The 115,343-nt window shown below is 54.9% G+C and carries 106 protein-coding genes, 1 tRNA gene and 1 pseudogene (2 of these 108 cut by a window edge); 49 read left to right on the top strand and 59 right to left on the bottom strand.

What is annotated here, in order from left to right:
- From lpdA to uvrA, 3 genes are all read left to right on the top strand, one after another.
- Window positions 1–504: the final stretch of a dihydrolipoyl dehydrogenase gene (gene lpdA, locus OCA8868_RS02215; protein WP_093994910.1), read on the top strand. The gene continues 870 nt to the left of window position 1, outside the view; the window shows 504 of its 1,374 coding nt (coding positions 871–1,374); its start codon lies beyond the left edge, outside the window; the stop codon is at window positions 502–504.
- A gap of 92 nt (window positions 505–596) precedes the next feature.
- Window positions 597–1,727: an MFS transporter gene (locus tag OCA8868_RS02210; protein ID WP_093994909.1), complete on the top strand. Its 1,131-nt coding sequence runs from the start codon at window positions 597–599 to the stop codon at window positions 1,725–1,727.
- Between the two features lie 96 nt (window positions 1,728–1,823).
- Entirely contained in the window at window positions 1,824–4,685 is a 2,862-nt protein-coding gene (uvrA, locus tag OCA8868_RS02205; protein ID WP_093994908.1) for an excinuclease ABC subunit UvrA, read from the top strand.
- Between the two features lie 13 nt (window positions 4,686–4,698).
- Here uvrA and OCA8868_RS02200 read toward each other — a convergent pair whose 3' ends face one another.
- From OCA8868_RS02200 to OCA8868_RS02185, 4 genes are all read right to left on the bottom strand, one after another.
- On the bottom strand, window positions 4,699–5,265 hold the full coding sequence (locus OCA8868_RS02200) for a L,D-transpeptidase (protein ID WP_093994907.1): 567 nt from the start codon (window positions 5,263–5,265) through the stop codon (window positions 4,699–4,701).
- Between the two features lie 90 nt (window positions 5,266–5,355).
- Window positions 5,356–5,691: a cupredoxin domain-containing protein gene (locus OCA8868_RS02195; RefSeq protein ID WP_245847992.1), complete on the bottom strand. Its 336-nt coding sequence runs from the start codon at window positions 5,689–5,691 to the stop codon at window positions 5,356–5,358.
- 123 nt (window positions 5,692–5,814) lie between these two features.
- Complete coding sequence (locus OCA8868_RS02190; protein WP_093994906.1) at window positions 5,815–6,249, bottom strand: hypothetical protein; 435 nt, start codon at window positions 6,247–6,249, stop codon at window positions 5,815–5,817.
- A gap of 55 nt (window positions 6,250–6,304) precedes the next feature.
- A complete protein-coding gene (locus tag OCA8868_RS02185; RefSeq protein WP_093994905.1) occupies window positions 6,305–7,807 on the bottom strand; it encodes a CoA-acylating methylmalonate-semialdehyde dehydrogenase in 1,503 nt (500 codons plus the stop codon).
- A 104-nt stretch (window positions 7,808–7,911) separates the two neighbouring features.
- Here OCA8868_RS02185 and OCA8868_RS02180 point away from each other — a divergent pair, with 104 nt between their 5' ends.
- The 3 genes from OCA8868_RS02180 to coaD are packed head-to-tail and all read left to right on the top strand — an operon-like array spanning window position 7,912 to window position 9,835.
- Window positions 7,912–8,793 (top strand): LysR family transcriptional regulator, encoded by an 882-nt coding sequence (locus OCA8868_RS02180; protein ID WP_093994904.1) that lies wholly within the window; start codon window positions 7,912–7,914, stop codon window positions 8,791–8,793.
- A 52-nt stretch (window positions 8,794–8,845) separates the two neighbouring features.
- Window positions 8,846–9,283, top strand: coding sequence for a CBS domain-containing protein (locus OCA8868_RS02175; protein WP_093994903.1), 438 nt, complete (start codon window positions 8,846–8,848; stop codon window positions 9,281–9,283).
- 60 nt (window positions 9,284–9,343) lie between these two features.
- The gene (gene coaD / locus OCA8868_RS02170; protein ID WP_093994902.1) at window positions 9,344–9,835 is read left to right on the top strand and encodes a pantetheine-phosphate adenylyltransferase; all 492 of its coding nucleotides are present in this window, start codon (window positions 9,344–9,346) and stop codon (window positions 9,833–9,835) included.
- Between the two features lie 64 nt (window positions 9,836–9,899).
- Here the strand turns inward: coaD and gap (OCA8868_RS02165) are convergent, their stop codons facing one another.
- Window positions 9,900–10,904: a type I glyceraldehyde-3-phosphate dehydrogenase gene (gene gap / locus OCA8868_RS02165; RefSeq protein ID WP_093995485.1), complete on the bottom strand. Its 1,005-nt coding sequence runs from the start codon at window positions 10,902–10,904 to the stop codon at window positions 9,900–9,902.
- Between the two features lie 395 nt (window positions 10,905–11,299).
- Window positions 11,300–12,301: a type I glyceraldehyde-3-phosphate dehydrogenase gene (gene gap, locus OCA8868_RS02160; RefSeq protein WP_093994901.1), complete on the bottom strand. Its 1,002-nt coding sequence runs from the start codon at window positions 12,299–12,301 to the stop codon at window positions 11,300–11,302.
- 306 nt (window positions 12,302–12,607) lie between these two features.
- On the opposite strand from gap (OCA8868_RS02160), the gene OCA8868_RS02155 reads away from it, so the two are divergent.
- Window positions 12,608–13,585 (top strand): DUF808 domain-containing protein, encoded by a 978-nt coding sequence (locus OCA8868_RS02155; protein ID WP_093994900.1) that lies wholly within the window; start codon window positions 12,608–12,610, stop codon window positions 13,583–13,585.
- 1 nt (window position 13,586) lies between these two features.
- Here the strand turns inward: OCA8868_RS02155 and OCA8868_RS02150 are convergent, their stop codons facing one another.
- The gene (locus OCA8868_RS02150) at window positions 13,587–14,201 is read right to left on the bottom strand and encodes a DUF4329 domain-containing protein (RefSeq protein WP_245847990.1); all 615 of its coding nucleotides are present in this window, start codon (window positions 14,199–14,201) and stop codon (window positions 13,587–13,589) included.
- Between the two features lie 107 nt (window positions 14,202–14,308).
- Window positions 14,309–16,330, bottom strand: coding sequence for a transketolase (tkt, locus tag OCA8868_RS02145; RefSeq protein ID WP_093994899.1), 2,022 nt, complete (start codon window positions 16,328–16,330; stop codon window positions 14,309–14,311).
- A 255-nt stretch (window positions 16,331–16,585) separates the two neighbouring features.
- Here tkt and OCA8868_RS02140 point away from each other — a divergent pair, with 255 nt between their 5' ends.
- Both OCA8868_RS02140 and OCA8868_RS02135 read left to right on the top strand, forming a co-directional pair.
- Window positions 16,586–17,101: a hypothetical protein gene (locus OCA8868_RS02140; protein WP_093994898.1), complete on the top strand. Its 516-nt coding sequence runs from the start codon at window positions 16,586–16,588 to the stop codon at window positions 17,099–17,101.
- On the top strand, window positions 17,088–17,477 hold the full coding sequence (locus OCA8868_RS02135) for a cell division protein ZapA (protein ID WP_093994897.1): 390 nt from the start codon (window positions 17,088–17,090) through the stop codon (window positions 17,475–17,477). Before OCA8868_RS02140 ends, OCA8868_RS02135 begins: the two co-directional genes overlap by 14 nt.
- Window positions 17,478–17,537: 60 nt before the next feature.
- On the opposite strand, the gene grxD is transcribed toward OCA8868_RS02135, so the two are convergent.
- The 6 genes from grxD to OCA8868_RS02105 all read right to left on the bottom strand — a co-directional run bounded on the left by grxD (window position 17,538) and on the right by OCA8868_RS02105 (window position 22,160).
- Entirely contained in the window at window positions 17,538–17,897 is a 360-nt protein-coding gene (gene grxD, locus OCA8868_RS02130) for a Grx4 family monothiol glutaredoxin (protein WP_093994896.1), read from the bottom strand.
- Window positions 17,894–18,220, bottom strand: coding sequence for a hypothetical protein (locus OCA8868_RS02125; RefSeq protein WP_093994895.1), 327 nt, complete (start codon window positions 18,218–18,220; stop codon window positions 17,894–17,896). The genes grxD and OCA8868_RS02125 overlap by 4 nt, the downstream gene beginning before the upstream one ends.
- Window positions 18,210–18,413: a hypothetical protein gene (locus OCA8868_RS02120; RefSeq protein WP_093994894.1), complete on the bottom strand. Its 204-nt coding sequence runs from the start codon at window positions 18,411–18,413 to the stop codon at window positions 18,210–18,212. Before OCA8868_RS02120 ends, OCA8868_RS02125 begins: the two co-directional genes overlap by 11 nt.
- Window positions 18,413–18,649 carry a BolA/IbaG family iron-sulfur metabolism protein gene (locus OCA8868_RS02115; protein WP_093994893.1) on the bottom strand — a complete coding sequence of 79 codons (237 nt, stop codon included), beginning with the start codon at window positions 18,647–18,649 and terminating at the stop codon, window positions 18,413–18,415. The genes OCA8868_RS02120 and OCA8868_RS02115 overlap by 1 nt, the downstream gene beginning before the upstream one ends.
- A gap of 100 nt (window positions 18,650–18,749) precedes the next feature.
- Complete coding sequence (purL, locus tag OCA8868_RS02110; RefSeq protein WP_093994892.1) at window positions 18,750–20,909, bottom strand: phosphoribosylformylglycinamidine synthase subunit PurL; 2,160 nt, start codon at window positions 20,907–20,909, stop codon at window positions 18,750–18,752.
- Between the two features lie 339 nt (window positions 20,910–21,248).
- Window positions 21,249–22,160 (bottom strand): LysR family transcriptional regulator, encoded by a 912-nt coding sequence (locus tag OCA8868_RS02105; RefSeq protein ID WP_093994891.1) that lies wholly within the window; start codon window positions 22,158–22,160, stop codon window positions 21,249–21,251.
- 162 nt (window positions 22,161–22,322) lie between these two features.
- On the opposite strand from OCA8868_RS02105, the gene OCA8868_RS02100 reads away from it, so the two are divergent.
- The 10 genes from OCA8868_RS02100 to OCA8868_RS02055 all read left to right on the top strand — a co-directional run bounded on the left by OCA8868_RS02100 (window position 22,323) and on the right by OCA8868_RS02055 (window position 33,712).
- On the top strand, window positions 22,323–25,736 hold the full coding sequence (locus tag OCA8868_RS02100) for an indolepyruvate ferredoxin oxidoreductase family protein (RefSeq protein ID WP_093994890.1): 3,414 nt from the start codon (window positions 22,323–22,325) through the stop codon (window positions 25,734–25,736).
- A 63-nt stretch (window positions 25,737–25,799) separates the two neighbouring features.
- Entirely contained in the window at window positions 25,800–26,684 is an 885-nt protein-coding gene (locus OCA8868_RS02095) for a lysophospholipid acyltransferase family protein (RefSeq protein ID WP_093994889.1), read from the top strand.
- 4 nt (window positions 26,685–26,688) lie between these two features.
- The gene (gene murI / locus OCA8868_RS02090) at window positions 26,689–27,498 is read left to right on the top strand and encodes a glutamate racemase (RefSeq protein WP_093994888.1); all 810 of its coding nucleotides are present in this window, start codon (window positions 26,689–26,691) and stop codon (window positions 27,496–27,498) included.
- Window positions 27,499–27,550: 52 nt separating this feature from the next.
- Complete coding sequence (argC, locus tag OCA8868_RS02085) at window positions 27,551–28,579, top strand: N-acetyl-gamma-glutamyl-phosphate reductase (RefSeq protein ID WP_093994887.1); 1,029 nt, start codon at window positions 27,551–27,553, stop codon at window positions 28,577–28,579.
- Window positions 28,580–28,588: 9 nt separating this feature from the next.
- Complete coding sequence (ccmE, locus tag OCA8868_RS02080) at window positions 28,589–29,071, top strand: cytochrome c maturation protein CcmE (RefSeq protein ID WP_093994886.1); 483 nt, start codon at window positions 28,589–28,591, stop codon at window positions 29,069–29,071.
- A 45-nt stretch (window positions 29,072–29,116) separates the two neighbouring features.
- Window positions 29,117–29,728 (top strand): holin-associated N-acetylmuramidase, encoded by a 612-nt coding sequence (locus OCA8868_RS02075; protein WP_093994885.1) that lies wholly within the window; start codon window positions 29,117–29,119, stop codon window positions 29,726–29,728.
- Complete coding sequence (locus OCA8868_RS02070) at window positions 29,719–30,294, top strand: holin family protein (RefSeq protein ID WP_093994884.1); 576 nt, start codon at window positions 29,719–29,721, stop codon at window positions 30,292–30,294. The genes OCA8868_RS02075 and OCA8868_RS02070 overlap by 10 nt, the downstream gene beginning before the upstream one ends.
- A 72-nt stretch (window positions 30,295–30,366) precedes the next feature.
- Window positions 30,367–32,403, top strand: a complete 2,037-nt coding sequence (locus tag OCA8868_RS02065) for a heme lyase CcmF/NrfE family subunit (protein ID WP_093994883.1) — start codon at window positions 30,367–30,369, stop codon at window positions 32,401–32,403.
- A complete protein-coding gene (locus OCA8868_RS02060; RefSeq protein ID WP_093994882.1) occupies window positions 32,400–32,846 on the top strand; it encodes a cytochrome c-type biogenesis protein in 447 nt (148 codons plus the stop codon). Before OCA8868_RS02065 ends, OCA8868_RS02060 begins: the two co-directional genes overlap by 4 nt.
- A gap of 89 nt (window positions 32,847–32,935) precedes the next feature.
- On the top strand, window positions 32,936–33,712 hold the full coding sequence (locus OCA8868_RS02055; protein ID WP_093994881.1) for an enoyl-CoA hydratase-related protein: 777 nt from the start codon (window positions 32,936–32,938) through the stop codon (window positions 33,710–33,712).
- Here the strand turns inward: OCA8868_RS02055 and OCA8868_RS02050 are convergent.
- The 3 genes from OCA8868_RS02050 to gltX form a co-directional block, all read right to left on the bottom strand.
- Window positions 33,709–34,869 (bottom strand): calcium-binding protein, encoded by a 1,161-nt coding sequence (locus OCA8868_RS02050; RefSeq protein WP_093994880.1) that lies wholly within the window; start codon window positions 34,867–34,869, stop codon window positions 33,709–33,711. The two genes, OCA8868_RS02055 and OCA8868_RS02050, sit on opposite strands and share 4 nt — an antisense overlap.
- Window positions 34,870–35,065: 196 nt before the next feature.
- The gene (locus OCA8868_RS02045) at window positions 35,066–36,352 is read right to left on the bottom strand and encodes a citrate synthase (protein WP_093994879.1); all 1,287 of its coding nucleotides are present in this window, start codon (window positions 36,350–36,352) and stop codon (window positions 35,066–35,068) included.
- 97 nt (window positions 36,353–36,449) lie between these two features.
- The gene (gltX, locus tag OCA8868_RS02040; RefSeq protein WP_093994878.1) at window positions 36,450–37,853 is read right to left on the bottom strand and encodes a glutamate--tRNA ligase; all 1,404 of its coding nucleotides are present in this window, start codon (window positions 37,851–37,853) and stop codon (window positions 36,450–36,452) included.
- A gap of 90 nt (window positions 37,854–37,943) precedes the next feature.
- On the opposite strand from gltX, the gene OCA8868_RS02035 reads away from it, so the two are divergent.
- The gene (locus tag OCA8868_RS02035) at window positions 37,944–40,001 is read left to right on the top strand and encodes a ComEC/Rec2 family competence protein (protein ID WP_179214747.1); all 2,058 of its coding nucleotides are present in this window, start codon (window positions 37,944–37,946) and stop codon (window positions 39,999–40,001) included.
- On the opposite strand, the gene lexA is transcribed toward OCA8868_RS02035, so the two are convergent.
- The 7 genes from lexA to OCA8868_RS02000 all read right to left on the bottom strand — a co-directional run bounded on the left by lexA (window position 39,998) and on the right by OCA8868_RS02000 (window position 45,487).
- Window positions 39,998–40,705: a transcriptional repressor LexA gene (gene lexA, locus OCA8868_RS02030; RefSeq protein ID WP_093994876.1), complete on the bottom strand. Its 708-nt coding sequence runs from the start codon at window positions 40,703–40,705 to the stop codon at window positions 39,998–40,000. The genes OCA8868_RS02035 and lexA overlap by 4 nt on opposite strands.
- A 70-nt stretch (window positions 40,706–40,775) precedes the next feature.
- Entirely contained in the window at window positions 40,776–41,969 is a 1,194-nt protein-coding gene (locus OCA8868_RS02025; protein ID WP_093994875.1) for a molybdopterin molybdotransferase MoeA, read from the bottom strand.
- Entirely contained in the window at window positions 41,966–42,442 is a 477-nt protein-coding gene (moaC, locus tag OCA8868_RS02020; protein ID WP_093994874.1) for a cyclic pyranopterin monophosphate synthase MoaC, read from the bottom strand. The genes OCA8868_RS02025 and moaC overlap by 4 nt, the downstream gene beginning before the upstream one ends.
- Complete coding sequence (gene trpC, locus OCA8868_RS02015; protein WP_093994873.1) at window positions 42,443–43,249, bottom strand: indole-3-glycerol phosphate synthase TrpC; 807 nt, start codon at window positions 43,247–43,249, stop codon at window positions 42,443–42,445.
- A 170-nt stretch (window positions 43,250–43,419) separates the two neighbouring features.
- A complete protein-coding gene (locus OCA8868_RS02010; protein WP_093994872.1) occupies window positions 43,420–43,893 on the bottom strand; it encodes a DUF3592 domain-containing protein in 474 nt (157 codons plus the stop codon).
- Window positions 43,893–44,909: an anthranilate phosphoribosyltransferase gene (gene trpD / locus OCA8868_RS02005; RefSeq protein ID WP_093994871.1), complete on the bottom strand. Its 1,017-nt coding sequence runs from the start codon at window positions 44,907–44,909 to the stop codon at window positions 43,893–43,895. Before trpD ends, OCA8868_RS02010 begins: the two co-directional genes overlap by 1 nt.
- Window positions 44,906–45,487, bottom strand: coding sequence for an anthranilate synthase component II (locus OCA8868_RS02000; protein ID WP_093994870.1), 582 nt, complete (start codon window positions 45,485–45,487; stop codon window positions 44,906–44,908). The genes trpD and OCA8868_RS02000 overlap by 4 nt, the downstream gene beginning before the upstream one ends.
- Window positions 45,488–45,656: 169 nt before the next feature.
- On the opposite strand from OCA8868_RS02000, the gene OCA8868_RS01995 reads away from it, so the two are divergent.
- On the top strand, window positions 45,657–47,210 hold the full coding sequence (locus tag OCA8868_RS01995; RefSeq protein WP_093994869.1) for a divergent polysaccharide deacetylase family protein: 1,554 nt from the start codon (window positions 45,657–45,659) through the stop codon (window positions 47,208–47,210).
- A 9-nt stretch (window positions 47,211–47,219) separates the two neighbouring features.
- Here the strand turns inward: OCA8868_RS01995 and OCA8868_RS01990 are convergent, their stop codons facing one another.
- From OCA8868_RS01990 to fabI, 9 genes are all read right to left on the bottom strand, one after another.
- The gene (locus OCA8868_RS01990) at window positions 47,220–47,570 is read right to left on the bottom strand and encodes a nuclear transport factor 2 family protein (protein ID WP_281253590.1); all 351 of its coding nucleotides are present in this window, start codon (window positions 47,568–47,570) and stop codon (window positions 47,220–47,222) included.
- A 38-nt stretch (window positions 47,571–47,608) separates the two neighbouring features.
- Window positions 47,609–48,646 (bottom strand): trans-3-hydroxy-L-proline dehydratase, encoded by a 1,038-nt coding sequence (locus OCA8868_RS01985; RefSeq protein WP_093994868.1) that lies wholly within the window; start codon window positions 48,644–48,646, stop codon window positions 47,609–47,611.
- A 1-nt stretch (window position 48,647) separates the two neighbouring features.
- Window positions 48,648–50,693: an NADH:flavin oxidoreductase gene (locus OCA8868_RS01980; protein ID WP_093995483.1), complete on the bottom strand. Its 2,046-nt coding sequence runs from the start codon at window positions 50,691–50,693 to the stop codon at window positions 48,648–48,650.
- A 122-nt stretch (window positions 50,694–50,815) separates the two neighbouring features.
- Entirely contained in the window at window positions 50,816–52,318 is a 1,503-nt protein-coding gene (trpE, locus tag OCA8868_RS01975) for an anthranilate synthase component I (protein ID WP_093994867.1), read from the bottom strand.
- Window positions 52,319–52,321: 3 nt separating this feature from the next.
- Complete coding sequence (locus tag OCA8868_RS01970) at window positions 52,322–54,166, bottom strand: peptidylprolyl isomerase (protein WP_093994866.1); 1,845 nt, start codon at window positions 54,164–54,166, stop codon at window positions 52,322–52,324.
- 77 nt (window positions 54,167–54,243) lie between these two features.
- Complete coding sequence (locus tag OCA8868_RS01965; protein ID WP_093994865.1) at window positions 54,244–55,416, bottom strand: aminotransferase; 1,173 nt, start codon at window positions 55,414–55,416, stop codon at window positions 54,244–54,246.
- Window positions 55,417–55,935 (bottom strand): xanthine phosphoribosyltransferase, encoded by a 519-nt coding sequence (gene gpt, locus OCA8868_RS01960; RefSeq protein ID WP_093994864.1) that lies wholly within the window; start codon window positions 55,933–55,935, stop codon window positions 55,417–55,419.
- Window positions 55,936–55,953: 18 nt separating this feature from the next.
- Window positions 55,954–56,562, bottom strand: a complete 609-nt coding sequence (locus OCA8868_RS01955) for a LysE family translocator (protein ID WP_093994863.1) — start codon at window positions 56,560–56,562, stop codon at window positions 55,954–55,956.
- Between the two features lie 6 nt (window positions 56,563–56,568).
- Window positions 56,569–57,381, bottom strand: coding sequence for an enoyl-ACP reductase FabI (gene fabI, locus OCA8868_RS01950; protein WP_093994862.1), 813 nt, complete (start codon window positions 57,379–57,381; stop codon window positions 56,569–56,571).
- 184 nt (window positions 57,382–57,565) lie between these two features.
- Between fabI and pdxH the strand changes: the two genes are divergently transcribed.
- The 4 genes from pdxH to OCA8868_RS01930 all read left to right on the top strand — a co-directional run bounded on the left by pdxH (window position 57,566) and on the right by OCA8868_RS01930 (window position 59,421).
- Window positions 57,566–58,171, top strand: a complete 606-nt coding sequence (gene pdxH / locus OCA8868_RS01945) for a pyridoxamine 5'-phosphate oxidase (RefSeq protein WP_093995482.1) — start codon at window positions 57,566–57,568, stop codon at window positions 58,169–58,171.
- A 133-nt stretch (window positions 58,172–58,304) separates the two neighbouring features.
- Entirely contained in the window at window positions 58,305–58,826 is a 522-nt protein-coding gene (locus tag OCA8868_RS01940) for a cold-shock protein (protein WP_093994861.1), read from the top strand.
- Window positions 58,799–59,284: a DUF192 domain-containing protein gene (locus OCA8868_RS01935; RefSeq protein WP_093994860.1), complete on the top strand. Its 486-nt coding sequence runs from the start codon at window positions 58,799–58,801 to the stop codon at window positions 59,282–59,284. Before OCA8868_RS01940 ends, OCA8868_RS01935 begins: the two co-directional genes overlap by 28 nt.
- A gap of 60 nt (window positions 59,285–59,344) precedes the next feature.
- Window positions 59,345–59,421, top strand: a tRNA-Pro gene (locus OCA8868_RS01930).
- 53 nt (window positions 59,422–59,474) lie between these two features.
- Here OCA8868_RS01930 and OCA8868_RS01925 read toward each other — a convergent pair.
- On the bottom strand, window positions 59,475–59,936 hold the full coding sequence (locus tag OCA8868_RS01925) for a hypothetical protein (protein ID WP_093994859.1): 462 nt from the start codon (window positions 59,934–59,936) through the stop codon (window positions 59,475–59,477).
- A gap of 562 nt (window positions 59,937–60,498) precedes the next feature.
- Between OCA8868_RS01925 and OCA8868_RS01920 the strand changes: the two genes are divergently transcribed.
- Window positions 60,499–64,173 (top strand): vitamin B12-dependent ribonucleotide reductase, encoded by a 3,675-nt coding sequence (locus tag OCA8868_RS01920; RefSeq protein ID WP_093994858.1) that lies wholly within the window; start codon window positions 60,499–60,501, stop codon window positions 64,171–64,173.
- 687 nt (window positions 64,174–64,860) lie between these two features.
- Here OCA8868_RS01920 and OCA8868_RS01915 read toward each other — a convergent pair.
- The 5 genes from OCA8868_RS01915 to OCA8868_RS01895 form a co-directional block, all read right to left on the bottom strand.
- On the bottom strand, window positions 64,861–66,369 hold the full coding sequence (locus OCA8868_RS01915; protein ID WP_093994857.1) for a UxaA family hydrolase: 1,509 nt from the start codon (window positions 66,367–66,369) through the stop codon (window positions 64,861–64,863).
- Window positions 66,362–67,375, bottom strand: a complete 1,014-nt coding sequence (locus OCA8868_RS01910) for a zinc-binding alcohol dehydrogenase family protein (RefSeq protein WP_218822665.1) — start codon at window positions 67,373–67,375, stop codon at window positions 66,362–66,364. The genes OCA8868_RS01915 and OCA8868_RS01910 overlap by 8 nt, the downstream gene beginning before the upstream one ends.
- On the bottom strand, window positions 67,372–68,157 hold the full coding sequence (locus OCA8868_RS01905) for an ATP-binding cassette domain-containing protein (protein ID WP_093994856.1): 786 nt from the start codon (window positions 68,155–68,157) through the stop codon (window positions 67,372–67,374). Before OCA8868_RS01905 ends, OCA8868_RS01910 begins: the two co-directional genes overlap by 4 nt.
- A 70-nt stretch (window positions 68,158–68,227) precedes the next feature.
- Window positions 68,228–69,169, bottom strand: a complete 942-nt coding sequence (locus OCA8868_RS01900; protein ID WP_093994855.1) for an ABC transporter substrate-binding protein — start codon at window positions 69,167–69,169, stop codon at window positions 68,228–68,230.
- 34 nt (window positions 69,170–69,203) lie between these two features.
- Entirely contained in the window at window positions 69,204–70,217 is a 1,014-nt protein-coding gene (locus OCA8868_RS01895) for an ABC transporter permease (RefSeq protein WP_093994854.1), read from the bottom strand.
- A gap of 166 nt (window positions 70,218–70,383) precedes the next feature.
- On the opposite strand from OCA8868_RS01895, the gene OCA8868_RS01890 reads away from it, so the two are divergent.
- A complete protein-coding gene (locus tag OCA8868_RS01890) occupies window positions 70,384–71,289 on the top strand; it encodes a GntR family transcriptional regulator (RefSeq protein ID WP_093994853.1) in 906 nt (301 codons plus the stop codon).
- Here the strand turns inward: OCA8868_RS01890 and OCA8868_RS01885 are convergent.
- Complete coding sequence (locus OCA8868_RS01885) at window positions 71,286–72,260, bottom strand: aldo/keto reductase (protein WP_093994852.1); 975 nt, start codon at window positions 72,258–72,260, stop codon at window positions 71,286–71,288. The two genes, OCA8868_RS01890 and OCA8868_RS01885, sit on opposite strands and share 4 nt — an antisense overlap.
- On the bottom strand, window positions 72,260–73,372 hold the full coding sequence (locus OCA8868_RS01880; RefSeq protein WP_093994851.1) for a mannitol dehydrogenase family protein: 1,113 nt from the start codon (window positions 73,370–73,372) through the stop codon (window positions 72,260–72,262). The genes OCA8868_RS01885 and OCA8868_RS01880 overlap by 1 nt, the downstream gene beginning before the upstream one ends.
- A gap of 104 nt (window positions 73,373–73,476) precedes the next feature.
- Here OCA8868_RS01880 and OCA8868_RS01875 point away from each other — a divergent pair, with 104 nt between their 5' ends.
- From OCA8868_RS01875 to OCA8868_RS01865, 3 genes are all read left to right on the top strand, one after another.
- On the top strand, window positions 73,477–74,331 hold the full coding sequence (locus tag OCA8868_RS01875) for an amidohydrolase family protein (protein WP_093994850.1): 855 nt from the start codon (window positions 73,477–73,479) through the stop codon (window positions 74,329–74,331).
- Window positions 74,328–75,569 (top strand): PfkB family carbohydrate kinase, encoded by a 1,242-nt coding sequence (locus OCA8868_RS01870; protein ID WP_093994849.1) that lies wholly within the window; start codon window positions 74,328–74,330, stop codon window positions 75,567–75,569. Before OCA8868_RS01875 ends, OCA8868_RS01870 begins: the two co-directional genes overlap by 4 nt.
- A gap of 757 nt (window positions 75,570–76,326) precedes the next feature.
- Window positions 76,327–76,635 (top strand): hypothetical protein, encoded by a 309-nt coding sequence (locus OCA8868_RS01865; protein WP_143849475.1) that lies wholly within the window; start codon window positions 76,327–76,329, stop codon window positions 76,633–76,635.
- A gap of 349 nt (window positions 76,636–76,984) precedes the next feature.
- Here the strand turns inward: OCA8868_RS01865 and OCA8868_RS01860 are convergent, their stop codons facing one another.
- Window positions 76,985–78,016: a substrate-binding domain-containing protein gene (locus tag OCA8868_RS01860; RefSeq protein ID WP_093994847.1), complete on the bottom strand. Its 1,032-nt coding sequence runs from the start codon at window positions 78,014–78,016 to the stop codon at window positions 76,985–76,987.
- 87 nt (window positions 78,017–78,103) lie between these two features.
- Between OCA8868_RS01860 and OCA8868_RS01855 the strand changes: the two genes are divergently transcribed.
- The 6 genes and pseudogenes from OCA8868_RS01855 to OCA8868_RS01830 form a co-directional block, all read left to right on the top strand.
- Window positions 78,104–79,615, top strand: coding sequence for a tripartite tricarboxylate transporter permease (locus OCA8868_RS01855; RefSeq protein WP_093995480.1), 1,512 nt, complete (start codon window positions 78,104–78,106; stop codon window positions 79,613–79,615).
- Entirely contained in the window at window positions 79,612–80,076 is a 465-nt protein-coding gene (locus OCA8868_RS01850) for a tripartite tricarboxylate transporter TctB family protein (protein ID WP_093994846.1), read from the top strand. Before OCA8868_RS01855 ends, OCA8868_RS01850 begins: the two co-directional genes overlap by 4 nt.
- Window positions 80,077–80,120: 44 nt before the next feature.
- Complete coding sequence (locus OCA8868_RS01845) at window positions 80,121–81,086, top strand: tripartite tricarboxylate transporter substrate binding protein (RefSeq protein ID WP_093994845.1); 966 nt, start codon at window positions 80,121–80,123, stop codon at window positions 81,084–81,086.
- A gap of 62 nt (window positions 81,087–81,148) precedes the next feature.
- Complete coding sequence (sauS, locus tag OCA8868_RS01840; RefSeq protein ID WP_093994844.1) at window positions 81,149–82,564, top strand: acylating sulfoacetaldehyde dehydrogenase; 1,416 nt, start codon at window positions 81,149–81,151, stop codon at window positions 82,562–82,564.
- On the top strand, window positions 82,561–84,042 hold the full coding sequence (locus OCA8868_RS01835) for an AMP-binding protein (protein ID WP_093994843.1): 1,482 nt from the start codon (window positions 82,561–82,563) through the stop codon (window positions 84,040–84,042). The genes sauS and OCA8868_RS01835 overlap by 4 nt, the downstream gene beginning before the upstream one ends.
- Before the next feature lie 60 nt (window positions 84,043–84,102).
- Window positions 84,103–84,390 (top strand): annotated as a pseudogene (locus OCA8868_RS01830) (transposase); the annotation flags it as partial.
- 527 nt (window positions 84,391–84,917) lie between these two features.
- Here the strand turns inward: OCA8868_RS01830 and OCA8868_RS01825 are convergent.
- On the bottom strand, window positions 84,918–85,337 hold the full coding sequence (locus OCA8868_RS01825) for a cupin domain-containing protein (protein ID WP_093994842.1): 420 nt from the start codon (window positions 85,335–85,337) through the stop codon (window positions 84,918–84,920).
- A 46-nt stretch (window positions 85,338–85,383) separates the two neighbouring features.
- Here OCA8868_RS01825 and OCA8868_RS01820 point away from each other — a divergent pair, with 46 nt between their 5' ends.
- Window positions 85,384–86,445, top strand: a complete 1,062-nt coding sequence (locus OCA8868_RS01820) for an NAD(P)/FAD-dependent oxidoreductase (protein WP_093994841.1) — start codon at window positions 85,384–85,386, stop codon at window positions 86,443–86,445.
- A gap of 49 nt (window positions 86,446–86,494) precedes the next feature.
- Here OCA8868_RS01820 and eno read toward each other — a convergent pair whose 3' ends face one another.
- From eno to tyrS, 5 genes are all read right to left on the bottom strand, one after another.
- Entirely contained in the window at window positions 86,495–87,769 is a 1,275-nt protein-coding gene (eno, locus tag OCA8868_RS01815; protein ID WP_093994840.1) for a phosphopyruvate hydratase, read from the bottom strand.
- A 50-nt stretch (window positions 87,770–87,819) separates the two neighbouring features.
- A complete protein-coding gene (locus OCA8868_RS01810) occupies window positions 87,820–88,710 on the bottom strand; it encodes a DMT family transporter (RefSeq protein ID WP_093994839.1) in 891 nt (296 codons plus the stop codon).
- Complete coding sequence (locus OCA8868_RS01805) at window positions 88,710–89,126, bottom strand: Fur family transcriptional regulator (protein WP_093994838.1); 417 nt, start codon at window positions 89,124–89,126, stop codon at window positions 88,710–88,712. Before OCA8868_RS01805 ends, OCA8868_RS01810 begins: the two co-directional genes overlap by 1 nt.
- 67 nt (window positions 89,127–89,193) lie before the next feature.
- Window positions 89,194–89,919, bottom strand: coding sequence for a GNAT family N-acetyltransferase (locus OCA8868_RS01800; RefSeq protein WP_245847987.1), 726 nt, complete (start codon window positions 89,917–89,919; stop codon window positions 89,194–89,196).
- A gap of 222 nt (window positions 89,920–90,141) precedes the next feature.
- A complete protein-coding gene (tyrS, locus tag OCA8868_RS01795; protein ID WP_093994836.1) occupies window positions 90,142–91,392 on the bottom strand; it encodes a tyrosine--tRNA ligase in 1,251 nt (416 codons plus the stop codon).
- Window positions 91,393–91,455: 63 nt separating this feature from the next.
- On the opposite strand from tyrS, the gene OCA8868_RS01790 reads away from it, so the two are divergent.
- Window positions 91,456–92,550: an anhydro-N-acetylmuramic acid kinase gene (locus OCA8868_RS01790; protein ID WP_093994835.1), complete on the top strand. Its 1,095-nt coding sequence runs from the start codon at window positions 91,456–91,458 to the stop codon at window positions 92,548–92,550.
- Between the two features lie 230 nt (window positions 92,551–92,780).
- On the opposite strand, the gene OCA8868_RS01785 is transcribed toward OCA8868_RS01790, so the two are convergent.
- The 3 genes from OCA8868_RS01785 to OCA8868_RS01775 form a co-directional block, all read right to left on the bottom strand.
- Window positions 92,781–94,352, bottom strand: a complete 1,572-nt coding sequence (locus OCA8868_RS01785; RefSeq protein ID WP_093994834.1) for a trimethylamine methyltransferase family protein — start codon at window positions 94,350–94,352, stop codon at window positions 92,781–92,783.
- A 339-nt stretch (window positions 94,353–94,691) separates the two neighbouring features.
- Complete coding sequence (locus OCA8868_RS01780) at window positions 94,692–95,492, bottom strand: isocitrate lyase/PEP mutase family protein (protein WP_093994833.1); 801 nt, start codon at window positions 95,490–95,492, stop codon at window positions 94,692–94,694.
- 100 nt (window positions 95,493–95,592) lie between these two features.
- Entirely contained in the window at window positions 95,593–96,765 is a 1,173-nt protein-coding gene (locus tag OCA8868_RS01775) for a pyridoxal phosphate-dependent aminotransferase (RefSeq protein ID WP_093994832.1), read from the bottom strand.
- Between the two features lie 239 nt (window positions 96,766–97,004).
- Here OCA8868_RS01775 and cysS point away from each other — a divergent pair, with 239 nt between their 5' ends.
- From cysS to OCA8868_RS01760, 3 genes are all read left to right on the top strand, one after another.
- Entirely contained in the window at window positions 97,005–98,450 is a 1,446-nt protein-coding gene (gene cysS, locus OCA8868_RS01770) for a cysteine--tRNA ligase (protein WP_093994831.1), read from the top strand.
- Window positions 98,451–98,540: 90 nt separating this feature from the next.
- Window positions 98,541–100,157 carry a citramalate synthase gene (cimA, locus tag OCA8868_RS01765; RefSeq protein WP_093994830.1) on the top strand — a complete coding sequence of 539 codons (1,617 nt, stop codon included), beginning with the start codon at window positions 98,541–98,543 and terminating at the stop codon, window positions 100,155–100,157.
- Window positions 100,154–100,909 carry a squalene/phytoene synthase family protein gene (locus OCA8868_RS01760; RefSeq protein ID WP_093994829.1) on the top strand — a complete coding sequence of 252 codons (756 nt, stop codon included), beginning with the start codon at window positions 100,154–100,156 and terminating at the stop codon, window positions 100,907–100,909. Before cimA ends, OCA8868_RS01760 begins: the two co-directional genes overlap by 4 nt.
- Here OCA8868_RS01760 and OCA8868_RS01755 read toward each other — a convergent pair.
- Genes OCA8868_RS01755 through cobA form a run of 3 tightly spaced genes read right to left on the bottom strand, consistent with a single transcriptional unit; the run spans window position 100,906 to window position 104,346 of the window.
- A complete protein-coding gene (locus OCA8868_RS01755) occupies window positions 100,906–102,159 on the bottom strand; it encodes an MFS transporter (protein WP_093994828.1) in 1,254 nt (417 codons plus the stop codon). The two genes, OCA8868_RS01760 and OCA8868_RS01755, sit on opposite strands and share 4 nt — an antisense overlap.
- Before the next feature lie 53 nt (window positions 102,160–102,212).
- Window positions 102,213–103,496, bottom strand: coding sequence for a cobyrinic acid a,c-diamide synthase CobB (locus tag OCA8868_RS01750; RefSeq protein WP_093995479.1), 1,284 nt, complete (start codon window positions 103,494–103,496; stop codon window positions 102,213–102,215).
- A gap of 4 nt (window positions 103,497–103,500) precedes the next feature.
- Window positions 103,501–104,346 carry a uroporphyrinogen-III C-methyltransferase gene (gene cobA, locus OCA8868_RS01745; RefSeq protein WP_093994827.1) on the bottom strand — a complete coding sequence of 282 codons (846 nt, stop codon included), beginning with the start codon at window positions 104,344–104,346 and terminating at the stop codon, window positions 103,501–103,503.
- A 96-nt stretch (window positions 104,347–104,442) separates the two neighbouring features.
- Here cobA and OCA8868_RS01740 point away from each other — a divergent pair, with 96 nt between their 5' ends.
- From OCA8868_RS01740 to pgi, 8 genes are all read left to right on the top strand, one after another.
- Entirely contained in the window at window positions 104,443–105,489 is a 1,047-nt protein-coding gene (locus OCA8868_RS01740) for a cobalt-precorrin-5B (C(1))-methyltransferase (RefSeq protein ID WP_093994826.1), read from the top strand.
- Window positions 105,486–106,226, top strand: coding sequence for a cobalt-precorrin-6A reductase (locus OCA8868_RS01735; protein ID WP_093994825.1), 741 nt, complete (start codon window positions 105,486–105,488; stop codon window positions 106,224–106,226). Before OCA8868_RS01740 ends, OCA8868_RS01735 begins: the two co-directional genes overlap by 4 nt.
- Complete coding sequence (locus OCA8868_RS01730) at window positions 106,223–106,852, top strand: DNA-3-methyladenine glycosylase family protein (protein WP_093994824.1); 630 nt, start codon at window positions 106,223–106,225, stop codon at window positions 106,850–106,852. Before OCA8868_RS01735 ends, OCA8868_RS01730 begins: the two co-directional genes overlap by 4 nt.
- On the top strand, window positions 106,849–107,517 hold the full coding sequence (locus tag OCA8868_RS01725; protein WP_093994823.1) for an alpha/beta hydrolase: 669 nt from the start codon (window positions 106,849–106,851) through the stop codon (window positions 107,515–107,517). The genes OCA8868_RS01730 and OCA8868_RS01725 overlap by 4 nt, the downstream gene beginning before the upstream one ends.
- Before the next feature lie 129 nt (window positions 107,518–107,646).
- Window positions 107,647–108,261 (top strand): HNH endonuclease, encoded by a 615-nt coding sequence (locus OCA8868_RS01720; protein WP_179214745.1) that lies wholly within the window; start codon window positions 107,647–107,649, stop codon window positions 108,259–108,261.
- A gap of 145 nt (window positions 108,262–108,406) precedes the next feature.
- A complete protein-coding gene (gene zwf, locus OCA8868_RS01715; protein ID WP_093994822.1) occupies window positions 108,407–109,861 on the top strand; it encodes a glucose-6-phosphate dehydrogenase in 1,455 nt (484 codons plus the stop codon).
- A 4-nt stretch (window positions 109,862–109,865) separates the two neighbouring features.
- The gene (gene pgl, locus OCA8868_RS01710) at window positions 109,866–110,534 is read left to right on the top strand and encodes a 6-phosphogluconolactonase (RefSeq protein WP_093994821.1); all 669 of its coding nucleotides are present in this window, start codon (window positions 109,866–109,868) and stop codon (window positions 110,532–110,534) included.
- Window positions 110,535–110,537: 3 nt separating this feature from the next.
- On the top strand, window positions 110,538–112,133 hold the full coding sequence (gene pgi / locus OCA8868_RS01705; RefSeq protein WP_093994820.1) for a glucose-6-phosphate isomerase: 1,596 nt from the start codon (window positions 110,538–110,540) through the stop codon (window positions 112,131–112,133).
- Here the strand turns inward: pgi and OCA8868_RS01700 are convergent.
- From OCA8868_RS01700 to OCA8868_RS01685, 5 genes are all read right to left on the bottom strand, one after another.
- Window positions 112,130–112,597, bottom strand: a complete 468-nt coding sequence (locus OCA8868_RS01700) for an acyl-CoA thioesterase (protein WP_093994819.1) — start codon at window positions 112,595–112,597, stop codon at window positions 112,130–112,132. The genes pgi and OCA8868_RS01700 overlap by 4 nt on opposite strands.
- Window positions 112,594–112,944 (bottom strand): RidA family protein, encoded by a 351-nt coding sequence (locus tag OCA8868_RS01695; RefSeq protein WP_093994818.1) that lies wholly within the window; start codon window positions 112,942–112,944, stop codon window positions 112,594–112,596. Before OCA8868_RS01695 ends, OCA8868_RS01700 begins: the two co-directional genes overlap by 4 nt.
- 318 nt (window positions 112,945–113,262) lie before the next feature.
- A complete protein-coding gene (locus OCA8868_RS01690) occupies window positions 113,263–114,684 on the bottom strand; it encodes a calcium-binding protein (protein WP_093994817.1) in 1,422 nt (473 codons plus the stop codon).
- Between the two features lie 132 nt (window positions 114,685–114,816).
- Complete coding sequence (locus OCA8868_RS17070) at window positions 114,817–114,993, bottom strand: hypothetical protein (protein ID WP_245847985.1); 177 nt, start codon at window positions 114,991–114,993, stop codon at window positions 114,817–114,819.
- Window positions 114,990–115,343: the end of an ASKHA domain-containing protein gene (locus OCA8868_RS01685; RefSeq protein ID WP_093994816.1), read on the bottom strand. The gene runs 1,686 nt beyond the window's last position; the window shows 354 of its 2,040 coding nt (coding positions 1,687–2,040); the start codon falls outside the window, past its right edge; the stop codon is at window positions 114,990–114,992. Before OCA8868_RS01685 ends, OCA8868_RS17070 begins: the two co-directional genes overlap by 4 nt.

Here is a 115,343-nt window from a genome sequence, read left to right as displayed (position 1 = left end):
TGCCGCACAGGTGTGGATGGCATTTACGCTATTGGCGACATCGCGGGCGCTCCTTGGCTGGCGCATAAAGCATCCCATGAAGGCGTCATGGTCGCCGACCTGATCGCTGGTAAGCCCGCGCATCCCGTTAAACCCGAAAGCATCGCGGGCTGCACATATTGCCATCCTCAGGTTGCCTCGGTTGGGTACACCGAAGCCAAAGCCAAAGAGCTGGGTTACGATATCAAAGTTGGTCGTTTCCCGTTCATCGGCAACGGCAAAGCGATTGCTTTGGGTGAAGCTGAAGGCATGGTCAAAACCATCTTTGACGCGAAAACTGGCGAGTTGTTGGGCGCACATATGGTTGGCGCGGAAGTCACCGAGATGATCCAAGGCTATGTAATCGGGCGCAAATTGGAGACCACGGAAGAAGATCTGATGGAAACCGTCTTCCCGCATCCGACCCTGTCTGAGATGATGCATGAAAGCGTTTTGGACGCTTACGACCGCGTCATTCACATGTAATCGGTAAGCTTAACGAAAAACGAAGAGGGCGCCTGATCTAGGCGCCCTTTTTCGTGGTTGCCCCTGATGGGTGAGGGGCGTAGCCATCTGGGATGGATACTCAACGCACCAACTGGACGCTTATCGCTCTGCTATGGACCACGGGCCTTTTGGCGGCAGCGCAATTTGCGAAGCTGACCTTTACGCTCGATGGGTTTCAGGCGGCTTACCAAAACCAGCCTGCGCCATTGGCTGTGTCGGCGGTTTCGATCGTGGGTATTTTAGGCGGTGCTGTTGCAGGCTTCTTCGTTGGCAAAATCGGTGCGCGTCGAGCAGTGCTTTGGGCCGTTGCAATGTCGGCTGTGGTATCATTGATCCAAGGGCAAAAGATGCCGTTTGAGTGGTTCATGCTCACCCGCGTTGTTGAAGGGCTCGGGCATCTGCTGCTTGTCGTAGCGCTGCCTACGATGATGGTTGCGCTGGCCAAACCAAGCGACAAAGCTGTCGTTATGGGGATTTGGGGGACGTTTTTCGGTGTGGGCTATGCGCTGCTCGCACTTGTGGTTCCCGAGATCGAAGCTTGGGGAGGGATCAGCGCCGTTTACCAAGCACATGGGGTTTTGCTCGCGCTCATTTTTCCTTTGGTTTGGTTTGCAGTGCCCAAGGTTATGACTGCTGGGGCCAAGATGCCCAATTTTATTGCGTTGCACCGCTCAATTTACGCCAATCCACGCTACTTCGCTCCAGCGTTAGGGCATGGCATCTACACATCGATTTTTGTCGCACTGGTTGCGTTCTTGCCGAACGCTCTTGATGCAGTCTGGCTGATGCCGGTTCTTCCGCTGGCCAACTTGTCAGGTACGTTTGCGTCTGGGTTCATCGCCAAAAGGGTGCCGGCATCTAAGCTGTCGATCTATGGGTTCGCAGCCGGGATCGTGCTGTTCGCACTATTGGGCCTTACGGGTTCGGTCACGGTGGCGCTATTGGCGTTGATTTCCACAGGGCTGACCGCGGGCGCAAATTTTGCGGCCGTACCTGAGTTAAACAGCGAACCGCAGGATCAAGCGCGGGCAAATGGTGCGATGGCGCAGCTCGGCAATATCGGGACATTCTCTGGCACACCTATCTTTGCGCTGGTCGCCGGGAGTGTGTGGGGCATTGCTGGAGTGAGTGTCGTGATTTGCGTGGCGGGCGCCGTAATTGCAGGGCTTGCCTACCGTGCAGCGCGAATGTCAGCAGTGTAAGGTTAATTCTTTCCTATGTTCGCTGAATGTTCTAGATAAGGTCTGGTCACCACGCGTAACGTCATTATGTGGTGATTTGAAATAGGGGGTCACGTCATGGCTGAGCTGAAAAATATCGAAGTGCGCGGTGCGCGTGAACATAACCTCAAGAACATCGACGTTGATATTCCGCGTGACAAACTTGTTGTTATTACGGGGCTTTCTGGCTCGGGGAAGTCTTCGCTGGCGTTTGATACGATCTATGCCGAGGGCCAGCGAAGATACGTGGAATCGCTGTCAGCCTATGCGCGTCAATTTCTCGATATGATGGGCAAGCCGGACGTTGACCATATCTCGGGTCTTAGCCCTGCGATTTCGATTGAACAGAAAACCACCAGCAAGAACCCGCGTTCAACGGTTGGTACGGTGACGGAAATTTACGACTATTTGCGCCTGCTTTTTGCGCGCGTCGGCACGCCATTTTCTCCGACGACGGGCCTGCCGATCGAGGCGCAGCAAGTGCAGGATATGGTAGATCGCGTGATGGCGATGGAAGACGGGACACGCGGGTTTCTTTTGGCCCCCATTGTGCGAGACCGTAAAGGCGAATATCGCAAGGAATTCCTAGAATTACGCAAGCAGGGCTTTCAGCGCGTTAAAGTCGACGGTGAATTCTATGAGCTGGATGAGCCACCGACGCTGGACAAAAAATTCCGCCACGACATCGACGTTGTCGTCGACCGTATCGTCGTGCGCGAAGGGTTGGAAACGCGGCTGGCGGATAGTTTCCGCACGGCTCTGGATTTGGCCGATGGCATCACCGTTCTGGAAACCGCCCCGAAGGAGGGCGAGCCAGAGCGTGTTACGTTTTCCGAGAACTTTTCCTGCCCAGTGTCTGGTTTCACAATCCCCGAGATTGAACCGCGCCTGTTTTCGTTTAACGCGCCATTTGGGGCCTGCCCTGAATGTGATGGCTTGGGGGTTGAGCTGTTTTTTGATGAATCTCTCGTCGTGCCCGACAAAACGCTAAAGGTTTATGACGGGGCGCTGGCGCCGTGGCGCAAGGGCAAAAGCCCGTATTTCCTGCAGACGATCGAAGCCATCGCAAAGCATTACGATTTTGACAAGAACGAACGTTGGAAAGACCTTCCCGCCTTTGTGCAGCAGGTGTTTTTGCACGGATCTGGCGATGAAGAGATCAAGTTCCGCTATGATGAAGGTGGTCGTGTCTATGAGGTCAGCCGCGCGTTTGAGGGCGTGATCCCGAACATGGAACGCCGCTACCGCGAGACGGATTCCAACTGGATCCGCGAAGAATTCGAACGCTATCAGAATAACCGTTCTTGCGGGACATGTGGCGGTTATCGTCTGCGCGAAGAGGCGCTGGCGGTTAAGATTGGCGGTCTGCATGTTGGTCAGGTTGTTCAGATGTCGATCAAAGAGGCGTTTGAATGGTGTTTGACGGTGCCTGATGCGTTGACGAAGCAGAAAAACGAAATCGCTGTGGCGATCCTGAAAGAAATCCGCGAACGCCTTGGGTTCTTGAACAATGTTGGCCTTGAATACCTGACGTTATCGCGTAATTCGGGCACTTTGTCTGGTGGGGAAAGCCAGCGTATTCGATTGGCCAGCCAGATTGGGTCAGGCTTGCAAGGCGTGCTTTATGTGCTGGATGAACCGTCTATTGGGTTGCACCAGCGCGATAATGACCGCCTGCTGACCACGCTGAAAAACCTGCGAGATCAAGGGAATACCGTGATCGTGGTGGAGCACGACGAAGAAGCCGTACGCGAAGCCGATTATGTGTTCGACATCGGACCGGGGGCTGGTGTTCATGGTGGGCAGGTGGTGGCCAAAGGGTCCCCTGAGGAAATCATAGCGAACCCAGACAGCATCACCGGTGATTATCTGGCCGGACGTCGCGAGATCGCTGTTCCAAAAGTGCGTCGTAAGGGGAATAAGAAAAAGGTTAGCGTAAAGAAGGCCAGTGGCAATAATCTCCAAGATATCGACGTTGATTACCCGCTGGGTAAATTCGTCTGCGTCACGGGCGTGTCTGGTGGTGGGAAATCAACGCTGACGATCGAAACCTTGTTTAAGACTGCCTCGATGAACCTGAATGGCGCGCGTCAAACGCCAGCACCGTGTGAAACGATCAAGGGGCTGGAGCATCTTGATAAGGTTATCGACATTGACCAGCGCCCCATCGGGCGCACGCCGCGATCCAACCCTGCGACCTATACCGGCGCGTTCACCCCAATCCGTGATTGGTTCGCTGGCCTGCCCGAAGCCAAGGCGCGGGGCTACAAACCCGGGCGGTTTAGTTTCAACGTGAAGGGCGGGCGCTGCGAGGCGTGCCAAGGGGATGGCGTCATCAAAATTGAGATGCACTTCCTGCCTGACGTTTATGTGGAATGTGAAACTTGTAAGGGCAAGCGCTACAACCGCGAAACGCTGGAAATTCGGTTCAAGGGCAAGTCGATTGCCGATGTCTTGGACATGAACGTCGAAGAGGCGCAGGAGTTCTTTAAGGCGGTTCCAAGCATCCGTGACAAGATGGATGCGCTGATGCGTGTGGGCCTCGGCTACATCAAAGTCGGGCAACAGGCGACCACTTTGTCGGGGGGTGAAGCGCAGCGCGTGAAGCTTTCTAAAGAGCTCGCCAAACGGTCCACAGGTCGCACATTGTATATTTTGGACGAGCCAACCACCGGTTTGCACTTCGAAGATGTTCGAAAATTACTAGAGGTGCTGCACGAGCTGGTTGAGCTTGGCAACTCTGTCATCGTGATTGAACATAATCTGGACGTCGTCAAAACAGCCGATCACGTAATCGATATCGGCCCTGAAGGGGGCGACAAAGGTGGTAAAGTCGTGGCCACGGGTACACCTGAACAGATTGCAGACGTCGCGGAATCCTACACGGGTCAGTACCTCAAAGAGATGCTGAAGCCGAAGAAGTCAGTCGCAGCAGAATAGCGCGACTGAACTTTTAGAGAAGACGTACTTGGGTGCCGACCTGCACAACTGAGAACAACTCAGCGATGTGATCGTTGTACAATCCAATACAACCGGATGAGCTTTGGCGACCGATCTTGCGCGTGTCGTGCGTGCCGTGGATCAAATAGGCGGGCCAATCAAGGTACATCGCATGGGTGCCAAGTGGGTTACCTGGGCCTGCGTCCATCATTTGGGGCAGGGACGGATCACGCTGACGCATGGCGGCTGTTGGTGTCCACGTCGGACCAACACGCTTGCGTACGATTTGGCTATAGCCACGACGCGTTAAGGCTTCGGTCATTGGAACAGAAGATGGGTACAAACGGTAGCTACCATCGGGGCCCCAGTAGTGCAGCGCACGAGATGTGATATCGGCAAGAATTGCACCATTCCCAAGCGACTGGAAATGATCCTGCCATTTTTGCGTGACAAAGGACGATGCGTTGCGATCAGGTGCTTCACCCGACGAAGCGCGATCAGGCGCTCCTTGCGCGCGCACAATCATAGGTGTTGCCAGTGTCGCCGCAGCGCCGAGAATGAATGTACGTTTGGTTTGCATGGTGTGCCCATCCGTTGTTTGGACTTTAAATCACACGGATAGGCACTGGGATCAAGCCACACGGACTCACACCTGCGTGAAATCGCGCACTTAGGAAACTGTGATCGAACCGCGCATATTGCCGTGCGGGCGACACCGGTAGCTGAATGAGCCGGCGGAATTAAACGTCACGCTTGCAGAGTCGCCTTGCGCCAAAAGACCGGTATCAAACGCATCACCACTGTCTTCCCAAGCGCTATGGCGTGGGCGATCCTCGTTCACCCAAGTCACTGTATCGCCGGCGGAAATTGTCAGGTTCTCTGGTGTGAAAGCCATGCTTTTGATCGTAACCGTATGCGTTGTCTGGGCACGTGCGGCGGTTGCTAGAACAGGTAGGGTTGCAAGTGCTGCAGCGCTACGGCGGAGAAAATCGCGACGGGTTGTCATAATAGATCCTTTCAAAGTTGGTACCTGCCAAAATTGGGCAGCCTTTAAGACACGCAAAGCGCATATGAATAGTTTCACGTGCGCTAGAAAACTTTCAACAAACCTCGGGCCGCTGTCGTGCGGTTACGCGTGTGCTTCCATATGTGCGACAACGTCTGGCCTTGGCCAACCGAGTATTTCAAAAGCTTGTTCTTGCGTTTGGGCTGTCCGTATCAAGATTTTGTCGGAGCCTTCCCAAGGGTTCCGCGCCATTTCGGCCATTTCGGCAGGCGGGCCAGGAGGGGCAAAGAACACGTTAAGTTGCTGGCCAACTTCCGCGGGGTAGATGTCAGTCAACTTCGCCATGAACTTGAAAAACAGAGGGTAATCAACTTCGTAGCTTGTGATCTTACTGAAATCAAAGAAGTGTGTTTGCCCAGCAAGATGCGCGTAGGAGGATGCGAAACGGGTCAAAGCATCCATAATTTCTGCTGTTTTCACATGCCCATAGTACCGGATGTAAACCAGTGTCGGGTCCGCAAAAATTTCATAATCAACTGGCAAAATAGCGTGCCCCATCCAAGAGTACGCTTGAATGGGGCACATTTTTTATCAAAAGGTCAAGGTTTTAGGGCTAGTCCATCGCCTTAAAGTTGAACTCACCACCTTCTTTTATGCCTGATGGCCAACGGGATGTGACCGTTTTGGTGCGTGTGTAGAACTTAAACGCGTCTGGGCCGTGCTGGTTCAAATCACCGAAGGCGGATTTCTTCCAGCCGCCAAACGTGTGGTAGGCGAGGGGCACTGGGATCGGCACGTTTACACCGATCATGCCGACGTTAACACGGCTGGCAAAGTTACGTGCGGCGTCACCGTCGCGCGTAAAGATCGCGGTGCCGTTGCCCATCTCATGATCCATCGCGAGGCCGAGGGCTTCTTCGTAGGATCCGGCCCGAACGCAAGACAGAACCGGTCCGAAGATCTCTTTCTGGTAGATTTCCATGTCTGGCGTCACGCGGTCAAACAGGTGTGGTCCAACGAAAAAGCCGTCTTCATAACCCTGCAAGTTGAAGTTACGACCATCAACCACAAGCTCGGCACCTGCTTCAACGCCGCCCTCTACCATTCTGAGAATGTTTTCTTTTGCTGCAGCAGTAACGACTGGGCCGTAGTCCACATCGCCTTCAGCTGTGTAGGGGCCAACGCGCAATTTATCGATGCGTGGGATTAGTTCTTCGATCAAACGATCAGCAGTTTCTTCGCCAACTGGAACCGCAACCGAAATCGCCATGCAACGCTCGCCAGCAGCGCCGTAACCCGCACCAACGAGCGCATCGGCAGCCAAGCCCATGTCCGCATCGGGCATGATGATCATGTGGTTCTTTGCACCGCCGAAACATTGAACGCGCTTGCCGTTGGAACAACCACGACCGTAGATGTATTCCGCAATCGGAGTGGAGCCAACGAAGCCGACAGATTGGATCACTTCGTTATCAAGGATCGCATCGACACTTTCCTTGTCGCCGTTCACGACCTGAATAATACCAGCCGGAAGGCCCGCTTCCTCAAGAAGCTCTGCAAGCATTAGTGGAACGGATGGGTCACGTTCGGATGGCTTAAGGATAAACGCGTTGCCACATGCGATGGCAGGGGCGAACATCCACATCGGGATCATGGCGGGGAAGTTAAACGGGGTAATTCCTGCTGTAACACCAAGGGCTTGGCGCATGGAGTAGATATCAATGCCCGGGCCAGCACCGTCAGTGTATTCGCCTTTCAGAAGCTCAGGCGCGCCGATGCAGTACTCAACAACTTCGAGGCCACGCTGAACGTCGCCTTTCGCGTCCGGCAGTGTTTTGCCGTGCTCGCGTGACAGGGCCTCGGCCAGTTTGTCCATGTCGCGGTTCAGCAAGCCGACAAAGGCCATCATCACGCGCGCACGGCGCTGTGGATTGGTTGCGGCCCATGCTGGCTGTGCTTTTGCAGCGATTTCAACGGCTTGATCCAGTTCCGCAGTTGAGGCGAGCGGCACCTTGGCCTGCACTTCGCCTGTAGCTGGGTTGTAGACATCCGCAAAACGGCCTGATGTGCCTTTAACGTGCGCGCCGTTGATGTAGTGGGTAAGTTCTGTGGTCATGATCGCCTCCCAGCGTTGTATGAGTTGCCCGTATCATAGGCTTGCGTTTTCGCCCGTTAAAGCGCCAGTATGGCAAATTCATTTTGCAAAAATGCAGGACAGCAATGGCGAGTTGGGACGATATGCGGGTGTTTTTGGCGGTGGCGCGGGCGGAAAGCCTAAGTCGTGCTGCGCCAACGCTACGGATGGATGCGGCCACTGTCGGGCGGCGGATCGCGCGGCTTGAGGCGGGCCTTGGGGCCGCTTTGTTCGTGAAATCCCCTCAAGGATACGCGCTCACGGATCTTGGGGTGCGCATGCGGGATCATGCTGCCGATGCTGAGGCGTCGCTGACCCAAGCTGTCGAAGAAGCACGCGGGGATCAGGCCGGTTTAACGGGACAAATCCGTATCGGGGCGCCCGACGGGGCCGCGAATTACCTATTGCCGCAAGTGTGCGCAGCCATTGCCGCCGAAAACCCAGGCCTGGAAATTCAAGTACTTGCTTTACCTCGGGTGGTGAACCTGTCCAAACGCGAGGCCGACATGGCGATCACGGTGTCGCCTCCGCAAGCGGGGCGACTGACGGTGCAGAAGGTCAGCGATTATCGCCTTCATCTGGCTGCTTCTAAAAGTGAAACGATTGAAAACATGGATGACCTTAAAGGGCACCGTATTGTCGGCTATATCCCCGACATGATTTTTGACAAAGAACTGGACTACCTCGGCGATTTTGGCGCAGACGGTGTTCAGGTCGCGTCTAATTCGGTTGCCGTGCAGGTCATGGCGCTGCGTAGCGGGGCAGGGGTCGGCATTATGCATGATTTCGCGCTGCCGTTCGCGCCAGAATTGAAACGTGTTTTGGTAAATGAGCTATCTTTGACGCGGTCATTTTACCTTGTGCGGCACGTTAGTGACCGGTCTTCTGACCGCCTTAACCGCTTTGCTGCGGCATTAAATCACGGATTGAAGGCCGAGATTTCGCGTCTGGAGCGTCTGGTCGCTTGACTCCAACGCAGGCGGGACGCGACACTTGAATGATTAACAATAGGAGATTGCCATGATCGTATCCCAAATCCTCAAGTCCAAAGACACTGGCGGCGTTATCACGCTGACATCTGATGCATCTGTTTCTGATGCTGTCGGCATTATGTCGGACAAACGGATTGGTACGATCGTTGTCAGCGATGACGGTGGCGCAACGCCCGCAGGTATTCTTTCTGAACGCGACATTGTGCGTGAGTTGGGTCGACAAGGGCCGAGCTGCCTGACACGGCTTGTCAAAGACCTCATGACCAGCAAGCTTATTACCTGTAGCCCATCTGACACCTCAGACTCCGTGCTGAGCAAGATGACAGAAGGACGGTTTCGCCACATGCCAGTGATGGACGGCGACACAATGGTTGGCCTGATTTCCATTGGCGATGCGGTTAAAGCGCGCCTTGCAGAACTGGCAGCGGAGCGTGATGCGCTGACGGGTATGGTTATGGGTCACTAGCACGCTTGCATTCTTACGCGTGTTAGGGTGTTTTGCCCCAAATTCTAGATGAGGACTGCCATGCGCATTGGGCTCTATCCGGGGACGTTTGATCCCGTCACATTGGGGCATGTCGATATTATTCGGCGTGCTTGTACATTGGTCGACAAGCTCGTCATCGGCGTTGCGATCAACCGCGACAAGGGGCCATTGTTTGACCTTGAAGAACGCGTCGCGATGGTCGAGGCCGAGTGTGCCGTGCTTTCCGCGGAAACCGGATGCGAGATCATTGCGCATCCGTTTGATAACTTGCTGATTGATTGCGCGAAAGATGTCGGGGCAGGGATCATTATCCGAGGCCTTCGGGCCGTTGCCGATTTTGAGTATGAATATCAGATGGTTGGTATGAATCGCCAGTTGGACAATTCCATTGAGACGGTGTTCTTGATGGCCGAAGCCCAACATCAGGCAATTGCGTCAAAACTTGTGAAAGAGATCGCGCGTTTGGGTGGTGACGTGAGTAAGTTCGTCACGCCAGCCGTGGAAAGTTCTTTGAAAGAACGCTTGAAGTAACCGGCTTCAACGAAAAAGGCCGCTCTAAGTTAGAGCGGCCTTTCTTAAATCTATTCGATCAAACTTAGATGAGTTTACCCATCGCAACGGCTGTGTCGCCCATGCGGTTGGAGAAGCCCCATTCGTTGTCGTACCACGTTAGGATGCGGCACAGGTTGCCGTCCATAACTTTGGTCTGATCTGTCGCGAAGATAGATGAATGCGGGTCATGGTTGAAGTCCATGGACACCAGTTTGCTGTCTGTCACACCCAAAATACCTTTGAGTGGGCCGGCAGATGTTGCGGCGTGGATCAGCTCGTTTATTTCCTCAATGGTTGTGTCGCGCTTGGTTTCGAATGTCAGGTCAACGCAAGACACATTCGGCGTCGGAACGCGGATCGCAACACCGTCAAGAATACCGTCAAGCTCTGGCAGAACGAGGCCAACAGCCTTCGCCGCGCCAGTGGACGTCGGGATCATGGACATTGCCGCAGCACGTGCGCGGTAAAGGTCTTTGTGCATGGTGTCGAGCGTCGGCTGATCGCCAGTGTAGCTGTGAACCGTCGTCATGAAGCCACGCTTGATGCCGATGTTGTCGTTCAGAACCTTGGCCACAGGGGCCAAGCAGTTGGTTGTGCAAGACGCGTTGGACACAACCATGTCGCCCGATGTCAGCGTGCCGTCGTTCACACCGAATACGATTGTTTTGTCGGCGTTCTTACCAGGTGCGGAAATCAAAACGCGCGAAGATCCGTTTTCAAGGTGCGCTTGGCACGCTTCTTTGGATGTGAAGATGCCGGTACATTCCAACACGATATCAACGTCCGCCCAAGGTAGATCAGCTGGGTTGCGCAGTGCAGTCACCTTAATGGGGCCGCGGCCAACGTCGATGGTATCAGCGGTTGTTGTCACCGGATGTGGGAAGCGTCCGTGAACTGAGTCGTACTGCAAAAGGTGCGCGTTTGTCTCAACCGGGCCGAGATCGTTGATCGCGATGACTTCAATGTCTGTGCGACCGGATTCGATAATTGCACGCAAAATATTGCGCCCGATACGGCCAAAGCCATTGATTGCTACTTTTACGGTCATGGGAGCCTCCAGTCTTGGATCAGCGGGTGTGGCAGCATTTGCGGTCACTGTTGGCGCTAACATCCCCAAAAAAACCGAAAGGTCAACCCGTTTGCTACGGATCTAGCGCCAGATTGCCATCCAGTTCATTACAATGATGATTTTTTTACTGAGGAACACGCCCGCGTTCAGGTGCAGGACGTAATGGTCCAACACGAAAAAAGCGATGATACAGAGGAACAGGATAAAGGCGAGGCGTGTTGTCATGAGGCAGGGATAACAGGTCAGGCCGCACGGGGGAATTCAAAGATTAGACCGCGGTTGATTTGGTTGGTACATAAGTTCCGCTAGCACTAAGATGGTAGTAAAAGGGGACTTCGAAACGTTGAGCGAAAGCAATCTTGCGTGCGCCGGCTTTAGTTCAATCGTCCCATATGTGCGGCAACATCTGCCATCCGGACCGAGAAACCCCATTCGTTGTCGTACCATGCCAAAACGCGCACGGTGCGGCCGCCGATGACTTTGGTTTGGTCCGGTGCGAAGATTGAGCTTTCCGGCGTGTGGTTGAAGTCGATCGAAACCTTTGGTTCCGGATCGTACGCCATCACCATGCCCATGTGCCCAGCGCAGGCTTCTGCGACAACGGCGTTCACGTCTGCAACTGTCACGTCCTTGGCGGCTTCAAACGTCAGATCAACGGCGGAAACATTCGGTGTTGGAACGCGCAGGGCGGTTCCGTCCAGTTTGCCTTCCATTTCCGGCAGCACCAGCGACAAAGCTTTGGCCGCGCCTGTGGAGGTCGGGATCATCGCCATGGCCGCAGCGCGGGCGCGGTAAAGGTCGGCGTGGCGGCGGTCCAGTGTTGGCTGGTCGCCTGTGTAGCTGTGGATTGTCGTCATGATGCCGCGCTCGATGCCGATGGCGTCATTCAGAACTTTTGCAAGCGGAGCGAGGCAGTTCGTAGTGCAAGAGCCGTTGGACACCATGCGGTGATCTGCTTCGAGTTCGCGGTGGTTCACACCGTAGACGATTGTCTTATCAACGTTGCTGGCTGGGGCAGAGATCAAGACTTTGCCTGCGCCGCGTTCTAGGTGAATCGATGATTTGTTGCCGTCGTTAAATTTGCCAGTGCATTCGAGGACAACATCACAACCGTCCCAATCCAGTTCGGTCGGGTCATAGGTCGACATTACGTCGATTGGCCCGCGCCCAAGATCGAGTTTGCCGTCGTTGATTGTAATCTCGCCCGGGAAGCGACCATGAACAGAGTCATAGCGTAGCAAGTGCGCATTAGTTTCAACCGGCCCAGTGGCATTGATCTTAACGACCTGAATGTCGTTGCGTGCGCTTTCTGCGATATGGGAGAGGGTGCAGCGGCCAATGCGGCCAAATCCATTGATACCTACTGTGACGGTCATAGCGCAGTTCCTTTCGGCAAATTGGTTGCCCCTCTCTTAGGGGGGTGGCCTGTGTGGACCAAGTCTAAACTGGTTTTTTATCAATATGTTAGCGGTAACTGTGTATGGCCGCCGCAGGTTTGCGCTAACACTAAAGCCTTCCGAAGGGTTAACGGTCGTGACGTTTGCGCTAACCTTCCTGAATGGCGGAACTGGTCGCTCGAATCGTAGAATCAGTTCACGGGAGGGCGCATAGATATGTCTTGGGGACTTGCAGCCACGTGATTGAACGCTAGTTTCTGCACCAACGCAGACTTGGAGACGACGATGAGTGGATTGATTGCCCTGTTGGATGACGTAGCTGCCCTAACGCGGATTGCGGCGACCAGTATTGACGATGTGGCCGGGATGGCGGCCAAGGCTGGAACCAAGGCCGCAGGCGTTATCATTGATGATGCGGCTGTGACGCCGAAGTATGTCACAGGTCTGAACCCCAAGCGCGAGCTGCCGATCATCTGGAAAATCGCACGGGCGTCGTTCTTTAGTAAGCTGGTAATCCTGCTGCCGGTGGCGATGCTGCTTAACTATTTTGCGCCTTGGCTGTTGATCCCGCTGTTGATGCTGGGGGGGCTGTACTTGTGTTTTGAGGGTGCCGAGAAAATCTATCACGTCTTGCGCCCCCAACACGATGCTTACGTCGATGCTGACATGGATGCAGGCGATCCGGCGCATCTGGAAGAAAGCCGCGTTAAGGGCGCGATCAAGACGGATTTCATCCTGTCAGCTGAAATCATGACGATTTCACTAAACAGCATCGTTGCTGAATTTCCGGATGCCTCCATATGGATGCAAGGAATGACGCTGGCGGCGATTGCCGTGGCGATTACCATCGCGGTCTATGGAACGGTCGCGCTGATCGTGAAAATGGATGATGTCGGGGCTTGGATGGCGCTGAATGCGAAAACGGGTATCGGCCGGGGCATGGGCAAAGGTCTTGTGCGTGGGATGCCGCATCTGCTGACGGTTCTGTCTGTTGTCGGCACGGCTGCAATGCTTTGGGTCGGTGGGTCTATCCTTGTTCACGGGTTGCACGACCCGAACTTCCTTGGTTGGGCGCAACCCTATGGCTTTATCAAAGACCTCGCGCATAGCATCGCGGGGGAGAACGGTTTTGGGAACTGGGCTGTGACAGCGTTCAGTGACGGCGTTCTTGGATTGGCCGTTGGCTTACTGTTGATCCCAGTTGTGACCCGCGTTCTTGCGCCGATGATTGGGGCTGTAACCGGTTCAAAGGCACATCACTGATCTAGTTACGTGCAAATCGTCTTTGCAAAGTCGGGATCGTGTAAGACTGGCGAACGCCGGCTTCGTCCTGTGGGGCAAAGCCCGGATCAGATGTCACGCAACGTAAGCCGCAAAGCTGGCTAGCTGATTGTGTCTGGAAATCAACCAACCAGACGCGCCCGCCGGGCGTCGAGACATAGCCATCAATACCAAACTGAAAGTCAGACGCGAGGTCAATGACAGACGGGACCTCATTGTCATAGACGCGCCCATAGGCACCGTGGGTGTGATAGCTGGCCACGATCCCGAGACCAGGCGCGGGGGCAGGCATTTCACAACCCGCAAACGTGCCGGGACGCGGCGGCGTGCCTCTTAGATTGCCATTCGGATCGATGTAAAAATAGCCACAGTATTCTCGGCGTTCCGCGATGGATCGTGCTTGGATGCTATCCAGAAAGCTGCGCGCGAAATTGTCGACGACTGGACCACTGGGTGCATTCGGCGGAGCAATGGAATACCCTGTGTTGTATTGTTGCGGAAGAGAGGATTCACCTTTCGGCGACACCTGAACTTGCGGCACACCACAAGCGCTAAGCGCGACGGTGGCGATGGTCAAAAGGGCGGTTAGTCTCATCATGTGTCGGCTCCACGCGGTTGATCTGAGAGCCTAGCAGAAACAATTAGGGCCACAATCCCGTGTAAAACACGAAACTGTGGCCCTAATTTTTCGCCGATGTGTTGGCATTATGCCAGCAGATCACGCACTTTTTGTGCTGTTGCTTCCGCAGTGATGCCGAACTTTTCAAACAGTTCCGGCGCTGGTGCGGATGCACCAAAGCTGTTCATGCCAATGAAGCCAGCTTTCGCTTCTTTGCCACGCTCGCCCAGCAGCCATTTGTCCCAACCAAGACGCACGCCAGCTTCGATAGCGACGCGAACAGGACCACCCGGAAGCACGCGCTTGCGGATTTTCTCTTCCTGCGCTTCGAACAGCTCCCAACATGGCATGGAGACAACGCGTGTACCGATGCCGTCGGCCTCAAGAATGTCGCGGGCAGCCATGGCGACGGAGACTTCAGAACCTGTCGCCATCAGGATCGCCTGACGTTTGCCAGCTTCGGCGTCGGCCAGAACGTAAGCACCCTGTGCGGACATGTTCTTGTTCTTGTGGTCTTTGCGAACCAGCGGAAGCCCCTGACGGGACAGGGCCAAAACGGACGGTGTTTTCTTTGCTGTCAGCGCAAGTTCCCACGCCTCGGCAACCTCAACACTATCCGCAGGGCGGAATACATGGGTGTTTGGCGTGGCACGCAGCATAGCGAGGTGTTCAACAGGCTGGTGTGTCGGGCCATCTTCGCCAAGGCCGATGGAGTCGTGCGTCATGACGTAAACGGCAGGCACTTCCATCAAGGCGGACAGGCGCATCGCGCCACGTGCGTAATCGGTGAAGCACATGAACGTGCCGGAGTAGGGACGGATGCCGCCGTGCAGGGCCATGCCGTTCATCGCAGCGGCCATGCCGTGCTCACGGATACCGTAGTGGATAAAGCGGCCAGCGCGGTTGTCAGGGTTGAAAACACCCAGGTCAGCGGTCTTGGTGTTGTTTGATCCTGTCAGGTCAGCAGAGCCACCAACGGTTTCAGCCATGATCGGGTTGATCACTTCGAGGACTTTTTCCGAGGAAGAGCGTGTCGCCATCTTGGCGCCAGCTTCCGTTGCCTGCTTTTTGAAGGCTTTGATGGTCGCCGACAGTTTCTTTGGCGCATCAAGGTTCAGGGCACGGTTGAATTCGTCCTGTTTGCCTTTTGACAGCTTGTCAAAACGTGTCTGCCACTCAGCATGTGCAGTTGCACCGCGTGCGCCAAAGGCTTCCCATTGGGATTTCACATCTGCAGGGATCTCGAACGGGGCGTAGTCCCAGCCGTAGGCAGCCTTGGCGGCCGCCATTTGGTCCGCATCTGTCAGCGCACCGTGGCCTTTGGATGTGTCTTGCGCTGCGTGGCCCAGTGCGATGTGGGTTTTGCAAGAAATCATGGATGGGCGCGGGTCGGCCTTGGCTTGGACAATCGCTTTGTCGATTGCGACAGGGTCGTGGCCATCAATTTCAATCACGTGCCAACCGGAAGCTTCGAAACGTGCGGTTTGGTCGGTGATGTCGGCCAGATCAACGGTGCCATCGATGGTGATGTTGTTGTTGTCAAAGAACACGATCAACGAGCCGAGCTTTTGCATACCTGCAAGGCCGATTGCTTCTTGTGAAATACCTTCCATCAGGCAACCATCACCCGCGATGACGTAAGTGTGGTGGTTCACAACACCCTTACCATAACGCGCGCGCAGGATTTCTTCGGCGATGGCGAAACCCACAGAATTGGCGATGCCCTGACCAAGTGGGCCGGTTGTTGTCTCAATGCCTTCCATGTGGCCGTATTCAGGGTGGCCCGCAGTGCGTGCGCCCCATTGGCGGAAGTCCTTGAGCTGTTGAAGGCTCGCTTGCTCATACCCCGTGAGGTGCAGCAGCGCGTAAAGCAGCATGGAACCGTGGCCCGCGGACAGAATGAAACGGTCGCGGTCCGGCCAGTTTGGGGCCTTCGGGTCAAAACGCAGGTGCTTCTCGTAAAGAACCGTCGCGACGTCGGCCATGCCCATTGGCATGCCAGAGTGGCCGGAATTGGCGGCGGCAACACCGTCAAGCGCGAGGGTGCGGATCGCGGCGGCGCGCATCCAGTGCTCGGGGTGGGCTTTACGTAGGGCTTGGATGTCCATGAGCGCGGTCCTTTAGGCTGCAATGTTTGGCGTTAGGCAGGTCATAACAGGGCGGCCCCCAAGATCAAGGCGACACTGCATCTGCATGAAAGCTGCAACGTAGCGTTCTGAATTTGCGCATTTTTCGGCGTTTGCTGCCTAGGGCCGCATGGCTTAGGCTTTGATGAACTGGGCGCGATTCGAAATGCAAAGCCCATAGGTGGCGGCTGTTGAGAGTGATCTGGTGTCGCTTTCAAGGCTGGAAAGGACAGGCAGATGAGCGAACTTCCCGAACTTGAAACCCGGATAATGGCCGCGTTGGCGCGGATCAAAGCGGGGGTTGCCGCGCAAACTTCGCCTGCACCAGCACCGGCGAGCGACGTAGATGCGGACGCACTTGCAGTGCAAGTCAGTGCCCTGACAGCCAAGCTCGACGAAGAGCAAACAGCCAATGCCCAGCTTGAAGAACGCGTGAAGCTGCTGAAAGAACGTCAAGACGGCAAACTTGCCGAACTTGAAAGCAACGTTGATGCAGGCCGCGCAAGATCTTCGCGCATGGACCGCGAGTTACAGCGACTGCGCCAAGTGAACGCTGAACTGCGCGACATTAATGGCCAACTGCGCGGGGCCCTGTCCGAAGGGGTGAGCGAGCCGCATTTGGTGAACAAAGCCATGCTTGCCGAACTCGAGGCGCTGCGTGCCACACGTGCTGCTGACGCCGCAGAGATGGACGCGATTTTGGAAGAACTGACGCCGATCATTGAACGGGAGGCCGCAGATGCCACAGGTTGAGATCACAATCGGAGGCCGCAATTTTGAGGTCGCATGTCAAGACGGTGAAGAGCAGTTCCTGATGACAGCGGCCGCGATGCTGGATGTTGAAGCATCATCCTTGTCGACCCAAGTCGGACGCATGCCGGAAAGCCGCATGTTGTTGATGGCGGGTCTGTTGTTGGCGGATCGTACGGCAGGGCTGGAGGACAAAGTACGCGAGGCCGAAGGTAAACTGGCGCAAGTTCAAGCACAGCTAGAAACCGCAAGCTCGCAAAGCAGTGTGGAACGCGTCGAGGTTCCGGTGATTCCCGAGGGTTTCGTGGATACAATGTCAGAAATTGCGAAACGTGCTGAAGCAATCGCGGATGATGTGGAAAGCCGCGCTGCGGGCTAGGGCCAAATCTTTTGAAAGATTTGTGGGCAAATCCTAAGATAGGATTTGCCCGCTTTTCGTTTAGGCGTTGGCTTCGCGAATTTTGTCTGCGGCTTCTTTGTCGTAGGTCACGCCGTTTTCTGTGAACAATGTGTCGAGTTCACCAGACAGGGTCATTTCTGTGATAATGTCACACCCGCCCACGAATTCACCTTTGACGTAAAGCTGAGGGATTGTTGGCCAGTCGGAATAATCCTTGATGCCTTGGCGGATGTCTTCGTCAGCTAGAACGTTCACGTCTTCAAATTCAACGCCCATGAAGTTCAAAACACCAGCCACGCGGGACGAAAACCCACACTGCGGCATGGATTTCGTGCCTTTCATGAACAGCACAACATCGTTGGCGGTGACGGTGTCTTTGATTTGTGTTTCAGCGGTCATTTGGTTTCGTCCTTATTGCGGGCTTTTGCGGGCATCATAGCCTGCGCATGTTTTTGCGGGTCTTTGGTGTGGCGTACAGTAATGATTTTACCAAAGCCACGTGAACTATCACTGGGAATAAAAACTGATTTCACTGTATCGCCGTGACCGTGGGCGGTTCCACGGCGTTTCTGGTGGCCATTAATCTTACGAACCTCGCTTCGGATCAACCGCCAAACTAGAAAAGCACCCAATGCTACGAAAATAAAGGGCAGGGCGAACTGTATTTCATCCGTCGTGATACAACTGAATAGTTCTGGGTCACATCGTTCTTCAGGGTCCATTTTTACTTCCCTTACGCACAATCTTTTGATTGGCGTGGGTGATGTCGAGTTCTTCCATTCCCGTATAGCCCTTAATCGTTTTTGGGTCGGGCTTCATATGGCTAAGTGGTCGCACGTGGCGGTTGGCGTACCAATCGTCAGCTAAAATCCCGAGCACGAGGACGAGGCCGCCGATTGTTAACCAGCCGAGCATTACTCAGGCGCCTTGGTTGTCAACGCGAGGGCGTGCAGGTCTCCGTTTGATCCGTCCATTTTGCCTTTCAACGCAGAATAAACTGAGCGTTGCTGTTGCACGCGGTTCTTACCTGCGAAACTGGCGTCGATTACCTCTGCGGCGAAATGTGCGCCGTCGTCGCCTTGCACGGTGATTTGCGCGTCAGGAAAGGCGTCGCGTAGGAGTATTTCAATTTCAGGGGCGGAGATGGGCATATGGAATTCCTTTGGTTTGTATAGAACCTAGGGCGCAGGTGCGCTGCGTTCAAGGGCGGTGCCCGTTAAGACGCGCCCCTTCTGGCCAAGATGAAACGGTTTACGCGAACGTATCCGCGAAGGTAGACCGGAATGTCGCTGCGAGGTCCGCAAGCGGCGCACCGGAATCGCCCATCGTAACCTGATCACCGCCAAATTTACCGACGGTTTGGATCGTTACACCAGCGTTGCCTGCCGCGATCATCAGGTGTTCGGCTTTGTCAAAGCTGCACGCGATGAGGTAACGGGCTTGGTCTTCGCCAAACAGTTCCGCTGTGTCTTCGCTGGCGAGTTGGACGCCAGTTTCGGCGGCTTCCGCCATCTCAAAGGCCGCCAAAGCGAGACCACCATCGGCGAGGTCCGTACAAGCGTCGATCCATTCGGCGTTGGCGCGGATGAAGTCGCCGTTCAGCTTTTCCGCTGCGAGGTCGACGTTTGGTGCGTCACCGTCTTCGCGGTTGAAGACTTCAGCGAGGAGGGCGGATTGGCCGAGGTGCGTGCCTGTTTCGCCAACCATCAGCAGAACGTGGCCCTCACGGGCCGTTCCAGCGATTAGGTCGTCGGTTGATTTCAGCAGGCCAACAGCGCCAATCGTCGGGGTCGGCAAGATGCCAGTGCCGTCTGTTTCATTGTAAAGGGACACGTTGCCGGACACGATTGGCATGTCCAAAGCTTCAACAGCTTTGCCGATACCTTTGATCGCGCCAACGAATTGTCCCATGATTTCAGGCTTTTCGGGGTTGCCGAAGTTCATGTTGTCGGTTGTCGCCAGTGGGGTCGCGCCAACAGATGTGAGGTTGCGGTAGGCTTCAGCCACGGCCTGTGCACCGCCCATTTCTGGGTTCGCTTTGACATAACGAGGGGTCACGTCGGAGGTGAAGGCGATGGATTTGTCGGTGCCGTGCACGCGTACGATGCCAGCACCAAGTCCCGGTGCGCGGACCGTGTCGGCCATGACTTGGCTGTCGTATTGCTCATAAACCCACTGTTTGCCGGCGTAGTTTGGCGCGGCGAGGAGGGCTTTAAGGCCGTCGATCGGGTCGATGTTTGGGGCGTCGGCAAGTGGTTCAGCCGCAGGCGTTTCCACCCATGGGCGGTCATATTCTGGGGCAGAGCCGGACAGGGTTGCCAGTGGCAGGTCGGCCTTAACTTCGCCGTTGTGCAGCACCAAGAAGCGGTCTTCGGCGATGGTTTCGCCAACGATTGCAAAGTCGAGGTCCCATTTGGTGAACACGGCGCGGGCTTCGGCCTCAAGTTCCGGCTTCAAAACCATCAACATGCGTTCTTGGGATTCTGACAGCATCATTTCATAGGCTGTCATGTTGGTTTCGCGCTGTGGCACATCTTCGAGGTTCAGTTTTACACCGAGGCCACCTTTGTCGCCCATTTCAACGGCAGAACAGGTGAGGCCAGCCGCGCCCATGTCTTGGATGGAAATCACAGCGCCCGTGGCCATGAGTTCAAGTGTCGCTTCCATCAGGCGTTTTTCGGTGAAAGGGTCGCCAACCTGAACGGTTGGGCGTTTGTCCTCAATCGTGTCGTCGAATTCGGCGGAGGCCATTGTTGCACCGCCAACGCCGTCGCGGCCTGTTTTCGCACCAAGGTAAACGACGGGCATGCCGATGCCGGAAGCCGCAGAGTAGAAAATCTTGTCCGTATCTGCGAGTCCCGCAGCGAAGGCGTTGACCAAGCAGTTGCCGTTATAGGCAGGGTGGAATCGCACTTCGCCGCCAACAGTTGGAACGCCAAAACAGTTGCCGTAGCCGCCGACACCTTCAACCACTCCATGCACCAGCTGGCGGGTCTTGTGGTGCGCTGGCTCACCGAAGCTGAGGCTGTTCATGGCTGCAATCGGACGCGCGCCCATTGTGAACACGTCACGCAGAATGCCGCCTACACCTGTGGCCGCGCCTTGGTATGGTTCGATGTAGGACGGATGGTTGTGGCTTTCCATTTTGAAGACGACGCATTGGCCGTCGCCGATGTCGACGATACCTGCGTTTTCACCTGGGCCGCAGATGACCTGTGGGCCTTCCGTTGGCAGGGTGCGCAGCCATTTCTTGGAGGACTTATAAGAGCAGTGCTCGTTCCACATGGCGCTGAAAATGCCGAGTTCAGTGAATGTCGGCTCACGCCCAATGATTTCTAATATCCGGTCGTATTCGGAAGGGGACAACCCGTGGGCTGAAATCAGATCGGTTGTGATGGCTGGCTCTTGCATGTGGATCCCCTCAGAAGCTTGAGGCTCCTTTAAGCCAAGGTAGGGCTGGGTTCAACGGGGAAGGCGAGCGTGTACTGATGCGTCCGAAATTTTGGAAAAGAACGTTAGCTCAGTCATTCAATAGAACTTCGCAATGTCTTTGAGGGGCCTTAGAAAAAGAAACGCCGGGCACAAGGCCCGGCAAAGTCCAACAGGGAGGTATAAAGCAGCATTGCTGCCCTATACCGAACAATTAGTAGGCAGGTTTGAGTCGATCAAGATCAAATGGCCGCCATCCGTGCAATCCCGCTATGCGTGTGGCGCATGGGTCACGACGCATTCGCTACGGAAAATGGCAGATTATTTTAAAATCGATGCGCCGTCGCGGATGCTTCTGCGGTGGGAGATAATTTCATCTTGAACGAAGTCGCGGAAGGCCATGATGCGCTTGGATTGGCGCAGTTCTTCAGGATAGGCAAGGAAAACAGGGACTTCGCCGCTTTCAACCTCGGGAAGAACGCGAACAAGATTGGGGAAATCTTCGGTAACATAGTCGGGCAAAACGCCAATACCGAGGTCCGAGAGGACCGCCTGAAGTACGCCAAAGTAGTTATTCACGTTCAAAAGGTTGGGTTTGTCGTGGGACAAAAGCTGTTCAACCAGTGTCGCCCCTGCAGCTACCTGAAATGCATTCGGGCTTTGGCAAATAAGGCGATGCTTGCCGATATCCTTCATACTCTCCAAGTTTCCAACGCGATCGAGGTATGTTTGGGATGCATAAAGGCGCATGCGCACGGTCATCAGTTTCTTGCGGATCAGGTCGGCCTGTGACGGTTCTTTCATACGAATGGCGACATCTGCTTCGCGCATTGGCAAGTCCAGCACGCGTTCCTCCAGCATCAAATCGATATTCAAGTCAGGATACTTTTCATAAAGCGCGGGCAAGCGGGGGGCGAGCCAAAGTGTGCCAAATCCGGTCGTTGTTGTGACCTTAAGTTCACCGAACACTTCTTCAGCGCTGTCTTTGATGCGCGCGCTGGCGGCATCCAAGCGCCGTGACATGGATTTGGTGGCGTCAAACAACAGCTCACCCTGTTCTGTCAGAATCAAACCGCGGGCGTGACGGTGAAACAGAATCGTTGAAAGTGATTCCTCAAGCGCGCGAATTTGGCGCGACACGGCAGATTGGGACAAATGCAGTGTATCACCAGCGTGAGTCAGCGAACCCGCGTCAGCGACTGCGTGAAATATTCTTAGCTTGTCCCAGTCCATCCGGTATCCTTGCTGCATCTGTTAACGCTCACACCATTCCACTTGTTACCCGAGCTTTATGACTGTTTCAGTTCGTGATGTCAGGCACAAATACTGTTGGTAGGTCAGCAATTATGACCTAAGATGATTGCAGAGACGCGAAATCTAGCAGGGAGGTGCTGTATGACCCGTCAAGATATTACACTGAATGACCGTTACGACCTGAGCAAACGACAGGTCTTGCTGAATGGCACACAGGCGCTGGTGCGTCTGATGCTTATGCAAAAGGCACGAGATGAGGCAGCGGGGCTGAATACGGCTGGGTATGTAACCGGGTATCGAGGTTCACCGCTTGGCGCAGTTGATATGCAGATGGAGCGTGCGGAAAAGCAGCTCACCGAGGTAGATGTAACGTTCCAACGCGGGTTGAACGAAGATTTGGCTGCGACTGCCCTTTGGGGAAGCCAGCAGGCGGAACTGCGCGGCGAGGGATCATATGATGGGGTCTTTGGCTTGTGGTACGGCAAGGGACCGGGGGTGGATCGATCGGGCGATGTAATGCGCCATGCGAACATGGCTGGAACCTCGCCCGCAGGCGGTGTCATCATGGCGATGGGCGATGACCACACAGGCGAAAGTTCAACGACTTTGCACCAATCTGATTGGGCGATGGTGGATGCCTATATGCCCATCGTTTCGCCAGCTGGGGTGCAAGAAATCCTTGATATGGGGCAATATGCCTGGGCGTTAAGCCGCTTTGCAGGTGTTTGGGTCGGCCTCAAGACGATGAAAGACACGATTGAGGTCACCAGTGTTGTGGATGGTGACCCGTTTGCTCAAGAGTTTGTTACTCCTGAATTTCCCATGCCCGAAGGTGGTTTGAATATCCGGCTTGTCGATACGCCTGTCGATCAAGAAGCCCGTATGATTGACCACAAACGTTTTGCGGCAGAAGCGTTTGCGCGTGCCAATAAGATCGACAAGGTCGTGTGGCCCAACAAAGGCGCGAAAATTGGCTTAGTTGCAGCGGGCAAGAACTGGTTGGACTTGCAGCATGCCATGTCATTGCTTGGCATTGATGAGGCAGAGGCCGAGCGTCTTGGTATCACTACCTATAAGGTAGGGCAGGTGTGGCCGCTTGATATGGACAGCTTCCATGAATGGGCCGAGGGGCTGGAGTTGATCATTTCAGTTGAGGAAAAACGCAAGCTAATCGAAGTGCAGATCAAAGAAGCGATTTTTGATGATCGTGACGGACGTCGTGTTTACGGCTGGCATAAGGGCGAAAACCGTGAGAACGGCCGCCGCGAGGAGTTTTTCCCAACCCGATTTGCGCTTGATCCGATCTTTATCGCCGAGAAGCTCGGCGGAGTGTTGATTGAGGAAGGCTGTGCCTCTGAAAAGGTGGAGGGCGGCTTAGCAAAGCTGGCCGAAGCAAAACGTGCTGATAATGCTGAAGAAATCGCAGCGCGTTTGCCGTATTTCTGTTCCGGTTGTCCGCATAACTCGTCCACCAAAGTTCCTGAAGGCGCGCGCGCCTATGCGGGGATCGGGTGTCACTATATGGTTCAATGGATGGACCGCGACACGGTTGGGTTTACGCAGATGGGGGGCGAAGGCGCGAACTGGGTGGGTGAAGCGCCGTTTTCAAACCGTGGTCACGTATTTCAGAACCTCGGTGATGGGACGTACAACCATTCAGGCGTTCAGGCGATCCGCTTTGCGTTGATGGCTGGCACAACGATGACCTACAAGATCCTGTATAATGACGCCGTCGCGATGACAGGCGGGCAGGGAAATGATGGTGGCCTAACCCACGACCAGATTTGCCGTGAAGTATTGGCGATGGGTGTTGAGACTGTGCACATGGTCCATGATCCTGCGGAGGGTGCTGATCTTTCGAATGTGCCATCAGCGGTTAAGATTTCGACGCGTGACCGCCTAGAGGAAGTTCAAAAAGAGTTGAGCGAAGTCAAAGGTGTATCGGTTCTTGTTTATGTACAAACCTGCGCCGCCGAGAAGCGCCGTCGCCGCAAGCGTGGGCTGTTTCCTGACCCAGACAAACGCGTGTTCATTAACACGGACGTCTGCGAAGGTTGCGGTGACTGTGGGGTTCAATCCAATTGCGTGTCCATCGTTCCCGTCGAGACTGAACTTGGGCGCAAACGCGCGATTGATCAATCGAGCTGCAATAAGGATTTCTCCTGCGTAAATGGTTTCTGCCCATCATTCGTAACGGTCGAAGGGGCACAGTTGAAGAAGGCCGCGACAGCGACGGTGACGTTGCCCGACATGCCTGACCCTGCATTGCCAGCGATTGATGGCACGCACAATGTAGTCATCACAGGCGTCGGTGGCACGGGCGTGGTCACCATTGGCGCGGTGCTGGCAATGGCGGCGCATGTGGATGGCAAGGCCGCTGGTATGATGGAAATGGCGGGGCTGGCCCAAAAGGGCGGTGCCGTACATATTCACTGCCGGATTGCCGAAACGGCCAGTGACATCAATGCAATCCGTGTTTCGACTGGTGAGTGCGACGCATTGATTGGTGGGGATTTGGTTGTTTCGGCTGGATCGAAAACCATCGGTCTCATGGCAACGGGCCGTACACGCGGCGTCGTTAATGCGCATGAAATTATCACGGGGGATTTTACTCGTGACATTAGTTTCAAACTCCCTGCAGATCGTCTGACCCTCGCGCTTGAGGCGCGACTTCAGGACGGCCTGTCGATGTTTGACGCTTCTGAATTGGCCAAAGCGCTAATGGGGGATGCGATTTACTCCAACATGATGGTGTTTGGCGCTGCGTGGCAGGTGGGTGCAATTCCGGTTTCCGGTGCGTCCATTCGTGCCGCGATTGAGCTGAATGGGACCGCCGTTCAGCGCAATTTGCAGGCCTTTGAATATGGTCGTTGGGCGGTTTTGCATGCTGAGGACGCCGCTAAGGTCTTATCACCAGACGTCGTGGAACTTCCGAAATCTCTTGGTGAAAAGATTGCGTTCCGTGAAGCGCATCTAACGGCTTACCAGAATGCGGCATACGCAAAACGATACACGGATCTGGTGGAAAGCTGTGATAGCGACCTGCGCGAAGCGGTGGCCTTGGGGTACCATAAGCTACTGTCTTATAAGGACGAATATGAGGTCGCGCGGTTACTTATCGACACGAAAAAGAAGGTGCAGGCGACGTTTGATGGGGATTTGAAACTAACCCATCACCTTGCCCCGCCGATCTTTAGTAAAGCGGGTTCGAACGGGCGGCCAACCAAACGCGCGATGCCAAAACTGACTGCGAAACTGTTCCCGCTTCTTGTGCGAATGAAAGGTTTGCGGGGGACCGTGTGGGATGTATTTGGCCGAACTGCAGAACGCAAAATGGAACGTGAATTGATCACGCAATACGAGGCCGACATGGAGGAGATGCGCAGCCTTGTTCGCCCTGACACCAAGGAGGCGGCTATAGCGTTGGCGAAGCTGCCGCTCGACATTCGTGGGTTTGGTCCTGTGAAGCATGAGAACGTGCTGAAAACAGCGAAGAGGCGTGAGGAATTGCTTGCAACTTTGCGGGCGACAGAGACGCGTTCGGCTGCTGAGTAGTTTCGCTGGAAGTTCAAACGAGTACGGGTTACTTAGTGGCAGAATGAGTTGACGACGGATGTTATGCCGAAGAACCAAGTCGCGCGCGATATTTCTTATGCCAGCTCTGCTGCCTCAAAAGGCGGACGTGCGGTTATTCGAGTGATGGAAAACGCCACAGGGCGAATTCGCCTGATCCGCAAGGCCCGTGGATATGACACTGAGGTCGCGCAGGGTGCCGACTTTTGGCGCGTCATAACAGAGCGATATAAACTGAACCTCAACGTGATTGGTGGGTCATTGGAGAATATTCCGAAGACCGGACCGCTGATCGTCGTGTCAAATCATCCGTACGGCATTCTGGATGGTTTAATGATGGGGCGCATTCTATCTGAGCGCCGTGGAGGGGATTTCAAAATCCTTGCAAATTCGGTATTTCGTAAATCCCCCGATCTGGAAAGGGTCATCTTGCCGGTGTCGTTTGATGAAACGAAGGAGGCCGCAAAGCTGAACCTTGAGACCCGCAAAGAAGCGCTGCGCTATCTTGGGGAAGGTGGCGCGATGGGGATTTTCCCGGGCGGCACAGTGAGCACGTCAGCACGGCCTTTTTCCAAACCGATGGACCCGCAATGGCGCAATTTCACGGCCAAGATGGTGTCAAAAAGCGATGCGGTTGTCGTCCCGATTTTCTTTGAAGGCGCTAATAGTCGCGCGTTCCAATTGGCGAGCCATTTGCACACCACATTGCGGATGGGGTTATTGGTCCGTGAGTTCAGGGCGCGGGTCGGGTCAGACGTGCGAGTTGTTATCGGAAAGCCTATTCCCGCCGATACGCTTGATGCCTATAAAAGTGATGCGACAAGCTGCATGGATTTCTTGCGAAAAGTCACGTATGAGCTAAGCCCGAAGCCTTTGAATGTTCACACATTCGGGCATGAATTTGACGAACGCTATAAACGCAAAGGTTAAGCAGATGGCAGTAGGTATATTTGACAGTGGTTTAGGCGGGTTGACGGTACTGGATGCGGTACAAAAGCGCCTGCCGGATGTGCCGTTCGTCTACTATGCCGATAGTGCCCATGCGCCTTACGGCGTGCGTACGGCTGATGACATCTACGACAAAACCACAGCTGCGACCCAAGCGCTGTTTGATGCCGGATGTGATCTGGTGATCTTGGCCTGCAACACGGCGTCGGCTGCTGCACTGCGAAAGATGCAAGAAGGCTGGGTGCCTGAGGGAAAACGCGTGCTTGGTGTGTTCGTTCCCTTGATCGAAGCCCTGACCGAACGTGCATGGGGGGATAATTCTCCGCCGCGCGAAGTTGACGTGAAGCATGTGGCGCTGTTTGCGACGCCTGCGACCGTGTCCAGCCGCGCATTCCAGCGTGAGCTGTCTTTCCGCGCGATTGGCGTTGATGTCGAAGCGCAGGCCTGCGGTGGTGTCGTTGACGCGATTGAAGATAATGATCTGATCTTGGCAGAAGCATTGGTGAACAGCCATGTAGATGCGCTGAAACGTAAAATGCCACAACCAGACGCAGCGATTTTGGGATGTACGCATTATCCGTTGATGCAGGACACGTTCCAGAAGGCGCTTGGCGATGACGTTAAGGTTTTTTCGCAGGCCAATCTGGTTGCCGAAAGCTTAGCGGATTATCTGGACCGCCACCCACAGATGGTAGGCAGTGGCGAGGCCTGTTTCCTGACGTCTGGTGACCCAAAACGCGTGAGCAATAGCGCCACGCAATTCCTGCGACGAGAGATTCAGTTTCAAGCCGCTTAACTGATACTTTACGCACGCCAGAACACATGGTTTTGGCCACGGAGACATTGAAATGACTTATAAAATCGCAATCCTTGGGGCCTCTGGCTATACGGGCGCTGAACTGGTGCGCTTGATTGCTGGCCACCCGCATATCGAAATCGCAGCACTTTCGGGCAATTCCAAAGCCGGGCAAAGCATGGCCCAGGTGTTTCCACACCTACGTCATCTAGACTTGCCGGTTTTGACAACCATTGATGACGTTGATTTTGAAGGCATTGATCTGGCGTTTTGTGCGTTGCCGCATAAGACCAGCCAAGAGGTGATCTCGAAGCTGCCAAAGACGCTAAAGATTGTTGATCTCAGCGCCGACTTCCGTTTGCGCGATCCTGAGGTCTATCAAAAGTGGTACGGGAACGCGCATTCAGCCGTTGAGCTGCAAAAAGAGGCTGTTTACGGCCTGGCCGAGTTTTACCGTGATGAGATTGCCAGAGCGCGGTTAGTGGCCGGAACGGGTTGCAATGCGGCGACGGGCCAATTTGCGCTGCGGCCTTTGATCGCAGCGGGGGTGATCGACCTTGATGAAATCATCATGGATTTGGCCTGCGCGGTGTCTGGCGCGGGGCGGTCTTTGAAGGAAAACCTGCTGCACGCAGAACTGTCGGAAGGCGCGCATGCCTATGCCGTCGGTGGTACGCACCGTCATCTGGGCGAGTTCGATCAAGAGTTTTCAGCGATTGCTGGGCGGTCGGTTGAGGTTCAGTTCACACCGCACTTAATTCCTGCAAACCGTGGAATTCTTGCGACAAATTACGTTAAGGGTGATGCGCAGACCATTCATGATGTGTTGGTTAAGGCCTACACGGACGAGCCATTCATCGTCGTGCTGCCCTTTGGCGAACACCCGAGCATTCGCCATATCCGTGGGTCCAACTTCTGTCACGTCGGGGTGGTTGCGGATCGTCGCGATGGGCGGGCCATTGTCATAGCAGCACTCGATAACCTGACCAAAGGGTCCAGCGGGCAAGCCTTGCAGAACGCAAATCTGATGTTAGGTCTTCCTGAGACTGAGGGGCTTATGATGGCTCCGTTATTCCCGTAAGGTAGTCCGATGAAATCGCTTAAGAAAACACGCCGTATCCAGATTATTGTCGTGGCTTTCGTTGCCCTTGGCTTGTCCACGGCTGTAATTGGTTATGCGCTTCGCGATGGTATCAACTATTTCCGATCCCCCAGTGAAGTGCTGGCCGAACCGCCACAAGAATCTGAGCTGTTCCGTATCGGTGGTATGGTGCAGGCAGGTTCAATCGTGCGCGGTGAGGGCACCCATGTGTCCTTCGTTGTGACCGATTGCTTTACGGCTGTTCCAGTGACGTTTGAGGGCATTTTGCCAAGCCTGTTTGAAGAAGGCCAAGGCATGGTCGGGCAAGGAAACTACATTAACGGCACGTTTGAAGCTGTTGAAATTCTTGCAAAACATGACGAAACATACATGCCGGCAGAAGTTGAAAACATGCACGAGCAGCAGAACTATTGTGAACCCGTTGAAGAGCAAGCAAGCGACGCAACGGACGGTGCCGTTACCAGCGGTTAACCCCATACGGGCACCCTTTATGCGCAATTGCATGGGGGTGCCGCGATGCACAATGTTCAAGAAATCGCCGAAGGTATTGTCGCCCGAGAAGGCGGATACGTTAACGACCCTGATGATCCCGGTGGTGCGACAAATCATGGTGTGACCATTCACACGATGCGCCGGCTTGGGCTTGATCTTGATGGCGACGGGCAGGTGACGGAACAGGACGTACGCGTGCTCACGCGCGAACAGGCTGTCACCATTTTCATTGACCACTACTTTTTTCGCCCGAATATCAGCAGGCTGCCAGCCGCGCTGCAAGCGTCCGTGTTTGATATGTATGTGAACGCCGGTGCCAATGCGGTTCGGATTTTGCAGCGTTTGCTGCAAGATATGCGCATAGCGGTGATCGTTGATGGGGTGATCGGGCCGCAGACGATCGCCGCAGCGGAACAGGGCATGGCAGCGGCCGTTGATCACTTCGTTGATGCCTACGGCATTGCACGACGAAACTATTACTACGCGCTCGCGGATGCGCGTCCCGCCAGTCGTAAATACGCACAGCGGCGCGATGGTGGGAAAGGCGGTTGGATTACACGGGCGGAAGAGTTCATTTCGCCACGGTTTCACCTGAGCGACGCCCAGCATCGCGATAGGACAGCAAGATGGGTTTGATTGAACGGATATTCACGGGCGTGTTTGGCGATGGCCGCAATGTCGTCGCCGAAACCGCACATGTTTTTCGCGAGAACGCCGAAGGCGCGGCTGTGCGTCAGGCGGGGATAAAACGCCAATCCATGCAGCAATTCGCGTCCGAGTTCGCTGTACCTCGGTCGGGCTTCTTTGACCGGTTGATGGACGGATTAAACCGTCTGCCGCGCCCCTTGTTGGCGTTCGGCACCATTGGGTTATTTGTGGTCGCGATGGTTGATCCGGTATGGTTTGCGACACGAATGCAGGGCATTGCACTGGTGCCGGATCCGTTGTGGTGGCTTATGGGAGCGATTGTCAGCTTCTATTTTGGCGCACGTCATCAAGCCCATAGTCAGGATTTTCAACAATCAATCGCGCAAACAATGGCGCGGGTTCCGACAGTGATCGAAAATACGCGTTCGCTTCAGGCAATGCAGTATGACACGCCGCAAGTCGCACAAAGTTCGCCTTCAGCCGATCTGACGTTGGGAGCAGTAACGCCTGCGTCAAACCCAGCGCTCGTCGAATGGCAGCACCACCAATCGTAGCCGTGACGTTTCGCCCAGTTTTGTGATCGCAGTTTCGCTGGCGGCGCAGCGCATCTGACCTATAATCGCGCCATGATTATTGAACTCGGACACTTCGCATTGATTCTGGCCGCCCTCGTTGGGGTCGTGCAGATGGTTGTACCAATTTTTGGCGCTCACAAGGGATGGCGTGGCTGGATGGCACTGGCCGATCCTGCGGCGACGGTGCAGTTCCTTCTCGTTGGATTTAGTTTCGCTGCACTAATGTATGCCTTTGTCGTATCTGATTTCTCGCTGCGCCTAGTGGCGGCCAACAGCCATTCCGACAAGCCGATGCTCTATAAAGTTAGCGGCGTTTGGGGGAACCATGAAGGCTCGATTCTGCTTTGGTTGCTGATCCTTGTGCTGTTCGGCGCTTGTGCCAGCTGGTTCGGGAGCAACTTGCCCGCCAGCTTGCGCGCACGAGTTCTAGGCGTTCAGGCTGCAGTTAGTATCGCGTTTTATGGCTTCATTCTGTTCACATCCAACCCGTTTGAGCGGTTGGAGTATCCTCCGTTTAACGGCCAAGACTTGAACCCGCTGTTGCAAGATCCGGGCCTCGCGTTTCATCCGCCGTTTTTGTACCTCGGCTATGTTGGTCTCAGCATGTCATTCTCCTTTGCGATCGCCGCCTTGCTCGAAGGGCGCGTTGATGCCGCTTGGGGGCGTTGGGTGCGCCCTTGGACCTTGGCGGCGTGGATATTCTTGACCATCGGCATCGCGCTCGGCTCATGGTGGGCCTATTACGAACTCGGGTGGGGCGGTTTCTGGTTCTGGGATCCGGTCGAAAATGCATCCTTTATGCCGTGGCTATTGGCCGCTGCTTTGTTGCACTCCGCTATCGTGGTTGAGAAGCGCGAGAGCCTGAAAGCATGGACCATTCTCTTAGCAATCCTTGCATTCGGGTTCTCATTGCTTGGGACATTCATCGTGCGATCCGGCGTGCTGACGTCGGTGCATGCCTTCGCCAACGATCCTGAACGCGGCGTGTTTATTCTTATGATCCTTGGGGTTTTCGTTGGCGGGGGGCTGCTGTTGTTTGCCTTGCGCGCCAAAGCCATGGAAGCCAAAGGCGTGTTCGGGCTGGTCAGCCGTGAAACGGCGTTGGTGTCCAACAACGTGCTGCTTGCTGTGTCGAGCTTCGTGGTTTTCTGGGGCACGATCTGGCCATTGGTGGTTGAGATCGCATCCGCAAGCCCCGTCTGGAGCGGCGGCATGGCGAACCCGTTTTATACGTTCGGGTTATTCGACAAACCTGAACAGGTCTCTGTCGGCCCGCCGTTCTTTAACTTCGCGTTCACGCTGATCTTTGTTCCGTTGGCAATCATTTTGCCTGTCGGTGCGGTGCTTGCGTGGAAACGCGGCAGCCTAAGTAAGGCTATGAAGTCTATGGCACCAATTGCGGTGCTTGCGATTGCCCTCGGGGCATTGGCATTCGCAATGCAAACGGGTCGCTCTGCTATGGGGCCCATTGGCGTGGTCTTAGGCGTTTGGGTTGTGGGTGGCGCATCTATGGACATTTGGCTGCGCACAGGGCGCGGTGCGCTTTCGGATCGGCTGAAACGCCTTACCAGACTGCCACGCGCGGACTGGGGGAAGTTCACAGCACATGCAGGCCTTGGGATCACGGTGTTTGCGGTTGCTGTGTTAATGGCGTGGGAAGCGGAGGACATCCGTGTGGCCCAAGTTGGCGATCGCTGGGGAGTTGGTATCCACGAAATCGAATTGGCCGCAGTCGTTGAGATTGATGGGCCGAATTACTACGGCGAAGGCGGCGAGATGAATGTCTATCGCAACGGTCGTTTTGTCGGGCAGGTGTTTGCCGAAAAACGCGTCTATCCAGTGGCACAGATGCCGACAACAGAAGCCGGCATTCGTAATGGCGTTCTACGGGATGTTTATGTTGTGCTTGGGGATCCACAAACCGGCGGGGGGTGGGCTGTGCGCACCTACATTAAGCCCTTCGCGAACTGGATTTGGGGCGGTGCGATCTTGATGGCATTGGGTGGTTTTATTTCCCTTTCAGATAGACGCTTGCGCGTTGCGGCTGGTGCGGCAAAGACCACCTCAAACACGGTGCCAGCAGAATGAGGTGGCTGGCGTTCATTCTGTGCATGCTCGCAGCGCCCTTAGCGGCTGTTCAACCGGATGAGGTGTTGGAGGACGCAGCGCTGGAACTTCGCGCTCGTGCTCTGTCTGAGGGGCTACGTTGTCCAGTTTGTCGCAACGAAAGCATTGATGAGAGCAACGCAGGAATTTCGCGTGACCTGCGTATTCTGCTGCGTGAGCGGCTTGTTGCGGGCGATACTGACGATGAAGCCGTGCAGTACCTGGTTGACCGCTACGGCGAATACATCCTGCTCAGTCCAAAGGTTGAGGGTGCAAATTTCGCGCTGTGGCTCGCCGCGCCGATTATGCTGTTTTTGGCAGGTGGTATCGCGGCTGTCACGATACGTGGTCGGTCCCGCGCCGTCGGCCCTGAAGCGCTGAGCGACGAAGAACAGGCCCGTATTGATAAGATCATGAAATCCTAAACCACGCTGGTTTCTATGACGTTGCGTTTAGGCTTTTCTGAACCGGAGAGTTTAGTAGTGTAGGTGCAACGCCACACAAAGGACGCCCAATGGAATATTCCGCCATCCGCCTCGAGACAGCAAATAATGTAGCCACGCTGACACTGAACCGTCCGGACATGAAAAACGCGCTGAATGTTCAGATGCGGGCTGAAATTACTCACGCCGTTAAAGCGGCGGAACGTGAGGCACGTGTGTTGGTGATCGGTGGCGCGGGGGATGCGTTTTGTTCCGGACAAGACTTGGGAGACCGCGGTAACGCCACGAACCTAGATTTGGAACGCACCCTGCGGGATGAATATGTGCCGATGCTTAAGGCGATCTTTGACTGCAAAATCCCGACAATCTGCGCGGTGCATGGTGCGGCGGCAGGGGCGGGGGCGAACCTTGCGCTGGCGGCTGACGTGGTGATCGCGGCTGAGGAAGCCTATTTTATTCAAGCGTTTACCCGTATTGGCCTGATCCCTGATGCAGGTGGCACCTATTGGTTGCCGCGTCAGATGGGGGCTGCAAAGGCGATGGGCGCTGCGTTGTTTGGGGACAATATTACAGGCCGTCAGGCCGCCGACATGGGCATGATCTATGAAGCAGTTCCGCTGAAAGAATTCGACACCCACGTCGCAAACCGCGCTTTGCACCTCGCCGCTGGCCCAACGGCAGCATATCAGCGCGTCAAAACCGCGCTGCGAGGGTCATTTGAAAGCACACTAGATGAACAGCTTGCGACCGAAGCGCGTTTGCAAGGTGAATGCGGCAAAACCCGCGACTTCCAAGAGGGCGTATTGGCGTTCCTAGAGAAGCGCCCTGCGAAATACGAGGGACGTTAAATTACCTGAAGCACCGACGCAGCTTGAACGTCAACAGCAGATACAGATTCATCCGTGCTGACTGTCGCGATTTGTATACCGTCAGCGAAAACATTGACGACATAGGAAGATTCGTAGCTGCGGTTCAAACGTGCTGCTCCTTCTTCGAAGGAAAGAACAGGGGTGGCGGTAGCCCCATCATGGAGGATGACCAGCACGTCTTCGGATGGATTGAACCCGTGAATCATAACTCCAGGTGGATCGTCTATTGTTACTTCCTCAGTGTCATGGATGAAGGTGACATCACCTTCTCCGTCAAGGGCTTCGCCGAGTTCGGAAAATACGATGAAGGTATCCTTACCACTGTGTGAACCGCGTGCTTCATCAGCTTCGTCTGTAAGGTAATAGAAGTCATCACCATTCCCGCCTACAAGAGAGTCGAAATAGCCGTCACCACCTTTGACGGCTAAAAATGCGTCGCGGCCAAATTCATCAAGATCACTGCCATCGCGGATTGCCCGAAATGTAGCGGGATCAATTGAAGGGAAAGAACTTCCTAGGAGTAGATCATCACCATCACCGCCGAATATGGTGTCTGCACCGTCTCCTCCAATTCCTATATCGTCGCCATCGCCGCCACTGAGAATATCTATACCGTCACCGCCATTCAGGATGTCGTCGCCGACGTCGCCCACAAGGGTATCATCGCCGTCACCGCCGAATAGGCCATCGATCCATTCGCCGCCGTGAAGCACATCATTGCCACCGTCGCCTTCCAACAGATCTTTACCCAGCCCGCCAAAGAGGATGTCATTGCCATCACCGCCATCGAGGTCATCAAAACCGGAACCGCCATCCAGGGTGTCGTTCCATGCGCCTCCGGAGAGGGTGTCATATCCTGAGCCACCGGAAACCGAGTCCTTACCACGCCCACCTTCGATGGTGTCATTGCCTTCGCCACCTGAGAGTGTGTCAAAACCTTCACCGCCATCAATGTTGTCATCTCCGTCCGTTCCCAAAAACAAGTCTGGACCACCGGTAAGCACAACCGCATCGTCACCATCTGTCGGGAGAGGTGGGGTATCTGGCGTTGAGTCTTCTGGATCGCTATCCGAGGAGGAGGCAGAGAATAACGAGAGCAGGCCAAACCCAAGCAACAACGGTAACAAAATTTCCACGACTCAACTCCAGGGTGATGAATTTACAGAGTATTAAACTTGTTTGTGATGATAGTCTCGGCGGATCAAGAAACAATCTGTTTCTGGCCTGTCTATTTAGCCACCACGCTTTTAGCCTAAAAGGATTAGCGGGCTACACAAACGAAAAGGGCCCCCGAGATATGTCACGGAGGCCCTAGCATGAATGTGAGTTTGCCTAGCGCTTTTCGATGTCCACGTAATCGCGTGATGTTTCGCCCATGTACAGCTGACGTGGACGGCCGATTTTCAGCTGTGGATCTGCGAGCTGTTCTTTCCACTGGGAAATCCAGCCAACTGTCCGCGCCATCGCGAAGATTGGTGTGAACATAGATGTCGGGAAGCCCATCGCTTCGAGGATGATGCCGGAGTAGAAATCAACGTTCGGGAACAGCTTCTTTTCTGCGAAGTACGGATCCGCAAGCGCTTGCTTTTCAAGCTCCATTGCGACCTGCAACAGCGGGTTGTCTTCCACGCCGAGCAGTTCAAGCACTTCGTCAGCGGACTCTTTCATAACAGTCGCGCGTGGGTCGAAGTTTTTGTAAACGCGGTGGCCAAAGCCCATCAAACGGTAGCTGTCGTTCTTGTCTTTCGCGCGGGCGATGAACTCAGGAATGCGGTCAATAGAACCGATCTCTTTGAGCATTTCCAAGCAGGCTTGGTTGGCACCACCGTGGGACGGGCCCCAGAGACAAGCGATACCAGCAGCGATACATGCAAACGGGTTTGCACCCGAAGATGATGCAAGACGTACAGTAGATGTTGATGCGTTCTGCTCGTGATCCGCGTGGAGTGTGAAGATGCGGTCCATCGCACGGGCGAGGATCGGATTCACTTGGTACTCTTCTGCTGGAACAGAGAAACACATGTTCAGGAAGTTGGACGCATAGTCCAAGTCGTTGCGCGGGTACACGAACGGCTGGCCGATGGAGTATTTATAGGCCATGGCAGCAATCGTTGGCATCTTCGCCACAAGGCGGATGGACGCAACTTCGCGCTGGTGTTCGTCGTTGATGTCAGTGGAGTCGTGATAAAACGCGGACATCGCACCTACAACACCAACCATTGTCGCCATTGGCGGCGCATCGCGACGGAAGCCACGGAAGAAATTGTGCATCTGTTCGTGGATCATCGTGTGGTTTGTTACCAGACGCTCAAACTTCTCAAGTTCGTCGGCTTCTGGAAGGTAGCCGTAAAGCAGCAAGAAGCATACTTCGAGGTAGTGGGACTGGCTGGCCAGCTGATCAATCGGGTAACCGCGGTGCAAAAGCTCACCTTTGTCGCCGTCAATGAACGTGATTGTACTGTCACAGGCAGCGGTGGACGTGAAGCCCGGATCATATGTGAACACACCAGCCTGACCGTAAAGCTTGCGGATATCGATAACATCAGGGCCCGCAGAAGGAGTGTGGATCGGCAGCTCAAAAGAATTGCCATCAATCGTCAACGTCGCGTTCTTGGTCATGTTTATCCCTTTCTAGGTACGCCCTTGGTGGACCCAAGTGGCGTCTGCGGTTTTCCGGTCAAGACACCCCGTACCTGCAAAAGGTAACGAAAGTGTTTCAGCCAGTTGCGTCCTCGATGCGGGCGATTGTTTCGTCGCGCCCAAGGACCAGCATCATATCAAAGACCGAAGGGGAAACATGTCGTCCAGCGAGGACCGCCCGAAGAGGCCCTGCAAGCTTGCCAAGTTTTGTATCATGGGCCTCAGCGAGGGCGGCCACGATCCCTTCGAGTTCGTCTCTCGCCCAGCTAACAGTTTGCAACTGCGGCGTCAATTCTTTCAGTATACCTTTGTGTACATCATCGAGTGATTTTGCTGCCTTTTCAGTGATCTCGATAGGGCGAGATGTAAGAACAAATTGTGCTTTATCAATAAGTTCCGGAAAGGTCTTCGCGCGTTCTTTCAGGCTTTCCATCGCTTTCAACAATCCGTCATGCTGTTGTGACGTCAGGGCGTTTTGCTGGGTCGCAGCAAGAAAGGCCTCCAATTCATGCAGCAGTGCAGCATTATCTGACACGGCGATGTGCTGGCCACAGATGTTTTCCAGCTTCTTTGTGTCAAAGCGCGCAGGGCTTTTGCCGATACCGCCAAGGTCAAACCACTCACGAGCTTGGGCATCGCTGAAAAACTCGTCATCGCCGTGGGACCAGCCCAGTCGGGTCAAATAGTTGCGCATGCCGGCCGCTGGGTATCCCATAGCCTGGTATTCAGCCGCACCTGTCGCACCGTGGCGTTTGGATAGCTTTTTACCGTCTGGACCAAAGATCAACGGGATATGGGCGAGGGTGGGTTTGTCCCAACCCATCGCGTCGTAGATCAGGTTTTGACGGAATGCATTGGCGAGATGGTCATCCCCGCGAATAACGTGGGTCACACCCATATCGTGGTCATCAACAACAACTGCCAACATATAAACGGGCGAACCGTCGCTGCGCAGCAGGATCATGTCATCAAGCTGTTCGTTCTGCCATGTTACGTCGCCCTGAACCTCGTCATGAAGCGTCGTCGCGCCTTCCCGTGGGGCTTTGACGCGGACAACGAAAGGCAGATCAGGGTGATCTGCATCCGCCACATCGCGCCAAGGAGAACGATAGAGGGTCGAGGTTTTGTTTGCACGCGCTTCCTCGCGGAAGGCTTCGATTTCGTCCTGTGTGGCAAAGCATTTATAGGCGTGCCCATTGGCGAGCATTTCCTGCGCAACCTCAACGTGACGTGCAGCTTGTGCGGCTTGCGACGTTGGCTCACCATCCCAATCAAGGCCAAGCCATGTCAGGCCGTCCAAGATGGCCTGCGTGTTTTCGTCCGTTGAGCGGGCTTTGTCTGTGTCTTCAATACGCAGCAAGAACTTACCGCCGCGTCCACGTGCATAAAGCCAATTGAACAATGCTGTACGAGCGCCGCCAATGTGCAATGCCCCAGTTGGGGACGGGGCGAAACGGGTGACAACTTGAGCTTGCGACATGGGAAATTAACCTTTTGCTAACCACCATTTCGTTAGGATTGGCGGGCTTGAAGCGGGAATACTAACAGCGCGGGGTAAGGACAAGTGCGCATGCTGAATGACGCATGGGCGCAGGTTACTGCGCAGCGTGGTGATCTGTTTGGCTGGGCGCCTGTTCTGTTTGGCATCGGTATCGCGGGGTACTTTGCTGCGCCTGTCGAACCAGCTGTTCTAACCACATATTCAGCGTTCGCACTGTCGGTCGCGTTGTTTGGTGCGCTTGTCGTTTGTTCTGAACGTTTTAGTCTTTGGATTACAGTCCTTGCTTTGCTTTCAGGAGGGTTCGCAATCGCGGGGCTTCGCACCAATATGGTCGCCGAACCTGTGTTGGAGTTTCGGTACTACGGTCCGATCCAAGGCCGTATTATCGAGATTGACCGCTCGAACTCAGACGCTGTGCGGCTAACGCTAGACCACGTCGTCCTGTCGCGCATGGAAATGCAACGCACACCAGCGACGGTTCGGGTGTCACTACATGGCGAACAAGGGTTTTTCGCACCTGAGCCAGGGCAGGTGGTTTTGATGACGGGGCATTTGTCCCCACCAAGCGGTCCTGTTGAACCGGGGGGATTTGATTTTCAACGTATGGCGTGGTTCGAAGGCTTGGGGGCCGTTGGATATACGCGCACTCCCGTTCTATTGGGCGCTGAGGCCGAAGAAGGAGCCGCGGGCCTTTGGGTTTACCGCCAACGGGTGGCGATCAGTGCGGCGGTTCAGGATCGTCTGAACGGCGAATCTGGTGCCTTTGCGGCGGCCATCATGACGGGGGACCGTTCCGGCATGGGGCAGGACAGTGTAAACGCGCTGCGGGCCTCAAACCTCGCGCACTTGCTGGCGATTTCCGGGATGCACATGGGGATTCTCGCGGCGTTTATTTTTTCTACACTGCGTTACGCCATGGCGCTTTGGCCCTATGCCGCGTTGCACTGGCCGGTAAAAAAGATCGCCGCCGTGGGCGCGTTGGTCTCGGCAGCTGGATACTTGGCCTTGTCAGGTGGAAACGTATCCACAGAGCGGGCCTTCGTCATGGTGGCTGTTATGTTAATCGCCGTTCTTTTCGACCGACGCGCCCTAACGCTGCGGGCGGTCGCGATTGCTGCGATGATCGTGCTGACATTGCGCCCTGAAGCACTGTTCGGCCCCGGCTTCCAGATGTCTTTTGCTGCGACCACGGCACTGGTCGCAGTATTCGGGCTGATGAGACAGTTAGAGCTGCCTGACGTTCCAAGGTGGGTGAAATCTGTTTGTGCTGTTTTCCTGTCATCCTTGGTCGCAGGGTTGGCAACCGCACCGTTTGCGGCATTCCATTTCAACCAAATCGCGCAATTCGGCCTGATCGCGAACCTGCTGTCGGTGCCGCTTATGGGAACACTGGTGATGCCCGCAGCCGTGGTTGCAACGGTATTCGCGCCACTCGGGCTTGAGATGATTGGCCTTTGGGTCATGGATCTTGGGTTGCGTTGGATATTGGCCGTCGCGCACTTCGTGGCCAATCAGGACGCCGCCTTGCGCCATGTACCGACGCCCGGATCAGAGGTTCTAGCGATGATTTCGCTGGGCGGTCTGTTTGTAGTTCTTTGGCGTGGTCGGTTGCGTTGGCTTGGTGTCGCCCCCGTCCTATCGGCATTTGTGTTGTGGCATATTGTGGAACGTCCCGCGCTATTGATCGCAGATACAGGGTCCCTGATCGGGGTTATGACACCTACAGGGCGAGCCGTTTCCAAAGAAAGAGGAGAATCCTTTGCCGTTGGCAATTGGTTGGAAAACGATGGCGCACCGGTTGCCCAGGTCGTGGCGTTTAGCCGTGACGGGTTGATTGAGGAGGGGCGAACCGTGTTCGCAAGGGTTGGTGACAGTCGTGTGTTGAACCTGCGCGGATCAATGGCAGTCGCAGCGCTCGATGGGTGTGGCGGCGCAGACCTTGTTATTACCAATCAGGAATTGGACAACATTGAAGGCTGTACTGTCTTTGACATCAGACGCTTACGCCAATCGGGTGCTTTAGCGGGCTATATCGAAAACGGGAAGTTGACGCTAATCAGCGCGCAGGACCAAACAGGGGAGCGGTACTGGAACACCGCATCCCTACGTCGTCGTCTTTTTGATTAGTAAGTGCGGATCAAACCGACCAAACGGCCCTGCACCTTGACCTGATCACCGCGGAACAGACGCGTTTCATAGGCGGGGTTGGCTGCCTCAAGCGCGATGGCGTCACCGTTGCGACGATAGCGCTTTAGCGTGGCTTCAGAATCTTCCACCAAGGCGACAACAATATCGCCATTGTCCGCCGTAGAGCTTTCACGGATTACCACGACATCACCGTCGTTAATTCCGGCGTCAATCATGGAATCGCCCTTAACTTCAAGGGCATAGTGTTCGCCTTTACCAACCATAGAAGACGGAACGGACACATTATGACTGATCTCTGAAATGGCAGCGATCGGAACACCAGCAGCGATCCGTCCCATTACCGGAAGATCAATCGCACCGCCGTTCTCAAGCGGCTGTGCACCGGCGGGGCGGCTGTCAGGACGGTCGCCATCAATGACGCGCGGCTGGAAGCCACCCGCTACGGGTGCGTCAAACTTTGCCTGAAGGGCGTCTGGCAGTTTCACGATTTCCAATGCACGGGCACGGTGGGCGAGGCGGCGGATAAATCCGCGCTCCTCAAGCGCTGTAATCAGGCGATGGATGCCCGACTTGGACCGCAGATCAAGCGCCTCTTTCATTTCATCAAAGCTTGGGGGGACACCGTCACGTTGCACCCGTTTCTGGATGAACTCCAACAGATCAAGTTGTTTCTTCGTGAGCATATGCCCTCTCCCTCAATGGTCTTTGTTAAGGGATGTTCTAGACTTGTTCTCGTTTTGTGTCAATCTGTTCTTATACGATGGGGTGGATTGTGACCGGATCACCCGCATTTTTGGCGGCGTCATCTATCGGGCGCAACAACAGGCAGTTCGCGTTGGCAAGGACCGTCAGCATTGAGCTGTCCTGCTTGTCAAACGCCGTCACGGTGCGGTTTTCAGCGCCTTCTTCAAACACCGCGCGCATGTAGTGGGCGCGTGGGCCGCCCTTTGGCATCGGCGCGGTCAAGCGGGCTGTGACCGCGCGGGGCAGAACATCGGTTTGGCCCATGGCGCGGCGCACCATGGGGAGCAAAAACAAATGGCCACAGACAATTGCCGACACGGGATTGCCTGGGAGACCAAGGAAAGCCGTGGTGCCTTTTGCGCCCGCCATCAATGGCTTACCTGGGCGCATAGCGATCTTGTGAAAACTGCGGGTCACGCCAAAACGGTCCAAAGCAGGGGCGACCAGATCATGATCCCCCACAGACGCCCCGCCAATGGTGACGATGATATCCGCGCCCCAATCGCTGGCTTGTTTCAGAACCGCGTCCAAGGCATCAGCTGTGTCGGGCGCGATGGGCAGAATGTTTGGCTCGGCGCCGGCGTCCTGCAGCATGGCGTGCAGCGCAAAGACATTTGACGCGATGATCTGGTTAGGCGACGGATCACCGCCGGGCATAAGTAGCTCATCACCAGTTGAGATCAGCGCCACTTTGGGTTTGCTGATTACAGGGACGTCCGGCTGGTTCATCGCGGCGATCAAGGCGAGATCCGGCGATGACAGAACACGTGGTGCGCAAAGTTTGAAATCACGCGTAAAATCAGCACCTTGTGGTCTGATATTTATGTTGCTACTTGCCGGTTCATCAACGGTGATTTGATCGCCGTTTGCCGTTACGTTCTCCTGAATAACCACGCAATCGGCGCCTTCCGGCACGGGTGCGCCGGTGAAAATACGAACGGCTTGGCCCGCTTGGACAACGCCCTGCCAGCCATGACCCGCCGCAGATTCCCCGATGACGTTTAGCGTTGCACCTTGAACGGCATCGCCCTGCTGAACGGCGTATCCATCCATCGCTGACGCAGAAAAGGGCGGTTGGTCGCGCTTGGCTTGAAGCGGCGCTGCAAGGGTTCTGCCCTGCGCGTCTGCCAGGGGAACGGTTTCGGACGGGCCCGTTTGGACAAGCTCAAGGCAAAGCGCCTGTGCTTGCTCAACGGTGATCATGCTTCAAAGCGGCCGGATTTTCCGCCGTCTTTTAGGGTGACGCGGATGCCGCCGATTTCCATGTCTTTTTGCACTGCTTTGAGCATGTCATAGACCGTGAGAGCGGCAACGCTGGCCGCACTTAGGGCTTCCATTTCGACCCCAGTTTGGCCTGTGGTTTTCACGGTCGTTTCAATGTGCACACCGGGGAGTGTTTCGTCTGGACTGAGGTCCACTGCGACCTTGGTGATCGGGAGCGGATGGCACAGCGGGATTAGGTCGGATGTTTTCTTGGCTGCCTGAATGCCCGCGATACGTGCGATGCCTAGAACGTCGCCCTTTTTGGCGGTGCCGGCGGTGACATGGGCCAGCGTTTCAGGGGACATTTTGATCCAAGAAGTGGCGGTGGCGATGCGGCTGGTCACGGCTTTGCCCGAGACATCCACCATATGGGCCTGACCTTGGTCGTCAAAATGGCTAAGCTTGTCAGACACTTATATGCCACCCATGTTTGCGCCACCAGCCAGCAACGAGCGCGTCGCGGCCGTGACATCGTCCTGACGCATCAGGCTTTCGCCTATAAGGAAGGTACGTGCGCCGTAGCGGGCCATGTCGGACAGGTCGTCTGGTGTGGACAGGCCGCTTTCGCAGACGATTAGGCGATCAGCAGGCACCATGCGCGATAGGGTGCGGGTGGTGTCCAGCTTGGTTTCGAACGTTTTGAGGTTGCGGTTGTTGATGCCCATGAGGGGCGATTTCAATGCACAGGCACGTGTTAATTCTTCTTCGTTATGGACCTCTAACAGTACATCCATGTCCCATTCCATTGCGGCGGCTTCGAGCTCGGCGGCTTGGGCGTCGCTGACGGAGGCGAGGATGATCAGGATGGCGTCGCCCCCCAAGGCACGGGCTTCAGCGACCTGGTAGGTGTCATACATGAAATCTTTGCGCAGGACGGGCAGGTCGACAGCCTCGCGGGCTGCGACAAGGAATTCATCCGCGCCTTGAAAGGACGGAACGTCGGTAAGGACGCTAAGACAGGTTGCGCCACCTGCGGCGTAGGCTTTGGCAAGTTCTGGCGGGTTAAAATCATCCCGGATCAAGCCTTTGGACGGGCTGGCTTTTTTGATTTCAGCGATCAGCCCATAGCCTTCGCGGCTGGCCTCAACCAAGCGGTTCGCGAAGCCGCGCGTCGGTGAGGCAGCACGGGCGCTTGCTTCGACGTCGGCCAAGGGACGCGCTGCTTTGCAGGCGGCGATATGGTCGAGTTTATAGGCTTTGATTTTGTCTAGAATATCCATGGGCGCAACGTACTGTGCTGTGAAAGGGAAGACAATTGCGCGTGCCGCGGGCGTGGCCAAAATTTGAGAAATTTTGGGGGAGAAACCGTGGGGGGTGGTTGCTGTGTTCTTGGTGGAGGGGCGCTGCCCCCGCTACGCGTCCCCGGGATATTTGAGAAACAGAGGCAGGGTTAAGAGGTGAGGCGGTGCCGTAGCGCGTTTAAGTTTGGGCCAGACAAGGCAAGGAGTGTACCAAAGAGAGTCATGAGGGCAGAAAAGATGAGGGCACCAATGGCGGTTTCGCGTTTTTCTCCATCATAGAGTTGGTGGCGCGTGGTGTCATCGGGGAGAGCGGTAATTGTCCAGATGGTGCCACTGGGATGTGTTTGGAAAAAGTGTTCCGGCACCACACGTTCGTTGGTCTGTGTTTGGCCGTTATTGTTGAATGTGTAAGTGAGAACGTGTTTGGGCGAGCCTTCGGTGTTTGAGGTAACGGTGCGCGCATCGGTTACGGTTGCTTCAATTTGAATGCCTTCGCGGGAGAGTTTGTAGGTCTCACGTGAGTGAAGGATCGAGACGACAAGGAAGCTGAACGACAACAATGCGATTACGCAACCGGCCCAGAAGCGCCGGTTGAAATCGAATCTAGGCGTCCAGTCTGTCATTAGCCGGCTTGGGTAATCGTGGCGAGGGTTTCCACGGCGCGTTTGGCAGCACCGGAATCGATGCTTTCGGCGGCCAGTTTGGCGCCCGCTTTCAACCCTTCGACCTTACCTGCGACAAGCAGGGCGGCGGCGGAATTTAGCAGCACAGCATCACGGTAGGCGGAGTGTTCGCCGTCCAGCAAGGCGCGGAATGCTATGGCGTTGTCTTCGGGGGTACCGCCAAGGATTGCTTCGAAGGGATGGACGGGAAGGCCCGCGTCCTCAGGGTGGACTTCACGCATGGTGATCATGTCGCCGGACATTGCGGCGACCCAAGACACGCCTGTAATGGTTAATTCATCGGTGCCATCGCTGCCGTGGACCAACCATGCGGCTTCTGATCCCAGTGCTTGCAAAGTTTGGGCCATCGGGTGAATCAAATCGCGTGAAAACGCACCCGTGAGCTGGCGTTTGACGCCTGCGGGGTTGGTCAGCGGGCCGAGGATATTGAAGATCGTGCGGGTGCCCAATTCGGCACGTGTCGGCATGACGTGGCGGATGGCAGGGTGGTGCATTGGCGCCATCATGAAGCCGATGCCAGCCTCTGCGATGCCGCGTTCAACCACTTCGGGGCCGACCATTACATCAATCCCCATTTGGCTCAGCGCGTCTGCCGCGCCGGATTTGGACGACAGATTGCGGTTGCCGTGTTTGGCGACGGCAACGCCTGCGCCAGCAACAACAAAAGCCGTCGCCGTGGAAATATTCAGCGTGCCTTTGCCATCACCACCGGTGCCAACGATGTCGATCGCGCCGACAGGGGCGGTGACGGGCAGGCAATGAGCGCGCATGACGGCGGCAGCGGCGGCGTATTCATCCACTGTTTCGCCGCGCGTGCGCATCGCCATCAGTAGACCACCCATTTGGGACGGCGTTGCCTCGCCTTTGAACAGGATCTGAAAGGCTTGTTCAGCCTCAGCGCGGGACAATGGGCCCTCGGCGGCGGCGTGAATCAGGGGTTTTAGAGCGTCGCTCATGCCGGTACTTTCATCGTATCTAGGAAGTTTTGTAGCATCGCGTGACCGTGTTCGGATTTGATGCTTTCGGGGTGAAATTGCACGCCGTGGATTGGCAATTCGCGGTGTTGTAGGCCCATGATTGTGCCATCGTCTAGTTCTGCTGTGATTTCAAGGCAATCTGGCAGGCTGTCGCGTTCAACTGTCAGGGAGTGGTAGCGCGTGGCTTCAAACGGGGTAGGCAGGCCTTTGAAGACGGATTTGCCGGTGTGGTGCATGGTGCCCATTTTGCCGTGAACGATATCGTGGCAGCGTACAACTTTGCCGCCGAACGCTTCGCCGATGGTTTGGTGCCCAAGGCACACGCCGAACAGCGGGGTCTTTGTTTCAGCGGCCGCTTTGGTCAGCGCGAGACAAATGCCCGCTTGCGCCGGATCACATGGACCAGGGGAGAGCACAATACCGGAGGCGCCCATTCTCATTGCTTCTTGTACATCAATGGCGTCATTGCGTTTCACAATGACATCCGCGCCGAGTTCACCGAAATAGTGCACCAGATTGTAGGTGAAGCTGTCATAATTATCGATCAAGAGAAGCATTTATCTGCCACCTTTGGGATGGGTTAATTTGGGGCTACCGTCCGGCGGGCTGCCCCTTGTATAGTGTTGCCATACATGGGCCGCACGGCAAGGTGCGTCAAGGCCCGCATTGAACCCGAATTGACCCAACAGAGGTTGATCGGACCTGAATTGAGAAGGCGACGAGCGCATGCGTGGAATGATCGGTGGAGTTTTGGCTGGGGGCTTGGTCTCCGCTTTGGGGCTGGGTACCGCGTCGTTGGTAACCGAATTGCCTGCCGGTGTGACACCACCAGAACCACCATTGGTTGAAGCCCCAGAGGTGGAACCCGTTGCCGCACAGCCGGAAGAAGCGAACAGCCCATCGACACCTGTCGGCAGCGTTTCAATTGAAGAACCACAAGCACCTGCTTTGCCGGAAAACGACGCAACCTTCGGTGAGCCGAGCGCAGCAGAACCAGACGCGCCAGCAGCGGTTGAGGCGGACGTAGTAGCCCCTCGTGCGGATACTGACCCGTTAGATGAACCAGAAGTAGTTGCGATTGAGGGCGCGATGGAAGCCCCTGAAGCAGCCGAGAGCGTAGAATTGCTTGCGCAGCCGGTTGATCCGGTGCTTCCCAATCCGCAGTCCCTTGCGCCGCAGGTTCCCAACTCTGAGGCGGATTTGACTGTTTCAACCACGCCGTCTCAACCAACGATCGTTATCGAACCGGATGTTGGAGTCGATGTCGGTGCCGATGTTGTTGTAGCCGACCCGATTGAAACCAATCCTGAACCCGAAGCGAATGAAGAAGACGGCGAAGACTTCTTTGTTGTGGACCTAGGCGCGGATGCATTGGGAACGGATGCTGGCGAACCTGACACGCCGGATACCGACGTTGAGAACGTGCCAACGGATCAGCCTGCGGATGATATTTTGGCTTCTGCCTTTCCTGAACCAGCGGCGCCACGACTGCAACTTCAAGGCGGAGAGAATTCACTGCTTGGAGATCGTGGAACGGGTGTAACCATACGACGCCCTGGAGCAGCTGAAGAGAAGGAGGAAGGTGAAGCACCTGAGACCGCTCAATCGCTCAACGCGCTTATAGATTATTCGGCCAACGCAGGCGACGTCGTTGGAAAGCCACTAATGTCGATCGTGCTTATTGATGATGGGTCAATGTCTGCAGCTGCCGCTGCACTGTCTGGCCTTTCGTTTCCTGTGACCATCGCCCTTGACCCAAGCGTCGCAAACGCAACCGAACTGATGGAATCCTACCGTGCGAGCGGGTTTGAGGTTGCCGTCTTGGCGAAGCTACCGGAAGGCGCCTTGCCAAGCGATGTGGAAGTTACGTTCCAGAGTGTTTTCAATATGCTACCTGAAACAGTTGCGGTACTCGACATTGGCGAGGGTGGGCTTCAGTCTGATCGCGATGTAACACAACAAGCGATGGACATTCTTGCCGCGCAGGGGCGTGGATTTGTGTCTGTAAGTCAGGGATTGAACATGGCGGGGCGCGCGGCAGAGGCCGCCAACGTTCCGGCAGCAGTTGTTTACCGTGAACTAGATGCAGAGGATCAAGATGCACGCGTCATACGCCGCTTCGTTGATCAAGCGGCATTTCGTGCGCGACAGGAAAGCGGTGTTGTCCTCGTTGGGCGCGTACGTCCTGACACGATTTCAGCACTGATCTTGTGGGGCACAGCAAACTCTGATGACCAAGTCGCGCTCGTTCCGGTCAGTGCGATTTTGACGGCTGAGTAACCAGCGTGACTAGAACAAGCCGTTGTCGTTTCGTGATGTTCCAGCAATGACTTGCAGCACGTCCCAGTGTTCGACAATCTTGCCGTTGCCATCGAACCGGAAGATGTCGATGCCCGCATAGTCATCGCTGTGAGGCCAAATCTGGTGGCAGTGCAGGACGACCATGTTGTCCTTTGCAATAGCACGTTTGAAATGGGTAACTTTCCCCGGGTATTCTGCCGCCATACGTTCGAAATAGGCGATGAACGCTTCTTTGCCGTCCGCAACGTGGGGATTGTGCTGGATGTATTCGTCGCCCACATACTGGTTGATCGCTTCACGCGGTTCACTTTTGTTGAACATCAAATCGTAAAACGCGATTGCATTGGCTTTGTTCTTCTCTGTGTCGTTTCACATACTCAACGTTCCTTAAGGTCAGGCCATGTGTCGCTTAAGCGATAACCATCGGGCCATGGATCATCAGGGTCCAGCATATGTTGGTGCGTTCCGGTGATCCAAGCGCGCCCTGTGATTTCGGGAATGATCGCAGGGGTGTCGCCGACTGCTGTGGTATCGACAATCCGGCCATGAAATTCGGAACCGATGATGGAACGCGCTGTGAAAGTCTCTCCCACCTGCATTTCGCCTCGCGCATGAAGTAACGCCATACGTGCAGACGCCGCCGTTCCCGTGGGGGATCGGTCGATCTTTCCGGGTTGAATGGCAACAGCCGCAGAAGTCGTCAGGTGGCTTCCATCACGGGTGATCGGCCCAGCGAAAAGGCAGAACGAAAAATGTGTCCAGTCGGGGTTGTCAGGGTGGTGAAATGTCAGCTGTTCATTAGCCGCATTGGTGATTGCCACGCCAAGTTCGGCGAGGGCCTTGGCCTCAGCTTCAACCAAATCAAACCCCAGTGCGGCTGCATCAACGACCACAAAGCTGTCTCCGCCAAAGGCGGTGTCGACAGTGATCGACCCCAAGTTGGGAACGTCCAGCGACACACCCAATTCGCCAGCAAAGGACGGCAGGTTACGCACTGTGATACGCTCCGCTTTGCCGTTTTTACACTCGGCCCGCACGCGTACCAATCCGCCGGGGGCTTCAAGAGTCATTTCCGTTACGGGTTCCGTCATCGGGATGATGCCGCTGTCCAACAGCACGGTTGAGACACAGATGGAATTGGAGCCTGACATCGGTGGCGTGTCTTCGGGCTCCATAATGATCCACCCCATCTGGGCGTCTGGATGCACTGGCGGAACGAGTAAATTTACATGACGAAATACGCCGCCGCGCGGCTCGTTCAACATGAAATTGCGAAGGGTTTCGTCTGTGGCGATCCACGTGCGCTGCTCCCACAGGGTTTTACCGGGGGGTGGGGCGACGCCGCCAACGATCACATCGCCGACCTCGCCTTCTGCATGGCAGGACACGACGTGAATGGTTTTGCTGCTGCGCACTTTAGATATCCTTCACCAGACGCAACGCATCATAAATGGCCGCGTGGGTATTGCGTGCTGATACGGAATCGCCGATGCGGAACAGCTGAAACGACCCGTCTTCATTGCGCGTAACCGTTTGCGGCTGGCCCGCGATCAGCGCGTCGTAATCGACTTCGCCGCCATTGGACGACGAAGGCTTTAGGTCAAAGTACAGATCATCAAGCGGCAAGGTGCCATAGTTTACGACAACCTGATCGGCGACAGTTTCATAGGTGTGATCAGAGTAATCCGTGCCAATTGTTGCGGTCAGCGTATTGCCTGATTGCGCGACCTCCATCAAACGGCGCGTGACGGTGAATGTAACGTCCTTGTCCTGCAAAGAACGCATATAGGGCACCAAATTCATCGCCATCACATCGGGGGAAAACGTACGGTCAGGCGTCATTATTTCGACACTCGATCCGGCATTTGCCGCGACTTCTGCAGCTTGCAGGGCAGGGTGATCGCCGCTTTCGTCATAGATCAAGACTTTACCCGAAGGTTTCACATCGCCTGAGATGATGTCCCATGCGGACACCACATGGGCTTGCTCACCCTTTTGCTCGAACAGCTCAAGGTTGGGTAGGCCGCCTGTGGCGACAATAACCACGTCAGGGTTCAAGGCGGTCACATCTTCCGCCTCGGCCCATGTGTTGAAATGGAACGTCACGTCCCGCGCCGCACACTGTGCCATGCGCCAATCGATGATGCCTATCATCTCGCGGCGGCGGGGGGACTGGGCGGTCAGGCGGACTTGCCCACCGGGATCTGCAGCGGCCTCAAACACGGTTACATCATGGCCACGCTCCGCCGCGACCCGTGCAGCCTCTAGCCCCGCGGGGCCAGCGCCAATGATGACAACCTTTTTCTGTGTATCGGATTTGATGATATCGTGGGGCATGTTGAGTTCACGCCCCGTTGCCGCGTTATGGATGCACAGCGCGTCGCCAGCTTGGTAAATCCGGTCCAGACAGTAGGTCGCTCCGACGCAGGGACGGATATCATCTTCGCGCCCCTCAACGATTTTGCGCACAATATGCGGATCGGCGATATGAGCGCGGGTCATGCCAACCATATCAAGCAAACCCGCCTGCACCGCATGGCGCGCAGTGGCGACATCGGGGATGCGCGATGCGTGGAATGTCGGCATGCCCGTTGCTTTGCGCACTTCGCCCGCAAAATCGAGGTGGGGGGCGGATTTCATACCCTGAACAGGGATAATGTCCGTCATCGCGGGATCGGTGTGGATGCGGCCCTTGATCACGTTGAGGAAATCGATTTGTCCGGTGTCAGCGATGCGTTTGGAAATTTCCAAACCTTCCTCAGGCGTGATGCCACCTTTTTGCGCCTCATCTGCAGTATAGCGTAGCCCGACGATGAATTCTGACCCAACCCGTTTGCGGATTGCGTCAACCACATCCAATGGAAAGCGCATGCGGTTTTCCAATGTGTCGGCCCCATATGGCCCAACCAGATCATTGGTCAGGGGTGACCAGAACTGATCCAGCAAGTGCCCGTAGACCTGCAACTCAATCCCATCCATGCCACCCGCTTTCATGCGTTCGGCAGCGTCCGCGAAATCTGTGATAATCCGATCAATGTCCCAGTCTTCAATCAGTTTCGGGAAAGCATGGTGCGCAGGTTCGCGGTGTTTGGTGGATGAAAGCGACGGCAGCCAATCGCCCTTGTTCCAATTCGTGCGCCGCCCCAAATGGGTCAGCTGGATCATCACGGCACAACCGTGTTCGTGCACGCTGTCGGTCAGGTTCTGGATCCAGGGAACGACCTCATCCTTATAGGCAAGGATGTTGTTGAACACCGGCGGGCTGTCGCGGCTTACGGCGGCTGATCCGGCCGTCATGGCAAGGGCAACACCCGCCTTAGCGCGTTCAGCGTGATAGGCGGCGTACCGCTCTGTCGGCATGCCGTTCTCAGGATAGGCGGGTTCATGACTGGTCGTCATAATGCGGTTACGCAATGTCAGGTGTTTCAACTGGTAGGGCTGTAGCAACGGATCAGTGGACATGCGGCGCTCCTTGCGAACTGGTAACTGACGTTTGGTTAGGTCAGCATCAGCGGGAAATGGCGCAACTGTCAAGGCCCATAAAAACGGGGGAAAGCGTTAGAAAACAGGAAAGTATCAGGCGATTACGAATTGCCGGATCGGAACATAGTCGCATCAGCTGCCGCGCGACGGATTGCGTTACTTTTATGGACGGTTTCCATGTACTCGGCTTCGGGATCGCTGTCATAGACAACGCCGCCGCCCGCTTGGATGTACAGTTGATCGCCTTTTAGTACCGCTGTGCGCAGCGCGATGCACATGTCCATGTCGCCGTTTGCTGAAAAATATCCACAGCCGCCGCCGTAAAGCCCGCGCTTTTCTGGCTCAAGCTCGTCGATGATTTCCATCGCGCGGACCTTTGGTGCACCAGATACCGTACCGGCTGGCATGCCGGCGAAGAACGCGCTGAGGGCGTCTTGGTCTTCGGCGAGTTCGCCAACCACGTTGGACACGATGTGCATGACGTGGCTGTAGCGTTCGACAATGAATTGTTCTGTCGGGCGTACGGTGCCGATTTTGGAAACCTTGCCCGTGTCGTTGCGGCCCAAGTCCAGCAACATCAAGTGTTCGGCCAGTTCCTTCTTATCCGCCATCAAGTCCGCTTCGTTGGCGTTGTCTTCTTCCGGCGTGGCCCCGCGCGGGCGCGTTCCAGCAATCGGACGGATCGTGACTTCGGATCCGAACACACGCACCAGAATTTCAGGACTGGCCCCGATGACCTGATAATCGCCGTAGTTGAAATAGAACATGAACGGCGATGGGTTCGTGCGGCGCAAACTGCGATAAAGCGCGAAGGGAGGTTCCGAATAGGTCTGCGTCCAACGCTGGCTTGGGACGCATTGGAAAATGTCACCGGCGCGAATGTAGTCTTTCGCTGTCTCAACCGCTTCCATGTAGCCCGACTTAGTGAAATTAGACACAGGGTCGGGCGCATCCGCTGCGTCGCCCAATGCGCGGTCTGTGATCGGAACGGGCAGCTCAAGGGCGCGCTGTGCATCCATCACGCGTTCTGCGGCTTGTGCGTAGGCTGCTTTGGCGGACAGACCAGAGGTCGCGTAGGCAGGGGCCACCAAGATAACTTCGCCTTTGACGCCATCTAAAACGGCAACCACGGACGGGCGCAACATGACCGCGTCGGGCAAGCCCAATGGGTCAGGGTTCACATCCGGCAAATGTTCCACAAGGCGGATCATGTCGTAGCCGAGGTAGCCGAACAGTCCGGCGGACGCGGCAGGAAGGTCAGCGGGCAGATCAATGCGGCTTTCCGCGATCAGGCTGCGCAAATTTGTTAGCGGATCGCCCGATTGTTCCTCAAACGCGTCTTCGTCAAAGCGGGCAGATCGGTTGATGCTGCTTTGCGTGCCGCGACATTCCCAGATCAGATCAGGTTTCATGCCGACGATCGAATAGCGTCCACGAATTTCGCCGCCGGTGACGGATTCCAACAAGAAAGCATGCTTTCCAGCGCTCGTCAGCTTCAGCATCAGCGACACCGGCGTATCAAGATCCGCGGTCAGCCGCGTGTAAACGATCTGGTTTTCGCCTGCATCATAGCCAGCGCTGAATGTTTCGAAATCTGGTGTCATGATTTACCGGAAATTCGCGTGAACAGCGTTAAGGGCCTGTTCGTTGATTTGGACATCCGTGCGCAACTGCACGGTGCGGCTGTAAAGCTCATATATGTCTTGCGCGATGCCTTCCCCCACGGTTTCCGCCACGGATGCGACTTCGGCGCTATAGGCTTCATCGCTTTCATCAGCCGCAGTGATCGCGTCGAGACGTACAATGATTGCGTTACCCTCGTTTGGCACAACGCGCACCTCGCCGACTTCCATCTCGAAGATTTCCGGAAGGAAGGTGCTCGGTGCGCCATTGATGAATCCGCGACGTGTAATGTTTGTCTCTTGGACTGAATCGAGGTCGAGGAAGGCAAAATCTTGAACAGCAGAGCTAAGCTGCGCCTGCTTTTCTTCGGCTTGCGCAATCACTGCCGCTGCGGTTTCCTGTGCAATCCATCCGTCAACAACGTCTTCGCGGATATCTTCAAGCGGGATCAAGGCTGGCACACGGATGTCAACGACCTCAAGGGCGAACAAACCACCATCATCGAGGTCCGTGAGTTCGGGGTAGTCACCGATGTTTTGCGTTTCTGCTACGTCACGGAAAGCAGCGTAGGCTGCAATACCGTCCGTTGTCACGCTGGTAAAGTCGAGTTCACCAAGCACCATGTCTGTTTGCTCAACAAGATCATCCAATGTCGCGCCACCCGCCATCAGGTTGGTGATCGGGTCGATCTGATCTTGAATAACACGGCGCGCGCGGGCTGCGGATTGATCTTCGCGCAGGTCTGGCATCGCTTCTTCGAATGTCGTGTTTCGCGCCGCAAGGACGGCGTTCATACGGAACAAAGTCGGGCCAAGGTCGCTCGGGAAGGGGCCAGAAACGTCACCGGTATCAGAGGCGAAAACCGCGGGGCCGGCTTCGCCCATTTCGGCCTCAGTCACATCGCCACCATCCACATCAGAAAGGCTGAGACCGCGTTCTGCCACCAGATCGGGAAAGGTGGTTTCACCGGCATTGATCGCATCGAGTGCTTCTTGTGCGGCTTCATCGCTAGAAAACGCCAGCCGTTCGATGAGGCGGCGTTCTGCTTGGACGAATTCGTCGATGCGTGCGTCGTATTCGGCGCGAAGCTCGGATTCGTCGATGGGCATGTCGTCCTGGATCATGTCCGGTGTCAGCCATGCATAGCGAAGCACGCGGGTTTCAAGGCTGGTATAGAGTTCTGGGTTAGTATCGTAATGTGCCTGCAAATCAGCGTCCGTTGGATCAGGCAGTGCAATTTCTACGTTGGCGGCATCCAGTTCAGCCCATGTGAATGTGCGCCCCTCGCGGTTGTATTTGGCCACGACATTACCGAAGGCAACTGGATCGGATACACCCGTAAACACGGCACCCTGAAGCAGGGCCCGCGCCGCGCCTTCGCGCAGATCAGTTTCGTATTCACGCACGTTCGTGCCCGAACGCGACAGCGCTTCGCGATAAACCGAGCGATCAAACGCGCCATCAACTCCGCGGAAGGATGGGTTTGCCAAAACCTGTTGGCCAACAACATCATCACCGACAGAAAGGCCAAGCATTGCGGCTTCGCTGTCTAGGCTGCGTTCCGCGACAACGATCTGCAACGCGCGGGCTGGAATGCTAGCGGCTTCCGCTTCCGGGAACGAAAGGGCACGACCTTCTTGTGCGCTGGCAATGCTGATCTGGGTTTGTAATTCTTGGTAATAGCGCTGCACCGAAAGGGGTTTTTCACCCACGTTACCGACTGAGCTGATATTCCCTGAAAGACCCGTCGCGCCAAAGCCCATAAGCCCAACAAACAACAGACCAAGAATGATCCACACAAAGAAGTTTTTCGTTTTGCCGTTGGCCATGATGCAGTCGCCTAGAATTCAAGTCTGTTTAACGTTTGCAACTGAATAGGCGGGGCGTGGGCCGCGTGCAAGCGTACTTAGCTATGATAGGCCAGCAGACGGTCAAACAATGTCGTTATTCCCGCTCGATCCACGTTTGCGAAGGCAACCCGTAAGTGCTGTGTGCCTTGGCCCTCGGGCATAAACATCGTGCCGGGCAAGGAGAGGACGCCCGCCTTTTCAACTAGATCACGCGCCAAATCATCTGAACGCATATCGAATGGGTGTTTGAGATAGGCGAAATACGCGCCGCAGCCTTCCAGCTCCCAACCCAATTCCGCCAAACGTGGAAACTGTTCTTGGATTGCCGCGCGGCGGTCAAGAATTTCGAGACGTTCACCCGCGAGCCAGTCCGTGAGGTTCTGCATCCCCCAAAGGGCGGCATGCTGGCCAAGTTGGTTGGGGCAGATCGTGACGGTATCGAGGAACTTTTCGACCTCAACCAAACGCGACGGGGAGGCAACCAGTGCGCCAACGCGGTGACCTGTCAAACGATAGGCTTTGGAAAACGAATAGAGCTGGATCAGCGTGTCGCCCCAGTTAGGGTCTTGAAACAGATCGTGCGGAGCACCTGTGCGGTTGTCAAAGTCGCGATACGTTTCATCGATGATCAGCGCGATGTTGTTGGTGCGGGCGAGGTCGGCAAATGCCTTAACCGTCTCGGCAGGGTATTCCACGCCGCCGGGATTGTTCGGGGTCACCAAAACAATCGCGCGGGTCTTTTCTGTGATCAGGGCCGCTGCGTCGTCGGCGGTTGGGACGAGTCCGGTGTTAGCCGCCAAAGGAACGGTTTTGACACCTGCCATGTCCAACCACATGCGGTGGTTGAAATAGTAGGGTACAGGCAGGATGACTTCATCACCTTCTGCGCAAAGTGTTGAAATTGCTGCAGTAAAAGCCTGATTGCAGCCGGATGTAATTGCAACGTTATCCGCAGAAATTTGCCCCTCGTAGCTGACGGACCATTGCTTGGCGACTTCCGTGCGCAACTCAGGCAGGCCCAGAACCGGCCCGTACAAATGCGCTTCCTCATTGTCGACAATGATCTGTGCCATCGCTTGTCGCATGGGCAAAGGCGGCGGATCAACGGGTGCGGCTTGGCTGACGTTGATCAGCGGGCGGTCAGTGAAATCCACCCCGTCCAGCCAACGACGCGCCTCCATGACAGGAGGCGAGAACGTGGTGGCGGTGCGGGGCAGGGACGGTTTCATCTAGTCTTTGCCGCGGTAAGGTTCGACATATTGCAACGCCATATCCCACGGGAAAAAGATCCATGTATCTTGGGATACACCGGTGATGAAGGTATCGACCTGCGGCTCGCCCTCAGGTTTGGCGTAAACGGTCGCGAAATGGGCGTTCGGGTAAAGCTCACGAACCAGTTCCAGCGTTTTGCCGCTGTCGACCAGATCGTCGATGATCAGAATTCCGGTGCCGTCGCCCATGATTTCGGGGTCGGGTGCTTTCAGGACCTTGGCCTCACGTCGCTGATCTGCTTTGCCACCACCAGAATGGTAAGAAACCACTGAAATTGTATCCACGGTACGCACATCAAGTTCGCGCGCGATGATCATTGCGGGGGCCATGCCGCCGCGTGTGATCGCAACAACGGCCTTCCATGCGCCATCATCAGGGCCTTTGCCATCCAGGCGCCATGCAAGGGCACGGCTGTCGCGGTGGATTTGATCCCAAGAGATGTGGAACCCTTTTTCGTGAGGCAGGCGGTCGGTCATAATAGCGGTCCCTATGGATTACTTTGTGAGCATTAGGCGCAGGCCGAGTACGCCGAGTATGAGTGCAGCGCATCGATCGAGAACTGGTTTCAGCGCGAGATAGCCTGCGCGTGCCGGTGGCGTGGAAAGTGCGATCGCGAAGGCGGTGTAGGCAACGATCTCAACGACGATCTGATTGAGTACGATAAACAGTTTGTTGCCCAGCGTCATGTCGGGAGGAAAAATCACAACCAGTACAGAAGCCGCGAATAGCATGGACTTAGGGTTGGCGACGTTGGCATAAAACCCCGCCATAAAAGCGCGGTTACGGGACACAACATCACCGACCGTTTCAAGCGTTTGATGTGCTGTACGCCACATCTTTATGGCCAACCAAATAAGATAGGTCGCACCAACGACCTTCGCAGTTGTGTAGGCCCACGGGAAAAGAGCGAAAATCACGTCCAGTCCCAGCAATGCCATGCCCGTCCAAAGTGCGGCCATTATTGCAAGCCCGAACCCAGTCGTGATCCCTTGTGCGCGCCCACCTAACAATGTCGCGCGCAAAGCCACAAGCATCGCAGGCCCCGGGCTGACCAAAGCGGCCAAAAGCGTGGCATTGAACGCAACAAGATGGGGCCAGTCCATCGCTGTCTAGTCCTTATTTGGGGACATATCAGGCGCATCGACGGCTTTCATGCCTACCACATGGTAACCTGCGTCAACATGGTGGGTTTCGCCTGTGACGCCTGTGCTGAGATCAGACAACAGATAGAGCGCAGAACCGCCGACTTCGTCGATGGTCACGTTTTTGCGCAGCGGCGAATTATATTCATTCCATTTGAGGATGTAGCGGAAATCGCCGATGCCGGACGCAGCAAGTGTTTTGATAGGGCCCGCAGAGATCGCGTTAACACGGATGCCGTCTTTGCCGAGGTCTTCAGCCATGTAGCGCACGCTGGCTTCCAAAGCGGCCTTTGCAACGCCCATGACATTGTAATGCGGCATGATACGTTCAGCACCGTAATAGGTGAGGGTAATGGCGCTACCGCCTTTGTTCATCATCTTTTCAGCCCGCTGCATCACAGCCGTGAAGGAGTAGACCGAGATATCCATCGTCATCCGGAAGTTGTCGGCGCTGGTGTCGACGTAACGGCCACGAAGTTCATTTTTGTCAGAGAAACCAATCGCGTGCACGACGAAGTCAATGTTATCCCAGCGCTCCTTGAGGCCATTAAATAGACCGTCAATTGAGGCGCCATCACTAACGTCACACGGCAGAACAATGTTAGAGCCAAGGGATGCAGCCAGCGGGTCAACACGTTTCTTCAAGGCATCACCTTGATAAGAGAACGCAAGCTCTGCGCCTGCATCTGCGAGTGCTTTGGCGATACCCCATGCAATGGATTTATCGTTGGCAAGGCCCATAATGAGGCCGCGTTTTCCTTGCATTAGATTGGATGACATAACTTTCCCTTCACAGCGCCCGTTTGTTGGCGCACTCCTTTTTGCCGCGCAATGGCGGATAATATTGCATTGGTTTAGGCGATAGGGGCGACTGCTACAAGATGTGAGCGACCCGAGGAACGCACTTGACCGCAGCTGCGTTGCAGCCACCTATAGTGCGACACACAATGAATGGACCAAAGCGATGAGCGACCGAAGCGGAATTTTTTCTGGTGATGATCCTTTCGCAATCGCGAAAGCATGGCTTACCGAGGCTGAAACGACTGAGGTGAACGACCCCAATGCGATCGCGTTATCGACAGTAGACGCTGACGGTATGCCCAATGCCCGTATGGTTTTATTGAAAGAGATCGAGGCAGACGCGTTTGTCTTTTATACCAATTACGGCAGCCAGAAGGGGCAGGAGCTGACGCAGTCGGGTAAAGCCGCTTTTGTAATGCATTGGAAATCATTGCGGCGCCAGATCCGTGTTCGTGGTACAGTAGAGCGTGAAGACGGCCCACAGGCGGATGACTACTATTCATCACGTAGCCTCAAAAGTCGGCTTGGCGCATGGGCTTCCAAGCAATCGCAGCCGTTATCGTCACGCGCTGCGTTGGTTGCTGAAGTTGCAAAGGTAACGGCGTCGAAAGGGATCAACCCTAAGCGCCCTCCGTTTTGGGGCGGATTCCGAATCTCTCCGCTCGAAATCGAGTTCTGGGCTGATGGAAACTTTAGGTTGCACGATAGGTTCCGGTGGTCGCGTTCTGGGCTGCTTAGCCCTTGGAAAGTTGACCGATTATGCCCTTAATTTTTTACGCTTCGTGAAAAATGACGTACGGAGACGCTTGTATTTTCGCTTCTTACCGTCCAGTTAACTTTTGGATGGAAATTGCGGGCGTTAGTTTTGGGGACGCGCTGGCACAAACGAGAATGAAACCGACATGAACACTGACGGATACATTATGGATGGCCACGTAAAGTGGTTTGACCCGGGTAAGGGGTTTGGATTTATCGTCGCGACGGACGGTGGACCTGACATTTTGTTGCACGCGAACGTGTTGCGCAATTTTGGTCAGAGCTCGGTTGCGGACGGAACGGGCATTGAAGTCATGGTTTCAAAAACCGATCGTGGACTTCAAGCAAGCGAAGTGCTGTCGATCGAACAAAACCAGGAACCAGTTTCCTCTGGTTTGGCCGATTTCGCGGAATTTGATCCGGAAGAAATCGCTGCGACACCTGTAGAGCCAGCACGCGTCAAATGGTTCGAAAAAGCTAAAGGTTTCGGTTTCGCAAATGTGTTCGGCGATGACACTGACGTGTTTGTGCACATTGAAGTCTTGCGGCTTGCGGGGCTTGCTGATTTGCTTCCTGGTGAAGCCATTGCGCTGCGGGCCATAGAGGGTAAACGCGGGCTCATGGCGGCAGAGGTTTTGCCATGGGAAAGCGCGATTCCGCGGGACTAATTACTTCGACTATTGCAGCGATCGCATTTGCGGGGACCGTGAATGCGGGCTGTTCTTTAGATACAGTGACCATTCAGGATGATGCCGGAACAGTTCAGTTCACGGTGGATGTTGCCGATTCCAACGAGGAACGTTCGCGCGGTCTGATGTTTGTCGAAGAGATGGCGACGATGCAGGGCATGTTATTTGTTTATGAAAGTCCGCGGCGCGCGAGTTTTTGGATGCGCAATACGTTGATCCCGCTCGATATGCTGTTTGTGGATGAGTTCGGCGTTGTGCAAAATATTCACGCGATGGCCCAGCCTCTCGATGAAACACCTATTTTCGGCGGTGAGGACATTCAGTTCGTCCTAGAGATCAACGGCGGATTGGCCGCAATGCTTGGTCTTGAGGCCGGAGATCAGATGCAACATCCTAGCTTTGGCGATGACGCTGTTTGGCCCTGTGAAATCAATTGAACATTTTCGTCTTTTTGGGCTTTCCAACCGCGCAATCAGGCATTAGATGAGGCCTCGGATCGGGGCGTGGCGCAGCCTGGTAGCGCACCTGTTTTGGGTACAGGGGGTCGGATGTTCGAATCATCTCGCCCCGACCACTGGCTAGAAATGGCCGCTTCTACTAAAACCCAAGTTTAAAAGATGTTCGTCTCTAAAGAGGCCGCCCACCGGCGGCACTCAGCAGAGCGGACATCTCTGACTCGATCGATAAGTCTGGAAAACGTACCTGTTGTGCACTGCCATCGCGTTGCGGAACGCGAATGTAGTTGTCTGCCGTGACAAGATACCCTTGTGATGTGTCGTGACCCGAAAACGAAATCACAAATTTGGGGAGCGCTTCGACGGTGCCGTCGAATTGCAAAATGATTGCTGCGGCCGATTCTGGGGCGGGCAGGGATTCGCAACGCACCTCATTCGCGTTGGGCTGCACCACAGATTGGCCGGGTCCGTCGCACACAGCGGCGGCGGCAAAGAACAGTTTGTCAGGATAGCCCGTAAAATAAGCCTGCTGCGCCCCGTTTGGTGCGGCTCCGGCTGCTACTGGCGCTGTGGATCTGGGCATTTCTGTACATCCGGCCACAGCCAAAGCGATTCCAATCACTGCCCAACGCATAAATTTCTCCAACCAATTTCCAGTGGCAAGACTGACACAGCGTCCGTTGGGTGCAAGTCACGTTTCCAAGATCACGGGCATTCGAACCGCGCTGTGGATAACTCATGTAAAAAGTGAACTTTGGTGGGTAGCGTTATGGCATCGTTAGTATTTTTACGACGGTTAAAAGGTTAACAGCGTTGGCATAGCTCTGTGTGTAACCCTGAGGGAGAATCGGGAGCAGTTTTGCGGGTTCTCTTGCTTGGCTCCGGTCAAGGCTGTTTAATCCACATTTATGGTAAAAAATTCGTTGACCCACTAGGTGTAGTTGAGTGATGTTGTGCGAGCTGGATGAGATGACACAACATATAGTGTTGCAGACGGCGTGGGACAGGTTTCGAGCTACTAGATGCTGAACAGTATCGAGAACTTGAGTGCGCCCCCTCTTTTTGGGGGACGCGTCGCCTTTTTTGCCGCGTTTTGTCGTCTCAACGGCGGATAGGGTTCGACCCAACTAGGGTCGGAATGTGGGACAAGGGCCGCTGCAACGTCAGCGCCCGTATTAGACAGAGGCAAGAGCGCGATGAAAATTGAACGCAATTTCACAAAATCCGGACAGGACGCATATGCAGAGGTGGCTTTTAAGTCCGCCACGTCCGAAATCCGGAACCCAGACGGGACGATCGTCTTCAAACTTGATGACTGTCAAATTCCCGAAGAGTGGTCACAAGTTGCCTCAGACGTCATCGCCCAGAAATACTTCCGTAAAGCTGGTGTGCCTTCCGAGACTGTAAAAGTCGAAGAGGCAGGCGTTCCCGAGTTCCTGTGGCGCTCTGTACCTGCTGAAGGCGCTGAGATGTCCGGTGAGATTTCTGCGAAACAAGTTTTCGACCGTCTTGCAGGTGCATGGGCCTATTGGGGCTGGAAGGGTGGATACTTCTCAACAGAAGAAGACGCCAAGACCTACTTTGACGAAATGCGCTACATGCTGGCGACCCAGCGCGCGGCGCCAAACTCTCCTCAGTGGTTCAACACCGGCCTGCACTGGGCTTATGGCATTGATGGGCCAGCACAGGGTCACCACTATGTTGATTACCAAACTGGCGAGCTGACAAAGTCCCAGTCTTCCTACGAGCACCCACAGCCCCACGCGTGCTTCATTCAGTCCGTTGCCGATGATCTGGTAAACGAAGGCGGCATCATGGACCTCTGGGTTCGTGAAGCGCGTTTGTTTAAGTACGGCTCCGGCACTGGCACGAACTTCTCTTCTTTGCGCGCAGCAGGCGAGAGCCTCTCAGGGGGCGGCAAGTCTTCCGGTTTGATGGGTTTCCTGAAAATCGGTGACCGCGCTGCGGGTGCGATCAAGTCCGGTGGTACAACACGCCGTGCAGCCAAGATGGTTATCGTAGATGCGGACCACCCCGATATCGAAGAATTTATCAACTGGAAGGTCTTGGAAGAGCAGAAGGTCGCGTCCATCGTTGCCGGTTCCAAGATGCACGAAGACAAATTGAACCTGATCTTTGATGCGATCAAAGGTTGGGACGGTGCAGAAGCTGATGCATACGATCCAAAGGTAAACCCACAGCTGAAAGACGCTGTGCGCGAGGCCAAAAAGGTTTCTATTCCAGAGACTTACGTAAAGCGCGTGTTGGACTATGCAAAGCAGGGCCACACATCCATCGAATTCCCGACATACGACACAGACTGGGATTCCGAAGCCTATAACTCTGTCTCCGGCCAGAACTCCAACAACTCGATCCGTGTTACAGACGCTTTCTTGAAGGCCGTCGAAGAGGACGCGAACTGGAAACTGATCAACCGTAAAAACGGCGAAGTTCACAAGGTCATCAAAGCACGCGATCTGTGGGAACAAGTCGGCCACGCCGCATGGGCCTGTGCCGATCCGGGCATCCAGTACCATGACACAGTCAACGCATGGCACACCTGCCCAGAAGACGGCGCGATCCGTGGGTCCAACCCGTGTTCCGAATACATGTTTCTTGACGATACGGCCTGTAACCTCGCGTCTATGAACCTGCTGACGTTCTATGAGAACGACGAGTTTCAAGTCGAAGACTACATGCACGCGTCCCGCCTTTGGACGGTGACACTGGAAATCTCGGTGATGATGGCGCAGTTCCCGTCCAAGGAAATCGCGCAGCGGTCTTACGACTTCCGCACATTGGGCCTTGGCTACGCAAACATCGGCGGTTTGCTGATGAACATGGGCTACGGCTACGACTCAGACGAGGGCCGTTCCTTGGCTGGCGCGCTGACAGCGATCATGACAGGCGTTTCCTACGCAACATCCGCTGAAATCGCTGGTGAGCTTGGCGCGTTCTCAGGGTATGAGCGCAACAAAGAGCACATGCTCAAGGTAATCCGCAACCACCGCAACGCGGCCTACGGCGCGTCTGATGGCTACGAAAAGCTGGACGTAAAGCCGGTTCCGCTGGACCACGCCAACTGCCCAGCCCCCGGCCTGATCGACATCGCGATGTCCACTTGGGACGAAGCGCTGAAGCTTGGCGAAAAGTACGGCTACCGCAACGCTCAAGTGTCCGTTATTGCGCCAACCGGTACAATCGGCCTTGTCATGGATTGTGACACCACAGGCATTGAGCCTGACTTCGCACTGGTGAAGTTCAAAAAGCTTGCCGGTGGCGGGTATTTCAAGATCATCAACCAGTCGGTTCCGGCAGCTTTGGCGAAATTGGGCTACACAACGTCACAAGCCGAAGAAATTCAGGCTTACGCGGTTGGTCACGGTACATTGGGCAACGCGCCTGGCATCAACCACACGGCACTCGTGGGCCAAGGGTTCAGCCAAGTTGAGATCGACAAGATCGAAGCCGCGCTGCCATCAGCGTTCGACATTCGCTTCGTGTTCAACCAGTGGACGCTGGGCGAAGAGTTCTGCACCAAGGTCCTCGGCATTCCCGCCGACAAGCTGAACGACCCGACATTTGATCTGTTGAAATCCTTGGGCTTCTCCAAAGAAGAAACAGACCTCGCCAACGACCACGTTTGCGGTACGATGACACTGGAAGGTGCGCCGCACTTGAAAGAAGAGCACTACAATGTATTCGATTGCGCCAATCCATGCGGCAAAAAAGGCAAGCGTTTCCTAAGCGTTAACAGCCACATCACGATGATGGCCGCGGCCCAGTCGTTCATCTCTGGTGCAATCTCAAAGACGATCAACATGGCGAACGACGCCACCATCGAGGACTGCCAGAAAGCATACGAGCTTTCATGGTCCTTGGGCATCAAAGCGAATGCTCTGTACCGTGACGGGTCTAAGTTGTCCCAACCATTGGCCGCAGCCCTGATCGAAGACGATGACGAAGCTGCCGAAGTTCTGGAAAGCGGCAACACGATGGAAAAGGCGAAAGTTCTCGCCGAAAAGATCATCGAAAAGGTCGTCGTTAAAGAAGTCATCAAATCGCACCGCGAAAAGATGCCTCAGCGTCGCAAAGGCTACACACAGAAGGCCAACGTGGGTGGGCATAAAGTGTACCTGCGTACGGGCGAATATGAGGACGGTAACCTCGGTGAAATCTTCATCGACATGCACAAGGAAGGCGCTGGCTTCCGCGCTATGATGAACAACTTCGCCATCGCGGTGTCCGTCGGTCTTCAGTACGGCGTGCCACTTGAGGAATTCGTCGATGCCTTCACATTCACCAAGTTTGAGCCAGCCGGCATGGTCCAAGGCAACGACAGCATCAAGAACGCGACGTCGATCCTTGACTACATCTTCCGCGAACTGGCTGTGTCCTACCTCGATCGCACCGATCTGGCCCACGTGAAGCCAGAAGGCGCGTCCTTTGATGACCTTGGCCGCGGCGAAGAAGAAGGCGTGTCCAACATTCAGGAAATGTCTGACAGCGCTGCATCTAAGTCCTTGGAAGTGCTCAAGCAAATCAGCTCAACAGGTTACCTGCGCAAGCGCGTTCCGAACGATCTGGTGGTGTTGCAAGGTGGCGCTGGCGCAGTTGCATTCAGCGGCGGGGACACAGAAGCGGCCTTGGACACGCTGGTTCCGGCCGTGGCAGCAGGCGGAGGCATGGCGCAGGCTGTGTCTTCAACCACAGCGATTTCTTCGGGCACAACTGGCCTGAGCGCGCGTGATAAGGCCAAGATGCAAGGCTATGAAGGCGAAGCCTGCGGCGAGTGCGGTAACTACACGCTGGTGCGCAACGGCACCTGCATGAAGTGCAACACCTGCGGTGGCACATCTGGCTGTAGCTAATCAGTTCCGGCGGGCAGGGCGACCTGCCTGCCTGCCAGAAGCCGTAATTTTGTCGGAATTTCAAATTTCGGCCAAATCCGGCGTTAAGAAGTGGGGGCTAATTGTTTTGCGAGAATTTCGAAATAATGACCGAAAACAAGTGAATATCGGCATTTTTTAAGTGGTGTCGATGTGAGATGGCGCGGGGTCTTTGCTTATGGGGCCCGCAACGAGACCAGGGGTAAGTGCGCTTACTTCCTGACGAGGACTGAGCCGCAGGCATAAAACAAACCGGGCGGTAAACTAGTGAGCTCAGTCATTCGAACCTCGGGGTGCCCTTGTGGCCCCCCTTTTTCTTTGCAAAATCCACACCCATGAGATTGAAGAACACGGTTCCACGCCATCCTGATGAGACGACAACATCATTTGTGTCACGTTTGGCGTTCGCGAATGGGGTCCCGACGATAGTCGATCTCTTGATGGATGCTGAACTAACCATGGCGCAATTTCTCAAGGTTGGGCTCGTCGCTTTCCGATCGGCGCTTTAGGAGCGATTTGTGAGATGCTGGGCGTCTCGTTGATACATGGAAAGACCGCAACCCTTCGGTCTCTGTCAAAACCAGAGCTGGCAATTGCGACATCGGTGGGATTTCGACTGATTTACGCCGCAAATATAGTTTGCACCTTTTGCATGACGCTACAGCTCGATTATAGCACAGCGCCCATCTGCCAGGGTACGAACTCAACACCTCCAAAACCAAAGCCCTCACTTTTCGTCTCTTGGCCACTAGCAACATCAATAAGCTTTTCAAAGATTTCTGCGCCCTTCGCAGCAAGTGAAACGCCTTCCACGATGTCGCCGCAATTGATGTCGATGTCTTCGCCCATGCGCGCAAATAGATCGGAGTTTGATGACAGCTTGATGCAAGGTGCAGGCTTATAACCTGAAACAGACCCACGGCCGGTCGTAAACGCAATAAGGTTTGCACCTGACGCAACCTGCCCTGTGACAGAGCATGGATCGTAGCCTGGGCTGTCCATAAAGACGAAGCCCTTAGTTGTGAGAGTTGCGCCATAATCAAAAACGCCCGACAACGGGGCCTGACCACCCTTGGCGACAGCTCCCAACGATTTTTCTAGGATTGTTGTCAGACCGCCGCGCTTGTTGCCGGGACTGGGGTTGTTGTCCATTTTTGCGCCGTGAGCCGCGCAGTAGTTTTCCCACCACGTAATCTTATCCAAAAGCAACTGTCCGACATCCGTCGACACAGCCCTGCAAGTCAAAAGATGTTCTGCTCCGTAAATTTCGGATGTTTCCGAAAGGATCGATGTACCGCCATGTTGCACCAATAGATCGGATGCGATGCCCAAAGCCGGATTAGCGGTAAAGCCGGAGTATCCATCCGATCCACCACATTGCATGCCCAAAGTCAGCGTAGATACTGGCGCGGGCGCGCGGCTTGCTTGGTTCGCTAGTTCCGCAAGTGACGCAACATGCGCAAGCCCGGCTTCAATGGTACGGCGTGTACCGCCCATCTGCTGGATCGTCATGTAGCGTAACGCACCGTCTTTGGTGATCTTACGGTCGCCCACCAGTTCAGCGAGTTGCAGCACTTCACAGCCAAGCCCAACCAATAGGATCGCGCCGAAATTTGGATTGCGCGCATAGCCTGACAATGTGCGTAGCAAGATATCGTAGCCGTCGCCGCGATTGGCCATGCCACATCCACTGCCGTGTACGATTGGCACAATACCGTCGACATTGGGATAATCACCCAATATGCCAGACTTTTCCACCGTCTCAGTGATGAAACGCGCAACCGAGCCCGAGCAATTTACCGACGTGAGCACGCCGATATAATTGCGGGTACCAACACTACCATCTTCTCGGTGATAGCCTTCGAATGTACGGGCAAATTCAGGTGCCATGAGATGCTTAACAGACGAGGAAAAGGCATGTTCGCTGGAATGCCCGCTCATGCTTATGTTGTGGACATGCACGTGCGTGCCGGCGGGAATGAAACGCTCTGCTCTGCCGATGATTTGGCCGTAGCGTAGCACATGGGCACCCGCCGCAATGTCAACGATCGCCACTTTATGTGAGCGCGGGATCGCGGTTGTTGCGATATCCTCACCTGCTTCCAGCGCGGATAGCGCGATGGCAACATTATCAATCTCGTTCAGGCGCAGCGTTTTGGCCATCGCGTCCTCACTCATTTAATTGCACAATCGCCTTAATCAGGCCTGCACGATCTGCCGCCAATTCACCGAATGCAATCGTCAAGTCATCTAGGGAAATGACGTTAGAGCTAAGCGCATCGGCATCAATCAAATTGTCGCGGAAGGCTGACATGACCCAATCGAAATCTACCTTGAGCGCGTTGCGGCTACCAATAAGGCGCATTTCACGTTTGTGGAATTCAGGGTCGTTAAAGGTGATGTCATCTTTGACAACGCTCACCAGTACATACGATCCGCCATGGGCTACGGCAGGAAAGCCCGCCTCAATCGCGCCGCCATGTCCGGTTGCGTCAAAGAGCACATCATAACCTTCATCCGTGGCTTTGATGGCCGCCTCAACGCTCGTGTGTCCGCTGTCAAAACCGAATTTGTCAGCCGCCATAGCAAGGCGTTCTGTACTGAGATCCAGCAATGTGACATGCGCGCCCTTAAGACGTGCAAAAAGAGCAGCACCAATCCCAATGGGCCCGACACCTGTCACAAGCACCGTGTCACCGTTGGTGACACCAGATCGCCGCACAGCATGCGCGCCAATGGCCAAAAACTCGACCATTGCGGCTTGTAGAGAGGTCAACCCATCCGCAGCGTAAAGATTTTGCGCAGGGACAGCCAGCTGGGGGACGAGCCCACCATCGCGGTGAACACCAAGCACTTCGATTTTTGAGCAGCAGTTCGGCTTACCACGTCGGCAAGCACGACAATCGCCGCATGACAGATACGGGTTTACCACAACAAGATCGCCGGCCGACCAGTTATCTGTGTCCTCAAGAACACGCCCGCTGAGCTCGTGACCGATGACGCGGGGGTAGGCGAGAAACGGATGCTTGCCCTCAAAGATATGATAGTCTGTGCCGCACAGCCCAACTGCGCAGATATCAATCAGAACCCAGCCATCAGGAACTTCGGTGACGACGGGGCGGTCTTGCACCGCAAAGGTGCCAGGTTCAACGACAACACCGGCGCGCATTGTATCAGTGCTCATGCGGCTTGCCCCCGTGGTGTCCAATCATCAGGCAATGTGCCTTTAATGATCAGGCTGAGGATGTCGTCCTTATTCACGTCGCCAATCGCGAAGGCACCAACGTTGCGCCCCTTGTTCATCACGATCACGCGGTCGCACAAATCAAAGACGTCGTGCATGTCGTGGCTGATCAGGAAGATCCCGATGCCTTCGTTCTTCAGACGGATTGTCAAATCCGCGACCATTGCGGTTTCCGAGGGGCCAAGCGCCGCAGTCGGCTCGTCCATGACCAGTACTTTTGCTTGAAAATAGATCGCGCGGGCAATTGCGATAACTTGTCTTTGACCACCGGACAGCTTGGAAACGGGGTCTTTCAAATTTTTGAAATTCGGGTTGAGTTGGCGTAAGGCTTCCTTTGTCTCGGCATACATGCGTGCCTCATCAAGGTTCCCGAAACGGGTCTTAAGCTCGCGGCCGAGGAAGAGATTAGCGGCTGCATCCAGATGATTGGCTAATGCCAAAGTCTGGTAAATCGTCTCAATCCCATATTTCTTTGCGTCTTGCGGCGACTTGAATTCAACAGTGGTTCCGTTGACATTTATTTGCCCACCGCTGAGCGTCATGGCGCCCGATAGCATACGCATCAGGCAGGATTTTCCGGCACCGTTATGACCTAAAACACCAACGACTTCACCTGGATAGAGATCAACAGAGACACCTTGCACAGCATGGACACCACCAAACTGCTTATCGATATCCATCATCTGGATCAGAGGCGTATTTTGAGAGGCTGTGTCCAACATTTGAAATCCTATCAGAGAAGAAGTTGGGCCGACGCGCGTAAACGCGTCGACCCGAGTAAAACAAGCGCAATTAGTAAAGAACGTTCTGTGCGACTGGTGTGTCGATGTTCTCTTTTGTGACCATCACAACGCCAGTGTCGATGAAGTCAGTGACAGGTGTTCCCGCCAGAATGTCAGCAACAGCGTTCACGCCAAGCTCACCCATTTGGAAAGAACCTTGCACGGCTGTTGCCAGCAATGTGCCGCTATTGACCATGTCTTGCAGATCAGCGTTGCCGTCGAAACCTATCGCGACCAGTTGACCCGCTTTGCCAGCCTGTTCGATTGCGCGGCCCATGCCGATGGCTGTTGGCTCGTTGGCACCGAAGATACCAATCAAATCGTCGTTTGCAGCCAGAAGGTCGGTTGTCTGGTTCAAAGCAGTCGCCATTTGGGACTGTGAATACAGTGGACCAACGATTTCGATATCAGAGTTTTCGCCGATGTAGTCAACGAAGCAACCAACGCGACCGATTTCAGAGCCTACGCCAGCAACGTATGACATGACGGCAACTTTGCCGGTCGACCCTGCGTTGTCGATCATCATCTGTGCAGCTTGCTGACCAGCAGCGCAGTTGTCTGTGGACAAGAATGCTTGGAAGTATTGCTCGCTGCCTTCGGCCAAGCCACTGTCGATGATTGCAACAGGAATACCGGCTTCAAACGCACGCCGAACGACTGGCGCCAGAGCTTCTGGGTCGGATGGTGCAAGCACAATCGCTGCAACGCCACGGTTGATGGCGTTCTCAACCAAAGCAACCTGATCAGCTATTGCAGATTCAGCGGCTGGGCCGTTGAACGTCATCGTGTGTTCGCTGATGCCCTCGATGGCTGCGGACGCGCCTTTGTTGACGTTCTGCCAGAAGCTGGAGTTCGTCGTCTTGACGATTACAGCGATTTCACCTGCGGCTGCAACGGATGCTGCTGTCGCCAGGACGCCTGTAACGAGGGCTGTTGTAAGTAATTTCTTCATGGTTTCCTCCCTTTGAAGACTTTCGTGTCGTTAGTTATTTCTTGTTCCGGAACTGGTCGATATAGACCGCCCCGATCACCACGATCCCGATAATGATCTGCTGAATGAAGGCAGAGGTGCCCGCCATATTCAGGCCATTGCGTAGAACGCCGATGATGAATGATCCGATCATACTGCCGGAAATGCTGCCGACGCCGCCCATCAGGGACGCTCCGCCGATGACGGATGCTGCGATGGCATCCAGTTCGTACATGACGCCTTCGTTTGGCTGCACGGTGACAAGGCGAGACATCAAAACCATGCCTGAAAGCCCAGCCAATGCACCTGACGCGGTGTAGGCCCAAATTTTTGTACGGTCGACATTTACACCCGACAGGCGTGCCGCCTCTTCGTTAGAACCTACGGAAAAGATATGACGACCGATCTGACGCTTTTGTAAAAGGAACGCGCCGATGATCGCGACAATGATCAACAGCACAGCCGGATAAGGAACACCTGCAAAGATAACCTTTGGAAAACCGTTGTCCTGCATCTCAACCACGCGGAAGAATGTACCGTTGCCAAGCGTGCCAAAAGCCTCGCCAAGACGACTGATCGGGGCCGCGCCTGTCAATTGCAGCGCAATACCACGTGCAATCATCATCATACCGAGCGTTGCGACAAAGGGCGTGATCCGCATCTTGGTGATGACAAGACCGTTTACGAACCCACATGCCGCGCCCGCCATAATGCCAAGCGCCATGGCAGGGATAACTGGCACACCAGCCTTGATGACCAGTCCGGCGACCACCCCGGCCAAGGCCAAGACCGAGCCAACACTCAGGTCGATGCCGCCAGTTATGATGACCATGGTCATCCCAATCGCCAACAAGCCAATGACCGAAGTCTGGAGCAAAACAGTCAAACCGTTGTTCACTGTCAGAAAGGCAGGGCTCGTGAACGAGAATGCCAGAATCAACAAGAGCAGCGTCAGCAATGCTGAGATCTTGTGCAGCGTCGACCCACTGGGCAAAAAGCTGAGTTTTGATTTGCCGTCATTGGCAGCCATGTTGATCTTCCTCCCGCGACAATCCAACTCATCTGAGAGTTTTATGTCTTTAATAATAAAAAACCGTACGGCGTCAATATTGCGACGTCAAGTGTTTTTAATTTTTTTGAACATTTCGTAAAAGACAGCTATGAAGGTCATGTCACAATCAGGAACAAGAAGCTCAATGGCACGTACGAACACCCGCTTTGTCGAAGCACATACTGAAATGCTAACTATCTGTGACGCCATGGAAATTGGCGCCCTGTTGCCGTCAGAAAATGCCTTGGCATTGCGTCTTGGAGTTAGCCGAACCGTGGTGCGCAGGGTTTTGGCACGGTTAGATGAACAAGCAATGATTGTACTACAAGGCCGTGAAAAAGTCATAAAACGGCGATCCACAAAAACGGATCGTGTCGAAGCGCCCCCTGTTCTTCTAAACATTGACGAATTGGAAGGGCGATTCCTTGATTGGGTTCTGCGCATGGACGTCCCGCCGGGCACCACGTTGAACGTCGCACAACTGTCCAAAGAGTTTTCAGTCGCGGCGCACACACTCCAAGAATTCTTTTCATCCCTCAGCCGGTTTGGAATTGTTGTCAGACGTCCAAAGGGGGGCTGGGTCCTGCACGGGTTCACACGGGACTACGCGCTCGAACTGTCAGACTTCCGCACATTGCTCGAAATCAATTCGGTCAGTCATATTGTGACGCTGCCGGACTCGCATGAAATTTGGCTGCGTCTTGATCAGCTTGAGAACGATCACAACGACCTGCTCGACCGAATTGATCAGGACTTTCATGACTTTTCACAGTTGGATGAAACTTTCCACACAGCCATCAATAACGTGGTCACAAACAGGTTCGTGAAGGAGTTCCAAAAGGTCATCTCACTCGTGTTCCACTATCACTTTCAGTGGAATAAGTCGGATGAACGCGTCCGCAACGAAAACGCTATCAGGGAACATTTGGATTACATCGATGCCTTACGTAGCCGCGATTTGAACAGCGCTCAGGCCGCTGCAAAACGCCACCTTGCCACGTCAAAACAAACCCTGTTGAGTTCGCTTAAGGCGAACAGCCACGGGTCTTAAGTTGTTACAAAAGCAAGGGCCTCTGCAGAGAGATCTTTGTTTGCGGCTGCGAGATTGCGCTCAAGCGAGCTCACCTTGCCAGTGCCAAGTAGCACCGAACACGCCGCCGGATGGTTTAATGCAAATTGCAACGACGCTTCGGCCAGTGTCAGGCCAGCGGTTTCGGCACGCGCTTGCAATGCAGTAACCTGATCTAAGATATCTTGTGATGCTGGCGCGTAGTCGAACCAAGCACCGGGTTTTGGGCCCGTTGCCAAAATACCAGAATTGAAGATTCCACCCAACACAAGGCTCGTGCCTTGGGATGCACATAAATCAAGCAAACCTGCCTCGGCCTCGCGATCAAGCAAGGTCAGGCGTCCGGCCAGCAGAATTGTATCTAATGTTTCATGGTGCATCACGTCGATGCAGACCTGACTTTCGTTCACCCCAAGCCCAATCGCGCCAATGCGTCCCGCTTGTTTGAGATCGCGCAGCGCGCCCATCCCTGATCCCAGAAGGTCGTCCAAATGCGCAGCCCCTGCAACCCCGTGTGTGTAGTCGCCAATGTCATGGACAAAGAGGATCTCAATATGACTTGTGCCAAGCCGCTCGCAACTGCTTTCAAAGCTGTCACGGATGCCATCGGCGGAATAGTCGTAGCGGACGGCGTTTGGCAAAGGCTGAGCAAAGCCGTCGGCCTCGTCCATCGCAGCACCGGGAGACAAAACGCGGCCAACTTTGGTGGACAGCACATAGGCGTCACGCGGCTTAGTCTGCAAAAATGTACCGATGCGTTGCTCGGACAGCCCGCGCCCGTAGTGTGGGGCCGTGTCGAAATAGCGAATGCCCGCCTCCCACGCGCGCTGCATGACTGCCGTGGCGTCTGCGTCGCGCACAACACCGCCCAAGTTACCAATGCTGGCACAGCCAAAGGACAGGGACGTGACAGAAACGTTGGTCTTGCCGACCGGTTTTGTGATGATATTCATCAGGTGTGTTCCTTATGTTGTGCGGCGATTTCTGACAGGATCGGCTTTGCTGAGAGATCGCCCTTTGCAACGGCCCAGTCCAGCATCGCCGAAATCCGGCGGCCGACTTTTTGGGCATGGTTTTGTGCAATATCAGCGATCCGGTGGTCGAGGAATGGGTTGGCAAAGCGCTCTATGGTGGTGACGACATAAGCATCGAACGCATCCGCAAGGCGCGCTGCGACGAACACCGGGCGGACCTCATTTTGCAAAACGAACTTGAGCTGCGCAAGTTCAGCGGCGTCGTCAACAATATGACGCACAAGCACATCATCAGCGCCTTTATTGCGAAGCCACCGATCCGCCAGAAACGTATGGCCAAGGTTCAGGACAAAGAGCTTGAGCGCCTCAATGTCAGATAACGATGGCACGAGTTGCACTGAGGGATGGTCACACGGCAGGACAAGACCGGGTTGATCCTCAATCGCCCAAAGCGCGTAGGGTTCGGCAACGGCACCTGCCGGTTCCAGCGGTTGTGACACAATCCGGTCCACCAGCGAGTTCACCCATATCACCTCACGTTCCAAATAGTCCCGAAATTCGGGCCCATCATTCTGTGCCAACGCCATGACACGGGTCTTTAAGACCGTCCCATTATCAACGATCAATTCCATCGGCATGATCTGAATAGGGGCTGAATTATTTGCAAACCGAAGCCGTAGAAGATGGGTCAGCTTGGCGGGGTATGACATGGCTTGGTCGAAAGATGGATCGCTGTCGCATTTTTGGGGCGCAAATCCGGTATCACCAGTATTCGACAAAACGATTCTTGCCTCTTCCACGAAGATACGCGCAACTTCATCCCAGTCCGTGGATGTCGACAGTGTCCGTGCAACACTTGTTACATCCAGCGTTTCCTGCACCCTTGTACCTTTGATCAAGCCTTCGACACGAACAGGGTAAGACCCAACCAGTGCGGCCAAACGCGCAGCACGGCTTGGATCGCCAGAGCTTTGCACTACCGTGATCGGACCAACCTCTTGGCCGTTTTGCATCGCTTGCGAGACAAATAGATCGGCATGCGCCTGCAAAAAGCGGCTCGTTCCGAACTGAAGAATGGGCGTGGGCTGCAAAGGCGATCCTCTCAAGGGCGCAAGGTGAAACTCGGCGCTTTACGTTTGGGTGTTTTTAATTATACAAAACATCTTAAGTCAACCACGTCTTCGAGGAAAGCCTGATGTCCACATCTCCTAAAATCGATGCACACCAGCATTTTTGGCAAATTACACGCGGTGACTACGATTGGATGACTGACGACGTCGCTGAAATCCGCCACGACACCCTGCCGGCTGACCTGTCACCCCTGTTGGCAAAACACGACATTGCAGGAACTGTCGTAGTCCAAGCGGCCGCAACGATAGCTGAAACAGAATTTCTCCTTCGCTTAGCCAAAGACACCCCCTTTATAAAAGGCGTGGTTGGCTGGGTTGATCTGGAAGATCCAGTATGCCCAAGCGTATTGGATCACTTGATGGCATCATCCGTCTTCAAGGGCGTGCGGCCGATGCTACAAGACATCGAAGACACCAACTGGATTTCAAAACCGACTGTTATGGCCAATTTGGCGGCCGTTGCAGAACGCGGACTGCGATTGGACGCCCTTGTCGTGCCGTGCCATCTGGACGTTCTTGCAGGTGTCGCGGCGGACCTGCCGCAGTTGTCCATCGTGATAGATCATTGCGCCAAGCCCATCATAGCAGGTGGCGCTGACGCTGGTGATACATGGCGCGATGGCATGGCACGCTTGGCAGCATTGCCCAATACAATGTGTAAAATCTCTGGCCTCGCAAATGAAGCGGGTCCAGGTTGGAACGCTCAATCCCTACTGGATGTGGTTGCCTATGTTGTGGACCACTTTGGTTCCAACAGAACCATGTGGGGGAGCGATTGGCCTGTCCTAAACCTTGCAGGGGACTATGCGCAGTGGCGCGCTGTGTCTGACACGCTTTTCGCTGATCTGAATGATCAGGACAAAGCAGACATCTACGGTGGCACTGCCACCCGCTTTTATGGCTTGGAGCTATTATCATGACCTATAACATTTTGTGCATTGGCGAACCTTTGGCAGAAATCTCGCGTCGTGCATCCGACCTAGCAGTTGCCTTTGGTGGCGATACGCTGAACACCGCCATCTATTGTGCCCGATCGGTCCAAAACCGCGATATCGCCGTCCACTATGTTACGGCTATCGGGGAAGATACTCTGTCTGATGCTGTTTTGGAATTGATGACACGCGAAGGTATTCAGACCGATCACGTCAGCCGCGACCCAAACCGCCAAATCGGTATATACGCCATCCAAAATGACGAAAACGGCGAGCGGAGCTTCCATTATTGGCGCGACGCCTCTGCCGCGCGCGCCATGTTTGCTACCGACACCTCACCGCATTTGGCAGCGATTGAGATGGCTGATCTGGTCTATCTGTCGGGCATCACCCTTGCTATCTTGACGCCAAATGCACGCGACCGCCTTTGGAATGCCTTAGCCGCGCACCGCGCGTCAGGCCTCAAGGTCGCTTTTGATTCCAATTACCGGCCCAAACTGTGGGACGCGACAACCACCGCGCGTCGCGAGATAACCCGCTTTTGGGAAATCACTGACATCGCCTTGCCGTCATACGAAGACGAAGCGGATTTGTTCGGCGACAAGACCACCTCGGGTATCGTTAATCGTATCGTTGCGACAGGTGCGCAATCTGGCGCGTTGAAGTGTGGCGATGCAGGACCATTGCTTATCCCATTATCCGACGACATCGAAAACTTTGCCAAAGCCGACAGAGTTGTCGACACAACAGGGGCTGGTGATAGTTTCAACGGTGCCTACCTTGCGGCAATCGCAGCTGACAAGACGCAAGCAGAAGCCGCGGTCGAAGCCCATGCATTGGCGGCCCGTGTTGTCACGCATCAAGGCGCTATCTTGCCGCGCGTGGCAGCCTCCAAAGCAAACCGTATGGGCAGTGTCATTCGTCTACGGCCAGAGCACCTAGATGAATACAAACGCCTCCACGCCGACGTTTGGCCCGGTGTGCTTAGTCGTTTAAAAGCGTCCCACTTCACAAACTATTCTATCTATCTCAAAAAACCCGAGTTCCTTATGTTTGGGTATTTTGAATATACTGGAAGCGATTTCGAAGCTGACAATGCAGCCATTGCGGCTGACCCCATAACCCAAGAATGGTGGGCGGTTTGCGGACCAATGCAGGACCCTTTTGAAACCCGAGCAGATGGCGAATGGTGGGCGGAAATGGAAGAAGTGTTTCATTTGGCTTAATTGACGTGGTCCTTTTTACCCCAAACGGCACCAATACTCAGACCGTTTTGTGATTGGTTTAGAAACCGCGCAACGTACCTAATGTCCGCGCCGCAGTATTACTGGGGCGCAGCACACTTTTGGCGAAAAGGAAGCATTGGGGGAAATCGCTATCGAAGTAAACAGAGGGGACCCGATGTGGTACGTCAAAGAGCGGACATACAATTCAACACCCCGAACGGCAGAAAAGTCCGCAAAGCAGTCGTTCAGGCTGATGAAATGATGGACTGTGGACGAATGACCATGTGGTTCGGTCGAGCTGATATTTCGACTATTTTGTAAAGTACACGTATCATTTTGTGGGATAAGCTACCGCTCCGCACGAACTTTGCGGTTGGAAATGTTCGAGGAGCTAAAAACGCCGTCAGGAGGTTTCTGGGGGCGTTTGATCAGTACTGATGACGTTGACGTCGTATTCCATAGCGATGAACACCTTGAGGCATTACTCCTAGAATACGGGATCGAGTAACTCATCGGGTCATCGGTAAAACCGCTCAAATACCCATTGTAGCGCCGGTTAGTGCCTGCCGTATCTGTGCTGAGCACGATGCAGTTATCGATTGGGAGGGGTGTTTTGGTCGGTCCCTTCATTTTATGTCATTTATGTCATCGATAGCTATCTAAGGACGGCTTTGACCGCTTAACGGGCTTCTAGCCCCAAGTTCTGACCTGCTCTCCATTGAGTTCGCTACTGGCGCTTCTCCGGCAATGGCGTTTCGTGAACTACAAGATGGTGCACAACGACGAGCGGATGCTCTTGCAAGAGCTGATCGATGAACTGTCAGGCGGGATCTTCGAGCCGTACTTAGATGAACACGGAAAAGATCGACGACCTGTGATCGTTGAGCTGAAGCTACTGACGTACGAAGAGCTGATGAAAGATAAAACAGAGTTCATCGGCCCGCCGCAGCCGCCAAAGATGCAAATGAAGCTGACGGATGAAGAGAAGCAGAAGATCAAGGATTTTGCCGAGCTGCTTGTTGCGGATCACATGTCGAAACCCTCGAGCGACACAAGTTCAGACTAACACATATATGACACCCGGCAGCTGCATTTGGCGGCCGCCGAGTTCCTTAACGTAAAACCGGTTAGCAGATTTCGATCCACCCACGGTTGATTGGGCCGAAATAGAGTCAATGCATAGTCGTTTTATTTCTGTCAGATTTCTGCGTTACGCCAGTAGCATGTCAATGCTCAAAGCTGACATTCATAGTAGGGATTATGACTGGCCGCTTAGCGGGACAAAGCTGCCGTTAGTAGACATTCTTCCAAGGTCGGCTTTCTGCGGTTTTCGACCGTGCAAAAATCAATTCGCGACGTATAGTAATTTCTGTTTCGACGCAGATGACTTTTGTCGCTCTTGAATGCTGGATTGGCTACTGTCCACTCAGCGGCTTGCTTGATGATCTTATAATGAGCTTCGGTTTGCAGTGAACACCGGTGGCCACTGAGCTGGGGTTGATGATGGCTGAAGACAGCGCGAGCCCTGCTTTGTGACCGATGCGTTTCGCGGGAATACGGACTGTCGTGAGGGCAGGCTCAATCTCGGCGGATCCTTTGAAATCCCCAATTCCCGTAATGGAAATATCGTCCGGCACGCGCAATCCGGCAGCTGCGGCCCCGTAGAGCGCACCCGTCGCGAGAATGTCGTTGCCGCAAATGATTGCCGTGGGTCGATCAGTTCGATTCAGCAACTCCAAGGTATCTCGTTTTGAGGCCGAGATGCTATAAACTGTCGTCAACTGCCAATGATCCGGCACGCAAATCCCCGCGTCTGTAAGTGTTTGCATGACGGCTAGTAAGCGTTCCTGAGCACGGTCATTTCCGCCGGTCGGGGGGAACATGCAGGCGATGTCACGGTGACCCTGAGACAGCACATGTTCAGCAATCATCACGCCCGCAGAATTGTTGTCGGAGCCGATGCTTGGATATCGTGCGTCTTCGGCGTAATTCCACATCAGGATCGACGGAATAGTCTGGCTGTCGATCAGGCGAAAAACCGCGTCGTCGTGATCCAGACCCGTCAAAACGATACCGTCCACACGGTGCTCTAGCATCTTGCGCAGGATCGCATATTCGCGCTGTTGATCATATCCGTGCGAGGCCAACAGGATCGTAAAGCCCTGTTCTGCGACCGTATCTGAAAACGACTGCACGACCTCGGCAAAGATCGCGTGGTCTAGTGTGGGGACAATCACGCCGATGGTTCCGCTGCGAATGCCGTGGATGGTTTGGGCGGCGCGATTGCGAATATAGCCTTGTTTGCGTACTGCCGTTTCGATTCTGCGCCGCGTGACCAGTTTGACCAGTTCGGGATGGTTGAAATAGCGCGACACCGTTGACGGCGATACGTTAGCAGCCTTTGCAACCGATAGAATATCGACTTGTTTTACTTTTGTATCAGTCACTTGCCATCCATTTATGAAAACATTTGCAAAACTATTTTCATTGTTTAGCGTCAAAGATCAACTGCAAAGATGGGGAGGCCTCGGCGCTTGGATTTTCTGTACTACATGGGCGACGTGTTCACCCCGATCAACTTCGGGCTGTTGTTGCTGGGTACGATCGGCGGCTTGATACTTGGCGCAACGCCGGGCTTGTCGCCGACGATGACGGTCGCATTGATGATTCCGTTCACCTTCAAACTCGCCCCAGAACAGGGGCTTATCCTGCTTGGGGCAGCCTATACATCGACAGTGGCAGGAGGCGCAGTCAGTGCGATTTTACTAAAAATTCCGGGGGCACCTGCCAATATTGCGACCACACTGGATGGTCACACGATGGCGCAAAAGGGCGAAGGCGCCAAGGCGTTGCAAATTTCGTTTATAGCATCGGCGATTGGCGGTCTGTTTGGTGTGTTCTTGTTGATTTTCCTGACACCGGTTCTGGCCACTTGGGCGCTGGCATTTGGTCCGTCCGAACTGTTCTGGCTCGCCATTTTAGGCGTTACTGTTATCGGCACGCTAGATTCCAGTTCGGTTGTCAAAGGCCTGCTGTCAGGGTGCATCGGCCTGTGGCTTGCCACGATCGGATTTGACGACATCATGGGCGCGCAACGCTTCATCTTTCATTCTTCTGTTAGCGGCGGCATCAACATAATTCCTGCGTTGATTGGCCTGTTCGCTATTCCGCAAGTGATCGCCATGTTCGCGAAGGGGCGCTCAAACGTGGATGCCGAGATAATCGTCGTGCAGCGCCATCCCATCGGCGCTGCGTTTCGCGAAGTATTCAGCCGCAAACGTGCGCTGGCGATTGGCACGTCCGTTGGTTCAATCATCGGCTTGATCCCCGGCGTCGGCGGGCAGATCGCGGGTCTTGTCGCCTATGATCAATCCAAAAAGATGAGCCCCGAGAGCGGGAAATTTGGCACAGGTCACCCCGAAGGTGTCATTGCCGCGGAAAGTGCAAACAATGCGATGGTTGGCCCGTCGTTGGTCCCATTGTTGACGCTGTCGATACCGGGATCACCGACCGCTGCTGTTCTGCTTGGCGGTTTGCTCATCCACGGCATTTTCCCTGGACCAAGTTTGTTCACGCAATACCCCCAAGTGGTCTGGCCTTTCATCAACTCGATGTTGGTTGGGCAAATCCTGATGTGTATGTTCGGCCTGTTTATCGCGGGTTGGGCAGCCAATGTAGCCCGTGTGCCGCGTTCGGTGATGGCCGCTGTCGTCCTTGGGCTCGCGGTGTTTGGCAGCTACTCCGTTGGTCACTCTATGGGGGATGTCTACGTCATGGCTTCCCTTGGCCTTGCCATGTATTTCCTTGAACGCTTCGGTTTTTCGGCAGCACCGCTGGTCCTTGGTCTGATCCTTGGACCCATTGCAGAGGCAAACTTCATGCAAGGTGCGATGATCGCCAATGCCACCGTCGGCAAGATGGCTTATTTCTTTACGGGCTGGCTGAACTGGTTGCTGATTTTGATCGTTGTCGCTTCGATTGGCTACTCCATCTGGATGGAATTGCGCCAACGCCGTTACACCACCAAAGAAGAGGCCAGCGCATGAACGATCTTCCCCGTACCCAGCACATCTTCGCCTCGGGCGCGATTGCCGCTGTGGGCGTTTCGGTCGCTTACATCAGCTTTACGCAAGAACCTGCGGATGCGTTTGTCTTTCCTCGCCTAATCGCGACGGTGTTCGCGATCCTCGCGATTTGGACATTCGTTAAGGCGGTGCTGGGTCGCACCAAAGTTGGTCAAGGCCTCAGCGGCCAAGATATGCGTAACCTATTGCCCGGCCTGATTGTCACACTGATTTATGCATTTTGGGCCGCCAAAGAACTTGGGTTTTACACGGCCACCGCAATTGCCTTTTTCATCCTACTAACCGTCTACGATCCCGCCCCCCACACAGAGGCGAAGACATGGGTCAAACGGGTTCTAATTACCGCTGGATTTATAGCGGTCATGTACGGTCTCTTTGCGATGCTTTTGAACGTGTACACACCGCGAGAGATTTTTTCCTAAATCTGCGGGAGGCAGTTTTGGGATATAACCAAGGGAGAGAGAAAATGAAAAAATGGATTGCAGGTGCCGCATTGGCGCTGACGGCGATGACCGGAACCGCGATGGCCGAAGGGCATGGCGATTACCCTGAACGTCCCGTTATGTTGATGGTCAGCTATGGTGCTGGCGGCGCGACAGATTTCCAAGCACGCATCGTCACCATGACAGCTGGCAACGAAGATGCGTTGAACATGCCCATCGCCATTCTGAATAAATCTGGCGCGGGTGGTCGCGTCGGTTGGAACTGGCTGGCGCAGGCCGAGGCCGATGGCTACACGCTTGGCGCCTACAACGTGCCCCACTTCATCGCGCAGTCCATCGAGGGCGGCGTAGACTATTCCACCGACAGCTTTGAACCCATCGCAAACTGGGGCGCGGACCCTGCGGTTTTCGTGGTTGGTGCCGACAGCGAGTTCAACTCAATGGCTGACGTGATTGCCTATGCGACCGCCAATCCAGGTGGTTTGACGTTCTCGGGTGCTGGTCTGTTTGTGGGTCACCACATTGCTGCGCTTCAGCTTGAAAAAGCGGCTGGTGTAGAATTGGCCTATATCCCGAACAATGCAGGCGGTGCTGGTGCTATGCGCGCTGTGATTGCAGGTGAGGTTCTGGGCGGCGTGAACAACCTGTCTGATGCGTTCCGTGCACGTGAAGCAGGCACAGTCAAAATCCTTGGTGTTTTTGATCTTGAGCGCAATGCGTTCATCGATGATGTGCCAACAATGATGGAGCAAGGTTACGAGATCGACAATGCATCGGTGAACTACCGCGGTGTGATGGTACCAGCAGGCACGGATCAGGCGATTATCGATCACCTTGCGGCAGTCGTACCAACAATGTTCGAGAACGGCCGCGTGGCATCGCGTATGGCGGCAGGTGGTTCACCTATGCACATCATGAACCGCGCCGAAGTGCAGGAAATGTGGGCACAGCGTCAAGTGACGCTTGAGGCGCTTCTGGCCGACCTCTAATTGCCTAGCAAACGAACAACGGCGGGGCTGTATCGTGGCCCCGCCAAACCAAAGGATTTCCCATGACCGCCATTGATCCCATCGCCGCAGAAATTGCAGAAGTTGAGGCGATCGTTGCGCGTGCGCGCACGGCACAGGCCTCCTTTGAGATAAATGGATCGCAGGCAATTTATGACCGCGCCGCCCAAGCCGCCGCTTGGGCGATTATGGAGCCGAGCCGCAACAAACACCTCGCCGAACTGGCTGTTGAAACCACGGGCCTCGGCAATGTCGCGGACAAAATCACCAAGAACCATCGCAAGACATTGGGCCTGATGCGCGATATCGCCGATGCAGTGACCTATGGCATCATCAGTGATGATCCAGAAACCGGAATAACCGAAATCGCTCGTCCGATTGGTGTGATCGGGGCTGTTGTGCCTTCCACCAACCCCGGCGCGACGCCCGCCAACAATATCATCAACGCGCTGAAATGCGGCAATGCCATTATTGTTTCACCGTCCCCCAAAGGTGTGCCGACGTGCGAGACTTTGCTGGGCTATATTTACGCCGAGTTCGACAAGCTCGGGTTAGATCATGATCTGGTGCAAATGATCCCTGGCCGTGGCTCCAAGGAAAAGACCCAGCGTTTGCTGGAGATCGCTGATCTGATCGTGGTGACGGGCAGTCAGAACAATGTAAGACGCGCTTACACCAGTGGCACGCCCGCGCTGGCGGTCGGGGCGGGCAATGTTTGTGTCATCGTGGATGAAACCGCTGACCTTGCGGCGGCGGCGCAGAAGATCGCAGCCTCCAAGACATTTGATAATGCCACATCGTGCAGTTCAGAAAATTCAATCGTGGTGCTGGATGCAATCTATGATGCGTTCATGGCTGAGCTGGCCAAAGCGGGCGGCGCGCTGATCACGGATGACAGCAAAATCACCAGCACGCTCTGGGTGAAGGGGCACCTGAACCCACGTGCTATTGCCCAAGATGCGGCACCAATGATCGAGGCCTTGGGTCTAACGGGCGAAGTCCCTGCGGACACACAATTCATAGCGGTTGAGAGCAACGGCATCGGGCCTGATTTTCCGTTGTCGGGTGAGAAACTCAGCCGCGTGCTAACCGTCTACCGTGCTTATGATTTCGCCGCGGCGGTTGCGACAACCCGCAAAGTTCAACTCCACCAAGGTGCGGGCCATTCCGTTGGCATCCATACCAAGGATGACACACGGCCCTTAACGCTTGCCAATGCAATCCCCACCAGCCGCGTGATCGTCAATCAGGCGCATACATTTGCAACGGGCGGCGCATTCAACAACGGGATGCCATTCTCGCTGTCTATGGGGTGTGGGTCATGGGGCGGCAATTCCATCGACGAAAATCTGCATTGGAAACACTTCATCCAAAGCACCAAAATCGTGCGTGAAATACCGCCTCGCGAACCTGCTGTTGAAGATATTTTTGGCGAGTACTGGGCACAGGTCGGCAAATGATATTTGACCCCGCACATCCCCCCAACGGCACAGTTCGTGATTGGTTGGACGCGCGTGCAGACGCGGATGGGATCGCCGTTGTGTTCCCCGAAACATCTGAGACCCTGACATGGCGCAGCTTGCGCGATGACGCCCGTGACATGGCCCAGAAAATGGCAGCTCAAGGTATCGCGAAAGGCGAAAGCGTTGCCATCATCCACCCCAACGGGCGCGACGGACTGATTGCCACCTACGCCACGCTTTACGGTGGGTTTCGTGCGACGATGATCAACCTTGCGGCGGGGCCGGATGCCATTGCCTACGCGCTTGACCACTCTGGCGCGCGCTTTGCAATGGTGCATCCGTCTCAGCGTGAGACCTTTGGGAACGTCGCCCCAAAAGGTGTGGTTGAATTGAACCCCGCGGCGCTGTCCGCGATGACAGAACTGTCGGATATCGGCCCCGACGACCATGCATTGTTGATGTATACATCAGGCACTACTGGGAAACCCAAAGGCGTTGTGCATAGCCATTCGAGCCTTATGGCGGGCGGCTGGACCACTGCTGTGGCCCACAGGCTGAGTGGTGACGATCGCGGGTTTTGCGTTTTACCAATCTATCACATCAACGGGCTGTGCGTGACCGTGATGGGTGCGTTGGTGTCAGGTGGATCGCTGGTAATGGTGTCGAAGTTCTCCGCCAGTAAATTTTGGACCCAAATTGCTGAGGGCGAGGCCACTTGGTTCTCGGTTGTGCCGACCATCATCAGCCATTTGTTGCACGGTGCGGCTAATCCACAGGCGGGCACGCGCCTTCGGTTCGGGCGATCTGCGTCTTCGGCCCTCGCCGTGGAAACCCAATCGGCTTTTGAAACGCGCTTTGGTGTGCCGATCATTGAAACCATGGGATTGACGGAAACAGCCGCCCAGATTTTATCCAACCCACTGCCACCGGGCGTGCGAAAAATTGGCTCGCCTGGTGTGGGCTTTGGCAATGACGTGCAGATCATGGCCAGTGACCTGACAGAGGCCCCGCGCGGCGCCGAGGGCGAAATCGCCGTGCGCGGCCCGAACGTTATGCGCAAGTATCTGTCCAATCCAGACGCCACTGCCGCTACTTTTGCTGGCGATTGGCTGCGCACGGGCGATCTTGGACGTATGGATGAAGACGGCTATGTCTTTGTAACAGGTCGCTTAAAGGAGCTGATCATCAAAGGCGGCGAAAACATTGCGCCGCGTGAAATTGATGAGATTCTTTACAGTCACAACGAGGTCGTTGAGGCCGCAGCGTTCGCTCGGCCCTGTACGCGGTACGGCGAACGGGTCGAAGCGGCAGTTGCCGTCTGCGAAGGTTCAAGGTTGGCCGAAGCTGACCTGTTGTCCTTGTGCTCGCAGCGTCTTGGCGCATTCAAATCCCCGGACCGAATACATTTCATGAAAGAATTGCCAAAGGGCCCATCAGGGAAAATTCAACGGCTAAAGCTCTCCGAAATCCTTTGAGGCTGACTTTTCCAAAGTCCGCTTTGCTCCAATTCTGTTAAAAAAGTCTTCTTGATTTGAAGACCATCGATTGATCCTGAGCTGCTGATCCGGATGCTGCTGGTGGGCTATTGCTTCGGTATTCGGTCAGAGCGCCGGTTGTGCGAAGAGGTGCATCTGAACCTCGCATATCGCTGGTTCTGCCGCCTCGATTTGTCTGATCCAGTGCCAAATCATTCGGCCTTCTCCAAGAACCGGCACGGGCGCTTTCGGGACAGCAAACTGCTGCGCCACCTGTTTGAGAAGACCGTCGCGCGGTGTATTGCAGATGGTTTGGTGAGCGGCCAGCGCCTTGCAGCAGACGTCAGCGGTCTTCTTGCTCGCTTCCTGTTCCTTGATCATCGCAATGAACTGTTCGTCCGTAAATCGTGCCTTCATTTGTCCGACCTTTTCTTGGGCGGACTCCACACAAATTTGGAGGCGTTTTGGGGGCTCAGGTCAGAGCCAGTTCGCGAAAACGAAAAAGCCGAAAAAATATCGTAACACGTTGTAAATAAAGGATTCGACTCCGGTATCGATCAGTGCATTTTGCTGCGATTACGGGAATAAATTATCCTAAAGAACCCAATGAGCCCCAACATAGGAGGGCAATAAGCCGAGGTAGAAAAAGCAAAAGCCTCGCTGGTGACACAGCGACCTTAATGCGGGGTAACGAGGATGCGGTCCGCGCTGAGGAGCAAAGATCGTAACGGAAGAAGGCCCTCTGTTCGGTGCTATAGGTGTCGAGCAAAGGGTTCCACTCATGGCGAAACGATGGGCCGTCTTCTTTTGTTCCTTAAACCTCGGGGAGTCCGAAGGACAGGACAGAGCCCCTATAACGTTTCCGGTCGCGCCACTTAGTTTATGTCGAATCCCGGCTCAGCGAGTTTGAATCCATCAAACGAGAACCCGGGGCTGACGGTGCAGCTGACCAATGTCCAATCGCCCGTCGTGCATGCGGCTTGCCACCAGTCTTTTGGGACGATCCCCTGCGGGCACTCGCCCGCTGCAATATCGGGGCCGAGGTGGATTTCTTTTTTTGGGCCGCGATCTGTTTCCGAAACGTTTAGAATAAGGGGTGCGCCGGCGTGGTAGTGCCAGATTTCAACCGCATCCACTGTGTGCCAATGGCTGGTTTCGCCGTTCTTCAACAGAAAGTAGATGCAAGTTCCGGCCGGGCGGCCTGAGCTGTCTTCGTCGATCCAAGTTTGACGGAAGTACCCGCCTTCAGGGTGTGGCGCGAGGTCTAACGCGTCGATGATCTCTTGTGCTGTCATGGCGTAAGGCTAAGCTGAAGATGGTGGAAGGCCAAGGGAGGCGGTCATGAAAGTTGTCGTAATTGGAGCTGGTATCATCGGGGCGTCCATTGCCTATAACCTGTCTCTTAGTGGTGCAGATGTAACTGTTATCACATGTAATTCTGCTGCTGCGACCGATGCTTCCTTTGGCTGGATTAACGCCAGTTTTTATGCTGACGAGGGGCATCATCGTTTGCGCGTTGCGGGTATGGAAGCATACGCGCGGTTGAGGGCATCCCAGCCTGATCTACCAATCACGATGCAGGGCGCTCTTTGGTGGGAAGAACAGGGGCGCGGATTGACGAAAAAGCATGATGCGCTTTCGGACTTAGGATACCCGGTTGAGAAAATGGAGAAAGTCGCCGTTTGTAATCAGGAACCGGAGCTGCGCGATCTTCCCGAAGAACTATTGTTGTTTCCAACCGAGGGCGTCGCGGAATCTGGGGCGCTTGCCTCGGTGCTTTTGGCCGCTTCGGGCGCGCATTTGGTATCAGGTGTTCGTGTGAAAAGCATTGCACAACAGGACAGAGCCGTTTGCGGCGTTGAAACGCAGATGGGCTTTATAGCCGCTGACAAGGTGGTCGTGGCAGCTGGAAATGGCGCGCCGGATATTTTGGCGACGGTGGATGTGACGTTGCCGATGCTTATTCGCCCAGGTGCAATGGTGACAACAAAACCGATTGCGGGGAAAGTGTCGTCTGTTCTGGTGACAGCCCATGGTGAAGTGCGCCAGCTTACTGACGGGCGTTTGATGGCATCGGCAACCGCAAACCATCAAAGCGATAGCGCAAGCGAAGTGTTCGAAACGCCAGATGAAATTGTTAGGCGAGTGCTTGGGTGGCTTGATCCAATGATTGCCGATGAACCGCTTGAATGGGATAGTGTTACGCTCGCTTATCGGCCGGTTCCACAAGACGGGCTACCCGTTATTGGCGCTGTCGGGCCGGACGGGTTGCACGTTGCGGTGATGCATTCTGGCGTAACCCTTGCCGCGATTACGGGGGAGGCGGTTGCGGCTGAAGTGTTGGGCAACAGTGATGCGTTCGATGTGCTACTTGCGTCTTATCGCCCATCACGTTTTCAATGAAAACGGCCCCCGCGATGTGCGAGGGCCTTTGACGTTTAGGTCTGTAAACTTAGCGCAGGATTGAACGGCCAGCGTAGATTGCTGTTTCGCCCAAAAGTTCCTCAATACGGATCAACTGGTTGTACTTCGCGAGCCGGTCAGAGCGCGCCAAGGAGCCGGTTTTGATCTGGCCACAGTTGGTGGCAACTGCGAGATCCGCAATCGTTGCGTCCTCAGTCTCGCCAGAACGATGCGACATCACGTTGGTGAAACGTGCGCGGTGCGCCATGTCTACGGCTGTCAGTGTTTCCGTCAGCGTGCCGATCTGGTTCACTTTGACGAGCATAGAGTTCGCAGACTTCTGCTCAATTCCCATGGCAAGGCGGGCAGGGTTGGTCACGAACAAATCATCGCCAACCAGCTGAACCTTGTCGCCGATTTTGGCCGTCAGTGCGTTCCAACCGTCCCAGTCATCTTCGGACATGCCGTCTTCGATGGAAATGATTGGGTAGTCGTTTACCAATGCTTCAAGGTAGGCAGCGTTCTCTTCAGAGGTCAGGGATTTGCCTTCGCCCTTCATCTCGTACTTGCCGTCTTTGTAGTATTCAGTCGCCGCGCAATCGAGTGCGAGGTAGATGTCCTCACCCGGTTTGTAGCCAGCTTTTTCGATAGATTTAAGAATGAAATCAAGCGCATCGCGAGTGGAGTTAATGTTTGGCGCAAAGCCACCTTCATCACCAATACCCGTGGATAGGCCAGCAGTCGTGAGCTCACCCTTAAGGGTGTGGAACACTTCGGCACCCATGCGAACCGCGTCACGGATGTTCGTGGCGGATACAGGCATGATCATAAATTCTTGGATGTCGATCGGGTTATCTGCGTGCTCACCGCCGTTGATGATGTTCATCATTGGTACAGGCAGAACCCGTGCAGCGGTGCCTCCAACATAGCGGAACAGAGGCTGGCCCATGTATTCAGCGGCGGCCTTGGCAACGGCAAGGGACACACCAAGGATCGCGTTGGCGCCAAGGCGGCCTTTGTTGTCTGTGCCGTCCAGTTCAATCATCGCGCCGTCAATTGCGACTTGTTCAGTCGCGTCGAAACCAACGATGGCCTCGGCGATTTCACCGTTTACGGCTGCAACGGCCTCAAGAACACCTTTGCCTTTGTAGCGGGACTTGTCGCCGTCGCGCTTTTCAACCGCTTCGTGAACGCCTGTAGATGCGCCCGATGGCACGGCTGCGCGGCCCAATGTGCCGTCTTCCAGTGTAACGTCGACTTCGACCGTTGGGTTACCCCGGCTATCGAGGATTTCGCGGGCAAAAATGTCGATGATCGTACTCATGTGAGGCGTCCTTTGGTGGTTTTAGTCAAACGTAGCTAGAATTGGTGTTGCTATAACGGCTCAGGTGACCCAAGGAAAGAGCGCCGCGCGCGGGCTTCTCGAAGTAGGGTAAATACACCGGCACCAATGACGATTGCGACGCCAATCAATGTAAGCGCGTCAGGGCGTTCATGTAAAAATATGCCCCCCACAATCAATGCAAAAACCATACGGGTATAGCGGAACATCGAAATGAATGCGGCGTCACCCTCGCGGGTCGCAGCAATGATTGCGAGGTATGCAGCAAGAACGACAAAAACACAGACGACGAGAATGAGGCCGTCAATCACATTGGGGAGTACAAGGGGGGTGCCTTCTAATTGGCATAATAAAAGACCGGCAAAGATTAGCAGTGTAAAGGCATGCAACGAGACATGTGGCCCGGAAATTTTCACCTTGATCGCTCGTGTCATAAGATCCCGCCCGGCAAGGCACACCATTCCCAGGATACCTAAAACCATGGAAAAAGACATTCCACTTAGCGAGGGGCGGATGATCAACAAAACGCCGCAGAATCCAACAAGGATCGCCGCCCAACGCCGCCAACCAACGGTTTGCCCCAAGAACATGACCCCGCCGAATGCCACCACCAAAGGCGTTGCCTGAATGATCGCGGATAGCAACGTCAGGTCCATTCGCATTAACGCTGAAATGAAGAATAAGGTCCCGAGCACGTCAAACCCAGAGCGCAACCATACCTTAGGATTCGCATGGTCGCGCACGATTACAGGTTGTCTATTAACGATAAACCAAACGGAAAATGCGATTACCGAACCAGCCGCGACAACGCTGATGATTTGCCCCGCCGGAATGCGAGAGCCCAGCGTTTTGATCAACACATCCTCAACCGCGAATGCCAACATCGAGAAGGTCATTAACGCCGCGCCGCGCAGGTTTTCCATTAGGGCTTATCCTTTTTGGGAACGCCATATAGTTCCAATCGATGCCCCTTGAGTTCATATCCGAGTTTATCGGCGATACGTTCCTGAAGGGCTTCGATCTCTGCGTCGAGAAATTCAATCACCTCGCCTGATTGCAGGTCAATCAAGTGATCATGGTGTTCGCGATCTGCGGTTTCATAGCGCGCGCGCCCGTCGCCAAAGTCGTGCTTTTCCAGAATGCCGGATTCCTCAAACAGTTTGACCGTGCGATAAACCGTCGCGAGGGAAATGCGCGGATCCGCAGCAGCAGCGCGGTTAAACAGTTCTTCCACGTCGGGGTGGTCTTTTGATGCCTCAAGGACGCCAGCAATGGTGCGGCGTTGCTCGGTAAGGCGTAGGCCTATGGCCTCGCAACGGGACAGAATTGTATCAGTCATTTGGGATCTTCATTTAGGTTTGGCTTTTGTTACGCCATCAATTGGGAAGGGGCCAGTGGGCTAACGATCAACGGGCGAGTTTCTTTTGGCGGGAGTTAAGCCGTACCCATGTTCCGCCGAGTTGGCGCAAATTTGCTCCGGTTCCCAACTTAAAGCGCGCCAAACCAGCGCTACGATCTGTTTCGACAATGCCAAGATCCAAGGTCGAATGTCCGAGTGATGCCATGCGGGAAGCTGCACGCCACAATAGCAGGCGCGGTGCCTGCAGGGCTTTTCCCGTCTCTGACGCCCACGCGGTTTGATAGGTGGCCGTTGTTCCGTGGCGCAGGATCAGGCAGGCACCGATTAGCGTGTCTTGGCTGTAGGCCTCGAATATCACGGCGCCACCCGCATTCTGACTGGCAAAGGCAGAGAGAAGTTTAAACGGATAACTTGTGAAACCACGCTGACGCCCAAGGCGCACAGACTGCGCAAACAGTTCATGGGGTGACCCGTCCCAGATGTTTTCGCTTATTTGCACTTGCTGTTTTTCGCCTTTGACCAGTTGATTGCGCCACTTTGGGTGAAGCGTAGCGCGCAAGTCGGGTTGGTCTAGCGACCATTCGGCAATGTGGGACGGCGTGATGACTTGACGAAACCCCGCATCGCGGTAGGCGCGCGGGCAGGGTGTTTCGCCGTTTAAAATGCGCACGGGTGTGTTGGCGACACTTTCTGGGGTCGCACGGGACGCAAAGGAAACCGCCCCGAACCGCCCGAAGCTGCGTTGCAGGATCACAGGATCCGTGCCGATCACCACACTTCCATAGGTCCGCAACGCCCGCGCAAATTGAGGTGACTGTTGCAGGGGGGCGCTATGCGGTTCGAACATACCTGTATTAACGCGATCTTCACCTAAGAGATGGTTAATGGCGCTATGAAATCTCTACCAAACATACCCGCACCGCGTTTAACACGACCAGCCCTTACGCTGGTCGCTTTGGTCATTGCGTTGATCGGTGGCGGTTTACTGGCGCTGTTAACCTAGTTGAACGAGCGCATGGCGCTTTTTACCGGCGCTAAGCTTGATTGGTGTGCTCAGGTCCGCTGGCGTGATCATCAGGCCTGCGTTATCAAGCGATTCATCATTCATCTTTGCGCCTCCATCGGAAATCAGACGTTTCGCTTCCTTACCGGATCCCGCAAGGCCAGATTTCACGATCAGTTGCACAATCGAAATGCCGTCACCAACATCGCTAGCGTTTAGTGTGAGGGTCGGAAGATCGTCACCGACACCACCTTTCTCAAACACTTCTTTCGCTGTATTCTCAGCTGCTTGTGCGGCGTCTCTACCATGAAGAAGTGTTGTTACTTCGTTGGCGAGAATGATCTTAGCTTCGTTGATTTCAACACCTTCGAGCGCGCCAAGGCGCTCACACTCTTCAATCGGAAGCTCAGTGTAGAGCTTCAGGAACCGGCCAACATCGGCGTCCGTTGTATTGCGCCAGAATTGCCAGAATTCGTACGAACTGAGCATCTCATCATTGAGCCAGATCGCGCCGGACAGGGACTTGCCCATCTTTTTGCCGTCACTGGTTGTCAGTAGTGGCGAGGTCAGGCCGAAAATCTGATGGTCCAATACGCGGCGCGTCAGGTCGATCCCGTTAACAATGTTGCCCCATTGATCGGACCCACCCATCTGCAACAAACAGCCGTAACGACGGTTAAGCTCAAGGAAATCGTAGGCTTGCAGGATCATGTAGTTGAACTCGAGGAAGCTCAATGACTGTTCGCGATCAAGACGTGACTTAACGCTTTCAAATGACAGCATTCGGTTCACAGAGAAATGCCTGCCAATGTCGCGCAGAAAATCGAGGTAGTTCAGATCGTCCAGCCATTCAGCGTTGTTGATCATTTTAGCGTCGGTAGGGCCGTCGCCGTAGGTCAAATAGGCAGAAAACACCTGCTTGATGCCGGCAATGTTGTCGTCGATCTGATCTGGGGTCAGCAGGGGGCGTTCATCGGCGCGAAAGCTCGGGTCGCCAACCTTTGTGGTGCCGCCGCCCATCAGCGTTATCGGCTGGTGCCCCGTTTTTTGTAACCAACGCAGCATCATGATTTGAATGAGGGACCCAACATGCAGCGATTTCGCAGTCGCGTCAAAACCGATGTAGGCAGGTACAACGCCAGCAGCGAACGCTTCATCCAGCCCCTGATAATCTGTGCAATCGGCAAGGAAGCCGCGCTCAATCATCACACGGATAAAATCTGATTTCGGATGGTAGGTCATGACTTGTCGCCTCGCGTTCTTTCGGGGCATTCTATAGGGGGCAGTTGGCCCAAGGGAAAGAGCATGTTGAAAGATCAATTGGTGCGTGTTGTTGGAGCCATGTCGGGCACCTCGCTTGATGGCGTGGATGCGGCAGAGATCGTTACGGATGGGCACGAAGTTCTAGAGTTCGGCGATAGTGTCTTTCGACCCTACACAGATGCCCAAACCGCAGTATTGCGATCTGCATTGGGAAAGTGGCCGGAGGATGATGTTTCCGTCGCCGCAGAGCTTGTGGAAACTGTGCATGCTCAGGTCTTAAGCGGATTTCCAGATGCGGAGCTTGTTGGATTTCATGGTCAGACATTCGCCCATGATCCCAAGGGGCGTGGAACACATCAGGCGGGCGATGGGGCTGTGTTGGCAGATGTCTTAAATAAGCCCGTTGTCTGGGACTTTCGAAGTGCGGACGTGCAAATGGGGGGCGAAGGCGCACCCTTGGCGCCGTTTTATCATTTCGCCTTGGCCAAAAAGATGAAAGCGGACGCACCACTTGCGATTTTGAATTTGGGTGGGGTCGGGAACCTGACTTGGATCGATCCGCGTTTGCCGTTTCCCGAAAGCGAAGGGGCATTGTTGGCGTTTGATACAGGCCCTGCGAATGCGCCAATAAACGATCTGATGCAGGCCCGTTTGGGCCGCCCGTTCGACGAAGATGGAGCATTGGGGGCCAAAGGCAGGGTCAACCAATCAGTTGTAGATCAGTTCTTACAGAACCCGTTTTTCTTTCGGATGCCACCAAAGTCTCTCGACCGCGACGCGTTCGTTGGGCTTTTGGCAGACGTTGCAACGCTGTCAGATGAGGATGCGATTGCCACACTTACGATGTCCTGTGCCGCATCCGTCGCGCAGGGCGTGCAAGCCTGTCCGAATGCCCCTGAACGGATTCTGGTGACAGGTGGCGGGCGCCGTAATCCGACATTGATGATGATGCTCGCATCGGTTTGTAACGTTCCGGTTGCCTCTATCGAGGATGTTGGGTTTGACGGAGATATGCTTGAGGCACAGGCCTTCGCTTATCTAGCAGTGCGCGTAGCAAAGGGTTTGCCAACAAGTGCGCCCGCCACCACAGGCGTTGGCGCAGCCATTGGCGGAGGGACAATATCGCGTCCTCGTTAGCGCAGTGTTTGTGATGAACCGAGGTTTGAGTATTTTTGAGCCACAGAAAGACAAGACAGTAAGGCAATGTTAACCTTAACACCCTTTTATACTTTTGCGGAACAGGCTGGAGAGCCGATGACCGTAGCCTGTGACAGCCCCCCACACTATGGCGCGAAGCGACCCACTGGTGTGTGGGGCGCTCTTGGTTTTCTTTGGCTCTTTAATACTCAATTTTGCCCCGTTCGCCGCTATGCGGGTAGATGGATGTTGAAGCGTGCTCTTATCTCAGCGTCAAGTTCTGGTTCAAACCGAGCAGCGGCGCGGGTTGCTAGGATTTGTTCTTTGCGAGCTATCGCGTTTTCGATGAGATCGGGTTTGTCTTTTTCAGCCCATTCTTTCGGGCTCATCCGATTGCCGAGGGTGGGGTAGATACGGTCGCGTTCCATATGGCTGAGGGTACGGTCCGTCCCGAGATAATGTCCGACACCGGGGGCATCTGCTGTACCAATGCAAACTTCGCGCATTTGATCCAAAGCCAGCGTTTCATCGTCAACTTCGATGCCGCGCACGCACCGCAATGCTTGGCCGATCAGGTCATCACTTAAGATCAGGCTTTCATGGCAGAACCCGAGGAGGGAGGCATGCATGCCCGCGGCTTCATAGATCATATTACAGCCACTGGTGCCTGCCAGAACGTTGGTGCACATCTGTTCCCAACCGGCCTGCATATCCGGCATTTTGGAGTCGGCAGCACCGCCTGTCGCACCGCCTGGAATGCCATAGAAAGCGTGCATTTGAGCGCAGCCTGAGGTTAGAAGCGCTTGTTCACCTGATCCCACGGTCATCGCTCCGGTCCGCAGGTCTAGATCAAACGGCCAAGTGCCAAAAATAGCGGGATGACCCGGGGCGATGGCATTCACGTAAACAATTCCGGCCAAACACTCTGCGCAGGCCTGCACAATTGCACCGGCAATCGTTGAGGGGGCCGTTGCGCCAGACATGCCTGCGGACAGAAGGAGAACGGGCATACCGCCGCGAACGCAAATTTCCATGGCTTCGCAACTTTCTGTCGCGAATTTCATCGGTGGAACAACGAAACAATTGGACATCGAAACGAAGGGGCGTTCGCGGTACTTGTCTTCGCCACCCGCGATTGTGTACGCGATCTCTAGGCACTCTGCTGCGTGACTTGGGTCCGAAATCGACGTTCCCACATGTTTGGTCGTACCGCTACAGCATGCGTAGATCGTGTTGAGGTCCATTTCCAAGTTGTCGGCGATATCGCGTGCAACCATTGGGCGTTGTAGAAAGTGGATATTGTCGAGCTTGTCGGCGATCCGTGCAGCATCGTGCAAGTCCTGCAGTGTACTGTCGCGGTATTCATTGCCTTGCACATCAACCATATTCACAGCTGCGCCTGCGGTACCGTAGTGCACCCGCTGGCCACTAAGGTCGAGATCATGAACCGGATCGCGGCCGTGTAGGGTCAGATCCTTGCAGGCGATCGCGAGCATATCTTCGACTAAGGCACGTGGAAAACGAATGCGGCCGTCATCGCCAAGGATCGCGCCAGCATTTGTTAGGATTTCAACACCGGTTGGCGGAGCATCTGCAAGGCCAATGGTTTCCAGTGCAGTTAGTGCGGCCTCGTGGATCTTCAGAACATCGGTGTCTGAGAGAGGTTTGTATCTGCCACCGGTCATTCCGGCGCGGACAGGGCGCATATCGTCTGAGAGTTTAGCTGCGCGGGCTGCGTGGCGGGCGGCGCGACCGCCGCTCCGGTTGGAGCGGGCTGGGCGGGAATGCGTTTCGTCGTTCATTTTCGGACCTTTTGTTGTAGGAAAAAATTGGATTCTCTACAGGTCAGCCGGTCTCCCACGCGCGGCACGACCGCGACGGGCACCGATTGTCAGTTTAACGCGTGTCGCGTGGGTGTTTAGGCTCATGAAACAAACTCCATACCCAAAAGTTTGGCGTCATGGCGTTAAGGTTCTATCGCTTTTGCGACGCTAGGTCGTTTTTGTGCAAAAGAATTTTGCGAACACGTTAGTTTTCGTGAGCGCATGCGGCAGATCGTTTCGGGTTTTGGTTTGAATCCGATGGGCCAATCATACAATTGCGCAACTTATTGGACCTAAGTCTTTTCGATGGAGGGATGTTTAACGGATCAATTCATCTACAGCGTCACCAGAAATCGACTGCCCAAGAAGGGAAAACTCGTCGTTCTGAAACATCTGCGCGGCTGCATCGTGCAATACACGGTGGGTCGCGCGGGCGAGGGCGGAGCCAAGAGAAATACGTGCTACGCCAAGATTTGCGAATTCGTTCATCGACTGTGCTGTATAAACTGGCCCGGCAACCAGCACATTAACGGGCGCGGTAACTGAGGCGCAAATGCGTGCGACATCGTCCATGGATTTGGGCAAAGGGGCATAAAGGCAGTCGGCGCCTGCGGCCTCGAAGCCTTGAAGTCGGGCTATGGCCTCGTCGATGTCATACGTATTTGTCATGATGCCGTCGGCGCGGGCAGTTAGAACGAAATCCTGCGGAAGCGCGCGGGCGGCGGCGGATGCGGCCCTGATGCGTTCAATTGCAAAGGCGCGATCATAGGCGTCACAGCTTGGGACCTTGATATCTTCGATACAGACACCTGCAAGACCAGCCTCGCCCGCGAGTTTGACGGTTTCTGCGACCGTGTCTGGGTCATCGCCCCAGCCATTTTCGAAATCACCTTGTACGGGGAGGCCGGTGGCGGCAACGAGGTCTTGTGCGTGAGCCAAGGCTTCATCGCGAGACACGCCGAGCCCGTCGGGGCGACCGAGCGTAAATGCGTGTGCGGCGGAGGAAGTCGCGATGGCTTTCGCACCCATTGATCTGAGGACTTTCGCTGAGCCGATATCCCATGCATTTGCGAGGATGAACGGCTGTCCTCGTTTGTGTAGATCGCGAAAGCTGGTCATTGTGTTGTCCTTTGATTGAGTTCGAATTTGGCTTTGCCAAATCCGATCCGGCGGGGGCCAAACCCCGCACCCCCGGGATATTTCTGAAACAAAGGCAGGGTTAAGCCGCGTGGTCTTTGGCGAAGTCGAGCAAGGTTTGGAGGGCTTTTGTATAGGCTTCGTCATCAATTGTCATGGCGACACGGATGTGGCCTGCGGCGGCGGTGCCGAAGCTTTCGCCGGGCATGGTCGCGATCTGATGGATGTCGAGCAGATCGTTGGCGAAGTCCTGGCCGCTTAGACCCGTCGCGCGGATATCGAGCATTGCATACATTGCGCCGCTAATGGGGCTGCCTTTGACGATGTTTTGCGTCGCAAGAAGGGCTTCGGTGATTTTACGACGACGCGCAAAGGGCGCGGATACTTCGTCCTCAAGGGGGGAGCCTTCGTTGAGAGCAAAAAGAGCGGCGTCTTGGATGTAGCCCGGGACGCCATAGGTCGTGTGTGTGGCGAGATTGATCAGGTGTTCGATGACGTCTTCGTGGCTGCAAATCCAGCCAACACGCGATCCGGTCATGGCATGACTTTTGGACATTGAACCGACGACAAGTGTGCGATCGGCCATATTAGGGAGTGCGCGCGGGCTAAGGTGGGTGCCGTCCCAGATTTGCGTGTCATAGACCTCATCCGAGATCAGCCAAATGTCATGTTCGATGCAGGTCTGTGCGATGGCTTGTAGCGTTTCTGGGGTATAGACTGCGCCTGTAGGGTTGTTGGGGGTGTTGATGAGCAGGCTTGTTGCCCCTTTGGCGTGCTTTTCGATGTCAGCGGCGCGCGGTTGGAACCCGTTTTCAGGATATGCGGGAATCGCTTGTGGCTTTGCGCCGATTCCGCGGATCGTGCCGGGGTAGGTGGCATAATAGGGATCAATAAAGAGCGCAGTGTCGCCTTCATTACAAACGGCGTTGTGGGTCGCGAAAAGGGCAGCTTGCCCTCCGGGGGTAATGAGGATGTTTTCAGGGCCGGTTGCAACGCCTGTGCGCGTTTGAATGCGGGTAGCGACAGCTTCGCGAAGGGCTTGGGTCCCTGGTACCGCAGCATAGCCGGTGTGCCCACCTTTGGCGCTGGCGTGCATCGCCTCCAGAATGCTGGGGTGCGTACGAATGTCATGCTCTCCGATCGTCAGCTCAGTTACGGCTGCGCCTGCGTTTTTTAACGCGCGGGCTTTGTAGAAAACTTCCCAGCCGTCAGAACCGCCGGGTGTGATGTGTGTGATGCGATTGGATAATTTCATGGGGACACGTGACCTGCGGATCAGGGCCGTGTCAATTAGGGATCGCACGTCGGGAGCAAGCTTGTGCAAATGGTGCGTTGACGTGGACGGGAATGGGCGGTTACTTTAGGCGCATGAAAAGCATTTGCATCATTTCTTGCATTATTACCTGCTAAGTTAATAGCGGGCCGCTCTTTCACGTTTCCTCATATCGTTGAACTTGCTAAGTCCGCGGGCAACACCTGCGCTAGAGGCATCTCATGACGATTAGATTATTTAACACTGCGGTTCGTAAAAAGGTCGAGTTTGAACCAATCGACCCTGAGAACGTACGTATGTATGTGTGTGGGCCGACGGTTTATGACCGAGCCCATCTGGGCAATGCCCGTCCGGTAATTGTCTTTGACACCCTGTTTCGATTGCTTCGCTACACTTACGGCGCGGATCATGTGACCTATGTGCGCAATTTCACCGACGTGGATGACAAGATCAACGCAACGGCGTTGGCCCGCCAAGAGGCGGGCGCGGTGGGGACGTTGGAAGAACTGATTGCTGAGCGTTCAGATGAGACGATTGGTTGGTATCTTGAGGATATGACGAGCCTTGGTGCGTTAAAGCCGAGCGCCGCGCCGCGCGCCACGGGGTATATCGCGCAAATGATCGCGATGATTGAAGATCTGATTGGCAAGGGACATGGCTATGCCGCAGAGGGCCACGCGCTGTTTCGGGTGCGGTCTTATGAAGAGTATGGCGCGCTGTCAGGGCGCAGTGTTGATGACATGATCGCGGGCGCGCGTGTCGAAATTGCGCCGTTCAAAGAAGACCCAATGGATTTCGTGCTGTGGAAGCCAAGTACGGACGACCAACCCGGTTGGGAGAGCCCGTGGGGGCGTGGCCGTCCGGGATGGCATATTGAGTGTTCTGCTATGGCGCTCGATTTGCTGGGAGAAGAGTTCGACATCCACGGTGGCGGCAATGATTTGCAGTTCCCACACCACGAAAACGAGATCGCGCAGTCGACTTGCGCCGGTCACGGGTTTGCCAAGGTTTGGATGCACAATGAGATGTTACAGGTTGAGGGCAAAAAGATGTCCAAATCCTTGGGCAATTTCTTTACAGTGCGTGATTTGTTGGACAAGGGCGTTGATGGCGCGGTTATCCGGCTGGTCTTTTTGTTAACGCATTATCGTAAACCGATGGATTGGACTGATGTGAAGCGCGCGGAAGCTGAAAAGATGCTGAGCGATTGGTTCGGGATTCTGCGGAAACACGGGTATTCGGCTGATACTGTCCAGAAACTGAAGGCGTCTGGTGATTGGGTCGCGGACGTGGAGTTTGTTGGCGTTTTGGGCAATGATTTGAACACCTCTGGTGCGATTTCGCGGATGCACGTTTTAGCGAAGGCGAAGACTGCGGCAGGGTTGGTTCCGCTTGCTCATGCTTTGGAAATGCTTGGATTGGTGAATGACTGGTCTGTGCTTGATGCGGCCGTTAGTGGCGATGCGTTGCCAGATTGGGTTTCGGCAGTGATTGAACGGTTGATTGAAGAGCGCAGTGCGGCACGGGGTGCAAAGGATTGGAGTGAAGCGGATCGCGTTCGTGATGTGCTGAATGCTGCCGGTGTGCAGGTGACGGATGTGGCTGGCACAGCGAGTTGGGAAGCGGGACCAGATTTTGATGCGTCTGTTTTGGAGGAGCTGAAATGATCTGCGATCAGCGCCTGCGGCGGGCGGGGGGCGCGGCTGCGCCGCGCAAGAATGAGTATTTGGAAGCCAAAGAAAGTGGGGAGTTTGATTATGGTTGAGCGCCTCTATCTTTATGACACGACGTTGCGGGATGGGCAGCAGACCCAAGGCGTGCAGTTTTCAACTCAAGAGAAGCGTGCGATTGCGGCGATGCTCGATGAACTCGGGGTGGATTACATTGAGGGTGGTTGGCCTGGAGCGAACCCCACGGATAGTGAGTTTTTTGAGGACCTTCCGAAAACACGTGCGCGTGTTACCGCGTTTGGAATGACCAAACGCGCAGGGCGGTCTGCGGACAATGATGATGTGCTTGCGGCCGTGATGAATGCTGGCACGTCTGCGGTTTGTCTTGTTGGGAAGACCCATGATTTTCACGTGGAGACTGCGCTTGGGATTTCGCTCGATGAGAATGTTGAGAACATTTCAACCTCGGTGGCGCATGTTGTCAGTGCTGGTCGTGAAGCGTTGTTTGATGCGGAGCATTTCTTCGATGGGTATAAGTCTAACCCTGACTACACGTTGCGCGCAGCAAAGGCGGCTTATGACGCCGGGGCGCGTTGGGTTGTTTTGTGTGACACAAACGGAGGGGCATTACCCCATGATGTGCGTGGTGCGACCAAAGCGCTGATCGAAGCGGGCGTGCCCGGCGATCACATAGGTATTCACACGCATAATGACACAGAGAATGCTGTGGCCAATTCATTGGTTGCTGTCGCTGCAGGTGCGCGACATATCCAAGGGACGCTTAACGGGCTAGGAGAGCGTTGTGGCAATGCCAACCTAACAACGCTGATCCCAACCTTGTTGTTGAAAGACCCCTACGCGAGCCAGTTTGAGACTGGCGTGAGCATGGAAACCCTTAAGGATTTGCGCAAAGCGTCGCGGATGCTCGATGAAGTGCTTAACCGTGTGCCGCACAAACAGGCGGCCTACGTTGGGGCGTCAGCGTTTGCGCATAAGGCGGGGCTGCATGCCTCTGCCATCGCTAAAGACCCTAGCACATATGAGCATATTGATCCGAGCCTCGTTGGGAACAGCCGTATTGTTCCTATGTCCAACCAAGCGGGGCAAAGCAATCTGCGTGAGCGCTTGAGTTCCATGGGGTTGGACGTCGCAAAGGGCGATCCGGCGTTGCAGCGCATTCTTGATCGGGTGAAAGAACGCGAAGCGGCCGGGTATTCTTACGATACCGCGCAGGCGAGTTTTGAGGTTCTGGCACGCGAAGAATTGGGGCTGATGCCCGAGTTTTTCGAAGTGAAGCGCTACCGCGTGACCGTTGAGCGCCGCCGCAATAAACGCAACGAGATGGTGTCTCTCTCCGAGGCTGTCGTTGTGGTGAAGGTCGATGGCGTGAAAACCATGTCGGTGTCCGAGAGCCTTGGTCCGGACGGGTCTGACCAAGGACCGGTGAATGCACTGAGCCGTGCTTTGATGAAGGACCTCGGGCGGTACGCAACGGATGTCTCCGATATCCGACTGACTGATTTTAAGGTTCGTATTACTAACGGCGGTACTGAGGCTGTGACGCGGGTCATTATTGACTCTGAAGACGGGCAGGGCCGTACGTGGTCTACGGTCGGTGTAAGCGCCAACATAGTCGATGCATCCTTTGATGCGTTGGTGGACGCGATACGTTGGAAGCTGGTACGGGACGGGGCTGTGACGTGAGCGTGAATGCCTGCGCTGCAATCGTTGAACGAGGTGATCCAGATCGATTCATGGCGGCAATGGCTGCCCCAGTTGAAGCACGTCGCGTTCTTTTTCCGCTTTATGCGTTCAACGTCGAAGTTGCGCGTGCGCCTTGGGTGACTGAGGAGCCGATGATTGCCGAGATGCGCCTTCAATGGTGGCGTGATGCTCTGGAAGAAATCGCTAAGGGCGGGCCTGTGCGTCGTCACGAAGTAACCACGCCGTTGGACGAAGTTTTGGACACTGAGGCGGCTGAGGCTTTAGATAAGGTTGTCGCAATGCGTCGCTGGGATATTTACAAAGACCCTTTTGAGGACGCGCAGCACTTCGTTGATTACTTCCGCAATGGCGGCGCTGAACTGATGTGGCAGGCCGCGCGGCTGTTGGGTGCACCCGAAGAGATGCGGTCAGGAGTGGTGAATTACGGCGCTGCTGTTGCTGTGTCTCGCTACTTTGCCGCAGTGCGAGGGCTAGAAGACGCTGGCCGTGTTCCGTTGGTGAATGGCACACGAAAAGGGTTGGAAACACTTGCCGTTAATTCAGCGGCAGATGCCGGAACTGTTCGCAAGCTGCGCAAAGGAATGCCGAAACTTGCAAGGGCTGCTTTGCTTGAGGGATGGATGGCGAAACCTGTTTTGTTGCAGGTTGCGTCTAAACCGCAGCGCGTGGCGGACGGAACCGTCGGCATCAGCCAATTCCGCAGTAAAATCCGTCTGCTGCGCTGGTCTTAGGCGGCGCGGCGGCTTTTCACAGAGAGCCAAACCAGCGCACCTGCGGCCAATACGATGAACGGCGCCATCGCGATGTTTACTGCTGTCCAGCCTTCCATTGGCGCACCACCTGAGCAGTTCATCAAACCGCCAGACGCAAGTGACGCTGCCATCACCGAGCCGAATACGATCATGTCGTTCAGGCCTTGAACAACGCCGCGCTCATGGGCTGCGTGTGAGGATGTCAGCAATGTCGTCGCGCCGATGAAGCCAAAGTTCCAACCAAGTCCGAGTAGGATCAGAGCGGTATAAAAGCTAACCAAAGAGGGTTGATCTGCGTCCGCGAAATTAACGCCGAGAAGGGCGGCAATGCCAGCCGCGCCCAAAATTACGAGCCCGATGGCCATGATTGTTCGAACGCCGAAGCGCACGATTAGATGGCCTGTGAAGAAAGATGGCGCAAACATTGCAAGGACGTGCGCGGAGACGATATTGTTCGCGTTATCAAGCTCATACCCGCAGCCGACAACCGCAAGTGGGGTTGATGTCATCACAAGGTTCATCAGGGAATAGGCGACAAGCCCGACGATAATCGCAACGATGATATTGGGGTCAGACAATAGCTGACCGCGTGTGCGCGGCTCTGGGCCTGCGACTTTGGGTTGGCCACGTGTACCCTTGGGCAAATCTAGAGCCAAAAACAGGAACATCCCGATCAGGTTCAGCGCGACAACGGCTACGTAGGTTCCCAGGAAGGGTATGACTGAATAGCCATCTACGATTTTGTTCAATTGTGGTCCGAGAAGCGCGGAAAGCAGACCGCCGGCCATGACATATGAAATCGCCTTCGGTTTAAAGCTGTCAGAGGCGCTGTCGGTCGCCGCAAATCGATAAAAACCCTGCGCGGACATATAGATGCCCGTAAAGTAGGATCCGATCAGTAGTACTGCGAAGGATCCGATATAAAGCCCATACGCCGCAACGGCCGCGCCAAAAGCGCCGGCAATCGCGCCGATATAAAAGCCAAACCTCCGTCCATGTGACTGCATGAGCGGGGAGAGCCACGGTGCTGTCGTCATCGACCCAAAGATGATGAGAGAGATCGGAAGCGTCGCCCAACAGATATTGGACGCAAGTTGTTTTCCAGCGAGCCCTCCGACAACGAAAATCATCGGCATCTGCGCTCCAAGGATCGCTTGGGCAAGAACAAGGACCGCAACGTTGCGTTTCGCGCGGCTGTCGTCGGGAATTTGTGTTGTAGCGTGGGTCATGAGGAGTTGGCTACGCCTCGTTCCTTAGGTTGGCAATGGGGTGCGGAGATTTTTCAGATCGGATCAATAATATGTGCGAAAGACCCAGCGACGCGCCCTTCGATTAGACCCATTGGTTCAAGCGCAGTGCCTTCAGCGTTGGTTGCGTTAAACAAGGGTGTTCCTTCGGCGCTAAGCGTGCTCGCATAGTGGAACTCATGTGCTGCAAAAGTAATTGTGGGCGACATGTGTTGCGTAAGTGGGTGCGGGGCCAGTTGTGTGAGCGTTCGGTACCCAAGGTGTAACTTTCGGTCTCTGAAACTGGTTGTAAGTCCGAGAAGCCCCGCCATCTTGTGAGAGGTGCCGTCGGCATCAATTAGGTTTTCACCAAGAGTCATAAAGCCGCCACATTCACCATAAATTTCAATACTTTGAGCAGCACTATTAATGCTCTGCATGAAGGTTTTGTTTTGGGCGAGTGTGGCTGCGTAGAGCTCTGGATAACCGCCTGGAAGGTAAACTCGGTCGGCTTCGGGTACGGGTTCATTTGCCAAGGGTGAAAATGGCAAGATCGTTACGCCGCTTTGCTCCCAATCTCTTATCAAGTGCGGGTAAGTGAATGAGAACGCTTCATCTTTTGCCACAGCGACGCGAAGCGTAGGGGCTTTTTCAGCGGAAGTTGCAGGCCAGTCTGAACGTGACATCAGTGCCTTGAACGAACACAAATCAACGTGTTTGGCGACGATATCAGCTGCTAGGTTCAAAAAGCTCTCAAGATCGGGCATCTCGCCTGCTTGAACGAGGCCAAGATGCCGTGAAGGGCGGGACAGTTCTGCAGACCGAGGGATCGCGCCAAGTACTGGAATTTTTAACGGGGCGAGCGCAGTTTTGAGCATATCCGCGTGCCTTTCGGACCCGACATGGTTCAGGATTACGCCAACGACCTTCACCTGTTTGTCGTGCGCGGTGAACCCGCCAACCAGCGCGGCGACCGATTGTGACATGGATTTTGCATCCACGATCAAAACAACAGGTAAGTTGAGCGTTTTGGAAAGATCTGCGGTCGAGCCCTTGCCGAGGGGAGGTGCGCCGTCAAACAGGCCCATTGCGCCTTCAACGATCAAATCACCTTCACCAGAGGCCAGTGATTTAAGACGTTCGGGTGTCATTGCCCATGCATCAAGGTTCACACATGGTCGGCCCGTCGCGGCGGCGTGGAATTGGGGATCGATGTAATCAGGACCGGACTTCGCTGAGCGGATGTTTTGACCAGTTCGCGCCAAAGCGCGCAAAATACCAAGCGTTATTGTGGTTTTCCCAGCACCTGACGAAGGAGCTGCGAGGATTAGACCGCCCACAGTATTAAGCCGATTCAGCGGGTCGGCCACGGCCCAACGGGTCTAGGTTCACAGGTTCAATGCCTTGCGCCTGCGCTTGCCAGTTCAGAACATCACGCATGCGCACAGCCTTACCGACACAGATAATTGCGGGCGGCTCAAGGCCTGCCTTGTTGATGTCAGCCTCAATTGTGCCCAAGGTCGTTTCAATGACCTGCTGTTCGACCGTAGTGGCGGATGTCACAACGGCAACGGGCTCTGACAAGGGGCGGCCTGCATTGATGAGGGACGTGGAAATCTGGGCGATGTGTTTCATACCCATATAAATAACAATGACTTGCGAGCCTTTGGCAATTGCTTTCCAATCCAGGCTTTGCGTAGCGTTGCCGGTTTGGTCATGACCGGTCACAAACGTAACCGATTGGTTCACATCGCGATGTGTGACGGGGATGCCCGCGTAGGCAAGCCCGCCAATACCTGCAGAAATGCCCGGGATGATGCGCACTGGAATTCCGTGCTGAACGAGCGTTTGCGCCTCTTCACCGCCACGCCCGAACACGAATGGATCACCTCCCTTGAGGCGAAGCACGCGCTTTCCTTCTTTGGCCAAATCTACCAGACGCAAAGAAATATCGCGTTGTTTCGCAGATGGCTTTCCGCCGCGTTTTCCGGCGTAGATATGTTCAGCTTGTGGTGCCCAATCAAGGATCGCTTCTTGTACAAGTGCATCGTATATTACGACGTCCGCTTGGCGCAGCGCATTCAAGGCGTGCAGCGTCAAAAGACCCGGATCACCGGGGCCAGCGCCGCACAGCCAAACCCAGCCTTTTTCAAGCTCGGGCCAGTCTGTTGAGGGGAGTCGCGTATCCATAGGGTCTTATGGCCCGAGAATGCGCTGCGTTAAAGGGAGCAAACGACGTTGGATTGCGGATTGGCGTCATCGACCAGCACGGGTAAGGTCGCGGGAATGACACGGAAACCATCAGGAGAGCTGCGACGTGGGTGGACCACGGGTGCATGTGCGACCGCTGCCACCAAGGCGGCGCTGATGGGGCTATGGGGTGATTTCCCCGATAGGGTGTCGATCACATTGCCGAAAGGCGAAGTGCCCGAGTTTGAGGTCGTTGAGCCCTGCAAAGGTGAAGGTTGGGCGCAGGCCGCTATCGTGAAAGATGCAGGCGACGATCCGGACGTGACACATGGCGCGACGATTATTGTTCGGGTTGCGAAGTCGGATAGCGGTGTTGTGTTCAAAGCAGGTGAGGGTGTCGGTACTGTCACGAAGGCAGGTCTACCAATTGGTGTTGGTGAAGCGGCCATTAACCCGGTGCCGCGTGCGATGATGGATGAAGTCGTGGCAGAGATGGCTAGTGAGTTCGGACAAAGCCCTGACATTGAGATCACTGTGAGCATTCCCAATGGCGAAACGATTGCTGTGAAAACATGGAACCCGCGGCTGGGGATCGTGGGTGGGTTAAGCGTGCTGGGGACTACTGGAATTGTCAGGCCCTTTTCATGCGCGGCTTGGATCGCCTCTATTCATCGTGGGATTGATGTGGCCCGCGCGGGCGGGCTGACCCATGTTGCTGGTTGTACTGGTAATATGAGTGAGAAAGCTGTGCAGAAATTTTACGGGCTGGCGGACCACGCGATGCTGGACATGGGCGATTTTGTTGGTGGCATGATCAAATACATGCGCCGCAATCCCGTAGCCCGCCTGACGATTGGCGGCGGCATTGGCAAGCTGACGAAACTGGCACAGGGCGCCGTTGATTTGCATTCGGGGCGCTCTCAGGTGGATTTCGAACGTTTGGCGCAATGGGCGGATAACCCGGCTGTGGCGAAGGCCAACACTGCGCTTGAGGCTTATGAAACAGCGGGGCCGGATCTTGGCGTTCTGATTGCGGGAAAGGCCGCAGAACAAGCAGGTGCAATGTTTGGCGAAGGTGCGCCGCAGATTGATGTTGTGATGATTGACCGCGCTGGCAAGATCATCGCTCAGGTGGGGCCATGACTGTTTTATTGCTTGCAGGAACTAGCGAGGCGAAACGCATTGCTTGGGGTTTGACCGATACTGGGATCAAGGTGATTGCCTCGCTCGCGGGTGCCACGCGCTCACCCGAACCAATGCCGATCCCAACGCGCATTGGTGGGTTTGGCGGCGAGGAGGGCTTTCGCGCCTTTGTGAACGCCAAAGGCGTCAGCGCGGTTCTGGACGCGACCCATCCGTTTGCCGAACACATTTCAAACCGCACGGCGCGGGTTTGTTCGGAGTTAGGGCTACCTTATGCGCAACTCGTCCGCCCCGTCTGGACGCCTGAAACCGGCGACAACTGGACGGCAATTGACGCCCCAACAGACGCAGCGGCGCTTATTCCCGAGGATGCTGTCGTTTTCCTTGCTACAGGCCGCCAAACGTTGGCTGACTACGCAGACCTTGAAGGGCGGCGGGTGTTGTGCCGCTTGATTGATCCCCCAACCGCGCCGTTTCCGTTTGAAGGGGGCGAGTTTGTTATTGGTCGCCCGCCGTTTTCCCCACGAAGCGAGGCGCAATTGTTCCAAGCGCTTGGCGTGACGCATCTGGTCGTGAAAAACGCAGGCGGAGAAGGTGGGCGCGCCAAACTGGACGCGGCCCGTGCGTTGAATATTCCTGTTTTGATGTTGAAACGTCCTGCAATGCTCGCGGGAACCCAGCTTTCGAATGTGCCGGAAGCTTTGGCTTGGGTCTCATCGCTTGAGGTGCGCCAGTGACAGAGCGTGTTATAGAAACGGATGCCCATGTCATTGAAGGCATGGAATGGCTCGCTGCGCGGTGCCCGAAGATGAAGGCAGCCTATGTTTTGACGGGTCCTTTGCCACTGCGCCGCAAACCGGACGGGTTTGCCCAGCTATTGAATGCAATCGTTGGCCAACAGGTGAGTATCGCGAGCGCGAATGCGATTTGGGGCAGGCTGATGGATGCTGGGATGACCACCCCAAACGCCTGCGCGACTGCGAGCGAGGATGAATTGCGCGGGTTGGGATTGAGCCGTCAAAAGGCGCTTTACACGCGTGAGTTGGCAAACGCCGGAATTGATTTTGACGGACTTCGAGCATTGCCGAGCTTGGATGTCATCAAGACTTTGACGGCTGTGAAAGGCATTGGCCCGTGGACTGCAGAAATCTACGCGATGTTCAGTCTAGGCCGTGCGGATGTGTTCGCCCCCGGTGATTTGGCCCTGCAAGAAGCTGCCCGCGTTTTGTATGATCTACCGGAACGCCCAAAGGAAAAAGCCTTTCGTGAGATGGCGCAGGAATGGTCGCCATGGCGGTCGGTTGCAGCGCGGCTTTTGTGGGCGTACTACCGCGTAGAAAAAGTTAGAGAAGGCATCATATGACACGGGTTCTAAATTCACAGCGACGCGATCCAGCATCGGGCGAGATGCGATCAGCGGTGGTGTTTTTGCATGGGTATGGTGCGAATGGTGCTGACCTGATGGGGCTTGCAGATCCGTTGGCGGAACATCTGCCGGACACAGCGTTCTTTGCGCCAGATGCGCCGGAAGATTGCGCCGGAAGCCCGATGGGGTTCCAATGGTTCCCGATTCCATGGATTGATGGGTCATCCGAGGAAGAATCCCGCGCTGGCATGGACCGCGCGGTTGATGACCTGAACAGCTATCTTGACGGGATTATGGTTGATGAAGACCTGCTGCCCGAACAGGTGATGGTGCTTGGCTTTAGCCAAGGCACGATGATGGCGCTGCACGTTCTGCCACGCCGCGAAGATGCTGTGGCCGGGCTGACGGCGTTCTCTGGCCGTTTGCTGGAACCGGAAGCTTTGGTAGATGACGTTGTTTGTCGCCCTCCGGTCTTGTTGATTCATGGCGATCAAGACGATGTTGTGCCGGTTCAGTCGTTGCCGGAGGCCGCCGAAGCGCTTCAGGCTGCGGGCTGGAAAGAAGTCTACGCGCATATTCAAAAGGGCACAGGCCACGGAATTGCGCCAGACGGGTTGCAAGTTGCGCTCGCCTTCATGCGCGAACGTCTCGGATATCAATAAGAAATCGACCTCACCCTGATCTGTCACAAAACTATCAATATCTTGGGCTTGTATGGTTGCGAGCACGAGATATAGTTGAGCTATGACTGGAGCGGGGCTCCCGTTCTGGTGCCATAGACGGCAGACAGAGTGGGATTGGTTTTGCAAATAGCTACGAATACTGACGCGGATTTCAGGACAGACTTTGTAAGGAAGCCAGCGGGGCTGAAACAACACCCAGCCCTTGTATTAAACGCGGACTATCGGCCACTTTCCTATTACCCGTTATCGCTTTGGCCATGGCAGGACGCTGTGAAGGCCGCTTGGCTAAACCGCGTTGATATTATTGCCGAGTACGAAGAGGTCGCGCGATCGCCGTCGATGGAGATCCGCATTCCGTCGGTTGTTGTGCTGCGCGATTATGTGAAACCGCAAAAGAAGGTCGCATTCACGCGGTTCAACCTTTTCCTGAGGGACGAGTTTTCCTGCCAATATTGTACGTCGTCCGGTGATTTGACATTTGATCACGTGGTTCCACGCGCTGCTGGCGGGGTGACGTCTTGGGAAAACGTCGTTGCAGCCTGTTCCAAATGCAATCTTTCCAAGGGGTCAAAGTCCTTGAAAGAGGCGAACATGTCCTTGCTTAAACCGCCACGCCAACCAGAAGCGGAGCAACTTCGGAATATGGGGCGTAAATTCCCACCCAATTATCTACATTCGTCTTGGATGGATTTTCTCTATTGGGACGCTGAGCTTGAAGCATAGATTGCGATGCGTGCATTACCCCCGCAAATACTAAGGTTGAAACGATTGTTAAGTTAGGTGCGCTTTCACTTGCAACGCGCTAGACTTACGTTCCATTCAAAGCTAGAAGGCCCACGTTAGCGCTAACTTAACTTCGGAGGACCACATGGTCTCGCGCGTGATCCCAGTTGATGAATTTGACCTCGTGATTTTCGGGGGGACGGGCGATTTGGCTCGCCGCAAAATTTTGCCCGGCTTGTTCCGTCGTTTTATTTCTAACCAAATGCCGACAGGGTCGCGCATAATTGGTGCCGCGCGTTCTGACATGGATACTGAAGGCTATCGCCAGATGGTCCGCGAGGCGATTGCTGAATTTGGCGGCGAAGAATCCAAAGACCTAAAATGTTTGGAGCGGTTTGTAGCGCAATTGCACTACATTCAAGTGGATGCGAAAGGCACAGCTGGCTGGGATGAGCTTCACGCGTTGATCCGTTTTGAAGTTATCAATGCGTTCTATTTCTCAGTTGCGCCAAGCCTGTTTGGCGATCTCGCAGAACGGTTGCATAACTATAAAATTGCCGATGACGACAGCCGCGTTGTTGTTGAAAAACCGTTTGGCCGTGACCTTGAGACCGCCAAAGAACTGAACGCGATACTGGCTGAGCATTTCGGTGAAAGCCAAATCTACCGGATCGACCATTACTTGGGCAAAGAGACGGTTCAAAATCTGATGGCGGTTCGCTTTGGAAACATGCTGTTTGAGCCGCTTTGGAACAATCATTACGTCGATCATATCCAGATCACTGTGGCGGAAACTGTTGGTGTCGGTGGGCGCGGGACCTATTACGATAAATCCGGCGCGATGCGCGATATGGTGCAAAACCACTTGATGCAGTTGTTGTGCTTGATTGCGATGGAATCCCCATCCGTGTTCGATGCGGACGCCGTTCGTGATGAGAAGCTCAAGGTTATTCGCGCGCTACAACCGATTGACCCGCACCACATTGTGCGTGGCCAATACGATGCGACAAAAACAGAACCAAGCTATCGCGAGGACGCGGAAAACCCACGTTCTCACACTGAAAGCTTCGTTGCATTGCGCTGTGAGATTGCGAATTGGCGTTGGGCTGGGGTTCCGTTCTACTTGCGGACGGGCAAAAAGCTAAAAGCGCGCTCGTCCGAGATCATTGTTGTTTTCAAAGACATCGGGCATTCGATTTTTCCGGGGGATGAGAAACGTCACCGGAATATCCTGTCGATCCAGCTGCAGCCAAACGAGGGCATGCAGCTGCAAGTAACCATCAAGGAGCCGGGTCCAGGTGGGATGCGCCTGATTGACGTGCCACTTGATATGACTTTCGCAGAAGCATTGGGCCCAGACGCGGAAGACAGCACAGACGCCTACGAGCGCCTGATCATGGACGTTATTCGCGGAAACCAAACCCTATTTATGCGCGGCGACGAAGTTGAAGCGGCTTGGGCATGGACGGATCCGTTAATCGAAGGCTGGCAGGCCCGTGGCGATGTTCCCAAGCTTTATGAACAAGGGTCGTCCGGCCCAGAGGATGCGTTGATGTTGATGCACCGTGAAGGGCGTCGTTGGCACGAAATTAAGGAATAAAGCGATGAACTTAGTCGAATATCCTGATGCTGAGATGATGATGATGGACCTCGCCAACACCCTCGCGGGTGAGTTGGAGGGCCATTTACTGACCCACGACACGGTTTCATTCGCCGTTCCGGGCGGAACAACTCCGGGACCGATTTTCGATGTGCTTTGTGGTGCGAAACACCTTGATTGGGGTCGGATTAACGTGATGCTCACGGATGAGCGGCGCGTACCCGAAAGTCATGAACGTTCAAACACACGCCTAATAAAAGAGCGTTTGCTTGTGGATGCCGCTGCGGCGGCGACCTACGTTTCCTATCTGCCCGATGGGCCAGACGCCGACATAGCTGAGCTATCAAAAACGGTTGAACCTCACCTGCCGATTTCCGTCATGCTTCTTGGGATGGGCGCGGATATGCACACCGCAAGCATTTTCCCGAACTCTCCCGATTTGGAAACCGCATTAAGCACGCAATATCCGTTGGTTACGGTTCAGCCACCAGACGGTTTGGAGCCACGAATTTCTCTTTCGATGAAAGCACTTAAGGACGCGATGAGTTGCCATATCGTCATCATCGGGCAGGAAAAGCGTGAAGCCTTCGAACGTGCGAAATCCCTGACGCCGACGGACGCACCGGTTGCTGGCGTGCTTGCGGGCGCGACAATTCACTGGGCGGAGAGCTAAGCGATGTGGGACAAACTGTGCAAACACGCCGCAGCCGTTAAGAACCGACGTTTTGAAACACTGGTTGATGCGAACCGTGCGACCGATTTTTCGGCCTCTGCTGGTGATATGCATTTTGATTACGCGAAGACCAACATTGATACCGACGGCCGTGCGCTGTTGATTGATCTGCTTGATGAAGTTGATTTGGCGGGCAAACGCGTCGCGATGTTCAGCGGCTCTGCAATCAACGAAACCGAAGGCCGTGCGGTGTTACACACGGCATTGCGCAACCTTGATGGTGGTCCTGTGCTGGTTGATGGCGCGGATGTGATGCCCGAGGTTCTGGGCACTCTGAACCGTATGGAAAAATTCGCGACGGACGTGCGTTCCGGTGCGTTCAAAGGGCAGGGCGGCAAGATCACGGATGTTGTTAACATCGGTATTGGCGGTTCTGACCTTGGCCCTGCGATGGGTGTTCTGGCGCTGGCGCCGTATCACGATGGGCCGCGCTGCCACTTTGTTTCCAACGTCGATCCGGCCGACATCAGCCAAGTGCTGCGCAGTTGTGATCCGGCGACAACCTTGGTGATCGTGGCGTCCAAGACGTTCACGACCATTGAAACCATGACAAACGCCCGCACTGCGAAGGCATGGATGGGCGAAAGCGTATCTAACCCTGCTGGACAGTTCGCAGCGCTTTCTACATCCGAGGAGGGCACGGCCGCTTTCGGGATCGATGCCGCCCGTGTGTTTGGCTTTGAGGATTGGGTCGGCGGGCGCTATTCCATGTGGGGGCCGATTGGCCTGTCCATGATGATCGCCATTGGCGCAGATGCGTTCCGCGCATTTCTGCGTGGTGCGCAGGATATGGACCGCCATTTTCAGGCGGCAGATTGGGCGGAAAACATGCCTGTTATGCTGGCGTTGGTCGGCATTTGGCACAATCAGGTTTGCGGCTATTCCACACGGGCCGTTCTGCCTTATGACAATAATCTCAGTCGCTTACCGGCCTATCTTCAACAGCTTGAGATGGAAAGTAACGGTAAGGGCGTCAGCATGGATGGCGAAGACCTATCCATCAATTCCGGACCTGTTGTTTGGGGCGAACCGGGGACGAACGGTCAGCACGCGTTCTACCAGCTGATCCACCAAGGCACCCGCGTGATCCCGTGCGAATTCCTTGTCGCGGCGCGTGGTCATGACGACGATTTGCACCATCAACACCAGTTGCTTGTCGCCAATTGCTTGGCCCAGTCCGAAGCCCTGATGAAAGGCCGTGATCAGGACGAAGCGCGCAGTAAGGTTGCAGGAAAGTTTGATGGTTCTGAGCTCGAACGCCAAGCCAAGCATCGGGTGTTCGCGGGTAATCGCCCCTCAATAACAATCGCTTACCCGAAACTCGACCCGTTCACATTGGGCCAGATCATCGCGCTATATGAACACCGTGTGTTCGTTGAAGGCGCCGTTCTGGGTATCAATTCTTACGACCAATGGGGCGTGGAATTGGGCAAAGAACTGGCAACAGCATTGCAACCGATCATTGAGGGCGCGGATGCATCCGGTAAAGATGGATCAACCGCCGCATTGGTCGGGTTCTTACAAAAGCACGGCGTCTAAAGTTGCACTGCCCCGTCACGGGTGATGAAGGCTTGGCGTAACGCGTCAGGTAAGGGGCGTTTGGTGTTGTCTTGGTTTAACAACACCGCGACGCAGTCACCCGTCGTGGTGATTTTGCCATCCACAAATGTCGCGTACTCCATCGTCCAACTTGTGTTTCGCATGGAAACTGTACGCGTAACGTTAATGTAGCTGGTGTCACGCATTACTTCAGCTTTGTAGTCTATCCCCACTGATTTCACGACAAATTTTGGGTCCGCACCTGCAAGCGTATAGAGGTCATAGTGGTTAAGATAGTGAACACGCAGCGTTTCATACCACCGCAGGTAAACCACGTTGTTCACGTGGTTCAGCGCGTCGATTTCCCCGAAACGTACGCGATCGGCCATGCCGAAAGACCAAGGCGCAGGAATTCCCGCGTCGCAAAGCGCGTCAGCATCAAGCGGTGTTAGAAACGGAGTCATACAGCCGCAGTAACGATGACTTCGACCTTGAAGCCAGTGGTCGCAAGCTTGGCTTCACCTGTCCAACGGGCGGGGGCACAACCGGGTGCGACCCAGGCGTCCCAGACGGCGTTCATGTCAGCGAAGTCTGTGCTCATGTCTGCGCACCAAATCTGGGCTGTGATCAGCTTTGTTTTGTCCGTGCCAGCCTTTTCCAGCAGAACATCAATTTGGTCTAGAATAGCGGTCGTTTGCTCGGTCACAGTGCCACCTTCAGCGCCGACCTGTCCGGCGAGGTAGGCAATGCCACCTGTGATGACGACTTGGCTCATACGTGCGCCTGACTCGATGCGGATAATGTCTGACATGGGGCGTGCTCCTGCTAAAGATGATTTGGAGCGGGTAACGAGAATCGAAATCGCCCTATGGTGTAAAACGTCAGAATGACTTGGGTTAGTTTAGTACACAATTCATATTGTAACACCCTAATTTAGAACGAATTTGACTTTTACTGTTTTGGGTTGGACGGGGAATGAGCTGGTCCTGCGAATTAGTTCCTTTGACCCAGTTTAAGGCGACGAGTCCCTTAAGATTTTGACTCCGCCAACCTAGACAAGAACACAGGCCGTCAATGGTTTGTTCGACCATTGACGTGGTGGCCCTGTCGTTGCCGTGTACCCACTCTCCTAAAAAATGAAATCATTTTCGTTGATGAGGGATGTGATGCCCAGCAGTGTGATTGAGTCTGTTGTGGCTGTTACGGAGATGACGGTGTCGCCTCCGGTTTGTGTGATGGTGAGGTCGGCGAAGCTGAGGCCTGAGCCGCGCATGTCCATCAGTTCCTGATTGTTGGTGAAGTCGGTGATCGTGTCCTGCCCGAAGCCCGCTGTGTCGAAGATGAAGCGGTCAAAACCGCCACCGCCTGCTAGCACGTCATTCCCCGCGCCGCCGTTCAGATAGTCGAGGTTGCCACCGCCGTTCAGCGTGTCATCCCCGGCGCGTCCGAACAGCTCATCAACGCCGTTATAGCCGCTCAACTCGTTGGCGGTGTCATCGCCGTAGATGTCGTCGTTGAACAGCGATCCAAACACGTTTTCGATATCAATCAATGTGTCGCCAGACCCGTGGCCAGACCCCGTCGCAGTCCCTGCATCGAGGTCGACAACGACCCGCGCATCAGAGTTGGAATAGGACGCGGTGTCGTCGGTCGATGCGTCGGCATGGGCCGACCCGAGTAGGTTCTCGACGTTCGCGATCGTATCCCCTGCCGCGTGCCCGCCCGAGGCCGTACCTGCGCCAAGATCAATGGTTACGGCAGCGTTCGAGTTAACATAGGAAACCTGATCACCGATCCCAACCGTGTTCGTGCCACCATCAAACTCATCGCCCCCAGCGCCCCCAACCATCACGTCATCACCAGAACCACCGCTCAAAGTGTCATCATCATTACCACCGTTCAGATAATCATCACCAGAACCGCCATCCAGCGTATCGTCTCCGTTGCCGCCATTCAAATCATCATCGCCACTACCACCATTCAGGTTGTTTGCGCTTGTGTCGCCGATCAGTTGATCATCAAGAGCAGAGCCAAGGATGTTTTCAATATTGGTTAGGATGTCACCAGTAGCATCCCCGCCTGATGCGGTACCATTGCCCAGGTTAGCCATAACGGATGCGGCCGAAGCTGCATAAGACGCGGTGTCGCCCATTTGGCCATTGGCCCCACCGTCAATGGTGTCTGCCCCGTCACCACCTTCGAGCATGCCAAACCCCGTAGGGTTTCCGACAAACGTATCAGTAATGCCATCTCTGACCATGGTCCCTGCCGCTAAGTCAGCAACTATACCATTTGACTCAAAATAATCGATTCGGAAAAAACTACCGCTGTTTAGGTCGAACGCTTTTGCGACAGAACCGTCTCTAATTTCCAAGTAGTTTTGGTCTGGGCTGTAGTTGTTATCGTAGTAGATGTTTGTTGATTCATTTGCAGCAAGCCCAATCAAGAAACCGGACGATGAACCATCGAACCCGTAAACAGCCGTCTGAAGAAAATAGGACACAGCACCAGTCGTTCCGAGTTGTACGTCGTTTTCGTCTAAAACGCGCATTTCGGTGATAACACCGTTTTCAAGATCGAGGTCGTTTGGTCCAGTTCCTAGATTGGTCCCGACAATCTGAAGTGTATGCCCGTCTTGACCTGCGCCCCAAGTTCCCTCCAGATTTGCGCGGAGTCCTTGGGGTTAAATCTTTGGCGTTAGGCCGCCATCTTGTCCATCGACTTTCTCTGCAGAAATTCCATCGGCGTCAGGGTGCCCAATGCTGAATGTGGTCTGCGCCAGTTGTAATCCCGCGTGGTTGTCTTCCTCCAGCGGTCGCAGTGTTAGCGAGCCGTCGGTTAATGTCGGTTGACGGTTCATCCGCGACGGCGTCTGCGCCGTCCACCATCTTCGCCGCCGCCGGTGTTGAAACTGACGTCGGGCAGGGGCGCGATTGAGCGTAGGATGGAGAACGGGTCCGTTGCGTGTGGGATCGCGTTGGCGTTGACGAAGTGTTCTTGGAACTTCGGCTCAATTGCGGTCTCGACTTTGGTGATGTCGCGGACGGTTTTCTCAATCGAGGTACGTGCATCAACAGAGCACAGCGCCATACGCGCGCCCGTTCCGGCGGCGTTGCCTGCTGACGTGACCTTATCAAGCGGCACATCGGGGATCATGCCCAGTACCATCGCATGTTTGGGTGAGATATGTGCGCCGAATGCACCAGCAAG

It is taken from the genome of Octadecabacter ascidiaceicola (assembly GCF_900185015.1).
In the GTDB taxonomy this organism is placed as follows: domain Bacteria; phylum Pseudomonadota; class Alphaproteobacteria; order Rhodobacterales; family Rhodobacteraceae; genus Octadecabacter; species Octadecabacter ascidiaceicola.
This window is presented reverse-complemented; position numbering and strand designations above follow the sequence as displayed.

Coding starts and splice junctions, on each gene's coding strand:
- OCA8868_RS17070 (WP_245847985.1), bottom strand. CDS start 114,993: ATGAACCGTCAACCGACATTAACCGACGGCTCGCTAACACTGCGACCG.
- OCA8868_RS02095 (WP_093994889.1), top strand. CDS start 25,800: ATGCCGAAGAACCAAGTCGCGCGCGATATTTCTTATGCCAGCTCTGCT.
- OCA8868_RS02190 (WP_093994906.1), bottom strand. CDS start 6,249: ATGGGGCACGCTATTTTGCCAGTTGATTATGAAATTTTTGCGGACCCG.
- OCA8868_RS01940 (WP_093994861.1), top strand. CDS start 58,305: ATGAACACTGACGGATACATTATGGATGGCCACGTAAAGTGGTTTGAC.
- OCA8868_RS01725 (WP_093994823.1), top strand. CDS start 106,849: ATGACACGGGTTCTAAATTCACAGCGACGCGATCCAGCATCGGGCGAG.
- OCA8868_RS01915 (WP_093994857.1), bottom strand. CDS start 66,369: ATGAGTGAGGACGCGATGGCCAAAACGCTGCGCCTGAACGAGATTGAT.
- OCA8868_RS02150 (WP_245847990.1), bottom strand. CDS start 14,201: ATGATGAGACTAACCGCCCTTTTGACCATCGCCACCGTCGCGCTTAGC.
- OCA8868_RS01740 (WP_093994826.1), top strand. CDS start 104,443: ATGACACGGAAACCATCAGGAGAGCTGCGACGTGGGTGGACCACGGGT.
- ccmE (WP_093994886.1), top strand. CDS start 28,589: ATGAAATCGCTTAAGAAAACACGCCGTATCCAGATTATTGTCGTGGCT.
- OCA8868_RS01810 (WP_093994839.1), bottom strand. CDS start 88,710: ATGGAAAACCTGCGCGGCGCGGCGTTAATGACCTTCTCGATGTTGGCA.
- OCA8868_RS02140 (WP_093994898.1), top strand. CDS start 16,586: ATGAGCGAACTTCCCGAACTTGAAACCCGGATAATGGCCGCGTTGGCG.
- OCA8868_RS01980 (WP_093995483.1), bottom strand. CDS start 50,693: ATGTCCACTGATCCGTTGCTACAGCCCTACCAGTTGAAACACCTGACA.
- gap (WP_093995485.1), bottom strand. CDS start 10,904: ATGACCGTAAAAGTAGCAATCAATGGCTTTGGCCGTATCGGGCGCAAT.
- OCA8868_RS01735 (WP_093994825.1), top strand. CDS start 105,486: ATGACTGTTTTATTGCTTGCAGGAACTAGCGAGGCGAAACGCATTGCT.
- OCA8868_RS01885 (WP_093994852.1), bottom strand. CDS start 72,260: ATGAATATCATCACAAAACCGGTCGGCAAGACCAACGTTTCTGTCACG.
- OCA8868_RS02195 (WP_245847992.1), bottom strand. CDS start 5,691: ATGACAACCCGTCGCGATTTTCTCCGCCGTAGCGCTGCAGCACTTGCA.
- OCA8868_RS01870 (WP_093994849.1), top strand. CDS start 74,328: ATGACCTATAACATTTTGTGCATTGGCGAACCTTTGGCAGAAATCTCG.
- OCA8868_RS02075 (WP_093994885.1), top strand. CDS start 29,117: ATGCACAATGTTCAAGAAATCGCCGAAGGTATTGTCGCCCGAGAAGGC.
- OCA8868_RS01785 (WP_093994834.1), bottom strand. CDS start 94,352: ATGAACGACGAAACGCATTCCCGCCCAGCCCGCTCCAACCGGAGCGGC.
- OCA8868_RS01925 (WP_093994859.1), bottom strand. CDS start 59,936: ATGCGTTGGGCAGTGATTGGAATCGCTTTGGCTGTGGCCGGATGTACA.
- trpC (WP_093994873.1), bottom strand. CDS start 43,249: ATGGATATTCTAGACAAAATCAAAGCCTATAAACTCGACCATATCGCC.
- OCA8868_RS02175 (WP_093994903.1), top strand. CDS start 8,846: ATGATCGTATCCCAAATCCTCAAGTCCAAAGACACTGGCGGCGTTATC.
- OCA8868_RS01755 (WP_093994828.1), bottom strand. CDS start 102,159: ATGACCCACGCTACAACACAAATTCCCGACGACAGCCGCGCGAAACGC.
- OCA8868_RS02035 (WP_179214747.1), top strand. CDS start 37,944: ATGCTGAATGACGCATGGGCGCAGGTTACTGCGCAGCGTGGTGATCTG.
- OCA8868_RS01690 (WP_093994817.1), bottom strand. CDS start 114,684: ATGCGCGTTTTAGACGAAAACGACGTACAACTCGGAACGACTGGTGCT.
- sauS (WP_093994844.1), top strand. CDS start 81,149: ATGACCGCCATTGATCCCATCGCCGCAGAAATTGCAGAAGTTGAGGCG.
- OCA8868_RS01780 (WP_093994833.1), bottom strand. CDS start 95,492: ATGACCAGCTTTCGCGATCTACACAAACGAGGACAGCCGTTCATCCTC.
- OCA8868_RS01935 (WP_093994860.1), top strand. CDS start 58,799: ATGGGAAAGCGCGATTCCGCGGGACTAATTACTTCGACTATTGCAGCG.
- cobA (WP_093994827.1), bottom strand. CDS start 104,346: ATGGATACGCGACTCCCCTCAACAGACTGGCCCGAGCTTGAAAAAGGC.
- gltX (WP_093994878.1), bottom strand. CDS start 37,853: ATGTCGCAAGCTCAAGTTGTCACCCGTTTCGCCCCGTCCCCAACTGGG.
- cysS (WP_093994831.1), top strand. CDS start 97,005: ATGACGATTAGATTATTTAACACTGCGGTTCGTAAAAAGGTCGAGTTT.
- cimA (WP_093994830.1), top strand. CDS start 98,541: ATGGTTGAGCGCCTCTATCTTTATGACACGACGTTGCGGGATGGGCAG.
- OCA8868_RS02120 (WP_093994894.1), bottom strand. CDS start 18,413: ATGCTCGGCTGGTTAACAATCGGCGGCCTCGTCCTCGTGCTCGGGATT.
- OCA8868_RS02180 (WP_093994904.1), top strand. CDS start 7,912: ATGGCGAGTTGGGACGATATGCGGGTGTTTTTGGCGGTGGCGCGGGCG.
- OCA8868_RS01965 (WP_093994865.1), bottom strand. CDS start 55,416: ATGAAACCGTCCCTGCCCCGCACCGCCACCACGTTCTCGCCTCCTGTC.
- tkt (WP_093994899.1), bottom strand. CDS start 16,330: ATGGACATCCAAGCCCTACGTAAAGCCCACCCCGAGCACTGGATGCGC.
- argC (WP_093994887.1), top strand. CDS start 27,551: ATGACTTATAAAATCGCAATCCTTGGGGCCTCTGGCTATACGGGCGCT.
- OCA8868_RS01850 (WP_093994846.1), top strand. CDS start 79,612: ATGAACGATCTTCCCCGTACCCAGCACATCTTCGCCTCGGGCGCGATT.
- OCA8868_RS01910 (WP_218822665.1), bottom strand. CDS start 67,375: ATGAGCACTGATACAATGCGCGCCGGTGTTGTCGTTGAACCTGGCACC.
- pdxH (WP_093995482.1), top strand. CDS start 57,566: ATGAGCGACCGAAGCGGAATTTTTTCTGGTGATGATCCTTTCGCAATC.
- trpD (WP_093994871.1), bottom strand. CDS start 44,909: ATGAGCGACGCTCTAAAACCCCTGATTCACGCCGCCGCCGAGGGCCCA.
- OCA8868_RS02200 (WP_093994907.1), bottom strand. CDS start 5,265: ATGCAAACCAAACGTACATTCATTCTCGGCGCTGCGGCGACACTGGCA.
- OCA8868_RS01900 (WP_093994855.1), bottom strand. CDS start 69,169: ATGAAGAAATTACTTACAACAGCCCTCGTTACAGGCGTCCTGGCGACA.
- purL (WP_093994892.1), bottom strand. CDS start 20,909: ATGCAAGAGCCAGCCATCACAACCGATCTGATTTCAGCCCACGGGTTG.
- OCA8868_RS01895 (WP_093994854.1), bottom strand. CDS start 70,217: ATGGCTGCCAATGACGGCAAATCAAAACTCAGCTTTTTGCCCAGTGGG.
- OCA8868_RS01820 (WP_093994841.1), top strand. CDS start 85,384: ATGAAAGTTGTCGTAATTGGAGCTGGTATCATCGGGGCGTCCATTGCC.
- tyrS (WP_093994836.1), bottom strand. CDS start 91,392: ATGACCTACCATCCGAAATCAGATTTTATCCGTGTGATGATTGAGCGC.
- pgi (WP_093994820.1), top strand. CDS start 110,538: ATGTGGGACAAACTGTGCAAACACGCCGCAGCCGTTAAGAACCGACGT.
- lexA (WP_093994876.1), bottom strand. CDS start 40,705: ATGCTCACGAAGAAACAACTTGATCTGTTGGAGTTCATCCAGAAACGG.
- OCA8868_RS01955 (WP_093994863.1), bottom strand. CDS start 56,562: ATGGACTGGCCCCATCTTGTTGCGTTCAATGCCACGCTTTTGGCCGCT.
- OCA8868_RS01825 (WP_093994842.1), bottom strand. CDS start 85,337: ATGACAGCACAAGAGATCATCGACGCGTTAGACCTCGCGCCACACCCT.
- zwf (WP_093994822.1), top strand. CDS start 108,407: ATGGTCTCGCGCGTGATCCCAGTTGATGAATTTGACCTCGTGATTTTC.
- OCA8868_RS02025 (WP_093994875.1), bottom strand. CDS start 41,969: ATGATCACCGTTGAGCAAGCACAGGCGCTTTGCCTTGAGCTTGTCCAA.
- OCA8868_RS02105 (WP_093994891.1), bottom strand. CDS start 22,160: ATGGACTGGGACAAGCTAAGAATATTTCACGCAGTCGCTGACGCGGGT.
- murI (WP_093994888.1), top strand. CDS start 26,689: ATGGCAGTAGGTATATTTGACAGTGGTTTAGGCGGGTTGACGGTACTG.
- OCA8868_RS01995 (WP_093994869.1), top strand. CDS start 45,657: ATGCGTGGAATGATCGGTGGAGTTTTGGCTGGGGGCTTGGTCTCCGCT.
- eno (WP_093994840.1), bottom strand. CDS start 87,769: ATGAGTACGATCATCGACATTTTTGCCCGCGAAATCCTCGATAGCCGG.
- trpE (WP_093994867.1), bottom strand. CDS start 52,318: ATGACACCAGATTTCGAAACATTCAGCGCTGGCTATGATGCAGGCGAA.
- OCA8868_RS01695 (WP_093994818.1), bottom strand. CDS start 112,944: ATGTCAGACATTATCCGCATCGAGTCAGGCGCACGTATGAGCCAAGTC.
- OCA8868_RS02055 (WP_093994881.1), top strand. CDS start 32,936: ATGGAATATTCCGCCATCCGCCTCGAGACAGCAAATAATGTAGCCACG.
- OCA8868_RS02070 (WP_093994884.1), top strand. CDS start 29,719: ATGGGTTTGATTGAACGGATATTCACGGGCGTGTTTGGCGATGGCCGC.
- coaD (WP_093994902.1), top strand. CDS start 9,344: ATGCGCATTGGGCTCTATCCGGGGACGTTTGATCCCGTCACATTGGGG.
- OCA8868_RS01920 (WP_093994858.1), top strand. CDS start 60,499: ATGAAAATTGAACGCAATTTCACAAAATCCGGACAGGACGCATATGCA.
- gap (WP_093994901.1), bottom strand. CDS start 12,301: ATGACCGTCACAGTAGGTATCAATGGATTTGGCCGCATTGGCCGCTGC.
- OCA8868_RS01700 (WP_093994819.1), bottom strand. CDS start 112,597: ATGACTCCGTTTCTAACACCGCTTGATGCTGACGCGCTTTGCGACGCG.
- OCA8868_RS02065 (WP_093994883.1), top strand. CDS start 30,367: ATGATTATTGAACTCGGACACTTCGCATTGATTCTGGCCGCCCTCGTT.
- OCA8868_RS02125 (WP_093994895.1), bottom strand. CDS start 18,220: ATGGACCCTGAAGAACGATGTGACCCAGAACTATTCAGTTGTATCACG.
- OCA8868_RS02010 (WP_093994872.1), bottom strand. CDS start 43,893: ATGACAGACTGGACGCCTAGATTCGATTTCAACCGGCGCTTCTGGGCC.
- OCA8868_RS01835 (WP_093994843.1), top strand. CDS start 82,561: ATGATATTTGACCCCGCACATCCCCCCAACGGCACAGTTCGTGATTGG.
- OCA8868_RS02155 (WP_093994900.1), top strand. CDS start 12,608: ATGAGTGGATTGATTGCCCTGTTGGATGACGTAGCTGCCCTAACGCGG.
- grxD (WP_093994896.1), bottom strand. CDS start 17,897: ATGACCGCTGAAACACAAATCAAAGACACCGTCACCGCCAACGATGTT.
- OCA8868_RS02045 (WP_093994879.1), bottom strand. CDS start 36,352: ATGACCAAGAACGCGACGTTGACGATTGATGGCAATTCTTTTGAGCTG.
- OCA8868_RS01845 (WP_093994845.1), top strand. CDS start 80,121: ATGAAAAAATGGATTGCAGGTGCCGCATTGGCGCTGACGGCGATGACC.
- pgl (WP_093994821.1), top strand. CDS start 109,866: ATGAACTTAGTCGAATATCCTGATGCTGAGATGATGATGATGGACCTC.
- OCA8868_RS02115 (WP_093994893.1), bottom strand. CDS start 18,649: ATGCCCATCTCCGCCCCTGAAATTGAAATACTCCTACGCGACGCCTTT.
- OCA8868_RS01875 (WP_093994850.1), top strand. CDS start 73,477: ATGTCCACATCTCCTAAAATCGATGCACACCAGCATTTTTGGCAAATT.
- OCA8868_RS02185 (WP_093994905.1), bottom strand. CDS start 7,807: ATGACCACAGAACTTACCCACTACATCAACGGCGCGCACGTTAAAGGC.
- fabI (WP_093994862.1), bottom strand. CDS start 57,381: ATGTCATCCAATCTAATGCAAGGAAAACGCGGCCTCATTATGGGCCTT.
- OCA8868_RS01805 (WP_093994838.1), bottom strand. CDS start 89,126: ATGACTGATACAATTCTGTCCCGTTGCGAGGCCATAGGCCTACGCCTT.
- OCA8868_RS01775 (WP_093994832.1), bottom strand. CDS start 96,765: ATGAAATTATCCAATCGCATCACACACATCACACCCGGCGGTTCTGAC.
- OCA8868_RS02100 (WP_093994890.1), top strand. CDS start 22,323: ATGACCCGTCAAGATATTACACTGAATGACCGTTACGACCTGAGCAAA.
- OCA8868_RS01890 (WP_093994853.1), top strand. CDS start 70,384: ATGGCACGTACGAACACCCGCTTTGTCGAAGCACATACTGAAATGCTA.
- uvrA (WP_093994908.1), top strand. CDS start 1,824: ATGGCTGAGCTGAAAAATATCGAAGTGCGCGGTGCGCGTGAACATAAC.
- OCA8868_RS02000 (WP_093994870.1), bottom strand. CDS start 45,487: ATGCTTCTCTTGATCGATAATTATGACAGCTTCACCTACAATCTGGTG.
- OCA8868_RS01970 (WP_093994866.1), bottom strand. CDS start 54,166: ATGGCCAACGGCAAAACGAAAAACTTCTTTGTGTGGATCATTCTTGGT.
- gpt (WP_093994864.1), bottom strand. CDS start 55,935: ATGACCGACCGCCTGCCTCACGAAAAAGGGTTCCACATCTCTTGGGAT.
- OCA8868_RS02060 (WP_093994882.1), top strand. CDS start 32,400: ATGAGGTGGCTGGCGTTCATTCTGTGCATGCTCGCAGCGCCCTTAGCG.
- OCA8868_RS01905 (WP_093994856.1), bottom strand. CDS start 68,157: ATGTTGGACACAGCCTCTCAAAATACGCCTCTGATCCAGATGATGGAT.
- OCA8868_RS02135 (WP_093994897.1), top strand. CDS start 17,088: ATGCCACAGGTTGAGATCACAATCGGAGGCCGCAATTTTGAGGTCGCA.
- OCA8868_RS01790 (WP_093994835.1), top strand. CDS start 91,456: ATGTTGAAAGATCAATTGGTGCGTGTTGTTGGAGCCATGTCGGGCACC.
- OCA8868_RS02210 (WP_093994909.1), top strand. CDS start 597: ATGGATACTCAACGCACCAACTGGACGCTTATCGCTCTGCTATGGACC.